At 34.8% G+C, this 115,343-nt stretch carries 98 protein-coding genes, 2 pseudogenes and 4 riboswitches (1 of these 104 running past the window's edge); of the genes and pseudogenes, 22 read left to right on the top strand and 78 right to left on the bottom strand.

The window, feature by feature from the left end; translation table 11 throughout:
- The 4 genes from ACTNDN_RS02050 to ACTNDN_RS02035 all read right to left on the bottom strand — a co-directional run.
- Positions 1-240: the beginning of an ABC transporter ATP-binding protein gene (locus tag ACTNDN_RS02050; protein ID WP_441130661.1), read on the bottom strand. Its footprint begins 552 nt before the window's first position; 240 of the gene's 792 nt are visible here — the first part of the coding sequence; it begins with the start codon at positions 238-240; the stop codon falls past the left edge of the window.
- 271 nt (positions 241-511) lie between these two features.
- Positions 512-778 (bottom strand): phosphocarrier protein HPr, encoded by a 267-nt coding sequence (locus tag ACTNDN_RS02045; protein WP_031534089.1) that lies wholly within the window; start codon positions 776-778, stop codon positions 512-514.
- Between the two features lie 122 nt (positions 779-900).
- A complete protein-coding gene (locus tag ACTNDN_RS02040) occupies positions 901-1,653 on the bottom strand; it encodes a gamma-glutamyl-gamma-aminobutyrate hydrolase family protein (protein WP_441130658.1) in 753 nt (250 codons plus the stop codon).
- 184 nt (positions 1,654-1,837) lie between these two features.
- Positions 1,838-3,394: a bifunctional metallophosphatase/5'-nucleotidase gene (locus tag ACTNDN_RS02035; protein WP_235250344.1), complete on the bottom strand. Its 1,557-nt coding sequence runs from the start codon at positions 3,392-3,394 to the stop codon at positions 1,838-1,840.
- 256 nt (positions 3,395-3,650) lie between these two features.
- Between ACTNDN_RS02035 and ACTNDN_RS02030 the strand changes: the two genes are divergently transcribed.
- The gene (locus tag ACTNDN_RS02030) at positions 3,651-4,613 is read left to right on the top strand and encodes a D-2-hydroxyacid dehydrogenase (protein ID WP_235250357.1); all 963 of its coding nucleotides are present in this window, start codon (positions 3,651-3,653) and stop codon (positions 4,611-4,613) included.
- A gap of 52 nt (positions 4,614-4,665) precedes the next feature.
- Here the strand turns inward: ACTNDN_RS02030 and ACTNDN_RS02025 are convergent, their stop codons facing one another.
- From ACTNDN_RS02025 to ACTNDN_RS02015, 3 genes are all read right to left on the bottom strand, one after another.
- Complete coding sequence (locus tag ACTNDN_RS02025) at positions 4,666-5,514, bottom strand: metal ABC transporter permease (protein WP_031539913.1); 849 nt, start codon at positions 5,512-5,514, stop codon at positions 4,666-4,668.
- Positions 5,451-6,167, bottom strand: coding sequence for a metal ABC transporter ATP-binding protein (locus ACTNDN_RS02020; RefSeq protein ID WP_235250365.1), 717 nt, complete (start codon positions 6,165-6,167; stop codon positions 5,451-5,453). The genes ACTNDN_RS02025 and ACTNDN_RS02020 overlap by 64 nt, the downstream gene beginning before the upstream one ends.
- Positions 6,168-7,030: 863 nt before the next feature.
- Positions 7,031-8,257 carry a coiled-coil domain-containing protein gene (locus tag ACTNDN_RS02015; protein WP_031539916.1) on the bottom strand — a complete coding sequence of 409 codons (1,227 nt, stop codon included), beginning with the start codon at positions 8,255-8,257 and terminating at the stop codon, positions 7,031-7,033.
- Between the two features lie 672 nt (positions 8,258-8,929).
- Here ACTNDN_RS02015 and ACTNDN_RS02010 point away from each other — a divergent pair.
- Positions 8,930-10,054 carry an NAD(P)/FAD-dependent oxidoreductase gene (locus ACTNDN_RS02010; RefSeq protein WP_031539917.1) on the top strand — a complete coding sequence of 375 codons (1,125 nt, stop codon included), beginning with the start codon at positions 8,930-8,932 and terminating at the stop codon, positions 10,052-10,054.
- Positions 10,055-10,614: 560 nt separating this feature from the next.
- Positions 10,615-11,388 carry a septum site-determining protein MinD gene (gene minD, locus ACTNDN_RS02005; RefSeq protein ID WP_235250373.1) on the top strand — a complete coding sequence of 258 codons (774 nt, stop codon included), beginning with the start codon at positions 10,615-10,617 and terminating at the stop codon, positions 11,386-11,388.
- Between the two features lie 32 nt (positions 11,389-11,420).
- Here minD and ACTNDN_RS02000 read toward each other — a convergent pair whose 3' ends face one another.
- From ACTNDN_RS02000 to ACTNDN_RS01960, 9 genes are all read right to left on the bottom strand, one after another.
- On the bottom strand, positions 11,421-14,132 hold the full coding sequence (locus ACTNDN_RS02000; RefSeq protein WP_441130654.1) for an SH3 domain-containing protein: 2,712 nt from the start codon (positions 14,130-14,132) through the stop codon (positions 11,421-11,423).
- A 430-nt stretch (positions 14,133-14,562) separates the two neighbouring features.
- Positions 14,563-15,561: an asparaginase gene (locus ACTNDN_RS01995; RefSeq protein ID WP_031539080.1), complete on the bottom strand. Its 999-nt coding sequence runs from the start codon at positions 15,559-15,561 to the stop codon at positions 14,563-14,565.
- Between the two features lie 376 nt (positions 15,562-15,937).
- Positions 15,938-16,423, bottom strand: a complete 486-nt coding sequence (locus tag ACTNDN_RS01990; protein ID WP_235252621.1) for a nitroreductase family protein — start codon at positions 16,421-16,423, stop codon at positions 15,938-15,940.
- 102 nt (positions 16,424-16,525) lie between these two features.
- Positions 16,526-17,710, bottom strand: coding sequence for a Ger(x)C family spore germination protein (locus ACTNDN_RS01985; RefSeq protein WP_441130651.1), 1,185 nt, complete (start codon positions 17,708-17,710; stop codon positions 16,526-16,528).
- A gap of 229 nt (positions 17,711-17,939) precedes the next feature.
- Complete coding sequence (locus tag ACTNDN_RS01980) at positions 17,940-19,766, bottom strand: APC family permease (protein WP_441130649.1); 1,827 nt, start codon at positions 19,764-19,766, stop codon at positions 17,940-17,942.
- A 98-nt stretch (positions 19,767-19,864) separates the two neighbouring features.
- A riboswitch (cyclic di-AMP (ydaO/yuaA leader) is annotated at positions 19,865-20,003 on the bottom strand.
- Between the two features lie 280 nt (positions 20,004-20,283).
- Complete coding sequence (locus tag ACTNDN_RS01975) at positions 20,284-21,468, bottom strand: NAD(P)/FAD-dependent oxidoreductase (protein ID WP_031539085.1); 1,185 nt, start codon at positions 21,466-21,468, stop codon at positions 20,284-20,286.
- A 121-nt stretch (positions 21,469-21,589) separates the two neighbouring features.
- A complete protein-coding gene (locus ACTNDN_RS01970) occupies positions 21,590-22,015 on the bottom strand; it encodes a DUF1641 domain-containing protein (RefSeq protein ID WP_031539086.1) in 426 nt (141 codons plus the stop codon).
- A gap of 571 nt (positions 22,016-22,586) precedes the next feature.
- Complete coding sequence (locus tag ACTNDN_RS01965; RefSeq protein ID WP_031539087.1) at positions 22,587-22,889, bottom strand: sensor histidine kinase; 303 nt, start codon at positions 22,887-22,889, stop codon at positions 22,587-22,589.
- Positions 22,880-23,830 carry a histidine kinase dimerization/phospho-acceptor domain-containing protein gene (locus tag ACTNDN_RS01960; protein WP_441130647.1) on the bottom strand — a complete coding sequence of 317 codons (951 nt, stop codon included), beginning with the start codon at positions 23,828-23,830 and terminating at the stop codon, positions 22,880-22,882. The genes ACTNDN_RS01965 and ACTNDN_RS01960 overlap by 10 nt, the downstream gene beginning before the upstream one ends.
- 218 nt (positions 23,831-24,048) lie before the next feature.
- Between ACTNDN_RS01960 and ACTNDN_RS01955 the strand changes: the two genes are divergently transcribed.
- Positions 24,049-25,404: an amino acid permease gene (locus tag ACTNDN_RS01955; protein WP_441130645.1), complete on the top strand. Its 1,356-nt coding sequence runs from the start codon at positions 24,049-24,051 to the stop codon at positions 25,402-25,404.
- Positions 25,405-25,499: 95 nt separating this feature from the next.
- On the opposite strand, the gene ACTNDN_RS01950 is transcribed toward ACTNDN_RS01955, so the two are convergent.
- Positions 25,500-26,405, bottom strand: coding sequence for a TetR/AcrR family transcriptional regulator (locus tag ACTNDN_RS01950; protein WP_441130643.1), 906 nt, complete (start codon positions 26,403-26,405; stop codon positions 25,500-25,502).
- Positions 26,406-26,682: 277 nt separating this feature from the next.
- On the opposite strand from ACTNDN_RS01950, the gene ACTNDN_RS01945 reads away from it, so the two are divergent.
- Positions 26,683-28,215 (top strand): DHA2 family efflux MFS transporter permease subunit, encoded by a 1,533-nt coding sequence (locus ACTNDN_RS01945; RefSeq protein WP_031539091.1) that lies wholly within the window; start codon positions 26,683-26,685, stop codon positions 28,213-28,215.
- A gap of 51 nt (positions 28,216-28,266) precedes the next feature.
- Here the strand turns inward: ACTNDN_RS01945 and ACTNDN_RS01940 are convergent, their stop codons facing one another.
- Positions 28,267-29,307, bottom strand: coding sequence for a 2,3-butanediol dehydrogenase (locus tag ACTNDN_RS01940; protein ID WP_031539092.1), 1,041 nt, complete (start codon positions 29,305-29,307; stop codon positions 28,267-28,269).
- Between the two features lie 199 nt (positions 29,308-29,506).
- On the opposite strand from ACTNDN_RS01940, the gene ACTNDN_RS01935 reads away from it, so the two are divergent.
- On the top strand, positions 29,507-30,394 hold the full coding sequence (locus ACTNDN_RS01935; protein ID WP_235251997.1) for a LysR family transcriptional regulator: 888 nt from the start codon (positions 29,507-29,509) through the stop codon (positions 30,392-30,394).
- A gap of 18 nt (positions 30,395-30,412) precedes the next feature.
- On the opposite strand, the gene ACTNDN_RS01930 is transcribed toward ACTNDN_RS01935, so the two are convergent.
- The 3 genes and pseudogenes from ACTNDN_RS01930 to ACTNDN_RS01920 form a co-directional block, all read right to left on the bottom strand.
- Complete coding sequence (locus ACTNDN_RS01930) at positions 30,413-31,009, bottom strand: VanZ family protein (RefSeq protein ID WP_441130640.1); 597 nt, start codon at positions 31,007-31,009, stop codon at positions 30,413-30,415.
- A 16-nt stretch (positions 31,010-31,025) separates the two neighbouring features.
- A pseudogene (locus ACTNDN_RS01925) lies at positions 31,026-31,145 on the bottom strand (FtsW/RodA/SpoVE family cell cycle protein); the annotation flags it as partial.
- Between the two features lie 2 nt (positions 31,146-31,147).
- A pseudogene (locus ACTNDN_RS01920) lies at positions 31,148-31,390 on the bottom strand (sigma factor); the annotation flags it as partial.
- 84 nt (positions 31,391-31,474) lie between these two features.
- On the opposite strand from ACTNDN_RS01920, the gene ACTNDN_RS01915 reads away from it, so the two are divergent.
- On the top strand, positions 31,475-31,900 hold the full coding sequence (locus tag ACTNDN_RS01915) for an AI-2E family transporter (protein WP_419181471.1): 426 nt from the start codon (positions 31,475-31,477) through the stop codon (positions 31,898-31,900).
- Here ACTNDN_RS01915 and ACTNDN_RS01910 read toward each other — a convergent pair.
- From ACTNDN_RS01910 to ACTNDN_RS01880, 7 genes are all read right to left on the bottom strand, one after another.
- Positions 31,837-33,117, bottom strand: coding sequence for an MDR family MFS transporter (locus tag ACTNDN_RS01910; RefSeq protein ID WP_441130760.1), 1,281 nt, complete (start codon positions 33,115-33,117; stop codon positions 31,837-31,839). The genes ACTNDN_RS01915 and ACTNDN_RS01910 overlap by 64 nt on opposite strands.
- A gap of 179 nt (positions 33,118-33,296) precedes the next feature.
- Positions 33,297-33,920 carry an SGNH/GDSL hydrolase family protein gene (locus ACTNDN_RS01905; protein ID WP_031539100.1) on the bottom strand — a complete coding sequence of 208 codons (624 nt, stop codon included), beginning with the start codon at positions 33,918-33,920 and terminating at the stop codon, positions 33,297-33,299.
- Between the two features lie 138 nt (positions 33,921-34,058).
- Positions 34,059-35,066, bottom strand: a complete 1,008-nt coding sequence (locus ACTNDN_RS01900; RefSeq protein WP_441130637.1) for a metal ABC transporter substrate-binding protein — start codon at positions 35,064-35,066, stop codon at positions 34,059-34,061.
- A 1,278-nt stretch (positions 35,067-36,344) separates the two neighbouring features.
- Complete coding sequence (locus ACTNDN_RS01895) at positions 36,345-37,394, bottom strand: Gfo/Idh/MocA family protein (protein WP_031540709.1); 1,050 nt, start codon at positions 37,392-37,394, stop codon at positions 36,345-36,347.
- Between the two features lie 41 nt (positions 37,395-37,435).
- A complete protein-coding gene (locus ACTNDN_RS01890) occupies positions 37,436-38,404 on the bottom strand; it encodes a sugar phosphate isomerase/epimerase family protein (protein WP_031540708.1) in 969 nt (322 codons plus the stop codon).
- 47 nt (positions 38,405-38,451) lie between these two features.
- Entirely contained in the window at positions 38,452-39,477 is a 1,026-nt protein-coding gene (locus tag ACTNDN_RS01885) for a Gfo/Idh/MocA family protein (RefSeq protein ID WP_441130634.1), read from the bottom strand.
- 18 nt (positions 39,478-39,495) lie between these two features.
- On the bottom strand, positions 39,496-40,212 hold the full coding sequence (locus tag ACTNDN_RS01880; protein ID WP_251627386.1) for a ThuA domain-containing protein: 717 nt from the start codon (positions 40,210-40,212) through the stop codon (positions 39,496-39,498).
- Positions 40,213-40,501: 289 nt separating this feature from the next.
- Here ACTNDN_RS01880 and ACTNDN_RS01875 point away from each other — a divergent pair, with 289 nt between their 5' ends.
- From ACTNDN_RS01875 to ACTNDN_RS01850, 6 genes are all read left to right on the top strand, one after another.
- Positions 40,502-41,779, top strand: a complete 1,278-nt coding sequence (locus tag ACTNDN_RS01875) for an IS110 family transposase (RefSeq protein WP_441130632.1) — start codon at positions 40,502-40,504, stop codon at positions 41,777-41,779.
- A 390-nt stretch (positions 41,780-42,169) separates the two neighbouring features.
- Entirely contained in the window at positions 42,170-43,078 is a 909-nt protein-coding gene (locus ACTNDN_RS01870) for a helix-turn-helix domain-containing protein (RefSeq protein ID WP_048717093.1), read from the top strand.
- Between the two features lie 259 nt (positions 43,079-43,337).
- A complete protein-coding gene (locus ACTNDN_RS01865) occupies positions 43,338-45,326 on the top strand; it encodes a methyl-accepting chemotaxis protein (RefSeq protein WP_441130630.1) in 1,989 nt (662 codons plus the stop codon).
- Positions 45,327-45,453: 127 nt separating this feature from the next.
- Positions 45,454-46,323: a dipicolinate synthase subunit DpsA gene (gene dpsA / locus ACTNDN_RS01860; RefSeq protein ID WP_441130628.1), complete on the top strand. Its 870-nt coding sequence runs from the start codon at positions 45,454-45,456 to the stop codon at positions 46,321-46,323.
- A gap of 136 nt (positions 46,324-46,459) precedes the next feature.
- Positions 46,460-47,302 carry an SPFH domain-containing protein gene (locus tag ACTNDN_RS01855; protein WP_441130626.1) on the top strand — a complete coding sequence of 281 codons (843 nt, stop codon included), beginning with the start codon at positions 46,460-46,462 and terminating at the stop codon, positions 47,300-47,302.
- Between the two features lie 12 nt (positions 47,303-47,314).
- Entirely contained in the window at positions 47,315-47,479 is a 165-nt protein-coding gene (locus tag ACTNDN_RS01850; protein WP_016200850.1) for a hypothetical protein, read from the top strand.
- Between the two features lie 69 nt (positions 47,480-47,548).
- Here the strand turns inward: ACTNDN_RS01850 and ACTNDN_RS01845 are convergent, their stop codons facing one another.
- From ACTNDN_RS01845 to ACTNDN_RS01765, 17 genes are all read right to left on the bottom strand, one after another.
- Positions 47,549-50,731: a DEAD/DEAH box helicase gene (locus ACTNDN_RS01845; protein ID WP_441130624.1), complete on the bottom strand. Its 3,183-nt coding sequence runs from the start codon at positions 50,729-50,731 to the stop codon at positions 47,549-47,551.
- A gap of 281 nt (positions 50,732-51,012) precedes the next feature.
- Complete coding sequence (locus ACTNDN_RS01840; RefSeq protein WP_235251988.1) at positions 51,013-51,978, bottom strand: S8 family peptidase; 966 nt, start codon at positions 51,976-51,978, stop codon at positions 51,013-51,015.
- Between the two features lie 197 nt (positions 51,979-52,175).
- The gene (locus tag ACTNDN_RS01835) at positions 52,176-53,066 is read right to left on the bottom strand and encodes a lysostaphin resistance A-like protein (protein WP_441130621.1); all 891 of its coding nucleotides are present in this window, start codon (positions 53,064-53,066) and stop codon (positions 52,176-52,178) included.
- 4 nt (positions 53,067-53,070) lie between these two features.
- Entirely contained in the window at positions 53,071-54,108 is a 1,038-nt protein-coding gene (locus tag ACTNDN_RS01830; protein ID WP_441130619.1) for an asparaginase, read from the bottom strand.
- Positions 54,109-54,128: 20 nt separating this feature from the next.
- Entirely contained in the window at positions 54,129-54,896 is a 768-nt protein-coding gene (locus ACTNDN_RS01825) for a GNAT family N-acetyltransferase (RefSeq protein ID WP_441130617.1), read from the bottom strand.
- 179 nt (positions 54,897-55,075) lie between these two features.
- A complete protein-coding gene (locus ACTNDN_RS01820) occupies positions 55,076-55,501 on the bottom strand; it encodes an ATP-binding protein (RefSeq protein WP_441130616.1) in 426 nt (141 codons plus the stop codon).
- A 227-nt stretch (positions 55,502-55,728) separates the two neighbouring features.
- A riboswitch (cyclic di-GMP riboswitch) is annotated at positions 55,729-55,811 on the bottom strand.
- A gap of 302 nt (positions 55,812-56,113) precedes the next feature.
- A complete protein-coding gene (locus tag ACTNDN_RS01815; RefSeq protein ID WP_441130615.1) occupies positions 56,114-57,166 on the bottom strand; it encodes an aldose epimerase family protein in 1,053 nt (350 codons plus the stop codon).
- A 262-nt stretch (positions 57,167-57,428) separates the two neighbouring features.
- The gene (locus tag ACTNDN_RS01810) at positions 57,429-59,054 is read right to left on the bottom strand and encodes a glycoside hydrolase family 13 protein (RefSeq protein WP_441130613.1); all 1,626 of its coding nucleotides are present in this window, start codon (positions 59,052-59,054) and stop codon (positions 57,429-57,431) included.
- Between the two features lie 54 nt (positions 59,055-59,108).
- Positions 59,109-60,116, bottom strand: coding sequence for a LacI family DNA-binding transcriptional regulator (locus tag ACTNDN_RS01805; protein WP_441130611.1), 1,008 nt, complete (start codon positions 60,114-60,116; stop codon positions 59,109-59,111).
- Between the two features lie 122 nt (positions 60,117-60,238).
- Entirely contained in the window at positions 60,239-61,549 is a 1,311-nt protein-coding gene (locus ACTNDN_RS01800; protein WP_441130609.1) for a DUF4179 domain-containing protein, read from the bottom strand.
- Positions 61,542-62,060 carry a sigma-70 family RNA polymerase sigma factor gene (locus ACTNDN_RS01795; RefSeq protein WP_031540691.1) on the bottom strand — a complete coding sequence of 173 codons (519 nt, stop codon included), beginning with the start codon at positions 62,058-62,060 and terminating at the stop codon, positions 61,542-61,544. The genes ACTNDN_RS01800 and ACTNDN_RS01795 overlap by 8 nt, the downstream gene beginning before the upstream one ends.
- Before the next feature lie 164 nt (positions 62,061-62,224).
- The gene (locus ACTNDN_RS01790) at positions 62,225-63,718 is read right to left on the bottom strand and encodes an aldehyde dehydrogenase family protein (RefSeq protein ID WP_031540690.1); all 1,494 of its coding nucleotides are present in this window, start codon (positions 63,716-63,718) and stop codon (positions 62,225-62,227) included.
- Between the two features lie 333 nt (positions 63,719-64,051).
- The gene (locus ACTNDN_RS01785; protein WP_031540689.1) at positions 64,052-64,804 is read right to left on the bottom strand and encodes a class I SAM-dependent methyltransferase; all 753 of its coding nucleotides are present in this window, start codon (positions 64,802-64,804) and stop codon (positions 64,052-64,054) included.
- A gap of 135 nt (positions 64,805-64,939) precedes the next feature.
- Positions 64,940-67,534 carry an ABC transporter permease gene (locus ACTNDN_RS01780; RefSeq protein WP_441130607.1) on the bottom strand — a complete coding sequence of 865 codons (2,595 nt, stop codon included), beginning with the start codon at positions 67,532-67,534 and terminating at the stop codon, positions 64,940-64,942.
- Complete coding sequence (locus ACTNDN_RS01775) at positions 67,531-68,214, bottom strand: ABC transporter ATP-binding protein (protein ID WP_031540687.1); 684 nt, start codon at positions 68,212-68,214, stop codon at positions 67,531-67,533. The genes ACTNDN_RS01780 and ACTNDN_RS01775 overlap by 4 nt, the downstream gene beginning before the upstream one ends.
- Before the next feature lie 313 nt (positions 68,215-68,527).
- Complete coding sequence (locus ACTNDN_RS01770; protein WP_441130605.1) at positions 68,528-69,532, bottom strand: sensor histidine kinase; 1,005 nt, start codon at positions 69,530-69,532, stop codon at positions 68,528-68,530.
- A 1-nt stretch (position 69,533) separates the two neighbouring features.
- Positions 69,534-70,217 carry a response regulator transcription factor gene (locus tag ACTNDN_RS01765; RefSeq protein WP_031540685.1) on the bottom strand — a complete coding sequence of 228 codons (684 nt, stop codon included), beginning with the start codon at positions 70,215-70,217 and terminating at the stop codon, positions 69,534-69,536.
- A gap of 167 nt (positions 70,218-70,384) precedes the next feature.
- Here ACTNDN_RS01765 and ACTNDN_RS01760 point away from each other — a divergent pair, with 167 nt between their 5' ends.
- A complete protein-coding gene (locus ACTNDN_RS01760) occupies positions 70,385-71,416 on the top strand; it encodes a DUF3231 family protein (RefSeq protein ID WP_441130602.1) in 1,032 nt (343 codons plus the stop codon).
- A 75-nt stretch (positions 71,417-71,491) separates the two neighbouring features.
- Here ACTNDN_RS01760 and ACTNDN_RS01755 read toward each other — a convergent pair whose 3' ends face one another.
- The 5 genes from ACTNDN_RS01755 to ACTNDN_RS01735 form a co-directional block, all read right to left on the bottom strand.
- A complete protein-coding gene (locus tag ACTNDN_RS01755; protein ID WP_441130600.1) occupies positions 71,492-72,199 on the bottom strand; it encodes a polysaccharide deacetylase family protein in 708 nt (235 codons plus the stop codon).
- Between the two features lie 158 nt (positions 72,200-72,357).
- A complete protein-coding gene (locus tag ACTNDN_RS01750; RefSeq protein WP_441130598.1) occupies positions 72,358-72,519 on the bottom strand; it encodes a DUF4025 domain-containing protein in 162 nt (53 codons plus the stop codon).
- Positions 72,520-72,601: 82 nt separating this feature from the next.
- Positions 72,602-73,384 carry an ABC transporter permease gene (locus ACTNDN_RS01745; protein ID WP_441130596.1) on the bottom strand — a complete coding sequence of 261 codons (783 nt, stop codon included), beginning with the start codon at positions 73,382-73,384 and terminating at the stop codon, positions 72,602-72,604.
- A 6-nt stretch (positions 73,385-73,390) separates the two neighbouring features.
- Positions 73,391-74,194 carry an ABC transporter permease gene (locus tag ACTNDN_RS01740; protein WP_031539409.1) on the bottom strand — a complete coding sequence of 268 codons (804 nt, stop codon included), beginning with the start codon at positions 74,192-74,194 and terminating at the stop codon, positions 73,391-73,393.
- 5 nt (positions 74,195-74,199) lie between these two features.
- Entirely contained in the window at positions 74,200-75,177 is a 978-nt protein-coding gene (locus ACTNDN_RS01735; protein WP_441130594.1) for an ABC transporter ATP-binding protein, read from the bottom strand.
- A 297-nt stretch (positions 75,178-75,474) separates the two neighbouring features.
- On the opposite strand from ACTNDN_RS01735, the gene ACTNDN_RS01730 reads away from it, so the two are divergent.
- Positions 75,475-78,864: a glycosyl hydrolase gene (locus ACTNDN_RS01730; RefSeq protein ID WP_441130592.1), complete on the top strand. Its 3,390-nt coding sequence runs from the start codon at positions 75,475-75,477 to the stop codon at positions 78,862-78,864.
- Positions 78,865-78,950: 86 nt separating this feature from the next.
- Here ACTNDN_RS01730 and ACTNDN_RS01725 read toward each other — a convergent pair whose 3' ends face one another.
- Positions 78,951-80,297: an amino acid permease gene (locus ACTNDN_RS01725; protein ID WP_441130590.1), complete on the bottom strand. Its 1,347-nt coding sequence runs from the start codon at positions 80,295-80,297 to the stop codon at positions 78,951-78,953.
- A 340-nt stretch (positions 80,298-80,637) separates the two neighbouring features.
- Between ACTNDN_RS01725 and ACTNDN_RS01720 the strand changes: the two genes are divergently transcribed.
- Positions 80,638-81,594, top strand: a complete 957-nt coding sequence (locus ACTNDN_RS01720) for a ribose-phosphate diphosphokinase (RefSeq protein WP_031539403.1) — start codon at positions 80,638-80,640, stop codon at positions 81,592-81,594.
- Between the two features lie 194 nt (positions 81,595-81,788).
- On the opposite strand, the gene ACTNDN_RS01715 is transcribed toward ACTNDN_RS01720, so the two are convergent.
- The 4 genes from ACTNDN_RS01715 to truA form a co-directional block, all read right to left on the bottom strand.
- A complete protein-coding gene (locus tag ACTNDN_RS01715; protein WP_235252786.1) occupies positions 81,789-82,988 on the bottom strand; it encodes a phosphoglycerate dehydrogenase in 1,200 nt (399 codons plus the stop codon).
- 108 nt (positions 82,989-83,096) lie between these two features.
- A riboswitch (ZMP/ZTP riboswitch) is annotated at positions 83,097-83,176 on the bottom strand.
- Between the two features lie 92 nt (positions 83,177-83,268).
- A complete protein-coding gene (nadD, locus tag ACTNDN_RS01710) occupies positions 83,269-83,883 on the bottom strand; it encodes a nicotinate (nicotinamide) nucleotide adenylyltransferase (protein WP_031539401.1) in 615 nt (204 codons plus the stop codon).
- Positions 83,884-83,904: 21 nt separating this feature from the next.
- Positions 83,905-85,356 carry a nicotinate phosphoribosyltransferase gene (locus ACTNDN_RS01705; protein ID WP_251629841.1) on the bottom strand — a complete coding sequence of 484 codons (1,452 nt, stop codon included), beginning with the start codon at positions 85,354-85,356 and terminating at the stop codon, positions 83,905-83,907.
- 252 nt (positions 85,357-85,608) lie between these two features.
- On the bottom strand, positions 85,609-86,346 hold the full coding sequence (truA, locus tag ACTNDN_RS01700; RefSeq protein ID WP_031539398.1) for a tRNA pseudouridine(38-40) synthase TruA: 738 nt from the start codon (positions 86,344-86,346) through the stop codon (positions 85,609-85,611).
- A 253-nt stretch (positions 86,347-86,599) separates the two neighbouring features.
- Between truA and ACTNDN_RS01695 the strand changes: the two genes are divergently transcribed.
- On the top strand, positions 86,600-86,992 hold the full coding sequence (locus tag ACTNDN_RS01695) for an SET domain-containing protein (protein ID WP_349204927.1): 393 nt from the start codon (positions 86,600-86,602) through the stop codon (positions 86,990-86,992).
- A 127-nt stretch (positions 86,993-87,119) separates the two neighbouring features.
- On the opposite strand, the gene ACTNDN_RS01690 is transcribed toward ACTNDN_RS01695, so the two are convergent.
- The 6 genes from ACTNDN_RS01690 to ACTNDN_RS01665 all read right to left on the bottom strand — a co-directional run bounded on the left by ACTNDN_RS01690 (position 87,120) and on the right by ACTNDN_RS01665 (position 94,021).
- On the bottom strand, positions 87,120-88,637 hold the full coding sequence (locus ACTNDN_RS01690; RefSeq protein WP_441130585.1) for a glycine betaine uptake BCCT transporter: 1,518 nt from the start codon (positions 88,635-88,637) through the stop codon (positions 87,120-87,122).
- A gap of 97 nt (positions 88,638-88,734) precedes the next feature.
- A complete protein-coding gene (locus ACTNDN_RS01685) occupies positions 88,735-89,802 on the bottom strand; it encodes a Gfo/Idh/MocA family protein (protein ID WP_441130583.1) in 1,068 nt (355 codons plus the stop codon).
- Entirely contained in the window at positions 89,799-90,440 is a 642-nt protein-coding gene (locus ACTNDN_RS01680) for a YesL family protein (protein WP_031538748.1), read from the bottom strand. Before ACTNDN_RS01680 ends, ACTNDN_RS01685 begins: the two co-directional genes overlap by 4 nt.
- 122 nt (positions 90,441-90,562) lie before the next feature.
- The gene (locus ACTNDN_RS01675) at positions 90,563-92,104 is read right to left on the bottom strand and encodes an extracellular solute-binding protein (RefSeq protein WP_031538750.1); all 1,542 of its coding nucleotides are present in this window, start codon (positions 92,102-92,104) and stop codon (positions 90,563-90,565) included.
- Positions 92,105-92,121: 17 nt separating this feature from the next.
- On the bottom strand, positions 92,122-93,042 hold the full coding sequence (locus ACTNDN_RS01670; protein ID WP_051640992.1) for a carbohydrate ABC transporter permease: 921 nt from the start codon (positions 93,040-93,042) through the stop codon (positions 92,122-92,124).
- A 16-nt stretch (positions 93,043-93,058) separates the two neighbouring features.
- Positions 93,059-94,021, bottom strand: a complete 963-nt coding sequence (locus ACTNDN_RS01665; protein WP_197030897.1) for an ABC transporter permease — start codon at positions 94,019-94,021, stop codon at positions 93,059-93,061.
- Positions 94,022-94,258: 237 nt separating this feature from the next.
- Between ACTNDN_RS01665 and ACTNDN_RS01660 the strand changes: the two genes are divergently transcribed.
- Positions 94,259-95,965, top strand: coding sequence for a sensor histidine kinase (locus ACTNDN_RS01660; RefSeq protein WP_235252542.1), 1,707 nt, complete (start codon positions 94,259-94,261; stop codon positions 95,963-95,965).
- Between the two features lie 3 nt (positions 95,966-95,968).
- Entirely contained in the window at positions 95,969-97,591 is a 1,623-nt protein-coding gene (locus ACTNDN_RS01655; RefSeq protein WP_031538758.1) for a response regulator transcription factor, read from the top strand.
- Positions 97,592-97,670: 79 nt separating this feature from the next.
- Here the strand turns inward: ACTNDN_RS01655 and pdxA are convergent, their stop codons facing one another.
- The 6 genes from pdxA to ACTNDN_RS01625 all read right to left on the bottom strand — a co-directional run bounded on the left by pdxA (position 97,671) and on the right by ACTNDN_RS01625 (position 104,193).
- Positions 97,671-98,675, bottom strand: a complete 1,005-nt coding sequence (gene pdxA / locus ACTNDN_RS01650; RefSeq protein ID WP_031538760.1) for a 4-hydroxythreonine-4-phosphate dehydrogenase PdxA — start codon at positions 98,673-98,675, stop codon at positions 97,671-97,673.
- Positions 98,672-99,982, bottom strand: a complete 1,311-nt coding sequence (locus ACTNDN_RS01645; protein WP_441130580.1) for a four-carbon acid sugar kinase family protein — start codon at positions 99,980-99,982, stop codon at positions 98,672-98,674. Before ACTNDN_RS01645 ends, pdxA begins: the two co-directional genes overlap by 4 nt.
- Positions 99,983-99,991: 9 nt before the next feature.
- Positions 99,992-100,975, bottom strand: coding sequence for a 2-keto-3-deoxygluconate permease (locus ACTNDN_RS01640; protein ID WP_235252537.1), 984 nt, complete (start codon positions 100,973-100,975; stop codon positions 99,992-99,994).
- A gap of 149 nt (positions 100,976-101,124) precedes the next feature.
- Positions 101,125-102,822 (bottom strand): sigma-54-dependent transcriptional regulator, encoded by a 1,698-nt coding sequence (locus ACTNDN_RS01635; protein ID WP_031538765.1) that lies wholly within the window; start codon positions 102,820-102,822, stop codon positions 101,125-101,127.
- 175 nt (positions 102,823-102,997) lie between these two features.
- Positions 102,998-103,522: an NADPH-dependent FMN reductase gene (locus tag ACTNDN_RS01630; RefSeq protein ID WP_031538767.1), complete on the bottom strand. Its 525-nt coding sequence runs from the start codon at positions 103,520-103,522 to the stop codon at positions 102,998-103,000.
- A gap of 50 nt (positions 103,523-103,572) precedes the next feature.
- On the bottom strand, positions 103,573-104,193 hold the full coding sequence (locus tag ACTNDN_RS01625; RefSeq protein WP_031538768.1) for a superoxide dismutase: 621 nt from the start codon (positions 104,191-104,193) through the stop codon (positions 103,573-103,575).
- A gap of 236 nt (positions 104,194-104,429) precedes the next feature.
- On the opposite strand from ACTNDN_RS01625, the gene ACTNDN_RS01620 reads away from it, so the two are divergent.
- Complete coding sequence (locus tag ACTNDN_RS01620; RefSeq protein WP_035416586.1) at positions 104,430-105,062, top strand: helix-turn-helix transcriptional regulator; 633 nt, start codon at positions 104,430-104,432, stop codon at positions 105,060-105,062.
- Between the two features lie 65 nt (positions 105,063-105,127).
- On the opposite strand, the gene ACTNDN_RS01615 is transcribed toward ACTNDN_RS01620, so the two are convergent.
- The 3 genes from ACTNDN_RS01615 to ACTNDN_RS01605 all read right to left on the bottom strand — a co-directional run bounded on the left by ACTNDN_RS01615 (position 105,128) and on the right by ACTNDN_RS01605 (position 106,726).
- Positions 105,128-105,373: a DUF1450 domain-containing protein gene (locus ACTNDN_RS01615; protein ID WP_031538771.1), complete on the bottom strand. Its 246-nt coding sequence runs from the start codon at positions 105,371-105,373 to the stop codon at positions 105,128-105,130.
- A 329-nt stretch (positions 105,374-105,702) separates the two neighbouring features.
- Positions 105,703-105,906: a hypothetical protein gene (locus ACTNDN_RS01610; RefSeq protein ID WP_031538773.1), complete on the bottom strand. Its 204-nt coding sequence runs from the start codon at positions 105,904-105,906 to the stop codon at positions 105,703-105,705.
- A 343-nt stretch (positions 105,907-106,249) separates the two neighbouring features.
- Positions 106,250-106,726 carry a methylated-DNA--[protein]-cysteine S-methyltransferase gene (locus ACTNDN_RS01605; protein WP_031538775.1) on the bottom strand — a complete coding sequence of 159 codons (477 nt, stop codon included), beginning with the start codon at positions 106,724-106,726 and terminating at the stop codon, positions 106,250-106,252.
- Positions 106,727-106,961: 235 nt separating this feature from the next.
- Between ACTNDN_RS01605 and ACTNDN_RS01600 the strand changes: the two genes are divergently transcribed.
- Positions 106,962-108,377, top strand: a complete 1,416-nt coding sequence (locus tag ACTNDN_RS01600) for an L-cystine transporter (RefSeq protein ID WP_441130759.1) — start codon at positions 106,962-106,964, stop codon at positions 108,375-108,377.
- A gap of 155 nt (positions 108,378-108,532) precedes the next feature.
- Here the strand turns inward: ACTNDN_RS01600 and folE are convergent, their stop codons facing one another.
- The 5 genes from folE to ACTNDN_RS01575 all read right to left on the bottom strand — a co-directional run bounded on the left by folE (position 108,533) and on the right by ACTNDN_RS01575 (position 112,121).
- Positions 108,533-109,096 carry a GTP cyclohydrolase I FolE gene (gene folE / locus ACTNDN_RS01595; protein WP_441130576.1) on the bottom strand — a complete coding sequence of 188 codons (564 nt, stop codon included), beginning with the start codon at positions 109,094-109,096 and terminating at the stop codon, positions 108,533-108,535.
- A 32-nt stretch (positions 109,097-109,128) separates the two neighbouring features.
- Positions 109,129-109,857 carry a 7-carboxy-7-deazaguanine synthase QueE gene (queE, locus tag ACTNDN_RS01590; protein ID WP_031538782.1) on the bottom strand — a complete coding sequence of 243 codons (729 nt, stop codon included), beginning with the start codon at positions 109,855-109,857 and terminating at the stop codon, positions 109,129-109,131.
- Positions 109,854-110,333, bottom strand: coding sequence for a 6-carboxytetrahydropterin synthase QueD (gene queD, locus ACTNDN_RS01585; protein ID WP_031538783.1), 480 nt, complete (start codon positions 110,331-110,333; stop codon positions 109,854-109,856). The genes queE and queD overlap by 4 nt, the downstream gene beginning before the upstream one ends.
- 4 nt (positions 110,334-110,337) lie before the next feature.
- Positions 110,338-111,015, bottom strand: a complete 678-nt coding sequence (gene queC, locus ACTNDN_RS01580; RefSeq protein ID WP_441130574.1) for a 7-cyano-7-deazaguanine synthase QueC — start codon at positions 111,013-111,015, stop codon at positions 110,338-110,340.
- 35 nt (positions 111,016-111,050) lie between these two features.
- Positions 111,051-111,093: riboswitch (PreQ1 riboswitch) on the bottom strand.
- 110 nt (positions 111,094-111,203) lie between these two features.
- Positions 111,204-112,121 carry a CPBP family intramembrane glutamic endopeptidase gene (locus ACTNDN_RS01575; RefSeq protein WP_251629826.1) on the bottom strand — a complete coding sequence of 306 codons (918 nt, stop codon included), beginning with the start codon at positions 112,119-112,121 and terminating at the stop codon, positions 111,204-111,206.
- Between the two features lie 232 nt (positions 112,122-112,353).
- On the opposite strand from ACTNDN_RS01575, the gene ACTNDN_RS01570 reads away from it, so the two are divergent.
- Positions 112,354-112,566, top strand: coding sequence for a helix-turn-helix transcriptional regulator (locus ACTNDN_RS01570; protein WP_031538788.1), 213 nt, complete (start codon positions 112,354-112,356; stop codon positions 112,564-112,566).
- Between the two features lie 81 nt (positions 112,567-112,647).
- On the opposite strand, the gene ACTNDN_RS01565 is transcribed toward ACTNDN_RS01570, so the two are convergent.
- The 3 genes from ACTNDN_RS01565 to ACTNDN_RS01555 all read right to left on the bottom strand — a co-directional run bounded on the left by ACTNDN_RS01565 (position 112,648) and on the right by ACTNDN_RS01555 (position 114,825).
- Positions 112,648-113,505 (bottom strand): GNAT family N-acetyltransferase, encoded by an 858-nt coding sequence (locus ACTNDN_RS01565; RefSeq protein ID WP_441130571.1) that lies wholly within the window; start codon positions 113,503-113,505, stop codon positions 112,648-112,650.
- 197 nt (positions 113,506-113,702) lie between these two features.
- Positions 113,703-114,401, bottom strand: coding sequence for an SDR family oxidoreductase (locus ACTNDN_RS01560; RefSeq protein ID WP_441130570.1), 699 nt, complete (start codon positions 114,399-114,401; stop codon positions 113,703-113,705).
- Between the two features lie 49 nt (positions 114,402-114,450).
- A complete protein-coding gene (locus ACTNDN_RS01555) occupies positions 114,451-114,825 on the bottom strand; it encodes a hypothetical protein (protein WP_441130569.1) in 375 nt (124 codons plus the stop codon).
- Positions 114,826-115,343: the final 518 nt, after the last annotated feature.

Below are 115,343 nucleotides of genomic sequence, written 5' to 3'. Positions count from 1 at the left end.
TCCAATTCTTCTTCTCAGTGCTCCCCCTAATTCAGATTTCCCAAATACCTTTCCTAGAACTTCCATCTTACCTTCTGTTGGATGATAATAGGCACAAATCATATTTAATAAAGCTGTCTTACCGGCACCATTAAGACCATATAAAATCCAATTCTCCCCTTTTTTAATCTCCCAATTAATATGTTGTAGAATCCACTGTCCATTTCTTTTTAAGCCCACATCATCTAATTTTACAATCATGCCAATCCTCCTATTCCCTTTTCATTTTACTAAAAATTCTCATATTATGTACAGAGAGAAATGGAGATAGCGAATATATAGAAACGAACGCATCCATCAAATGCGCTATTTTATCATTGAAAAAAAACAAAAAAAGATCTAGCTTTTGTAATGTAAAGACAACAAAAGTCAGATCTTTTTTTGTTAACATCGAAATGTAAACGCTTTAACAAAGCTACAAAAAAATAAATGAGAGTGACCCCCATCTCAGAGGGCCATTGAAGTATATAGATTAACCAACTAATCCTTCTTTTTTAAGGACAGCTTCTACACCTTCTACTGCTTCTACTTCATCTTCACCAGTTGCAGAAATAGTAATTTCTCCACCCTTTGGTACACCTAGTGACATTACGCCCATAATAGACTTTAAGTTTACAGATTTACCTTTGAACGAGATTTGCATATCAGATTTGTATTTACTAGCAGTGCTTACTAATAATGTTGCTGGTCTTGCATGAATCCCAGTTTCATCAATTACCGTAAATGTTTTTTCGCTCATTGTTATGCCTCCTAAGAAAAAATTGTCTTACCTTATTATTTTAGCTGATTTTAGATGTTAATACTAACTTTTTTTCATCTTTTTCTTTTTTTGCCTTTATCTTTTTCTTCATGACTGTTTTTTTATGACTTCATTTTATGTAACATGTTCACTTTTTCTAGATTTGCACTTTTTATAAATTCAGCAAAAATTTGATTCATCTTTTCATTGGTAGATGCCATAGATTCAGGATGCCATTGTACTCCCAACAAGAAATTTTGATAACTCTTATGCTCGACCGCTTCAATGATGCCATCCTTACTTCTTGCAACCTCCACTAAATCCTTTGCTAACATATCAATCGCTTGATGGTGAATGCTATTTACCCTTGTTTTCGTTTCTCCTATTATAGATGCTAATTGACTATCTTCTTTTATGGTTACAAAATGAGTATCCCAGCTTCTTTTCACAGATTGAGTATGTTTAATACTATCTTTCACTTGAGAAGGAATATCTTGAATTAGTGTTCCCCCTAAAGCAACATTTAATATTTGAATCCCTCTGCATATTGCTAGTATTGGTTTATTTGTCTCCATCGCTCTGTTAATTACATTTATTTCCACTTTATCCCGCAGGAGAATTGTATCCCCGATATTTTGATGTGGATCTTCTCCAAATGTAATAGGATCTATATCCTCTCCACCACTTAGAATAACGGCATCACATAGATCTACCATTTCTACTGCAAGATTCTCTTCTACAAACGGAAGAATGATCGGCAACCCACCATTGGCCGCAATTGATTTTTGATAATCATGATGAACGTATGTACCTTCCATGAATTTATTTTTAAATATATAAGCACCTGTTATCCCTATTATCGGTTTACTCAACATCTTCATCCCCTGACGCTTCTATTTTTTTAATATTAACAATATTAAAAATGAAATAAAAGGGCATGTCAATACACTTGTCTAAAAGAATAATAAAAAATCAGCTATTATCGATAGACCCACATATATTCTCTCGAAAATAGCTGACTATTTTACCCTATAGACTTGTTTTCAGCCCTAAATATAATCACCAAATAACTTTCCAATTATGATTACAAGTGGCGGGCACAATTTTTCGCTCCATTATATAATTTGCAAGTAATTCTGAAGCATCAAATTGAATCTCTCGGACTACAGGTTTATTCTTAAACATAAAGAAATCACCGCCACCCCCAGCTCGATAATTATTCATTACCACTTCATAAATAGCTTCCTCATCTATTGGTTTGCCTTCAAAATCTAGCTGAATGACTCTTTGTCCATGAGGTTTTGTTATATCAAGTGTATATTCAATCCCCTCCCACATATCATAGTTATAATGCTGTGGTTTAGGATAAACAAAGGAAGGATTTACTATTGGTTCACCTTCCTCATTCAAAGCAAAATATTTGGCGCTTTGCTCAAGTGCTGCACGAATATCTTTCCCAGTTAAAGCTAGTACTTTGAATGTATTAGGATAGATATAATTGGAAACAATGTCCCTCATTGTCACATTTGGTTTAAATCCAGGGGATTCATTATTAAAGAGTGCCGTATTACTGATTTTTACATTCGCAGCTTCCATTTGCACTTTATTAATAAATTCAATGAGCGGACTATCTGCTAAGCGAATCTCCATTGGATCTTTTACAAGCATATCTCCATCAATATGTCCTATTGGCGTATCCAGCCATTTTTGTGTACTATCTTCATATTCTTTTGCTAACATAAGGATTTCTTCATCTGCATCCACATCTGCTACTGATAATAATTCGGAGTCTTTCTTTATTACCTCCCCGTTTTCATCAAGCACCAATGTTATTTTGCCCACAAATTTTCCATTATTGCTTGGCTGTATAATTTCTGTGCCATTTATATTACCAGTTAATTCTCGATGTTGATGGCCAGTTAATAGCACATCAACACCATCTATCTGTTTGCAAATGCTATATCCCTGATTCTCCCTAGTCAATACTTCCGTTGGCTCTCCCGTTTCCAGATTCCGTTCAAATCCACCATGATAGGAAATGACAAGAACATCTGGCTGTTCTTCTTTATTAATAAAATCTACCCATTTTTTTGCACTATCGAATGCATCATTAAATTGAAGTCCTTTGATATTCTTAGGGTTTTCCCAATTCGGAATATAGTGCGTTGTCAAGCCAAGAATTGCAATTTTAAAGCCATTAATTCTTTTAATCAAATAAGGGGTACCTAAAAACGGCTGATTTGTTTTTTCTTCGACAATATTCCCACAAAGCCAAGGAAAATTTGATTCTTTTACAGCACTTTTTAAAATAGTTAAACCGTAATTAAATTCATGATTTCCAATAACAGCCCCATCATATTTTAATTGATTTAAGATTGTTATCATTGGATTTTTTTTATCTGCTAAAAAATTCACATAATGGTATGTTAAAGGCGTACCTTGTATTAAATCACCATTGTCTATTATAATCGTATTTGGATTCTTTGCCCTTTCCTTTGCTATAATAGTAGCAACTTTTCCTAGGCCCACATCAGATGGCGCATTATTCCCATAGTTCACTGGAAATATATTTCCATGGACATCACTTGTTAATAAAATAGTTACTTCTGTATTCAAGATTTCATCTCCTGTTACTTTATTTCATCATCTACTTCCATTCATTAACTTCCACGTACTTACTCATTAATAGCATTTTCATTATAGCAAGTTCATCCTTCAATAACTACTTATAATTCTTTATATTTCAACTAAATTAGTAATTCCTCCAAATAGAAAGCATAGAATTATTTAAAATAAGCAAAATAGTTCCAATTATCTTATTATTTGTTACAATAGTAATAATACAATCAAATAATAAAGGAGTGTCCTCCATATGAATAGCAGAAAAATATTAATTACCCACCCCCTCCATCCTTCTCTATTGGAAAAAGTTAAGTCCCAATTCTCTGCATGGCAAATTATTCATGCATCAAAACAGGATGAATGGCAAGAGCATTTGATTGATTCTGAAATAATTGTTGGTTGGAGAAACAGTTTTGATATGCAAAGCATTAACCAGAATGACCAGCTCAAATGGATTCAAACATGGAGCGCTGGTGTTAATAGCCTTCCATTAGATCAATTAAGTAAAAAAAATATTTTCATTACAAGCGCAAATGGAGTACATAGCTATCCAATTTCTGAAACGATTTTCGCTCTCCTACTAGGATTAACAAGAAATATTCATACATATGTTCGAAATCAGCAAACAAAAAAGTGGGATGGTACCGATATCAAGTTGGAAGCTCATAAAAAAACGATTGGTATTATTGGCGTAGGGGCAATCGGGCTAGAAACAGCTAAAATTGCGAAAGCATTTGATATGCATGTCATCGGTGTACGAAACTCGCTGAAACCGACAGACTATGTGGATAAATTATACACTTCCAATCAACTAGCTGAAGTACTTCCAATATGTGATTATGTTGTTGTCACTCTTCCATTAACTGATGATACATACCATTTATTCCAAAAAGAACAATTTCAGCAAATGAAAAAGTCAGCATTCTTTATTAACATCGGACGTGGAGAAATTGTGAAAGAAGATGATCTAGTTGAAGCATTAATAAGTGGAGAAATATTAGGTGCGGGATTAGACGTCTTTGAAACAGAACCATTACAGCAATCAAGTCCATTATGGGATTTAGAAAATGTCATTATTACTCCTCACACATCTGGTTCTACAGAGCATTATAGCAGTAGAGTGATAGAAGAAATATTTCTGCAGAATGCAATTTACTATCTAAAAGGAGAACCACTCCCGATTAATTTAGTAGACTACCATAAAGGATATTAACTAAATAGATAAAAAGAGGAGCCAGCTATTAATAGCACTGACTCCTCTTTTTTTACCCTACTTTTTTATAATTTTTCTGGCTTGATGCACGACGAACTATCATATAAACCTTTTGACTTAAGAAACCTATAAGCAAGATAACTACCAATAATAACGTTATCGTTGCTCCAGGAGGAGTTCCTAAATGATAGGATGAAAATAAACCAGTAAAAATACTAACTGCCGCTACTAAAATGGCAACAATAAACACCCATTTAAAACCTTTTACTAATTTAATGGAAAAAGCAGAAGGTAGTACCAACAGGGCAGAAACTAATAATACTCCAATAGTTGGTATAATAACAGAAATTGCAATACCCGTTAAAATGCTAAATGCAATAGATAGCATACTTGTATTAATCCCACTAGTTGTAGCAGTATCTTGATCAAAGGTCATAATATACATTTGTCTCGTAAAGAAAAGAAAAAATAAAAGAATAATTCCAGTTACAATTGCTAACACATTTACTTGCTGTTTACTTATCGTAATAATACTCCCAAATAAATACTGATCCATGCTTGCCGTCATTCCACCACTTGATAAGCTCATAAGAAATAACGCAAATGATAGACCAGCAGCCATCAAAATAGCTATCGATACTTCTGAATAAGTATGATATGCACGACGCATATATTCAATCCCAATCGCCCCAGCGACAACGACTAGTAGACTAGAGAGTGTCACATTTGTTTGAAAGAAAAAACCAATCGCAACACCAGCTAATGAGATATGGGACAAAGTATCGGCCATTAACGCCTGTCTTCTTAAGACTAAATAAATCCCTATGATTGGTGCAATTATTGCAATGAGCCCACCTGCCCAAAATGCTCTTTGCATGAATTCAAGCTCAAACATCTCCATCCACCTTTTTCTCCTTTCTCTATATGAATAATCTTATCTAAATAACCTTCTACTTCATCTTGATCATGGGTTACCATGACTACCGTTCTATTATGTTCTCTAACCTGATGCTTCATAAATTCATAAAATCCTTTTCTACTATCCGCATCCATGCCTGTTGTCGGTTCATCTAAAACAAGTAAATCCGGTTCTGACGCTAGTATTCGGGCAATCACAATCTTCTGTTTTTGTCCTCCAGATAACTCTCCTATTTTCTTATTTCGATACTCCCACATTCCAACCATTTCTAAAGACTTCTTCACTGCCTCATGATCAACTTCCTTCAGTCTCTCATAAAACTTTTTACGCTGATATCTACCTGAACGAACAAGTTCTATCACCGTGCTCGGGAATCCAACATTAAAAGAAGAGATTTGCTGCGGAACATAACCAACTGTTAATTTTTTTTCCTTCGAATTAAGCTTACTTATTTTCACACTGCCTGACCAAGGTTTAAGCAAGCCCAATAATAACTTTAAGAGTGTAGATTTACTTGCACCATTCGGGCCAGTAATCCCAACAAACTCACCACTTTCTAATTCAAAAGAGACATTTTCAAGAGAAGGGACATGCTCATATCCAAATGTAATTTTTGATACTGTCGCCAGTTTCATAGTAATTACTCCTTTCCATTTGTAATTCACGTCATCAATTCATTATTTAAATAAAAGCCGATTAATCTAAGATATAAAACCATACCATGTCAAAGAGGCTAGCTTGGTTATACCGATTTTTATATCAATGATTGATATAACATATATCTCCGTGTCCATCCACTGTCGAGACACATCTAAACTTTTATAATTTTTGCCATTTCCTACAGGTATATACTCTATAACATATATTGAGTAGCTTACTTTCCTAGTTTGAGAAAGTAAATCTATCCTTTAACCATTTCGTATTCATTACGATTTAAAGAAGAAATGGAACACACCTAGTTATTCATTTATTTAGATTAATCATAAATGAAAGCTATTCCTACCTTTTTCTTTTATATATTATACATGACACTTAATAATAGACTTTTCCCATTAAGGTGTCAACATAAATCCAAACGATTCCGATTAAAAATTTTATAATAAACTTTTTAATTGGTCAAGAATTTTACCTTCTTAAGAATACTCGCTTTTATCTTCCATCATATTATCCATTTAATAATAGAGGGAAACAAATTACTATTACACTAATAATAAAAATGTCGTGAATCCTTTTAGAAAAATTGTGGTCCTTCATCCTTCACTAAAGGTTAGTTCTAGCTTAGAAAACCATTTAGGGGCTATTTACTCTCCCACCTATCCTTCTTAAACGCTCACAAGCTTGTAATTAATGTCTAACTGAAGTTGGGAGATAAATAAAAAATTAACGCATCTTTCAAAAAAAAGGAATATTTTTTTTACTAATGGGTATTATATAAGTAAACAGAACAAAAGCATTACCAGATAAAACTCACTAGTAATGCTTTCCTGAAATGATTCTATTAGAAACGAACAACTCTTCCATTAAATACAGATTTCCAATACCCGCTATTCATAGATGCTATTGCAACACCAGTAGAGCTTTGTGAACCGATAAACTTACCTCCACCAATATAGATTCCAACATGACCATCTGTTTTATATGTGTTAAAGAACACTAAATCTCCTGGTTGCATATCGCTTGTAGACACGCGTGTTCCGGAGTTCTTTAAAGCATCCGTACTTGCAGGAATGCTATATCCAGCTTGTGAATAAGCCCAGCTAACAAATCCAGAACAATCAAACAATCCGTTTGCTACATCGGAAGCAGTTCTTCCACCGCCAAATTTATAAGTTGAATTCCCAATGTATTTATAACCAGCAGTAATTGCTTTTGATTTACCACCGCTTGCTTTTTCACTTGAAGTCTTACTAGCACTCCCACTGTCATTCGTTCCAACTGTCGAAGCAACCAATTGATTTAAGTTATCTTCTTCTTTTTGTTGAATCATTTTTTTTATTTGTGGCTCTACAGATTGTAAAGAACCGTATTTCTGTTCCAATTCTGCTTTACGTTCTTTATTTTCAGCTTCTTTAGCCTTTAAATCTTTTTTGGATTGCTCATTTTTCTTCTGTTGATCTTCATTTTGCTTTTGCATTTCTTCAAGATCTAACTTCGTATTATTCAACTCATCATATTTATCTTTTATTTCATTTTGCTTTGTTTCTAAATCTTCTTTATCTTTCTCATTGCTTGCAATTAAATCTTGATCTGCTTCCATAATTGTAGCAACTGCACCTACACGGTCAACAAATTCCTTAAAACTAGCAGCACCGAATAATACTTCAATATAATCAACACTTCCTCCATTTTCTTGGAAAGAACGTGCTCTTTCTTTTAATACATCATTACGCTTTTCAATTCTATCTTCTAATTCTTTTATTTTTTTCTCAAGAGAGTCAATTTCTTTCTCCGTAGCTTTCATTTTAGCCTTTGTTTCCTCAATAAGACTTTTATTTTCCTCAATTGCTTTATCTACTCTTTTAATTTGAGCCTCTAATTTTTTTAACTCTTCTTGCGTTTCTACAATTTTAATTTGAGCGTCAGAAATTTGGCTTTTTAAAGATGCTTGTTGTTGCGTAATGCTAGTTGGTTGAATCGCATGAGCATTTATTCCTGGGATCGCTAAGCTAGTACCCAATCCAAGTAATATCGTCGTATTTAGTACCACTAGTTTCTTTTTTAACATTCCATTTTCCCCCTGCACATTTATCTAATGTAGAATTCTTCTAATTTATTTATCTATGTATCTTCTTTATGTTTATGATGTAATTGGTAGAGAGACTCTTATAATATAGTATTCTCTACAGTGTAAATCAAACAATAACCCTGTTTTCGACGAAAGTTCTTTATATAAAACATCTTTCGCCACAAATAGAAGTATAACATCATAATTTGTCATTTAAGTAATAGAAATATTACAATTATATTTCAATTGTCATTTTTCTTCGTTTGTTCACATTTTTTTCAAACTTTTTTCCTATATACCACTCCAAAAAATGGAAGCGACTAAATAATATTAAAATAATGAACCGTTCTTAATAGAAGTATTTTATCGTTTTATTTCGACACAACTCAACATTTTTCTTTTTTGTTAAAAAATGCGAATTTCTTTCTATTTGAACCACTATGTTATATTAGAAATAGCTTTTTACCTTGGCTGTTTTTCAATAATTGGTTTTTTAAAAGAAAATTAATACATGACAAGAAGGCACTTTAGGGATAAATCAAAGGCTAGCCTCCCTTTGCAAACAATAGGGTAAACCTTCCCATAATTTGTGATGACAATATACTTTCAAATTACGACCAACAAACTTTGAAACCAGTCCTAACTTAATATATAGAAGGAATTGATTAATACATGAAAAAAGTAATTGTAGTAGGCGGAGGGATACTTGGCGCCTCTATTACATTTGAATTAGCAAAGCGTGGAGCAGAGGTTATAGTCATTGATCGAGAAGATCAAGGACAAGCAACAAAGGCAGCAGCTGGCATCATTTGCCCTTGGAATTCCCAGCGTAGAAACAAAAAATGGTATGTATTAGCAAGAGAAGGTGCGAAATACTATCCATCCCTTGTTGAAGATTTAAATAGCTATCATCAATTACATACTGGTTATAAAAAAGTTGGTGCTCTAAGCCTTCATTCCGATCTTACAAAACTAGAAGCTATGGAAGAGAGAACATTAAAAAGAAAATTAGAAGCACCAGAAATTGGAGATGTAAATATCCTTACCTCATCAGAAGCAAAGGCATTGTTCCCGTTATTAGCTCCAGGATATGGCGCTTTACATATTAGTGGAGCAGCAAGAGTAAATGGCTGGGCACTACGAAATGCTCTTATAGAGGCTAGCAAACAATTAGGTGCAACCTTTATTCACTCAAATAGTACGCTTATCAAAGAAAAAGACGAAATTATTGGCGTAAAACTTAGTGATAACACTACTATTTATGCGGATGAAGTAGTCATTGCTGCGGGGGTATGGGCAAATGAGTTACTTAAGCCATTACAATTATCCTTTGATGTGAAAGCACAAAAAGGACAGATTTTGCATGTAAAACTAAAAGATGTAACATGTTCTGATTGGCCTGTTGTCATGCCACCACATGATCAGTATATATTAACTTTAGAAGATAACAGTATTGTGATAGGCGCAACACACGATAATACGACTGCGTTAGCTGCTGACATAACGGTTGCGGGAATAAAAGAGATTATCGATAAAGCTTTACTATTCGCTCCAGGCTTATCCGATGGAATCTGGGGAGAAGCAAAAGTTGGCTTCCGTCCATTTACAAATGACTTTCTTCCAGTATTCGGAAGACTGACGCAGTATAAAGGATTAACGATTGCGAATGGTTTAGGAGCATCAGGCTTAACGATGGGCCCATTTATCGGCAAACAACTGGCCAAATTTGTCCTTGGATCTGCATGTGATATCGATTTCTCTCCATATTCTATCGATAGTTCCGTTCAAGAGATATAATTGCCTTTCTTTTAAATACGCTGCTCGATTATATTTTGTTTATTTAATTAATACCATCCGAAGAAAAGGATGCCTGATCCCTGCTACCTTTTGGGAGATTCAAGCATCCTTTTTCTTTTATAAGGATTACCCTTCCTTAAAATAAATTTTTTCAGATACAATATTAGGTAATTATCCTTATTTTATTTCGTTCACAGCTAATTATATATGCTCTGTTCCAAATAAAGTGAGCCCATTAGCCGTCACTCTTCACTAGGCTTTTTTCCTATTACCCATCCAAAACTCTTACAAATAGAACTCTCTCCCCTACATTAGGTTGAAATTCAATAGAATAGATAGTATTTTCTACATATGGTTCTTCTCCAATTTTCATATTAAAATTGTTCTATATTACGTTCACTTTCATTCCATTAAACGTTCTTTGTTCATTATTATTCAGGAATAATCTAGTTAACTGAAATTAGTGATTTATTGTTCGTTCACTAATGGATCATTACGAACTTACTGTTGAGAGACTTCCCTCTTTCATCAGCCTTTTTACATTTTAGGGGGATTAAAAAATGAGTCGAATAATTACTATTACTTCCGGGAAAGGTGGGGTTGGAAAAACTACAGTTACTGCTAATATCGGTATTTCCCTTGCATTAAAAGGCTATAAAGTGTGCTTAATTGATGCTGATTTTGGTTTACGAAACCTTGATATTCCATTAGGCTTGTCTAATCGAATTATTCTAGATATTTCGGATTATTTGCAAAAGCTATGTTCCTTTAATCATATAGTCGTTAAACACCGTACATTAAAGAACCTTCATTTAGTACCCGGTAGTAAAAAGCAAGTGACAGAGGTAGAATTTCTCTCGTTTGTGGAGATGCTACAAGAAATTGATTCACTGTATGATTTTATCTTAATTGATTCTCCCTCAGGATTGGAAAGTGGATTTTTCTATGCAATAAACGGAGCCGATGAAGTTATTATTGTAGCTACACCTGATAAAACTGCATTACAGGATGCAGACAGGGTAATTGGTATACTGGAATCACAAAATAAACAGCCATTATCTCTCCTTGTAAATGGTTATAAACATAACCAGGAAGTTGAAAATATCTTGCAATTATTGAATATAAATATTCTAGGAGCCATTCCTTCTGATGCAGATATTATCGCAGCTAATAACAAAGGTAATCCAATTGCATTAAACCCAAGTTTACAATCTGGAGTGATGTTTAGAAAGATTGCAAGTAATCTTTCCAAACACCATTATAACCAGAGAATTGATTTACCTTCTTATAACCAGAACTTTTTTACACATAGAAATTTAAAGCTGTCTTTTTAAAAACATTTACGAATGAAAGAACTTATAGTCTCTTACTTAGCGTTTACTTGATAGGTTGGAATTTCATAGTTTAATGTATATGTACTTATTAAACTATATAAATTATAAATTTGATTTACCTGTTTTGTTGCCCAGCCTATATCGGAAGCATACTGATGTGTTGCAGTCCCTGTTTTTTCAGCTGCATCAGGATTCCATCTCATTTTATATAAAGTATCTTGTCCAGCATTGATATAACCTTGCGCAATAAATTTTGCACCACCTATAATCGCAGCTTCAGGTGTAAACCAGCCAGCATTATAGGCATATTCGGCACCACTTGAAATAGCAGATCCATCATAGGCACCAATACCATACATGTTATAGACCATTTTACCATTAACTTCAACACCATTTGCCAAAGTAGAAGTACCATTTCCAGTCTCTAAAAGAGCATGAGAAATCAAGTATAGTTCATTAATTCCGTAAGCATTAGCCGCAGTGACAAAAGCAGATGCTTTACCAGCTAATATACCTTTACCAGCTAATATCTTACTATCTACTTCTTTATCATCCACATTTGCTTTTGCAGACAATTTAAGAAATTGCAAAGATTGGATATCACTATTAATAAAGTTATCGGGGTTTAGATAATAGGCAGTATCTTCTTTACTAGCACTAACCCATGCCTGTGAATAATCTACTTTATACCAGTAGTATCCATCCGTTCCTTTTACTTTGGAAACAACCGTTAATACCTGTCCACTCGTTAAAGTACTAACAACAGAATAATCGGTTCCAGCACCTCCACGCAATCTCCAGCCACTACCAAGTACAGTTCCTTTTGTGGAATCAGATGTTTTGAAAACAATCGCATCTTCTCTGATATATGTATCATATTTTGTATCCGTTTGTGGATTGACTTTTAATTGAATATTAGTCATGTCTTCTAAAGTCAGATTGTAATTAACATAACTCTTATTTATTGTTACATTAGTGCTTCCATTATCTTTAGCCGTTAAATATTCTGTACTAACATACCCTTCCAGATTATTCACTATTATTTTGGACCAACCATTTTCTTCTGATTGAACAGTTACTACTGTTCCTGCTGCAAGCTTGCTTAAGATTGTTCCACTCGTTGATGGTGTAGCTCTCATATTTAAGCTAGAACCCGCTTGGACATTAACAATCTTTTCCACTGCTGTTGGTGCTTCCTCTGACTGCTTGTCTTCCTCTTGATCTGTTTGGTCGTCTGTTCCATTTTCAGGGGTAGTAATACTTGTCAAGTACTCACTGCTTACATACCCTTCTAGATTATTCGTCTTAATTTGTGACCAGCCATTTTTCTCTGATAATACTGTTACTACCGTTCCTGCTGTAAGCTTTCCTTTTATTACTCCACTTGTTGATGCTGTGGATCTCACGTTTAAGCTTGATCCTGCTTGAACATTGACTTTCTTTTCCACTGTGGTTGGTGTTTCTTCTGGCTGCTTGTCTTCCTCTGGATCTGTTTGGTCGTCTGTTCCATTTTCAGGGGTAGTAACACTTGTTAAGTACTCACTGCTTACATACCCTTCTAGATTATTCGTCTTAATTTGCGACCAGCCATTTTTCTCTGATATTACTGTTACTACCGTTCCTGCTGTAAGCTTTCCTTTTATTGTGCCACTTGTTGATGCTTTCGATCTCACGTTTAAATTAGATCCCGTCTGCACATTAACTTTTTTCGTGATTATTGTCGGTGACTTGTCCGAATTACTTTGTCCACTTTCTGTATCAGATGCCTCGGTAGTAGTATCGGTAATTTGCTTATCAGACAAATAACTATTGCTTACATAGCCAGTCTTTCCAGATGCATTTACTTTATCCCAGCCATTTGCGCTTGAGAGAACCGTAACCTTCGCCCCTCTAGAAAGCTTCGTTAGTACAGAACTACTCGTATTTGCTTCCTTACGCAAATTTAGCGATGAGTTTTTGGCTACATTTACATATTTTGTTGTCGTTTTAACACCTGTTTCTTTTGATTGCTCTGAATTAACCGTTGATTTTTTGTCAGCTAAATACTGCGTTGCCACATAACCTTGTTTTCCATATACTTCCACTTTTGACCAACCGTTTGATTCAGAATAAACCGTTACGGCTACATCTTTTGCCAATTTAACAATAATAGAAGCTGAATTAGACGGACTATTCCTTAAGTTCAAACTCGATCCAGTATTTACATTTACATATTTAGTTGCTGTTTTTTGTTCATTTGATGTATCAGTTGTTTTCTTTTCCTCTGTTTGATCAGCTTTTATGTATTCTGATGCAACATAACCATTTATTCCATTTACTTTAATTTTTGACCAGCCATTAGATTCCGATACTACTTCAACCTTGGTATTCTGTTTGAGCTTTGTTAGGACCTTCGCTTTAGTAGAAGCAGATTCTCTAACATTTAAGGTAGAAGACGGGTTGATGGAAACATATTTTATCGAATTTTCTTGCTTTGTAATTAAATACGTGGATGATACATATCCAGTCTTTCCGTCTACATTTACTTTTGACCAACCATTTGTTTCAGAAAGGACATTTACTTTCGTCCCAGTATTTAATGTTGTTACAATATTTGTATTCACTGATGGACCGACTCTTACATTTAATACCGATCCCTTATTCACTTCTACATATTTGGTAATGGAAGCAGCCTGAGCCTCTTCCATAAAAAGTGGAGAAGATAATGCTGCTAGAAATATACCAGGTACTACTACTTTTTTCACCACTATATTCCTCCTAGTTCTAATGTCTCAATTCATTATTAGGCATCTTTAAACCTATCACCTTATTACTATCCGTTTCTATTACCCCAATTATGTATTCTTTATTACCTATGATATTATCTATTATTCTACTAGTATATAATTCTATAGTCACGTTTTTTTATTTCTTTTATCTTCAATAGATCAAAAGTTTTATATATCAGAAAAATATTTCCATCTCTCCACTTTCAAAAGTGCTGTTTTCTAAACAATCAATCTATTTTTAGCAATTTTTACGACAAAGCAGACAGAACAAAATTAGGTACATAAACCTACCTTGAAATTGATGTTATTCTCCTTCTTAAGATGGAATGAAAAAAGCCCTATCTAATCGTTCAAACCGATTTGATAGGGCTTTTTTATTTGTATCTAATTGAATCAGAACAGCTCTTTAACTCTCCCATTCTACTGAAAGATCATAGGCTATCGGACTTTCCATCACTCTCTTTATTTCACTTAATGATTGTTCACTGCCCAGTACCCACATTAATTTTGCAACAATGGCTTCTGTATTCATGTCAGCAGATAATATAACATTGTATTGAGAAACCTTTCTTCCCACTTCATATAATAAGAGATCTTGTCCTTCTTCCAGACACTGTGTAGAAATGACCACTGCTATCCCTGCGTTTACCATTTCTTCTATTTTTGGCAAGAGATTTCTCTCCTCAAAAGGTAATCCTCCATTACCAAAGCTTTCGATAATGACACCCTTATATACATGTTTAATAAAATCAAAGATTTCAGGTTTTGTTCCTGGATGCAATTTTAATAGAAATACATCTGGACAAATCCTTGTATCCAATATTAGTTCATCCGTTTGCTTGTCCGGCTTCCATAAATACTGAATTTGATTTTCTTCTATTTTAGCCACATATGGATGGTTAATGCTTTCAAATGCATCATAGCTTTTGGTGCGCATTTTTACTGCTCTTGTCCCAATAATCACTCGACCATCAAAAACAACAAATACGCCCCCTATGTCCTCTTTTGCAAAGCGAATACTATCCATAACATTTTTCTTAGCATCTGTTTGTTTAAAACTAATCGGTACCTGTGATCCCGTAATAACAACAGGTTTTGTTAGACCACCCAACATATAAGATAGCGCAGCTGCTGTATAGGCTAACGTATCTGTTCCGTGTGTGATAACAAAACCATCATATTCGTGATAATGTTCTGCAATTGTTTTAGCCATCATAATCCAATGTTCTGGCTGCATGTTCGTACTATCTCTATTCATAATAATTTTACAAGTCACATCAACTTCTAGAATATCATTTTTAAAATATTGAAGGAGCTCTTCTGCAGACAAACCGGGGACTAGTCCTTCCTTCCCTTCAACTGAAGCGATTGTTCCACCGGTTGCAAGTAACAGCAATTTTTTCATTTAAAGTCCTCCTAAATGCATTACTCCGTAAAGTATACACTTGCTTTATATACACCAAGTTATTATATATACTGAACGAAATTTCCGCAATAAGTGGATTCTATCCATTTTTGCAAAATGGAATAAACTTCTTTGTATGCACCTAAGTCTATTTTCCTAAAGATGTGACTAAAAGGAAGTGATCGGGACACTAATATTCCAGCCAAAGCTAAAACCGAACAAATCATTCGAAAATGGCTGAATGATTGTTCGGTATTATTATTTAGTTTAATAAACTGCTATTTTATTTAGGCTCTTCTTGCCTGCAACTAGAGTTATTATTTTTTTCGAAAAAATTTTTAAAAAATAATTACCTTTAAAAGCAAAACGAAAGGCCTTAATCTAAGTAGGTAATTTTGTCCTCAATGGAAGCTCTTTCTTTCGCAGCCATAATTTCTTCTGGATAACCAATTGCCAATACTCCTACGACTTCAAATTCATCGCTCACTCCTAATGTTCTTCTTCCTAACGCAGAAGAACCAACAGAACTCCAGAACGTTCCAACTCCTTCATCCCATGCCTGAAGCATAAAATTTTGAATAAAGCAGGACACGGCTGATAAGTTTTCATCCCGTTCCATTTGGTTTCTTCCTTTATGTGATAAAATGGCTAAAACCTTTGAAGCCCCACCAAAATTTGTTTTATGCTTTAATTCTGCTCGAGTCTTTTCACCAATAAAAAGAATTTTCCATGGCTCTGTCATCTTATGATTCGGTGCATATCTGGCACGTTGTAGCCATTCCAAAATAATGGAATTATCTACTACTTCAGGTTTAAATTTTTTTATTGTTCTTCTCCCTGTGATTACCTCGGATATATTCATTTCTACCTCTCCCCTTTTGTGAAGTCTTCCTTCATACTCCTTTTTATCATAACGCTATTGTTGTCTTTTTTAAAGAATTCCTATTATTAAAAGTCAGTTAATTTAATTTATCTTATAGCTATTGTTTCTAAAACCACTTCTTTTTATTTCTATATTTACATGAACATTTATCTTTGCATCTTTAAAACCAGCATCCCAATTTTCTACATATTGTTTAAAATGCTTATAATCTTGGTCTCTAAATATTTCTCCTAGTCCAAATATGTCTGCCACATATTCTGTTTGCATTTTTTTAATTAGTTTACTGAATTCCTTCTCTAAGTAATTATTGCTCCGTTCTTCAAAATCTTCAAATGCGTTTACCTTTGCAGCCTTTATTTCTTTGTCAGATCCATCTAAAGTAGATTCCGCACGAACAAATATATCTATTTGCGGTCTTCCATTAACTTGCCTAGCTTTAATTTTCGTCTGCGTATGGATAACACGTAATCCAAAAAACTTTTGGTCTTCATAAGGAATCGTCAAAGAAGTTCGTTCCAATTTATTTTGAATCCACAATAAAATTCTTGTTTCTTGCAAATTCAGATACCCTTGGAGCTTTCCATATTTAAAAATCGCTAAAGAATCTATTTTTGCGATTGCTCCTGGCGTAGTTGTCTTAATATTATCCATACTCCCTCCTATTTCTTTATCGCCTGAAATGATCATAGCAGCTAACACAGGAACTTGACCTTCTGATGCATATGTACGAATGAAATCGTTTAATTTCATTCCAGGTGTTCCTCCCCATTCCTTAAGCATATGATCCAGCTGCGGAAATATTTTTAAAGAGGAGACTTTTTGATAATCATTGATGACCCGTAAAAAATCAACAGCCTCTCCATCTTTCGCAACAACTATGTTGAAGTCATCTCTTATTTCCCTTTCCCGATCGAAATAATCCATAAAGCTGAGAATACCTTCTCGAGCTATTTCTTCGCCAATGACAAGTAATCTTGTATGAGAAAATACCAAGTGAGTAGAAATTGCAACATTAAACTTATGGGTAATCTCTCCCATTGTATCCCCTTCAATCGAGTATACAATTGCGGGAGCCAAACCTTGAGCAGTTCTGGGATTTAGCTCTGTTGCAGAAGTGCTCTCTATAGATAACTTATACTTATGGGTTTCCCCTTTATCGACTGCTATCCCTGTCACAATGGCATTTTGATTAAGTTCCGAATGATCCCAACAGCCAGTTAACAAAAAGATAGATATAATGGATATACTTAATAAGCAGCGTCTCATATTTTATACTACTCCCTTAGAATCATCGATATCACACTTATATCCTTCCTAACAATATTCACCTTGCTAGGATAACTAGTAAGAAACACTTCTGCTGTCCATGTTGACTTCAGAAAACTATTGCTTACTTAACTATACAAAAAAAGGATAATTTTATTATTTTCAAAGTTTACCAATAGGTTATGAAAAAAATGAAAAATTATCCTTTATATCATAATAATTTTATATACTATTTTCTTAAATGATAGGGAACAGTAGTTACAATTATATTTCGTTTATATAATAGATGTGCCTTGATCAATAGACTGGACTGATTGTGTAAGAAATTATGCCAACTTTTCTTCGTAATAAATTGTGGGATAATAACCGTCACACTACGTTTCTGTTCCGCCGCTTTTTCCTCTATTGTATCAATAAATCTTGCTAGTGGCCTAATCAAACTTCGATATTGTGAATGAATGGTTACTAAACGAATATCTGGTCTAAATTCTTCCCATTTTTCCTCCATTCTTCTCTCACTCTCTCTGTCAAATGCAACATATACAGCAATTACTACATCTCCTACCGTCTCCGCATATGCTAAAGAATTCTCTACCACTTTCGTTACCCCGGCAACTGGAAGAATAACCATATTCCCTTCCATTTTTATCGCTGAACTTGTCTTTGCTACTCTTAATTGTTCTGCAACATTTTGATAATGCTTGTTTATTTTATGAAACCCGAAAACAACGATAGGGAGAAAAAATAATACTGGCCATACTTGAAAAAACTTAGTTGTGAACAAAATTACTAAAACGGTAAAGGTAATAAACGCTCCAATTAAATTAATTGCTAACTTCCCTTTCCAACCCTCAGGCTTCTCTTTCATCCATTTTCTGCTCATTCCTGTTTGCGATAATGTAAATGGAATAAATACACCAACTGCATATAAAGGAATCAGCTTTTCTGTATGACCACCGAAGAAAATGATTAATAATATAGAGGAGATACCTAAGATAACAATTCCATTTGAATAGCTTAATCGATCTCCTCTAACTGTAAATATACGTGGCATATATTTATCCGACGCTAAATTTACGGCAAGCAACGGAAACGCAGCATAGCCAGTATTAGCTGCCAATATTAAAATGATGGCAGTTGTCACTTGGATAAAATAATACATAGCATTTTTTCCAAACACTTCGGTAGCTATTTGAGAAATTACCGTTTCCTCTCCACTCGGAGCAATCCCAAACCAGAAGGCAAGAAAAGTAATCCCGGAAAATAATACAGCTAAGAATAACCCCATCATCGTTAACGTTTTAACTGCATTTTTGGCAGATGGTTCTTTGAAATTTGGCACAGCATTAGAAATTGCTTCCACACCTGTTAAAGCAGAACAGCCAGAAGAAAATGCCTTTAACAATAAAAAGACACTTAACCCTGGAACAGTCGTCCCAATCGGCGTGTGTAGCTCTGTAGGAACTTCTCCGTTTACAACCTTCCAAATACCAACACCAATTAAAATTAATAAAGTAAAAACAAACAAATAGACGGGATAAGCTAAAATAGACGCAGATTCGGTTACCCCTCTTAAATTTAAAATTGTTATCAGAATAACCATCAATATTGCGATAATAACATTGTAATGATACAAACTTGGAAAAGCAGAAGTTATCGCATCTGTTCCAGCCGAAACACTAACTGCGACGGTTAGAATATAGTCTACTAAAAGCGATCCACCTGCAATAAGTCCTGCATTTTCGCCTAAATTATTTTTAGATACAACATATGCTCCTCCGCCTTGTGGATAGGCATAAATAATTTGACGATAAGACAACATCAAAGCTGTCAATAAAATAAGCACACCAATCGCAATAGGAATAGAGTACCAATAAGCAAGGAATCCTACTGCCGATAAGACAAGCAAAATCTGTTCTGTTCCATACGCTACAGATGAAAGCGCATCAGATGAAAGTATAGCCAACGCTTTTAATTTATTTAATTTTTGTTCTCCTAAAGCACTTGTTTTCAAAGGTTTTCCAATAATGATTCTTTTGACGGTTGATTTATTCACGATATATCCCTCACTATAAACTTTTCATAACTTTACTTTTAAACACAAAAAAACTACAAAGAATTACTTTGTAGTCGTATAATAGTGTACGCCAAGTATTCTCCCCTCTAAACGCTTCCGGAGTTAGCTGTCGGATTAGGGCATATGAGAGTTGCCCTTCCTTAATAAGGATTCACCCCTAGTGTTTCACACAATGTCGGGTCCCCCGTTCCAAAATGAATTAAGCGATTTGTATTAATTTGTTTTAACATGAATGATATTACGCCTGAAATTTAGGAAAGTAAAGAAACAAAAAGGAGTAAAATAAAGCAAATTTAACCGAAAAAGACAACCTAAGTTATTTTACATGGAAGAAATTATCTCTATCTCATTATTTTATATATTATCTACATTTATTAAAGGCTGCTCACTATTTCAAATTCAGTCCGTTTCGAGATGGAAAGTCTTTTAGAAAACAGCCAAAAGAAAAAAAGATGAGTACAGTGCCATGCACCATACTCATCTTTGTTCACTAGGATTAATAAGCTAAGCTGAATAATCCTTTAATATGTGATAAGTAACGAATATTACTTGCTTCTTTCATTAGGGAAGCAGGTAATCCTTTTAATGGAGTGGAGCTTCCGCCTACGATTGCAACTCCATCTTTTCTACCAAGACTAGCAAGTGTACCAGAGTTAATTGGATCAAAAGTATCTAATGCTCCGTTTTCCAGGTAAGCATATAGATTGTATCCGATTAATTCTCCCATTTGCCAAGCAATTTGCGCAGTTGGTGGTGCTGGACGACCATCTCCATCAGCAGGGAAGTATACAGCACTGTCACCAGCAACAAAGACATCAGGGTGTGAAGTAGACTGTAAGAATTCATTAACTGTTGCACGGCCACGGTTAACTTCTAATCCAGAAACACCAACTAATGGGTTTCCTTGAACGCCGCCTGTCCATACAAATGTATTAGCAACGATTTGTTGACCATCTTTAAGATCAATAACATTGCCTGCTACATTTGTTACAGGAAGTCCAGTTAAGAATGTTACGCCACGCTTTTCCAAGCTTTTTGTTGCACGTTCGATTAAGTCTTCTGGTAAGACAGGAAGAATTTTCGGACCTGCTTCTACTAATAGTAATTTAATATCTTGGAAATCAACACCGTATTTTTTTGTTAATCCTGGTAAGATATCAGCAAGTTCACCAACAAGTTCGACACCTGTTAGTCCGCCACCACCAATTAAAATAGTAGCATCTTCTTGTTTTCTTGTTTTCGCATATTCACGAATACGATCTTCAACATGGTTGTAAATTTTGTTTGCATCATCTGCAGATTTAAGAACCATGCTGTTTTCTTCTAATCCTGGGATACCGAAGTATGCAGTTACACTTCCTAAAGCAACAACTAATGCATCATAAGTTAGTTTAGATCCATCACCTAAAGCAACTTCTTTTGTATCCACATTGAAAGAATCAACGGAAGCAATTTTCAAATCAATGTCTTTCCCTTTAAATAATTTCTCTAGCGGCATAGCAACTGCTTTTTCAGAAACGTTTCCTGCTGCTAAACGGTGCAATTCCGTAATAATTTGATGTGTTGGATATTTATTAATTACAGTAACTGTAGCTTCTGCTTTACTGTAAAATTTACGAACATTTAAAGCTGCTAAAAGGCCGCCGTATCCAGCACCTAATATAACGATATGTTTTGACATAGTAAATCCTCCGTCCTTATTACATTTAAAAGTATTGGCAGGCTTCCTTTTCTGCATTGTCCTTAAAGGAATTCCTTTTTATTAGACAAATAGCTTACTTTGGAAGACTCTACATGAAAGATTATTTATTATTGCGCTCTGACATAATTTGAAGATAGCTCTGTAGAAAACGGAACATCTTTTGTGCTTGTGGATCTTTTAACATTTTCATTAAACCAAAGATGCCAATTGTTTCATTGCTTTCTTCAGCACGATCTTTTGCTTCAATTGCTGCTGAAGCCATTCCTTTAACTGAATGGATTACTGGTTCGAACATTTCAGTAGTCGCACCAACAATATCGCCCTTAAAAACTTCATCTTGTGATAATGATTGAACAACATCATATGATTTAGATAATCCATTAACCATTTCCGTTAACTTAGGTAATTGCTCGATTAATGTTGTCAATGATTCTTGTACCTCAGGCTTTAACAACTGATCCAATAGGTCTTGATTTGTAGCAGTCAGTTGTTTTTCAGCATTCGTTTGAGCAGTAGTTTCTGACATAACTGATTCTCCTTTACTATAAGCTTTTCGCTTAAATGTTATTAACAAATTTCTTGTGATTGACTGCACAAAAATTTGCAAAAGATATTTTTACCAACTCTAGTTAAAATGATTGAAGGTATGTACAAAATAAAATCCTGGTTAAAGTCCTCTTTAAAACCTTAGAAGAGGATGTGTACAACCTCTCCATCATTAAACTCCTTTAATATAATACCACTTTTTGAACAAAAATAAATGTAAGTTTGACAAAAAAATAGAGTTTTTTTGAATAAAAGTGAAGTTTATCACCTATAAAGTGATTGTCGCCACAAAAACAACAAATAAAATATTTACTCGAAATATTCTCAGTTTTTATATTTCCTAAACTATTATGTGAGAAAACGGATGAAATATTCATTCCTTCCTTATATATATTCTTCAGAAAAACCAAAAACCCCTGTAAGTGTTTACATTTTACCTTCTTAAAAGAATGTATGAGCAAAATTTATCCGTAGTTTATACTATGCCCATACATCTCTCTTTTATTTAGGCTAGGCTACTAGCATTACTAAAGAATTTATTTTAACAGCATTTATTTACTAACAATCGGCAAATAAATAGAAAAAGTTGTTCCTTTGTTAACTTTACTTTTAATCTTGATTTTGCCGTTTAGGTGATGAACAATATTAAAGCAAACCGTTGTACCGATACCTGTTCCTTGTGTTTTTGTGGAGTAAAAAGGAGTTCCTAATCTGTTCAGTTCATCTTCAGACATTCCTTTTCCATTATCCATAATATTAATCTTTATATATTTTTCTTTAATTTGTTCGGATATAACCACTTCCCCCTTGCTCTCTATTGCTTCAATAGCATTCTTGATCATATTTATAAACAATTGCAGAATTTCATCTTGCCCAGCATTAATGAACAAGGGGTATGAACGTGATTAATAATTTTTACGTTATTTAATAGTGCATAGGGGTTGATTATCTCTTCTACTTTTTTTAGAAAAACAGCTAAATCAATCTGTTCTTTAACCCCTTCATTTGGCCGAGCAAGTGATAAATAATCATTTATAATTTTTTCAGCCCTGACTAATTCTGATCCCATAAGTGAAAGCATCTCTTGTTGTTTTTCTGTGATATTGGAGGATTCTTTCAATAAATGAGTGTATCCTTTAACAACCGTTAAAGGATTTCGTATTTCATGTGCAGCAGAAGCGGCCATTTCGCCAATTAATCTTATCCGCTCTGTTTGCTGTTTTTGCTCCTTCTGCCTTTCTTGATAAGAGAGTGACTCTATTAGATAAATAGAGATAATAAAAGTAACGAGATGAGCTAAATATAAATAAACAATAAATGTTAAGGTTATTTTATTTGTGAAAAATGAAGTAGCGATTAAATCAATGCTTATAGGAAATAACGATGTAATACAAGCTATCATTATTTTTTTTATGAAAGATTGGGTCTGTTTGTATCTTTTGATGGCATAATACAAAATGGGTAGTGATAACAGTACGATAATCATTGTCACTAATAATCCTGCATTAACGCCAATCATATATCTGTAAATCCCCATCACAACAGTTGTCAATAAACCTGCTGGAAACCCTCCATAGAAAAAAGCTATCAACCAAGGAATTGTCCTTAAATCATAAATATGCCCAGGTGCTATTTCTAAAGGAAATGTCATGGATAAAATTAATATGGCTGAACAATAAATAAAGGTGAATACTGTTTTATTTTTAATTTTCATTTTATGAAAATAATAATAATAAATAAAAATTGGAACAACATTTAATAATAGAACGAATAAGTAATTGTCGAATCTAATCATCATTTCTCCCCATTTACGAAAAAATTCTCACCTCATCTAAGTTACCATCATTTCACAATTATTTCATTAGGAAATAATTTTTTCTATTATGAATGTAATTTTTCCTATTTTAAGTAAAGCAAATAATTGCTGTAAAAGCTGACATACTAATAGTGGTTACTTTGTAAGGCAATCTTTTTTATGTAATCCCTTCATCATTACTGAAAGAGGAGAAAGACATGACGAAAAAACAAAACAATTCAAATTCATCTAAATCTGAAAATCTAAAATGGTGGCAGCTATCCTTAATTGGTGTAGGCTGTACGATAGGAACTGGCTATTTTCTAGGGTCTAGTCTTGGCATTAAAGAAACGGGTCCTTCCATCGTTTTCACCTTTATTTTAGCTGCTATTGGTACGTACATTGTTTTTAATCAATTAGCTAAAATGACTGCTGAAGACCCCCAAGAAGGCTCTTTCTGTTATTATGCAAACAAAGCATTTGGTCCATGGGCTGGCTTTAGTTGTGGATGGAATTATTGGTTCTCTAATATCCTCATCATGGGCAGCCAATTAACAGCACTTTCGCTTTTATCACAGTTTTGGTTTCCCAAAGTTCCATTATGGGTATTCGCGTGTATTTATGCTGTTCTATCATTATTTGTTGTCTTTCTAGGAACGAAAGGCTTTGATCGCGTTGAAAATTATTTAGCTATTATCAAAACAGCAGCGATTATTATGTTTATTGGATTAGCAGCAGCTGCTGTATTTGGCTGGATACATGGAGGCAATAGTGATATTTCTATTCCTCATTCCATGAATGAACTATTCCCAAAAGGCTACAAAGGGTTCTGGATTTCTTTATTATTTGCATTTTATGCATATGGAGGAATAGAAGTAATCGGGTTAATGGCTATGCAGTTAAAAGATAAAAAAGATGCACCGAAAGCTGGGACAAATATGCTAATCATTCTTGTGATCATATACGTACTTTCTCTAGGGCTGGCGTCGATTTTAGCGCCACTCGATCAGTTTTCCGAAAAAGAGAGTCCATTTGTAACCGCCTTATCAGATTATCATTTGAACTTTTTTCCACATGTCTTTAATGGAGCTATTATCGTTGCAGGATTTTCCACTATGACTGCTTCTTTATTTGGAGTAACTAGCTTGTTAGTTACGTTAGCAAATGATGGGGATGCACCAAAGATCTTTACAAAAAAATTAAAGAAATTTAACCAGCTACCTCTTCCTTCCTTTATTCTTGGAGGAATTGGGCTCTTTGCTTCTGTTATTGCCGCCCTTTTATTACCAGGGAAGATATTCGAATACATTACAACGGCAGCTGGGATTCTTTTATTATACAATTGGGCTTTCATTCTGTTTTCTTCCTTTAAAGTACTGAAAGGAAAACTTTGGGATAAAATAAAATCTTCATTTGGTATTTTACTTATTGTCTCTGCTGTTGCAGGAACCATTATTGAAAAGCAAGTTCGAATCGGCTTCTTTGTTAGCTTAGCATTTGTTGTGATTATTGCAGCAGCTACATTTTTCATGCGACATAAATTGGAGAAAAACAAGGCAGGCTGTGCAGAATAAGTCAAATGTTATTCCCCACTTTACCAATAAACTTTAGAAAATAGCAAAAAGGAAAAGTCATCATTTTAACTGTGACTTTTCCCTATTGACAGTTATTAATTCTGTTTAGAATATACTTTTTCCATGCTTTCTATAAGTGTTAGAACCATTTTAGCATATGGTGAATCTTTTACTTCTTGCATCAAAGACATCAATGTACTTTCGATAATAAAATATCTTGGGTGTTTGATCTCTATCTCTTCTTCAACGAATGTTAATAATTGTTCTATTTTTTCATGATTAGTTAGCCTATCATTATCTTTTTTTACATTCGCTTTTAACGTATAAAGCATACAATAAATTTCCTTTTTCCCCAAATCTTCATTGTTTATAGTTTGAACTGCAAGCCAATTATAAAGCATATCTGGATTTAAAAGTACTTCCTTTGTATTAGATAAATGGTTAACCATATCAAGAACTCTATTCACACAATACTGAACAATTTCATGAACATTTGTGTTATCTTGATAGACTAAAGTATGCATATAAATAGTAGAATGAATCATACCCATTAACATGATAGAGCAATCCAATAAATAGGTTTTGTTTTTTGAGCCACAAATATCTACTAATCGATTATACACCCAGTTTAACTCATGTACTCTTCTATTTTTTATATAGTTTTTTAATTCTTCATCATTCGTAAAAAGAATTTCTTCAAATAAAGAAATAATTTTATATTGGTTATTTGTCTTAATTAACATTTCAATTTGCTTAATAAAAAGAGTACTATCTGCTTTATCTTGACCAATTAATAATTGCTTCCTTTGCCATTCTAATTCCGTATAGATATTCTTAAAAATAGAAATCAACAATTCATTTTTACTCGAAAAGTAATTATAAAACGTACCTTTAGAAATATTACTTGCAGCTAATATGTCTTGAATAGACGTTTGTTGAAATCCATTTTCAATAAATAATTCATGGGCTTGCTGCATTACATGCTGTTTACGTTTGTTCATTTCATCACCTTTAGAAGAAAATTAGACTACTGGTTCAAATTATATACTAGGTTATTCACAAAGAAATTACAATCATTCCACAAGAATATTAGCAGATAAACCCCAGTGTTATAAGGAGTTCATCTGAAAAATCTTGCGTTCATTTCAACCAAACTTTTTTTACTTAGGGATTCTAAACATTTTTATTGCAATATTTATACTACAGGTATATTATTATTTAAGCTTAGTTTCAATAAGGATATTAAGAACATATAGGTCATGAGGAGGAATTGTTTTAATGAACATAAATGCAACAACGAATGAAAAAAAACCGCCATATGGCATAATTGTTATTTTAATGGCTGGTGCCTTTGTCGCATTTCTAAATTCAACACTGTTAAATATTGCTTTACCATCTATAAGCGCGGACTTCGAAATTGATCCATCTATTGGACAATGGCTTATTACTGGCTATATGCTGGTTAATGGAGTTATGATTCCAACATCCGCTTTCTTAATTCAAAAATATTCAACAAGAAGATTATTTATCACAGCAATGTCTCTTTTTGCTTTTGGTACTATAATGGCTGGAATGGCTCATTCCTTCCCAATATTGTTACTTTCACGTATGATACAGGCTTCTGGGTCGTCCATTATGCTACCTGTATTAATGAACTTCTTGTTAACCAGTTTTCCAGTTGAAAAACGTGGGAGTGCAATGGGTGTTTTTGGACTTATTATGACTTTCGCTCCAGCAATTGGTCCGACCTTATCAGGATATATTGTCGAACATTATGAATGGAGAATGTTATTCTATGTTGTTTCGCCAATTGCCATCATTGTTTTAATTTTAGCGATTTTTAAAATTAAGGATAAGAAGGAAAAAGTGGATATTCACATCGATCGCTTATCTGTCGTTTTATCGAGCCTAGGATTCGGTGGTTTATTATATGGATTTAGTTCTGCAGGTACAAAAGGATGGACTAATATTCATGTTTATGGCACTTTAATTGTGGGTGCAATAGCTCTTATTTTCTTTGTTCTTCGTCAATTAAAAATGACTACTCCAATGCTTGAATTCCGAATCTTTAAGTACCCGTTATTCTCGCTTTCAGCAGTTATTACCATTGTAATTAACATTGCACTATTCTCTGCGATGCTACTGATGCCAATGTATATTCAAACAGTTAGAGGAATTTCCCCATTCCACTCTGGATTGTTATTATTACCAGGTGCGATTATTATGGGAATTATGTCTCCTATTAATGGAAGACTTTTTGACAAATATGGAGCAAGAACACTAGCTTTAATTGGATTAACATTGACTGCAATCACAACCTATATGTTTAGTCAATTATCCATGACAACTACAACAACTACACTAGTACTAATTTATTCCGTACGTATGCTTGGTATGTCCATGGTTATGATGCCGATTATGACAAATGGTTTAAATGAATTGCCACAAAGAATGAATCCGCATGGAACAGCATTAAATAACACATTGTCCCAAGTGTCAGGAGCAATTGGCTCTGCAGTTATGATTACCATCATGTCTCAACGTACAGCAACACATGGGGAAGAATTGGCAGCTCAAGCAATGAAAGAGATGAGTAATTCAACTACTCAACCAACTCCAGAAGCACTTGCTACTATGCAAGAACAGCTCGGAATGCAGGCAATGCTTGAAGGAATTAATGATACCTTCTTAATATCTGTTGGAGTTGTATTAGTCGCACTTATACTTTCCTTTTTCGTAAAACGTGCGGTTCCACCAAAAGAAACAGAAGAACAAACTAGTCCAACGAAAATGAATGAGGCAGTTGAATAAAAATAAATTAAAAGTCAGCGACAATCGCTGACTTTTTTATAAATTATTTACTCATTCTGCACTTACTAAAATCTTCACTTGATTTTTTTCTGATAGCAATGATTTAAAGCCTTCTTCTACTACATCGTCCAATTTAATTTTTTTGGTTACCAATTTATCTGCAGAAAAATAGCCTTTTCTCATTAAGTTCAACACACTTGGAAATACATCTCGATAACCAATAATCCCCTTAATAGTACGTTCCTTGATAACGATATCATTTGGGAGAATTTCCGCGCCTTTTTCCCATATACTTACAATAACAGTTTCTCCTGCAATAGTCGTAGATTGAATAGCCTGTTTTAGAACTACTGGTACCCCAGTAACTTCAAAAGATACATCTACCCCACCATTTGTCCGGTGAATAAGTTCAGCTACAACATCTTCATATTCAGCTGGATTAACAACAATTGCTCCTAATTCTTCCGCTTTTGCCTGGCGTTCAGGAGAAAGCTCTATTGCATAAATATCTGTTGCTCCTGCCGCTTTCAAAGCCTCAATTACTAGTAACCCAATTGGACCACATCCGAAAACTGCAGCAGTATCCCCTGCTTGAACTTTACTAGATCGTACAGCATATAAAGCTACAGCAGAAGGCTCTACTAATGCCCCTTGTTCATAGGATAATTCATCAGGCAATTTATGCAGTAATTCTGTTTCCACAGAGACATATTCGGAGAAACCGCCTCCTCCGCCCGCTAATCCTAAGAATCCCATATTTTCATCTAAATTATAGGCTCCTTGATGACCATGTGTAGCAAAAATCGGTTCAACAACCACTCGATCGCCTACTTGATAATCAGTCACTCCTTCTCCTATTTCAACAATTTCCCCTGAGAATTCATGTCCCAATGTAATTGGTGCTACTTCATTTGTTAAAGGATGTGGCTGATCCACAGGTATAAAAATAGGACCTCCTAAGTATTCATGTAAATCACTTCCACAAATTCCACACCATTTTACTTTTAGTTTTACTTTGCCTGGTTCTACTTGAGGTTCCTTAATATTTTCTAGTCGAATATCTTTTTGGTCATGCCATCTTAATGCTTTCACGAGTAAAACATCCCCTGACTTAAATAGTTTTACAGCTAAACTGCTAAATTTCCATTGCTATTTGTTATTTAAGGCCTTAAAAACGTAAGTTTTAGAAACAAATTAATTATAGTACTTATGTTATTAATATGAAATTATATTATAATTAACTATAGTTAACTTTTACTTAACTAAAACTATTTTTAGAAAGGGTCAACCTATGAATATTGAACAATTAAAATATATAGTAGAAATTTCTAATAGCGGCTCATTAAAAACGGCTGCAGAAAAGTTAAATATTACATTACCTGCTCTAAGTCAATCCGTAACAAAGCTAGAGAAAGAATTAAATGTAGAGATCTTTCACCGTTCTAGAAAAGGTACCTATTCAACACAAAAGGGGGAGATCCTTATCCAAAAAGCTAACGGCGCACTAGAGAAATTACAAGAATTCTTAGATGAAGCAGAAAACTTTTCAGACACATTAAAAGGAGAGTTAAAAATCGCTATGTTTCCGGGACCATTAGATTTGCTGGCTGATCAAATTACTTTATTTAAAAAAGACTTTCCTTCCATTAAGGCTTCTATAGAAGAGGATAATTCCCAGCATGTTATCGAAAAAGTAATAAAAGAAGAAGTTGATATTGGATTTATTATATTTAAAGAAGAAGATATACAAAAATATAAAAATATACATTTTCATAAACTTTATGATGGCTGTATGGTTGTTGCAGTTAATATAAACTCTTCTTTAGCAAACAAATCCTATATCACTGAAAAAATGCTAGAGAACCAGCCAATTATTTTGTACAACGATCAATCTATATTAGAATTCGTCCAAAACTTAGATATGGTGGAAAGTAATATGGAAATTTTATTTACGACAAACAATGTAGAAACAATTCGATATGCATTAGAAAGAAACACAGCGATTAATATTGGCTATGATTATGCCTTTAAAACAATAACTGGGTTAGCAAACAATAATAGTTATGTGACCCTACCTTTTGTAGATACCTTAATAAACACCTATTATTTTGGTTATATATATGCCGCTAATAAAGGCATTTCTAGGGTAGCTAAAGAATTTTTAAAAAGGCTAACATAGTCTTTTCAAAGCTACTTCTCATCTTTGGAGCTCAACTAGTCTTTTTGGAAAAAGAGCATTAAAGATTTGAAAGAGACAATATCCAAAAATAATCCCTAACGCATTTAAAAGAACATCATCAATATCCGTACTTCTCCCAATAAATAGTTGAGTAATTTCAATAAACAATGGGATACTAATTGACATCCAAAACAGTGGAAAAAACTTTCTAAACTGTCGCCATAACAATGGAAGAAAAATCCCAAATGGCACGAAGACGACCACATTTCCTAATAGATTAATAAGAGATACTTGGTTCCAATTACTAACTTGCTCATTAGAAATAGCTAAATAGGAAAAAATTGTTGAAAAAGGAATGAGGTTTATGCTTCTTCCCCCTTCTAATCGTTGAATATAAAGTTTCTGTTTTCCATTCTCCATCGACATATACCATTGTGGAATAATGGTTTGGGATGCAACCCCAATACAGAACAGGACAAATAGAAATAGTAATATTTCCTTATTCCATTTCCACTCTTGCTTCTTTAATCTAATGTAGAGAGTACGACATATTAAATAAATTGGCGCACCAAAAATCATATAAATTAGCATTGACTCTAAATACATTCGAATCATTCGAATCCTCCAAAAGTTATGAGATATTTTTTCTGCGATTAATACTTAACACAAGACCGATCAATAAAGCGTTAATAATGGTCGGCATTAGTCCATAGCTTATAAATGGCAACGATAAAGAGATAATTGGGAATAGCCTTCTTTACAGTGGATAATAGCTATTCTCCATAGCCATGTTCGTAAGCTAGATTTTCCCTTATATTTATTCAACGAATATTATACTTTTATAAATATATCCTGTGTTAATTCTTCGGCTATTGCTTGATTTTTCACATAGGAAAAAACCAAATGCAACAGCTCTTGTCCATATGTAATCATTATTTCATCAAATACTTCTTCTTTATTGTCTATATCATTCCAGCTTGCTGACAATTCTTCCATACGATAACCCCCCTTACTTACTTATTAGACGATAAGATGACGGAAAAAGTTTGGAGGTAAAGACAAAATTGATTAAATTTATTTTTGGTAGGTCCTTGGATTGGTGCTATTCCTTCTGTCATCGTCAGGCTATTACACTCGCCGATACAGGCAATTATTGTTCTCGTAATTGTTGTGATTATTCAACAAATGGAGAGTCTTTTTGTTCAACCACAAATTATTGGAAAAAGGATGTCTATCCATCCAGTCACAGTAATGGTTTTAGTTTTAGTTGCGGGGCGATTTATAGGTGTTATCCGCATGGTTCTTGTAATCCCAATCTTTGCTATTGTTAAAGTAATTGTTACACACACAAACAGACTATGGAGAATTCGACAGGAAGAAAAAATACTTAAAAAAACTCCTGCGGTTTTAGATTATCACCTAATTCCGCAGGAGTTTATTTATTATAACTGTTTCACTGCTTGTAAATTTCTCTTTTTCATTTCGAATTGTTTAAACATCACATAATAAATAAAAGCACTTATTATGGCAAGTATAGCAATAATCAAAAATGTCCATTTGAATCCAAACCACGCACTCATTGGAATAGATAATGGTGCAATCATTTTGGAAAAAGTAAACCTCAGACTAGCTGCTGCAAAATATTTTCCCCTTTGGTCCCGAGGAGCGATTTCCGATATAAAGCTTTGCTGGATTCCTGCTGTCATCAGTTCAGCAAAACTAAATAATAGCATCGCAAACATTAACCCTATAATCAAATTGGTTTGGCTAAACATAATAACTGCCGTTGCATAAATAAAGGAGGAGACAATAAATACATTCTTCTCTTTGTATTTAGACATCCATCTTGTCACCATTATCGTAAATATAGCTACTACTAAACCATTTTCTGCTAGGATTAATCCAAATGCCTGCGTACTTTGAATCTCTAACGACCAACTGCCGATAGAAAATAATCTTTGGGTTGAAACCATTTCATCGACATAAACAGGCAGTAATAAATCTAATTGCATAAAAGTTTGTCCGATTAATACCCCTGCTAAAATAAACATTAAAAAAGTTCGATCTCTGACAATAACCTGATAATCTTTCATCTGATTACCTAACGCCATCATCCAATTCTTTTTTGTGCCAGTTGCCTCTTTGTATGGTGGGGCTGTTTCTGCTATCCAAATTTTTAAAACAATACTTAATAGAATATTTAATAGTCCAGCTGCTAGTAAAAGGAAGAATCGATAATCCTTATAAAAGAACCCTCCTAATATAGGGCCTATTACTACTGCAATATTAGTAGACGTATAGAATATCGCAAATACACTACTGCGATCTTTCTCCTTAACTACATCAGCTACCATCGCTTGACTTGCTGGCCAATAGATACTTGTAAAAAGGCTAATCACTGTAAAACAGATAAAACTAATGGCAGGAGAATCAAGCCAAGGAGAGCTTGCTAAAGCAAAGACTAGGTAAGAAATCCCTTGCGCCAAGCTTGATAGGACCATCATTTTCTTTCTTCCGTATTTATCTGCATAATAGCCACCAAGTAGATTGGCAACAACCGAAAACCCTTGTGAAAGTATTAATAAGAACCCAGCAATCGATTTGCCAAATGATTCTGTAAAATAAATCGCTAAAAACGGGAAAAACATCCAAAATGTAACATTAACGGTTGATTCACCAGCAAGACGAATCTTTAAATTCCGATCCCAATCTCTAAGTCGCATCGTCATGTTTGTTGTTCACTCTCTTTCTATTTGCTTCTCCTATCATACCTTGATATTTCGGATTAGGAAAGACTTTCTTATTCTTTGGATTAACTGGTTTAGAATAAACAGTTTGCACAAAAAGAAAGAGGCATGTTAGTTAGCAACAACGCCTCTTATACTAATAGTTTTCTATTTTGCTATATTACATTATTATAGGTTTTCAACCATGCCTGTGCCATCAACATATTCCCAGCAGAATTCATATGTACTCCGTCTGTTGTCAACACTTGATGATTGGGTTTCTGTAAATATTCGATAAACACTTGATGTGTCGGGACAACTATTGCTTCATGTTTTTTTGCTAATTGATGAATCACTGCTACAAAATCCTTTAATAAAATATTCCCTTTTGCTTCTACCGATTCCTCGATGATTGTTGGTTCCATTAAAAAGATCCTAGCTTCCGTATTTATCTTTACTTGTGTTAAAAGGCGCTCATATATTTCCCTAAAAATAACAGGAGTAACTTGTTCCATATCAGGGTTGTCTAGCTGTCTCCATACATCATTTATTCCAATTGAAATAGATACTAAATCTGGGCGCAACGATAGGACATCCTCTTCCCACCTTTTCTCTAAATCTAGGATTCTATTTCCATTGATACCTTTATTAAAAAATACCGGCAAAGCTTCAGGCTGATTTATGGCAATATAATCTTTAATATACCGAACATATCCATGACCGATATGTTCGCTATCTTCAAGTTTATCCGCCTGTGTAATACTATCTCCTATAAACACAAACCGTTGATTAGCAACCATCCTTATCCCTCCATCAAAACGCTTTCAATATTACAATAACACTTTTAACTCCCGCAAAGCAACAGGTAAGTACACCTAAATGAAAAGCCTCCATTGGAAAGAGAAAAAACACCAATGGAGACTTCTTAAGCTATGATATTATTGTTGCGCTTGCACAATTTTTTCTAGATTTCTTTCCATTACCTTAATATAATCCAATCCATTATCTTCATCTACTTTGCTTAATACTTCTAATGTGCTAAGCACTTCTGTTTTTGCACCAATTTCAGATGCGAGTGTATCGGCAACCTTTTTAGATGCCGTTTCTTCAAAATAAATAACACTAATATCATGCTCTTTTGCAAAATCCTTTAATTCAGCTAATCGTTGTGCATTTGGTTCTTCTTCTGGTGATAATCCAGAAATTGGTACTTGTGTAAGTCCATATTCACTAGCTAAGTATCCAAATGCAGCATGCTGGGTAATCATCTCTTTTTTCTCTACTTTACTTAAAGCGTCTTGATATTCTTGATCAAGTGCTGATAATTGCGCAATATATGCTTCACTATTTTGTTGATAGCTTTCCTTATTATCTGGATCTGCTTCAATTAGACTAGCTGTAATTGTTTCTACTTCTTTAATCGCTAGTGCTGGGCTTAACCACACATGCGGATCTTTCTCATGGCTATGCTCGTCTTCAGCTTCTTCACTATCATGATTATGGTCTTCCTCTTTGTTCTCATGATCGTGTTCTTCCTCTTCACTCTCAAAATCATGTTCATCTGTAATTCCCTCTTTTAAAGTAATGTCACTACTTGCTTCAACGAACACTGTTTCTTTATTATCAACAGCAGCTTTAATTGTATCTACAAAGCTTTCCATATAAATACTATTAAAAATAAATAAATCTGATGCTTGGACATTTGCTATATCTTTCGGTGTCGGTTCCCAACCATGTGGCTCTTGACTAGAAGGTATAAGTATTTTTACATTTGCCTTATCACCAGCTATGTTTTTTGTAAATTCATACATTGGATAAAATGTTGTCATGATCTGTAGCTTTTCTTTGCTTGATCCACTAGACACATCCTTTTCACCTTTCCCACATGCAGCTATTATCAATACTGCAAGTAACATCATACTAATTAATTTAAATTTTTTCCCCATTTATTTCACCCTGCCTTTTTAAATACTTTCATTATGCAATATTTTTCGGATATTTTCGTAAAGTTAGTTGCTTATCTCCTGTTTCTGTGCAAACAAGTGTAATATTTACTCTCATAATTACCAAACCTTTCTTTGTTCATACCCTAATTATGCATATGTGATACTGGATAAGTAACCTTGAATGGTGTATCAATACAAGGTTTATGTAAGCTACAATTAGGTTCGCCACCATTTATTGAAAACTGATGAAAATCATAAAGGTAGGAAAACTATTTTTAGCATCTTAACCTCCTTACTTAATATGTGAGGATTAAATAAGACCATTCCTCTTCATTATTCTCTTGTTCCCTCTACTGATTAAAAAAAATACCTACAGAAGTTTTGGTCAGCTCATTTTCCCTTAAAACTCCTTCGGGAACTTTCAATAGGCTGAAAAAACAAATCGAAACAATTACGATTTAGAGTGTTGAGTGAATAATCATTTCATCGACTATCTTATATTAACCGTAATCATTACGATTTGTAAAGTGTTTTATAAAATTTTTTTCCATTGTTTTTTCTATTATTACGTATTGAAAGAACCATCTTAAGCAAAATATTATACAGAAAAAGAGGCTAGGACAAAACTAAATAACTAATCTTTAAAGACGAACAATCTTTAATTTAGCTCTTACATAAAGCTACTTTCTCATGATGGTTATCTATGTTTTTAAATATAGTTAAGTATAAAAACAAAGTCGTTCCATTGCGCTACAGACGCACGATGCGCCGGGGAGGAATCTGAGCCTCCCTCGCTGTGTGCGAGACCACTGAAAAACTGATAGCTATTGATGATTGGTCCTAACCGCCTTTTAAACTTAGATGTGTAAATTGTTTTCCGAGGTGCCCACTTGCTTTCCATGGGGCGAGCGCCGAGCCGCTTCGTCGCTACGCTCCTGCAGGGTCTCGGACTTTCTCGCTGCTCCCATAGGAGTCAAGCGGTCACCTCTCCAAACCAACTTATTATTCGCTTTCAAATAAATTAATTCTTATTTAATTTGGAAAAACTATACTTTTTCAGTGTCCTCCTGTGTGCGCTGCGGGGTCTCAGCCTTTCCTCTATTTCTCGCAAGAGTCGAGCGTCCTCCGCTCCATTTCACTTCGTTTTTAAACCTTTTCCCAAAAAAACAAACACGAACTATAATGTAATTTAATTACATTATAGTTCGTGTTTGTTGTTGATTGAAATGCTTATGTCCCAGCCTCTTTTTTAATAAGTAATCGGCTGAAAATAGTATTTTACAAAGTCTCCACTTTCGATTTAAAATAAACTCGTTCTTTTTTCTTCCCTGATTCGTAAACCGCACAAATCATTTCTTGTGTTTTTAAGGCATCTTCCCCTGTGATGTCTAAAGGGATTCCCTTAGCTAATGAATCATAAAAATTATTTATTTGCTTCACATGACTTACTCCCCAATATCCTTTTACTCCATTTTCATAATCGAAGGTTTCCTGTGGATTATTATCTGCAATAAATTCTCTTCCATCAAGTAAACGGACTGTTGCCCGGTCTGCAATCATTTTGGCAATTCCCTTTTCACAATGTAATTCAATTTCAACAGGTGCATCATACGTATAATAATTAATGGCATGGAAAGCTGTAACGATGCCATTTTTATAGGCTACAACCCCTTCTGCTGCATCTTCCACTTCTATCATTTCATGTGCCCGATTACTTATCGATGCATCTACATACTTAATATCATCAGCAATAAACCATCTCATTAAATCCATTGTATGGATTGCTTGATCGATTATTACCCCTCCGCCTTCTTTTTCCCATGTACCTTTCCAATCGCTTTTTTGATAATAATCATCCGATCGGTCCCATGTAACAGATAGCTTACCTGACTTTATCGTACCAAGTTCTCCATTATCTAGCATTCTCTTTATTAGCTGTGACCCAGGATTATAGCGATTTTGGAAAATGACACCAAGGGTTACCTTATTTTCTTTTGCTGTCTCAACCATTGCTTTCGCATCGTTATAGTGAATAGACATCGGTTTCTCTGTCAAAATATGAATCTTTCTTTTTGCTGCTTCTATTGTTACTGGAGCATGGAGATGATGTGGCAAACAGATATGCAAAACATCTATCTTTTCTTTTCTAAACATTTCCATATAGTCAGTATAGCTGCCACATTGATAGATTTTTGCTTTTTCTTCTGCTCGTTCTTGTTTCACATCACAAACAGCTACTAGCTCTGCATCTTCTCTTGAGACAATCGACTGTGCATGCATAGGAAAAATATTGCCACAACCAATAATAGCTACCTTTAACTTAGACATATGTCTCCCTCATTTCTATTAGTAGAATACTATGCGATTCTTTACACCCACCACATTTGGGACGGTTTTTCTTCAATTAGGACAGATTTCAAATTGGTCACTGCTCTTGTTAATCCCTCTCTAATCGACATAATTGGATCTTCGTGTTCAATGCTAACCACATAGTCATATCCATAGGTGCGTAAGACACTTATCATATCAGACCATTCACTAACACTATGTCCACATCCGACCGAGCGAAATGTCCATGCTCTCGTTTGCACTTCGCCATATGGCTGCATATCTGTTAAACCATACATATTGACATTTTCTTGATCTATATACGTATCTTTTGCATGAAAATGATGAATGGCATTTGCCCTCGCTAAAATTTTTATAGCTGCAACTGGGTCAATTCCTTGCCACCATAAATGGCTTGGATCAAGGTTTGCCCCAATAGCATCACACGTTTCTTCTCGTAGTTTTAATAGTGTATAGGGGGTATGCACAAGAAATCCGCCATGTAATTCTAAGCCAATTTTCACTCCATGCTCTTTTGCGAAACTCCCTACTTTCTTCCAATAAGGGATTAGCTTTTCTTCCCATTGCCATTTTTTCACGTCACTATATTCATTTGGCCAAGGTGTAACAGGCCAATTTGGATATTTCGCTCCATCGTGATCTCCAGCAGTTCCTGAAAAGCAATTTACAACAGGAATATTCATTAAAGATGCTAGTTTTATTGTTTTAATCAATGTTTCATGAGATTCCTTTGCGAACCCTTCCTCTGGTGAAATAGGATTCCCATGGCAGCTGAATGCACTAATGAAAAGGTCGCGCTCTGCAATTTTTTCAAGATATTCTTTTCGCTTTTCTTCTGAATCCAATAATTCATCTACATTACAATGATTGTTTCCAGGATAACCACCTGTACCAATTTCTACAGCTTGTATTCCTGCTTCTTTCACTGCATCAAGCATTTCTTCAAATGTTTTATCTGCAAATAAAACGGTAAACACACCTAATTTCATAAGAATTCTCCTTTCCAATATTCTGCATTGATTTTGTTAATAGGTCTTTATATTTTTGTAATTGTCTTTGTTTCTTGTGATGCTAATGCCGCAAGAATAATAGCTAAAGATTTCTTCCCTTCTTCTCCCGTTACAAGAGGATCTTTGTCTTCAAGAATACTTTCAATAAAATGGTCAATAACACCTGACTTATTTTGACCACCATCCTCATTTGACTGAATTCTGCCTAACTCATAATTTACTTTTTCACCATTTGTGTACTGGATAATTAATGAATAGTTTGGATCATCTTCTAAGCGAATTACTGCTTTTTCTGCATAGATAACGGTAGAATTATCTTCTTTCCCTCTATAAGCCCAGCTCGCTGTAAGCGTTCCGATAACGCCACTCTCTGTTCGTAATATACAAACAGCATTATCATCCACACTTGAGAATTCTTTCGCATTTGTTTCTACAAAAGCCCCTACTTCAGCAAATTCTTCTCCTAATACATACCGTAATAAATCTGCTTTATGTACACCTAAATCTCCCATAGCACCAATAAAAGCCTCTTCCTTTTTAAAGAACCAACTGTCTTTGCCATCTACACTCCAGCCTTCTGGACCACCATGACCGAATGTCGTACGGAAACTATATATCTTTCCAACTTCCCCACTTTTAATTAACTGATGTGCTTTTTGATGGGAGGAAACAAAACGTTGATTATGTCCAATCATCAATTTTTTCCCACTCTGTTTAGCGGCTTCGATCATTTGATTTGCTTCTTCTTCTGATGTCGCCATTGGCTTTTCACAAAGTACATGTTTTTTAGCATGTAGTGCATCAATGGAAATTGGAGCATGCAGATAATTTGGTGTACACACGCTAACTGCATCTATCTCTGCCATTTCTAACAAGTCTTTATAATCGGTAAATGCTTTCACTTGATATTTCTCAGCCACTTCTGCTGCTCTTACTTCATTGATGTCACATACTGCAGCTAATTCCACTTGTTCATTCCACAGATACTCCGGGATATGCCGATGTTGCGCAATACTGCCACACCCAATTACACCAATCTTTAATTTAGCCATTTCCATTACCTCCTCTATTTACTTTACGGATATTGTTTCAATAGGCTTTGCATTGCCATAAACTGGTCTCTTCCGTTTAACTGGTGTTGCCCATTTAACAGCATTGCTAATGACTTTTTGGATATCTTTATGATGGTAGGTCGGGTAAGTTTCATGTCCTGGTCTAAAATAAAAGACCTTCCCGTTTCCTCTTGCATACGTGCAGCCGCTACGGAAAACCTCTCCCCCTTCAAACCAACTAGTGAAAATAAGTTCATCTGGTGCTGGTATATCAAAATGTTCCCCGTACATTTCTTCTTTTTCTAATTCAATGTATTCATTAATTCCTTCCACAATTGGGTGATTAGGAGCTACCACCCATAGTCTTTCCCGATCATCTGCTTCCCTCCACTTTAAGTCACAGCTAGTGCCCATTAAGGTTTTGAAAATTTTAGAAAAATGACCTGAATGAAGAACTATTAATCCCATTCCATCTAAAACACGTTGTTTCACTTTTTGTACGATTTCGTCCTGTACTTCATGATGCGCTAAATGTCCCCACCAAACCAATACATCTGTGTTATTCAATACTTCCTCTGTTAATCCATGCTCTGGTTCATCTAATGTTGCTGTATGCGTTTGATAGCCCTCTTTTTCCAAAAATGCGGCAATCGTACCATGAATGCCATTTGGATAAATGTCCGCAACAAGTGGGTTTTTCTTCTCATGACGGTTTTCATTCCAGACTGTAATCATTGTTTTGTAACTCCTTTTCTCAATCTATGTATACGCTTTATTATAAAAAATGAAAACGGATAAAAAAATACTTAATCCTGTCTTTTTTTTATGCAATTATGTCATTTCATTATCTGCTTTTTGCTACAATAGAAAGAAGAACAGTATCTTTACAACCTATTCAAATAGGAGCATTCCTGTTAGAAGGATTTTCGGGGACTTGAACAACAAAGAGCCCTCTTGGTATGATACGGGGTGTCAAGATCTGCAGAAATTGACCCCTAATTTAGTAACCAAGGAGGACTCCATAATGGATTTTATACAAAATCAAAAAATTAATCAAGTCACCGAAAAAACGCTTGTCATCGGTATCGATATTGCAAAACGTACACATTACGCATGCTTTGTAGATGATCGAGGACGAGTGCTCCAAAAATCTTTCTCAGTTTCACAATCCAGAGATGGCTTTGAACTTTTCTACAAACGGATTTTGGTAGCTATGAAAGAATCCGGGAAAACGGAAGTCATTGTTGGAATCGAACCTACGGGCCATTATTGGCTCAATTTAGCCTATTTTCTGCAAGAACGAGGTATTCCACTTGTCATGACTAATCCTATGCATGTCAAGCGTTCAAAGGAGCTAGATGATAATCTACCTACCAAACACGACCGTAAGGATGCCCTTGTAATCGCTAGACTCGTTAAAGATGGACGTTTCAGCTACCCGCGTATTTTGAAAGACATGGAAGCTGAACTCCGTGTTGGATCAACGTTTCGAGAAAAGTTAGTTGAGGAATTCGGTGCTGTTAAAAACATGATGATTCGTTGGCTAGACCGCTATTTTCCTGAATTTACACAAGTATTTCCGAAGTTCGGAAAAATGGCACTGGCTGCACTCGAATCCACCCCATTCCCAAGCGACCTAAATCAGAAACAGGTTGATGAACTACTTGTATTATTCAAAAAAGTTAAGGGGATGAAATCTCCTCAGAAGCCGAAAGCGAAGCGTCTAATTGAAGTCGCAGCTACCTCTATCGGCATAACGGAAGGACGTGAGATGGCCCGTTTTGAAATCGCCACACTCGTCAGTCGTTACAATCAGTTAGAACAAGAAATTGAAAGCATTACACAACAGTTAGTAGAACTAGTTAAAACTTCTGTGGAATACGAATGGCTCACAACGGTCCCGGGACTGGGAGATACAACAATTGTCGACCTTTTAGCTGAAATTGGAAGCTTCTCACACTATGATGATCCACGCCAAATTATTAAGCTTGCGGGATTAACGTTACGTGAAAACTCATCCGGTCAACATAAAGGTCAAAAACGTATATCTAAACGTGGTAGAAGAAAACTACGCGCCCTCCTTTTCCGAGTGATGATGCCCATGATTCGCCACAATGAAGCCTTTAGAAAGCTACATGAGTATTACACTAACCGCCAGGTTAATCCGTTACGCAAGAAGCAATCCATCGTGGTTCTATGCGGTAAGCTATTAAAAGTATTACACGGAATTAGCACCAAGCACAAAGCATTTGACGCACAGCGAATGATGAAGGATATTCCTAGTCTCGCAGAGGCTATGTAAGTTCTACATCCCCTTGATAGACCTAGACAACAGGATGACACGGAGAAGCTGGCACTATTTTTTCCATCCGACCTCGAGTCCCTATAGGAGCTTCGCTAGCCTCTGCCTTATGACTAGACCGAACGAAGGAATGTAGGCACACAGATGCCCAGAGACATGGGAGGGTACGTCATCATAAGCTACGCAGAGATCCATTGTGCATCACATAATTCCCCAGCACTACTTACCAGTTTTTACTAGTAGTGACCGCGTAGCGTACCCATGTATTGGAATAGATTCACATAATATGAAAATACTGTAGTAAACTTTGTCGAAAAATATTTTTTTGATGCACTACCAATGGCTCAAACCGTTGGTACATCAACATTTATAGAGGGAGGAGAAGATGAAGTGGAAATAAGGACTAAGCACACCTATAATCAGCCAGTAAACGAAAAAGTTATTTACCAAAATCCTCTTCTATCCCTAAAAGTATGGGAGATAAACGATGAGAGGGAAAACGCAATAACTTCTGTTGAATATCACCCTTGGCACTATCATAAAGAAGTGGAGTTACTTGCCATTGTTGATGGTAGTTTGGCGGTGCAAACAAAGGAATTGGATCAAACGATTTCTGCAGGGGATGTTCTTATTATGGGGACCTCACAACCTCATAGAACAAGTAAAGCTAGTGGCGGCAATTTGCGCTATATCGTCTTGCAAATAGATTTACATAAACATTTTGATCAAAGCATTCTTCCTTATTTCTATTGTTTTTCAGAAATAACACATCCATTAGACAGGATAAATTATATCTTTGAAGAAAATCAGCAAATCAAACAAGAGGTACATTATTTAATTAACGAGATACATAAGGAAAGTCAAACAAAAGAAAAAGGGTATGAAATTGCCATCAACTATTCAATTAAAAGACTTCTACTTTTATTAGTTAGAAATGATACGAAAAATATGCTCCATTCTTCAGAAGAACAAGATTTATCCAGAATTAAGCCTGTTTTAGATTATATTGATCGTCATTTAGAAGACCGAATACTTGTAGAGGATGTATGTGAGCTTTTGAATTTTAGCTATCACTATTTTATCAAATACTTTAAAAAAGTGATGGGTATGTCTTTTGTCGATTATATTAATCTAAAGCGGATAAAAAAAGCGGAATTATTACTATTAACTACAGATAAAAGCATTTTAGAAATAAGCTATGAAGCTGGGATTACGAATATGGCCCAATTTTATAAACTTTTTAAGCGGGCAAATCATTGTTCACCGAAAGCATTTAAAAATAAAATGCAAAAAAGCTAAACCATTTAAACAGCTGACAAGCACAGCTGTTTTTTAATTTGTGACTATTTTGTAAATTTTTTCTGATTTTTCACAAAAAAGCCTCAGAAAATTAATAAATCCCCTTCACCTTTGTCATAACTTGTCGAAATAATAATTAACATTTGATTATACTGCAAATATGAATCCGTTCATCTAGTCCTTCGTTCATATAGCAAATAGTGTCTAAGAAGCAATTTATACACCGTTACACAAAATTTATGGAAAGGAGCTATGATTGATGAGAATTTTAAAATCATTAAATCAAAATTTAAAATTAAGCACTAAACTCTACATTGCATTTGCCCTTATTCTAATTGTTCCTACTTTAACGGTAGCCTACCTATCTATACAAAGTGCTAAACATGAACTTAGCGAGAAAATACTGGAAAGCACAAAAGAGAACGTCAAGTTATTAAATAGTAGTATCGACAGTACCATTTCCCCTAAACTATATGATGCAAATTATTTAGCAGATATAATTACAGGAGACTTATTTGAAAAACAAGGAGATAATCCTGATGCTCTAATGTCAAAGCTAGACCAGTATAAAGGACTTCACCCAGAAGCTGAAGCCGTTTATTTAGGAACACAGGATGGGAAAATGTACACCTCTCCAGCTCTAGATCTACCAGACGATTATGACCCAAGAGATAGAACTTGGTTTAAACAAGCAATGAACAATTCAGTGGATAAAGCCATCGTAACAAGTCCTTATATAGATGCTAGTTCTGGAGAAATGGTAGTTACCATTACTAGGAAAACAGTAGATGGTTCCGGAGTAATTGGCATTGATCTAAATCTCTCTACTTTAGAAAAAACAACCAAAGAAGTTGCAGTTGGGAATGAAGGCTACATAATTCTATTGGATACAGAGCAAAACTATCTTGTCAGCCCAATAAATGAAGCTGGCACAAAGGTTGACCAAAATTCTCCTGACTTATATGAGCAAAATTCTGGAGTGCATCACTATAAAACAAACGGTCAGGATCGAACACTTTATTATTTAACAAATGAGAATACAGGATGGAAAATTGTTGGTTCTATGCTGGATGCTGAAACAAATGCTGCAGTAAAACCTATCCTACAAAAAAGTCTTTTAGTTGTGGTCGCTTCTATTATTTTTGGAGGAGCTATCATTATTTTAATTATTCGTTCACTTGTTAGCAGATTAAAAGAAATTCAGAATAAAGCAAAAAAAATAAGCGATGGGGACCTTACAGAAGAGATAACGCTTCAGTCAAACGATGAAATCGGACAACTTGCCCACTCATTTACTTCCATGCAATCAAGTCTAAAGACGCTTTTAAAAACACTAGAGCACCATTCTTTAACAGTTTCCACAACTGCTGAAGAGTTAAACGCTAGTGCTGGCCAAACAAATGAAGCTAGTGAGCAAGTAGCAACCGCCATCCAACATGTGGCTGTTAGTGCTGAAAAACAAACAGAAGGCGTCGAAGCAAATATTTTATCTTTAAATCAAATAGTAAATGGTACAAACACGGTTTTGCTAAATGCTAATGAAGTATTAGATCGTACAAGAACTACTACTCAAAAAGCAGAAGTAGGAAAAGCGATTGTCCAACAAACGGTTAATCAAATGAATGAAATTCATCATTCCGTATCTGATTCGAATAAAGTCATTGCTTCATTACATGATCGTACGAAAGAAATAGGGGCTATCGTAGATGTCATCACTGCTATTTCTAATCAGACTAATTTACTCGCCCTGAATGCTGCAATTGAAGCAGCAAGAGCTGGAGAATCTGGACAGGGCTTTACTGTCGTAGCTGATGAAGTAAGAAAACTAGCTGAACAATCTCAAATTTCTGCTAGTCAAATTACTGAAATCATCAAGGCAATCCAACAAGATACAAAAGAAACAGTTCATACGATGTCCACTGTAGAAAGTAATGTACAAAAAGGCCTTGAAATTTCAGATGAAGCCATCAATACATTTATGGAAATATATGATAATATGAATCTAATTTCCCCACAAATGTCTCAAGTAGCTTCGACACTTAATGAAATATTAACTTTAGTGCAAAACACAGAAAAAACAGCTGCACTTATATCTGATTTAGCCAAAAACAATGCTGCTTCTTCCGAAGAGGTTGCAGCTTCAACAGAAGAACAACTTGCTGCAATGGAAGAAATATCTTCCTCTGCAAATACACTAGCTTCCATGACAAAGGACTTGATTCAGTTAATCAAAAAGTACAAATTTTAATTGGAGAAAAATACACAAGTTTGCGTCAGAAATATTCGTATTGGAAATAGTCTGAACTATTCTATCCCTCCATATAGATTACTATATAGAGGGATTCTATCAACATAGAGAAAAGGAAGTGACACAATTGAGTCATAATCATGTCCTATTAATTATCGGTGGTGACTATAGGCAGCTTGAAGTGATTCGCATTTTAGCACCTAAGCTTAGTAAAATATATTTAATTGGGTTTGAAGATGCCTCTATTCCTTATAAGGATGTCATCAAAGTAACTGGGCAAACAGCCCCACTTCATGAAGTAGATAGTATTCTCTTGCCTATTCCAGGGATTCAAGATAATGGAATTGCTGATTCGACTTTTTCTAAGGAAAAAATGATTCTCACAAAAGAACTAATAAATAAAACGAAACCTAATTCAACCATATACTCTGGCATTATTACCCCTTTCTTAAAGCAACTGGCTACAGAAACGAATCGCCAATTGGTTGCTCTATTTGCAAGAAATGATGTAGCGATTCTTAATTCAATTCCTACTGCAGAAGGCGCATTAATGCTTGCTATTAAGCATACAGACATTACAATACATAACGCCAACGTACTTGTTCTTGGTTTTGGGAGAATCGGCAAAACGATTGCCCGCCTTTTTTCAGCAGTTGGTGCAAAGGTAACAGTCCTTGTCAATAAAAAGGAGGATGAAGCTAGAGCAATGGAAATGGGATTCCACCCTCTACTCGAAGCTTCATTAGAGTCCGCAATTCCATCCCAGCATATTGTTATTAATACTATTCCTGCACTTATTCTGACTGCTACCCTTATTAAAAAAATGTCAAGCGACGCTTTAATTATCGATTTAGCTAGCAAGCCAGGCGGAACTGATTTTACCGCTGCAAAAAAGCATAATATCCAAACATTATGGCCACTAGGTTTACCTGCAAAAGTGGCACCAAGAACGGCAGGTACTATTATTGGTAAAACTTTATTGGAGTTACTGAAATAAGAATAATAGTGTAAATCAATTTGGAGATAGCTAGCTATCTCTTTTTTTTATGCTTATTTCCCAGCATAACATTTTACAATATTATACAAAAGTGATATCATAATTATATCAAATTGAAATTATAGGAGTGACTCATTTGAAAGAAAAAAATGCATTTCATTTTAATGGATTTATCGGTGTTCTTCTTATTGCCATCTCTCTTTTTCTTGGTACCTATTTTTTTGTACAAGAACTTCCAGCTGTAGGAATTCCGTTTATATTATTAGCTGCTCTTCTTGGTAGTGGAATCACCATTATTCAACCAAATCAGGCTGTAGTTGTCACCTTTTTCGGTAAGTATTTAGGCTCTATTCGCAGCAGTGGGTTATTTTTAACAATTCCACTAACTTTAAGAAAAACAATTTCCTTACGTGTACGCAATTTTAATAGTAAGCGATTGAAAGTAAATGATGTCGATGGAAATCCAATCGAAATAGCTGCTGTTATCGTTTTTAAAGTAATCGATTCAGCTAAGGCGATTTTCGATGTGGACAATTATGAGGAATTTGTAGAAATTCAAAGCGAAACAGCCATACGACATGTTGCGACGAAATACCCGTATGATACCTTTGAAAATGTGGAATTAACATTAAGAGGGAATGCAGAGGAAGTCTCTAACGAGCTTACAACCGAATTACAAGCTCGACTAGACCTTGCTGGAGTCGAAGTAATCGAAGCAAGATTAACTCATTTAGCCTATTCTACTGAAATTGCTCAAGCAATGCTGCAGCGTCAGCAAGCATCTGCGATTATTTCTGCTCGTCAGAAAATTGTAGAAGGAGCTGTTGGAATGGCGCAAATGGCCATTAACCAATTAGAGCAGGATAAAATCATTGAATTAGATGATGAAAGAAAGGTACAATTAGTAAATAATCTACTTGTCGCGATTGTCTCAGAAAATCCTACAACTCCTGTAATTAATACAGGTACTTTATATTAATGAGTGGTATAAATGACGAAGAAAAAAAGCTTTCCATTACGCATTGATCCAGAGCTATACGAAGTACTGCAAAAATGGGCTGCAGATGATTTCCGCAGCATTAACAGTCATATAGAGTATTTGCTTCGTGAATCTGCCAAAAAAGCCAAACGATTTCCAAAACAAAAAGAAGAATGACAGAATCACAAAAGAAGACCAGTCCTTTTACGAAGGTTCTGGTCTTCTTCTAATTATACTGCTATTTTTCTAGCTTAATAATTCCATGATATCTTCTTCTGTTATGGACGATATCATTTTTTCATCTGTATCAATAATTTCATCCACTAAACTTTTTTTCTTTTCCTGTAGTTCAAATATTTTCTCTTCTATTGTTCCTTTGGAGAATAATTTGATGACATCAACAATATTTTCTTGCCCCATCCTATGCGCACGATCTGCAGCTTGCTCTTCAACTGCAGGATTCCACCATGTATCATATAGAATAACTGTATCAGCTGTCATTAAATTTAATCCTGTTCCCCCTGCTTTTAAGCTTATCAAAAAGTAGTCTCGTTCTCCCAAATTATAGCGATGACATAATTCCACTCTTTCATCAGAGGGAGTATTTCCATCCAAATAAAAGAACGACAAACCCTTCTTCGCTAATTCCTGTCCGATAATATCCAGCATACTGGTAAATTGCGAAAAAATCAGTACTCTTCGATTCGAACGTTGCGATTCTTCCATTAATTCCATTAAATGCGCTAACTTGGCTGATCCACCCTCATAATTTTCTACAAATAGGGCAGGATGGCAGCATATTTGTCGTAGCCTCGTCAACCCAGCAAGAATTCTAATCTTATTTTTTCGCAATGTATCTTTGTTTAAGTGCTTTAGAGCATCATGCCTTAGTTTTGACAAATATGCTGCGTATAGTCTTTTTTGCTCTGGTAACAATTCCACCATTTCTCTCCACTGTCTTTTCTCCGGTAGTTCTGCTAATACATCCTCTTTTAACCGTCGCAGCATAAAGGGTCTTATTTTTTTCGCAATCTGCTTATTAGTAAGATTTGCGTATTCCTTTAACCCCTTCAATAACTCAGGAAATACAATATGAAAAATAGACCACAGCTCTTCAATGGAATTCTCAAGCGGTGTTCCTGTTAAGGCAAAACGATTTATTGCCTTTATTTTTTTCACTGATTTAGCTGTTTGCGAAAGTGGATTTTTGAAATACTGTGCCTCATCAAAGAAAACAGTATGGAGAGATTGCTGTTCATACCATTGAATATCTTGTCTAATTAATGGATATGACGTTATCAGAACATCGATATTTTCTAAATCCATTTGTAACTGTGCCCGCTCCTTCTTGTTCCCATCAAGGACAAGACATTGAATAGTTGGAGCGAACTTCATGATTTCTCTCTGCCAATTATAAAGGAGCGACGATGGGCAAACGACTAGCACTTTTTGCTTTGATTTTCGAATCACTGGTAATTCAGACATGATAAAGGCAATACTTTGAAGCGTTTTTCCCAACCCCATATCGTCTGCTAAAATTCCGCCGAAGTGGAATTTCGCTAAAGTTTTCATCCACCTATACCCATCCTTCTGGTACGATTTCAGGACATCCTCTAAAACAGCGGGAACCTTAATCATTAATGTTTCTGGATGCAGAAGTGATTCTATCAACTGTTGATAGGATTCATCTAGTTTAAATATCTTTCGGTCTTCCTCTATAAAAGATAAGCTTTCTAAAAGGGTCAGTTCAAATCCGCTGACAAAATCCTTGTCTTTGATTTGTGGGGAAAGAAGATAACGTTGAATTTCCTCCATCTCTCGCGTTTTTAAGGCAAAAAGAGAGCCATCCTGTAAACGATAATATTTTCGCTTTTCTTCTAAAGCAGCTAACAGTCCTTTTATTTCTCGTTCCGGAAATCCTTCCATCTCAAATTTAAACTCTAGCCAATTAATCCGATCCTTTTTTAATTTCACCGAAAACCGTGGCCAAGTTTTTTCCTTAAAAATTCTATTTCTAATCGCTGTTGTTGCATAGACTTTTACAAGCTTTTGCAACTTCGGTAATACGTAATACAAAAAATCAAACTCTAATTCTTCGTTATAAAGCATATATCCACTATCCGTTTTCGCAAATGAACTTCCATCCATCAGCTCCAATATCACTTCTTCTTTTTTCCAATCTCGAAGAAGCACTCCATCGATGTCTTTATCTCGTTCATGAACTGGATTAATGACGATATTTTCATAGCGGAATTCTAAACTTGCCAACAATCGATTATTTACTCTATCTAAATAGAGCTCTGCTTGCAGGGGCGCTTTTCCTATTTTTTTTGAAAGTTCTTTCTCCAATTGAACTTCCCCTAATTTTTTCAAGCCTGGAGCAACATTTTCTAAAAAGAAGTCTATTTGATTGTTTGCAATAGGGATATAATTCTTGCCAACCTTCTCTGTCATTCTTTTCATTTCCACAAGCCTGTTAAAATCCTCTGATTCCAATTGAATGACATTTCCGTCAATCATGACTGCATAATATTGATGCAAGAACAGAATAGATTCCATTCCTTGAACATTCAATTGATAGCTTCCTGTGTCCTGCTGATATAAGTGAAATGTTAGTGGGAGTGGTTCCCGAGAAACTTGCAAAGGCATTCTAGTTCCACTATATTCTTCTAAAAAACTTAATTCCTTCCAGTGTGAACGAAGGGAAATCCAAGAAGATGGAGGTATTAATAAAGTATCTTCTTCCCCTATGTTGTCCATTTCGTTGTGATGATTCAAGAAAATGGATTCATCGCTTACCACTTTCCATAATTCTTGAAGAATTGCTTCACTTTCTTCCTTTACACAGTGTAACTTTGGGTCAAAATTCTGCCCCAGAGCATATTGATACATATTGCCGGCATTTATTACTTCTAAAAATTGACGAATGTTTTTTATTTTATTGGATAAAAGGTGAATTTCGATGCCAAACATATTCGCTTCTGATCCAACTGGAATAATTTTCATCAAAAATTCAACTGGAACTACTTCTCTTTTCTCAAAGTGGCGTTGTTTCTTTGGTGAAGGAAAACTAGTCTGATTAAATAAAGCAAAAAAATCATCTGATACATTTGTATTCGTTTCTTGCATAGTAGCAGGCTCCTTGCCACTCAGCTGAAATTTCTTAATCTCCAGCAAAACAGCTGCAATATGCTGACATTCTTTTTGAAAGGAAGCTAGCTTTGGACAAGAACAATTCGCTTTTATTTCACCAGCTTCTACAGCCACCATTACAGCAAAGTCTTCTGCTGCTTGAACGAATGCTTCACAGTAGTCTTCTCTATATTCTTTAAACAACACCTTATGATTCTTTGAAAATGCCTCGCCTCTTTTTAAAGAAACAGGACCACACATCTCCAGGACCATTTTTCGTGTAATAACGATATTCAACAATCTAATCTCCTTCTTTTAATATTACAAGTTACGCACAAATACCTCCTTACACTTTACTACTTTTTTCATAACATTTCTATTATGGGAGTATTGTAAAATTAGGTAGAAGTTTTGTTTATATATGTATGAATGATTGTGTATTGATTGGATTGGCATTTTTGGAAAATATTTTTGATTTTTGACTATTTAATCTTTTTTCCGCTATAAAAAAGTGGACAAACTCCCACTTTCAAGAAGCTTGTCCACTAAAATAGATTTATTTTGAAAGTTTATTCCTTTTAATAGCTATTAGCAACTAGTAATTGGACTGCTGATTGGAGTTTTTCCTTTAATTCATCTGGAGCCGTTAAATAGAGAATTCCATTGCCTTCTATGCTTGGTTTATTTCCTAATGGGATGGTTCTTTTAATTAATTGAGCATAAATTTCTGGCTCTGTTAAATTTCGTTCAAAAGCTTCATTACTAATTAATTTAATTAATGCTAAAGCACCGCTCACATGAGGGGCAGCCATCGAGGTTCCTGTTAGGCTTGCGTATTTCCCATCTAAAAAGGTAGAGAGAATTTCTTCCCCAGGAGCTACTAAATCAACTTCTCGATTCGAATTGGAAAAACGAGAAGAATTTCGCTCTAAGTCTACGGCACCAACACTTATCACTTCATTATAGGCAGCCGGATATCCTAATTCTTCGGTTGAATCTAGGCCATCCCCTTCATTCCCCGCTGCACACACGACGAGAATTTGGGCTTCGACAGCTTTTTTCACTGCCTCATGTAATTCTGCTACATCCTCAGGTCCACCAAGACTCATGGAAATAATATCTGCCCCTTGCTCAATGGCATAATAAATTCCGTTTATAATCCAATCATATTGCCCAGAACCTTGTCCATTTAAAACCTTTACAATTAAAAGAGAAACTTCTGGCGCAACTCCTGTCAATCCGCTGTCTTTTCCTGATGCCCCAATTGTTCCAGCAACATGTGTCCCATGCCCATTATAATCCATATAAACTTCCGGACTCCCATTGTCATCATCGGTAAAGTTTTTCCCACCTATAATCCGTTCTTGTAAATCTGGATGATTTATATCACACCCAGTATCCAAGATGGCAATGGTTATCCCTTTTCCTTTTGTTTTATTCCATAAATCAGGTGCTTGAATTAGTTCAATTCCTTTTGGTATTTCTGTTGATAGATCTAATACTTCTTTCACTTGATAAGGAATTACTCTACATTCTTTTTTCATATAACAGCCTCCTAATAATAGAATCACTACACTATAATAATTTTAACAATTCCGAATTATTTTGATAAGAGGCTTAAGACTCAAATTAAGAACATTTGTTCTAAATGACTAATTATCATTTCTCCTTTCAAAAAAAAATAGCCTACATAGATAGACCATTTTCTTCTTCCTATTCTTTTAGCTGAATAAATAACCCCTTATCTTACTTCATATTTTTTCCTACATATTAAATAAAAAGCAACAAAAATGACAATGGACCAGATCAACGAATACAATGGACTTGTATCAATAATTCTAAAAAGACTTGGGATATCACCTGCAACTGAATCATCATATGTAAATAATAAGAAGATCATCATATTATTTGCCGCATGTGCACCAATCGATAACTCTAAACTGCGTGTTTTTACAGCTATAAAGGTTAAAGCAAATCCTGCAAGCAAATAATCTAAGCCTACTAATATGGCAGAATCATTCATTTCAGGATTAGTAAAATGCAAAGATCCAAAAATTAGTCCAACAATTAGTGCTAATAAAATAGGATTTTTTAGTTTTTTTCCTACCCATTGTAGTAATAATCCCCTAAATAAAAGCTCTTCTACCGTTGTTTGAATTGGAACAAAAAGAATAACGACAAGGAATAAAAAGACATAATCAGAAAGTGAAACATTATTCCACGTATAGTCAGGGGCATTTATCAAGAAATCAATAACAGATGTAACAAGGAATAGCCCAGTAAATATGGCGAATCCCCAGCCAATCTTTTTCCAATTTACTCTTTCTTCCCCTGTAATCAATGTTCGAAATTTTCTTTTGTGTATAAATCGTACGCCAATCCATAAACCAACTAAAGCAAAGATATAAATAATATGTGTCATTAATAAACTAATAGTGCCATTTCCGCCGACAACCATGCCTGTATCCAAATCTATAAATGTAGCATCGTTCCCGTCCAACTCCACGCGCAATAACTCGATGATGAAATAAACAATAGAACCAGCAATCATAAATCCAACAGCTAATAAAATAGAAGCTAAATAGCGCGGCCAGCTATTGTTTCCTTCTTTTACATTCAAATAATGTTTCATTCATCTACTCCTTTGTATCATTATTTTTCAGCTGATACGCTCGTTCCAAATTAAAATTTGCACGTATTTCACCGATTTTTTCTTTTCTTGCATTTAGCACTGGTGTATGCACATATTTTTCTAAATCTGTAAAAATTCCCTCCTCTTTATAGCCTAGCTGACTTAGAACCTCCATTGCCGCAACATTTACTGCTCGTGTTCCTCCATCTTCTACCTTAATCGCAATTCCGATTCCTTCTTTGACAAGGCCCATACACTGAACAGCCTCAGCACCTGCTTTTGAAACAATCCGTCCTTGATAAGCGTTCATTAAGTCCGTATCAAATCTGCTTGTGCCGCCAACCATTTCAGGAAATTCCATCATACTGTCTCTTATCCGTTTGACTATCTTTATTCGCTTTTCTGATTTAATAGAATCAGGGCTCGCTAGTCTTGCATAACCTAGTGCTACATGATATAGAGGTAGTTGATGGACTGGTACGCCACAACCATCTACACTAAGATTTATTTTTTCTTTTGGAAAATCACATATTTCTTCAATCGCCTCTAATATTCGCTGCTGATGAGGATGCTCTACTTCTCGATAATTAGCAATATCTTCCTTCATATGAATAGCAGTAGCAAGCATACCGGTATGCTTTCCAGAACAATTACTGTAAACAGGGGTCACATCTCCTCCATTTCTCAACAGCTCTTTATAGCTTGTTAAATTCCATGGTGTATGTGTTCCACATTGTAGGTGATCCTCTTTAATCCCTAATCTTTCTAACAGCTGAAGAATTGTTTCTCGATGGAAGGATTCTCCAGCATGGGAAGCACACGCAATTGCTATTTCTGCATTACTATATGAATATGTATCCGCTGCTCCTGTCTCTAAAAGGGGAATCGCTTGAAATGGCTTCATCGACGATCTAGGAAAAGTCATTCTATTGGGATTTCCATAGGAATATAGCAATCTACCTTCTTTATTTACTACAGCAATATGAATATTATGTGTACTTTCTACATATTTTCCGCGATAGACAAGTATAGGCTTATTCAATACAATCGACTCCTTTTTATCTATAAAACATCATATTTTTCTTTTAAAGCTTCATATTGGAAACCTTGTTTTTGATAGTTTTGCTTTTTATACATTTCTTTTGGTGTGTCTTCACCATCTGCCAGCAAGATAATCGTCTTATCTGGAAATAAGTCCATCACCATTTTTTGCATACGAGCAGCAATCCCTTTTCGCTGATATTCATCAATTACAAAGATTCCGTCAATTTCGACTGTTTTATTGCCAAGAATTACTTCTAAAGCACCAGCCCCTTTTCCTTTATAATAAGCAATTATCTGCAAGAAATGAGGATTGCTAAAATTTTTCCGATATACTTCTGTTTTTCCTTTTGCATAATCTATTCCATATTCCAAGTCTTGATTATATTCTAATTGCAGATAGTCCTCAAAATTCTCCTCCGTAACTTTCTGAATAAGAATATCTTCAATAGGAGACAATACAGGAAATTCACGAGGATTAATCGCATAAAGTTCAGTAAATCCCACGTCATAATAACATTTACTTACAATATGCTCTAGTAACTCCTTCGTAAACTTTTGGTTTTCTGGAAAAATAAACTTAAGATGCTTTTGACCAGTCTTTTGGTGAAACACTTTAAGGTATTCCTCCGCCTGCTCAAATTCGCTTATTGTAGGCATTGTTTTAAATTGTATAAAATTACTGTCATATTGAAGCAACATTTCCTCATTATGAACATGGATCCAATTAATAGATTCCATTATTTGTTTCCCTTCCTTGTGGATGTTGCTATAGGTCACTTTCTCCATGTTGTTTTCTCCTACCTTCTTCTCAAACTACTTTTTTACCGTAATATACTAATAATAAACGATTCATTTATAGAAATCAGTAGATTATAGAAAAAAATGACATTATTAAAATTTAACCACACGTAAATAGGACTGTCTCTAAAGAAACAGCCCTACTTAAATGATTATTCTCTCTTTGATTATATTGCTTCTGCATTTTCCTTCCTTTCCCTCCATAAAAACACTTCGTTCCCCATTTCATTATATTGCACTTTTTGAAAGATTTGCATCATCATTAAAATACCTCTACCACGTTCCTCTAAGACGATATCACTCATGAGCTTTTCTGTTCCATATTTTTCAATATCATTGATTTTCTTTGTTACATTAAACCCATTCCCATGATCTTTAATTCGCATGTCAATCGCTCTATTTGTATAATGTATATCTAATATAACGGGAAAATCCCCATGTTCTATTGCATTGTTTACAGCTTCGCCTATTCCTACACTAAGCATAAAATCCCCTGACAACCAATCTCTTAAATCCTTATTTATCTTACCTTTCCATTCTTTTTCTGTATGATCATGTATTACTATCTTTTGATAGCTAATAAGTTCACTCATATGCTGCCCCCTGTTTTTAAAAAAGCACAAGCTCCTTATTAACGATAAGGATCGTCAAAGCACATCAACTAAATAATCGAATCTCTAATAGTTATAATTATCGTATTAGTGTACCTTTTTCTTGATAGCGGAGACTTGATTTATGCTGGTACATTGATGCTGGAACTGAACATTCATTAGAAATATGACTCTTTTGTATTCATAAAAAAAGCTAACAAAACAAGGATAGTTTGGTTAGCCGGTTGCGCTAGTAGCTCATAATCAACAAAGCGCCCAAATAAGTTGATTAATCAAAGCTTTCTACCTTTATAACTTTCTCATAATTTAACAAGTTTTTAAATTATATAGTATTATATACCCATACCAATGAAACATAAACCTATTTTAAGAGAAATCATAAAAAATATAAAGCTCCCTATATTTCACCTTTTGAAACAATTTTAATTTAAATTGAATGAGAACCCTTTAACCATCAGGAGAAAAAGAAAAGAAGCCATCAGTATCTTTTACTGATGACTTGGATCGACAAAAAAGAAAGCAATTCGGAGTACTAATATGAGAGCACTCCCATTATATCCATTTAGTCTCTCTATAAATCTTCCCACTATTCTTTTATTCTATTACCCGAAACTTCCATTTTGTTTCTGCATAATACGTATCTTCTGGTTTCAAAACGACGGATGGGAATTCAGGGTGATTTATTGCATCAGGAAGACCTTGCGTTTCTAAGCATACCCCTAAGTATTTTCTTCCAATTACGCCATTAAAATCATACTTATCCTCTAACTGGTTGCCTGTATAAAGAATGATTGCAGGCTGATTTGTAACTAAAGACAATTCCCTACCACTTTCTTTATCTCGTAAAATAGCAGAATGTGTACCTTCAGCAGAGAAGATAAGTGGATGATCATAGCCATTGCCTACTAAAATATTTTGTTCGAAGTTATTGTCCATTCCTTCTTTCAATAGCTTTCCTTCTGCAAAATCAAATGGCGTATTTTCTGTTGGGACCATTTTTCCTGTTGGAATAAATCCTTCATCCAGCTCTAAGAATCGATCCACATCTGCAATAAGTTCATGTTCGGTTATATCTCTTTTATTATTTCCACTAAGATTAAAATAGGTATGATTGGTTACCGTTACAGGTGTTTCTTTATCCGTTTTTCCTTTGTAAGTCAGGACAATTTCATTATCATTTGTTAATAAATAATCCACTGTAAGATCAAAATTACCAGGATATCCTTCTTCTCCATCAGGACTATGATAAGTGTATCGGATTCCAATTGCCTCTTCCTCTTCTACTATAGAATAATCAAAGACTACTTCACTCCAACCAACATTTCCTCCATGTAAATGATTAGGTGGAGTATTTGCATTTAAACGATATTCTTGGCCATTAAGCTTAAATTGTCCAGCCTTAATTCTTCCGGCAATTCTCCCAACAATTGCCCCTAAATAAGGCCCTGAATTCTGTCTGTACTCCTCAACTGTTTCAAAACCAAGCACCACATTCTCCTTGTTGCCATCTTTATCTGGAACTATTATTTTTGTGATGATGCAGCCATAATTTATACTAGAAAAACTCATTCCATTGTTATTAGTAAAGGTGTATTCCGTTATCTTTGCTCCGTTTACTTCTCCCATTGATCTTTGACTATAATTCATATTAATCACTCCTTCTAATAATCATTCTTTCTCTCTTATTTTCCCACTTCTAATTTGAAATCGCCTTCATTTCCATGTCTTTAAATGAACATAGATTGAAACGCTTTCAATAGTTTGTTTACCCTATTAACTAATCCCCAACTATATCTTACTTTATTTTATCAGAATTGATAATATTTTTTTTATTTTTTCTAGAGAAAATAAAAAAAGCTGTCAATATCTCACTTATCGATGATGTTGACAGCTTCCGTAATGTTTTCGATCAAATGCTTACAACAAAAGCTTCATATGGCTTTAAATGCACATTTCCAAAATCCACACTTTCACGATGATAATTACTAATAATCACCTCATCACACTCGTTAAATTCTGGTAAATGCAGCATTTTTTCTTGGTCACTAAAGTTGGCCACTACTACCCAAGTTTTTCCTTCAAACTTTCGTGTATAAGCAAAAATCTCTTCTTCCGTATCTTCGATTAGCTCAAAATCTCCCCATACTACGATTGGGTTGTCTTTTCTTAATTGAATTAAAGATTGATAGCAATAAAAGACAGAATTTGGATCTTCTAAATTGTTTTTCACATTTATTTCCGTATAATTTGGGTTTACGTGCAGCCAAGGTGTTCCTACTGTAAAACCGCTATTTTCTGTCTCATCCCATTGGATAGGCGTTCTTGCATTGTCTCTTCCCTTTGCATTAATCGAATGGACGATTTCCTCTTTTGTATAGCCTTGCTCTAATCGTTCATAATACATATTAATGCTTTCAATATCATTTACTTGGCTAATATCAGTAATCGGGCAATTGGTCATCCCAATTTCTTCCCCTTGATAAATATAAGGAGTTCCTTTCATTAAATGTAAAAGGATAGCGAACATTTTTGCACTTTCTATTCGATACTCCCTATCATTACCCCAGCGAGAAACGATTCTTGGTAAATCATGATTATTCCAGAATAAGCTGTTCCAGCCTTCATTACCTAAAGAAGTTTGCCATTTTGCTAGAATGGATTTCAATTGATTTATTTCTAACGGCTTAAGGTCCCATTTTTGTTTCCCCTCTTGCTCATCTAATCCAATATGTTCAAATTGAAAGACCATGGAAAGCTCTTTTCTAGCAGGATTGGAATATAATTTAGCAATTTCAGGTGTCGCTCCCCATGTTTCCCCAACTGTTAAAACATCATAATTACCAAACGTTTTTTGATGCATTTCTTGGAGATAATCATGAAGCTTAGGTCCATTTCCAGTAATGCCCTGATCTGGTTTCTTCCCTACTAAATCAATCACATCCATACGGAAGCCACCGATTCCTTTTTCTAACCAGTAGTTCATCATCTTCCAAACTTCTGCCCGCACTTTTTCATTTTCCCAGTTTAAATCTGGCTGTCTCTTACTGAATAAATGCAAGAAATATTGACCACTTTCTTTATCATATTCCCATGCAGAACCGCTAAAAGTCGATTTTAACTCATTGGGTACTTCTCCATTTACCGGGTCTCGCCAAATATAGTAATCTCGATACGGATTGTCTTTTCCTTTTTTTGCTTCAATAAACCACTTATGCTCATCTGATGTGTGGTTTACGACTAAATCCATGACAATTTTAATACCCTTTTCATTCGCTGTTGCGATTAATTCATCCATATCTGCCATTGTTCCAAATTCATCCATAATATCTTCATAGTCACTAATATCATAGCCATTATCATCATTGGGCGATTTATATACAGGGCTTAGCCAAATCACATCAATTCCTAGCTTTTGCAAATAATCAAGGCGATTGATGATACCTCTTAAATCTCCAATTCCATCTCCATCACTGTCTTGAAAGCTTCTTGGATATATTTGATATACAACAGACGTTTGCCACCATTTCTTTTCCATTTAAAAACCTTCTTCCTTTTAAAATATATACCTAAACGTAAAATTCAAAAAAATTTAGTAATCCCTTTTACTCACGGAAGCTCTTTCCACTATAGCAAATGGGAGCATTTCTGTTTTTACTGTTATCTTTTGCTGAATAGCCTCTATTATTTTTAAACAACCCTTCTCTCCCATTGCCTGAAACGGTTGCTCTATCGTTGTTAATGGAGGGACTGCCATTTCTGCAACTCTTGTATTATCATAGCCCATGACAGATAGATCATTTGGTATTTGTATGCCCAGTTCAAAGGCGGCTGAAATGATCCCAAGTGCTACCTCATCACTTACACAAAATACTGCTGTTATATCAGTCTTTTCTGCATGGAAAGCATAGAGCGCTTCTTTTCCTGCTGAAAAACTATAATCTCCTGCTTTTATATAGTTGGCAGAAAAGCTTATTTCATGATCACATAATGCCCTTTTATATCCTTCCATCCTTGCTATCCCAGCTACTCGATCAGAGAAGTCCACACCTGCCAAGCCTATTTTTTGATGTCCATAATCGATTAAATACTTTGTAGCAGCATACGAAGCTTCATAATCATCTACTTTTATAAAAGGTATTCGCTTATTTTTGGTATCTGTTGACAGTAACACATACGGTATACTCAATGATTCAATTGCTTGAATTTGTTCTTCCTTTAGTGGAATGGATACAATAACAAGCCCATCCACTTTTCTTTCTTCCAGCATTTTTAAGCAGTCAATTAATCGATTACCTTTTTCTCCTGCATGGGATAAAATAACACTAAATCCATGTGCTTGCGCTACCTTTTCCATTCCATTAACAATGTCCGCATAAAAAATCGTCGATACACTTGGCATGATAATACCTATTAAATTACTCGATTTTTTTACTAAGCTTCTTGCCATTTCATTTCTCCGATAGCCTAGTTCTTTTGCGATTTGCAGGATTTTAATTTTTGTCTCTTCATTGTAACCACCTGCACCGTTTAAAACTCTCGAAACAGTTGCTGTAGATACTTTTGCAGCATTTGCTATATCTTTAATGGTTATCGTCATTTCCTTCACCCTTTACGTAAACGTTTACGTAACTATACTTTAACACAAAAATGGAACGCTTACAATAAAAAACCGCGTGCTTTGGTAATGGTATGATGAATACCACTACCAAAGCATACAGCTTATTTTACTTCTATCTTTACATCTCCTTCGATGTAATTAGGGTAAAATGTCAATTTCATTTGCAATGGATTTTTGTACTCGCTATTTTCGAAAAACATATTCCAATATTTTTTGTTTTCATGATTGTAAAATTCAGTTGATGGTATACTTAGTTCCTTTCCTGTTGCATCAATAGGCTCATCAAAGATAGTATACATATCCTCTGAATCAGATACCATAAAAAATTCCGCTTGTGCTTTAGACGTTTCTCCTAATTTAAGTTTACCGTCTTTCGGACTTTTTACTAACCTATTTGCTTCCGTATCTACAATAACCACCGCATCTTCCTTATCAATTGCCATTAATTTATTTACCCTCAAATAAAGTTCTTTCGGCTTTTCGAAATAATTAGATTGTAAATAATACATTTTCTCATGCTTACTCAAAGTCCTATTTACAGTACCATTTGCAATAGAAGTCCATACCTCACCGTTTTCATCTTCCAATCGCATATCTTCAAATCCCAAAATTTCTTTTGTATTTGTAGGATCAAATGCTACCTTCACTCCAATTCGTAATGGGTACACGATAATTTCTTCTATCGTGATTTTTTGATTCTCAACTTCCACAACCTGGTTTATTGGATAAGTTATATTCTTTTTTACATTTTCCTTGAGTTCAAAAGGAATCAGAAATATTATTTCTTGATTGTCCATTACTATAACTAATTCAAAGTTAAACTTTAATTCATCAAAAGAAAAAGAGTCCACAAATTGGTACTCGACCATATCTTGAAATTCATTTTGGATATCATCAGGAAAATATACATTATAGCTACGTGAATGCTCAGGAAATTCTTCTTTATTAAGGAGATTAATATACTTTATTTCTCCTCCTGTGAGAGGGTTTGTTGATTTCAATGTATAAAATACATTTATTCCTGATTCATCCATAACCACTCCATCTATCGTTAACGTCAAATCTCCTTTTGTCTCAGAAACATCTACCTTTTGATAATAATCATTTTCTATAATGGCGGAAAAGCCTTTATCTTGTTCAATAAAACCAATCATCCATTCCATCCCAGGGATAGATGTGAGCGCATTTGCAAAAGTTGGCGATATTCGAATAGATGTTATAAAGGAAACGATGATAATTGCTGCAATCGCAAGCCCAAGCAATCTTTTTTGTTTTTTCTTAAGCAGACTTTTTTCTCGCTTTGCTTTCATAAATCCGCTTAAAATGGCTTCATCTCCCTGTTCTATTGGCAATTCGACTTTTTCATATTCTTTTTTAAATTTTAATAACCTTTGTTCCTCTTCTTCATACATGCTCACTCTCTCCTTTCTCCTTAAAATATAGTCTTAATGTTTTCAGTACTTTATGTAATCGAGACTTTACGGTTCCTTCTGGTATTTTTTCCATTGCGGCAATTTCTTTGATCTTCGTATTTTGAAAATATTTTAAATAGATTAATTGCTGGTCTTCATTAGATAACAATTCAAGAGCTTCCTTTAGTTCAATCAAGGATTGGTCTTGGTAAACAGATATATCATATACTTGGTTATCAGAAATAACTCTGTTTGATCTCTTTACTTGATCTTGACAATAATTAATCATAATCCTTGTTAGCCATGTTTTTAGATAGGCTGGCTCTTTTACCGTATGTATTTTTTTGTAGGCTCGATATGTCACTTCCTGCAATGCTTCTATTGCTGCATGTTCATCTTTTAGAAATGCTAAAGCAGCTCTTAGCAATGATTCTTTATATAATTGCATTACTTCCAAAAAGGCATCATCATCTCCTTTAATAGCTTTCTTACTAATCTCTAACTCTTCCAATTAATCACCTCCCCTGTTGTTCTATACATTAGACCTTGTATCGAGAAAAAAGTTCGCGAAAAATTGTATAAATTTTTTCTTTTTATCTAAGAGCAAATTATACATGAAATTTCAAGCATAAAAAAAGCCACCAAGACAAAGTCCTAGCAGCTTCCTACTTTACTTTAATACAATCCCTCTGTTTCTTCTTTCGTTACGATATAAATATTTTTCGTTTGAGTATAGCCATCCAATATACTCTTATATGTTTCTCTGCCGATCCCTGATTTTTTATACCCTCCAAATGGTGCTCCTGCTGGAAGCTGATTATATGTGTTCACCCACATACGACCTGTTTCCACACTTCTAGCTACACGTAATGCTGTATTAATATTACGGGAGAAAACTGCTCCTCCAAGACCAAACTCAGATTGATTAGCCAGCTCAATAACCTCTTCTTCGGTCTTAAATTTTATCACTGTTGCAACTGGGCCAAAAATTTCTTCTTGAGCAATGCGCATCTTATTTGTAGCATCCGCTAAAATCGTTGGTGCCATAAATGCCCCTTTTTCCAGTCCATTGTTTTCGAGTCGGCAGCCTCCTGTTACAACTCTCGCTCCTTCTTCTTCCCCAATTTTTACATATTCTAAAATTTGTTTTAATTGACGCTCGTTTATTTGTGCTCCCATGATAACATCATCTTCCCAAGGCAAGCCAACTTTTACATCTTCAAATGCAAGTTTCATCTTGGCAAGGAACTCATCATATATTCCTTCCTGGATAAAAATACGGGAACCAGCACAGCAAACCTGTCCTTGGTTAAAGAGAATTCCTAATTGAACCCCTTCCAATGCTCGCTCCATTGGTGCATCATTAAAGATGATATTCGCTGACTTTCCGCCTAGCTCAAGTGTTGATGGGATTAGTCTTTTCGCTGCTGCAACCGCAACTTCTTGACCAATTTCCGTTGATCCTGTAAAAGCAATTTTTGCAAATCCTTTATGATTTAACATATAGTCTCCAGAATGAGAACCACGACCTGTAATGACATTGACTACTCCATTTGGCAATACTTGATCAAATAGTTTCGCCAATTCCAATAAGCTTAACGACGTAGTAGAAGATGGGTGGATAACTACTGTATTGCCAGCTGCGATAGCTGGTGCAATCTTCCAGGCAGCCATTAATAACGGGAAATTCCAAGGAATGATTTGTCCAACCACCCCAATAGGCTCTTTTATTGAAATAGATAAGGTATCCTCATCAAATGCTTGGGCAGTTCCTTCTTCTGAGCGGATTACCCCAGCAAAATAACGAAAATGGTCAGAGCTTAATGGAACATCAATATTTCTTGTTTCTCTGAGCGGCTTCCCATTATCCAATGTCTCCACTAATGCTAACTTTTCCGCATTTTCATCGATTAAATCAGCAATTTTTAATAATAAATTGCTTCTCTCTATCAAACTTACTTTCTTCCATGTTTTTAAAGCTTGCGTTGCAGCCTCTACTGCTTGATCAACATCTGCATAGGTAGCATCTACAAAATCAGCCAACTTGTCTCCATTACTAGGGTTATAGCTGCTAAGGAGATTACCTTCTGAACCTTTTATCCATTGACCATTAATGTACAGACCATACTCCTTGTCCAATACTGTTGTTGCATCTAAAGCAGTTACCATTTTCAAAACCCCTTTTTAATATATTTAAAAATAAGGCATAGTAGGAAAAATGCTTTTCTAATAATTCTAGACCTTATTTTTATCCTGGTTATTAAAATACTTGCTAAGAATACGTTTACATAAGCTATCAAAAAAAGGTTACTAGTTTTAAATAATGTGATTATTTTAACAAACTAATTAAATTATAGATTCCATTAAAAGGAATGTCTATTAATAACCGTGTACTTCTTTTGGTTACAAATCCTCGATGAGCAGTGAGAATTTCTATCTGTCTTTACTTCTCTCTTTTCAAAAAACTTAAAGCATTAAAAATGACATGTGGCTCCCCACACGTCATGCTCTTCTTGCTTTAATAATCATAGTAGTTGGAAATTTTCTTGCTTTGTATAAGGAATAATAGCGATCAGAGATTTCCTCCTCTACTTTTTCAAAGTTTTTGGAAACCTCACTTTCCATTACACATTCAATCGTAAATCCAGCTTTAATTAGTTCATTTATATAGGTGCTCATTTTTCTTTTTGGTATCACTACTGGTGCTTCTTCCCCTTTAAACCTTGGATATGTTGTTATACCTTCTTCCTGATAAGAACCTGTAAGAGAGATTTGACCGTTTTCACTTTGCATATATGCATATAGCGGATGGTCCCAACTAAAAATAAACGCTCCTCCTGGCTTTAAATACGAATAAATAAGGTTAAATGTCGTAGCTAAATCCGTTGTCCACCCAATGGCATAAATCGAATAAACTATGTCGAAATATTCCTTAGGAAGGGCAATATCTTTTTCCATCGCAGCACAATATAACTGGGAAGGCATATCTTTAAGTGTTTCTTTTGCTGTCTCTATTTGCTTTTCAGATAAGTCTACACCCCATAATTCACTAGCTCCTTTGTCAGCCATATACAGTAAAGAATGTCCGCTGCCACAGCCGATATCAAGCACCTTTTTATTTTTTATCTCTTTAAATAACCTTAATTCTTCTTCTGTTTGGCAAAAAGGGCCATAACTAGGTAGTGCGTCAATTCCGTTAAAATGATGGGCTACTATATCCCAGCTTTTCTTATTTTGTTGTAAAATATCAGTCATCCTTTTTATCCTCCTCCGTCTTTCTTACTGATTCTACATTCCTCTTTTACTTACCTGCTTGCATTTTCATATGAAAAAAACCCGCCAAAACGGACGAGTTTTTTGTCATTCTTACCTAATTTTATTCGTTTCCTATTAATCATTCTCTTGCTTTAAACCATCAATTATATTTTCTTTCTTAATTTTGCTGACTGAATAGAGCATTGCAGATGCAACAATGATAAAAATTGCGATTACTACAAACAGAATACTCAACCACGGAAGTTCAAAGCCATATTCAAATGTATTGCTTATAGACCAATATAGTGCAGCTATTACTCCTATACTAATGGGAATACCATACATCAATGCTTTTATCCCATAAAAAATGCTTTCAAAATAAATCATTTTATTAAAACCAGTTGGCGTCATCCCAACAGAACGCAGCATCGCAAATTCCCTTTTTCGTAAGGAAATACTGGTAGAAATGGTATTAAAAATATTTGCAATACTGATTAAGGAAATAAGGGTAATAAATCCATACATAAAGACAGACATAATCATAATCATCTGTTCAGATTGCTTACGATTCTTTTCCACATTGTATATATACATGGATCCTGACTTTAGATCGTCTAATTCTTCTTCTGCTTTATCCGGATTATCGCTGTTTAAATAGAGATTGTAGTTCATCGTAATATTTTTTTCATTTTCAAATAAATTTTCTGCTACTTCATTAGAGATAATCATTGTTATCATTCTATAATTATCAGCTTTCATTCCCATGAATGATTCATTTGTAAATAAGCCAATCTGAACCTTATTAAACATCTCTTCCTTTTCGCTGCCTTCCCTATACATGTAGAGATCAATATAATCCCCAGGTTTAGCATTCAGTACTTTTTCCTCAACAAATTTCTCTCCATATGGATCAAAATAAGATACATTTTCGATCACAATCCCTTTTGGTTCAGCTGGATTCGTATATTCATTGATATTAAAGCCTACTTCTTGTGCATATTGCTTAAAAGCTGATTCAGATAGAACAAAGAAATTCACTGTAAACGGAAGTTTGCCTTCCTCTAAGAACGCATCACCATTTTCAACCGATTTTGTATTATTTTCACTTAAAACACTTTTATCTAAATAGGTACTTACATATGTGCTTTTAATTAAATTACTTTCTGTAATACTAGGAACATTTGCTAAAATCTGCATCTCTTCCTCTGCAACGTTTGATTCAGCAGACACAGTAATATCATAGTCGATATTTTCTTGTGACAGTTCAACTGATTTTTTCATATTATCAGTAAAATAAGATACGACTAAGAAAAGCAAAATACTAATAATTAAAGAAAAAACGGTTGTTTGATATCTACGCTTATTCCGTTTTAAGTTTTTTAAACCAATTTCAGCTTCTATGCCAAATACTTTGCGAACAAATTTGGATGTTTTCACTTTTTTCCCTGATAATTTAATATCTTGTGTTTGTCTAATTGCATCAATTGCTGAAATCTTCGATGCTTTCCTAGCTGGCAAATAGGTTGAAATAAAAATTGTTACAATGGAAATAATAATAGAAAATAGGATGGAATAAGGCGTTATCACTACATTTAATCCTTGTGTAGAGTTTAAGGCATCTTGCAAATACTTATTGATAAAAGTGAAAGTAATTCCAATTCCAACGATTCCAGCAATTATTCCTAATGGAATGCTGATGCCGCCTATCACCACACCTTCAAAGAAAACAGAATTTCTTTTTTGCTTCTTCGTTGCACCTACACTTGATAGCATCCCCAAATGTCTTGCCCGTTCCGACACACTAATGGCAAATGCATTATAAATCAGTGCTACAGAACCAATAACAATAACAAGTATGACAATACCTATTAGAGAATACATCGTTAGAAGCAGGTTATCATTCGATGATACGCCATAATAACGCAGTAACTCATTATTAAAATCCACTTTTGCAATAGCTAATTTCTTTGCCAATGATTCCGAGTCCTCATATATAGACTGCTTTACCTTTTTCATCACAACACTTGCATTTACGCTACTACTAGTTGTTAACTCCTTTTGATCTAAATAGCTAATAACAGTATATCCTGGTGACCAGGAAGGTTCCCAAGATGGTGTTTCCATAATACCGACAATTTTGAATGTATAGGATTTTGCCTGCTGAATTTCCTCGACACTTTTTCCTTCTTCATTCCTTTGCAAAGGATCTGTTTGTGTTAGGATAGAATCTTCTTCCTCTAATTGAAAGTGCCTTTCCCCAATGCTAACATTTATCTCCTCACCGATGGCATACTTACTATTCCCCTTCTTCCTCATTTCATCAGGTATGATAATTTCATTAGATGCCTTGGGGAATGTCCCTTCTTTTAAGGTAATTAAAAATTGTTCAAATCCTTGCTCATCATATTGTTTAAAAAATAAATACGGTTTACTGTCATTTTTTGAATCCTTCCAGTTCGCATAGCCCAAATTATTGGATAGGATAACTTTTTCCATGTTACTATCCTTCCTTAACTCTTTGGCTTGCTCATTATTAACCCCAATAAATTGTGCATGCCACTCACCGTCTCTTGCAATACTGTCTCTTTTTAATAAATCGATAAACGAAACACCAAGTGTCGAAACAGCTGTCAACATACTGACAGCTATAATGACACCAATAATCGTCACTAATGTTCTTCGCTTGTTCTCCTTTAAATTTCTTAAAGTGAGTTTATTCATTATATTCATGGACGAATCACCTCATTTTTGGCGATTTTTCCATCTTCAACAGAAATCACACGATCTGCTTGTAGCGCAATCCGTTCATCATGGGTAATAACAATTAATGTTTGATTATAGGTTTTATTAAACATTTTTAATAGTTCCATAATCTCTTCACTATTTTTACTATCTAAATTTCCTGTAGGCTCATCTGCAAGCATAATAGCAGGGTTGCTAATAAGTGCACGTCCAATGGAAACACGCTGCTGCTGTCCCCCTGATAATTGATTAGGCAAGTGATCTAATCTTTGTTGTAGACCTAATATAGAAACAATGCGATTAAATTGCTCCTTATCTACTTGATGGTTATCTAATAGAAGCGGCAGCGTGATATTTTCTTCTACAGATAGAATGGGAATTAAGTTATAAAATTGATAGATAAGTCCAATTTGTCTTCTTCTAAAAATAGCTAATTGTGTTTCATTTAATTGATAAATATCTGTATTATCCACAAAAACTTTTCCACTAGTCGGCCTGTCTACCCCACCTAACATGTGAAGCAATGTAGATTTACCTGATCCAGAAGGTCCAATGATTGCCACAAATTCACCTTTATTAACGGAAAAAGAAACATTATCCAATGCTTTTACTGCCGTTTCCCCTTTTCCATACACTTTAGACAAATTTTCTATTTTTAAAATTTCCATTTTATCGTCCTCCAATTACTTGATGCTCTTAGTGTATCTGTCTAAAGTGACTCTGTAGTGACTTTAAAGTGACAATTTAGTCACTTTCGAATATGTGTACTGCTCATCTGTGCTTTATATGGAGGTTCGATTTCATTCGCTTGATGATGAAGGCTATCTTTTCTTGAAGTACTACGGATTCTGGTTTTCATCCCCTTTATGAACGCTACTTTTCCTACCCGCACAGCAGTTTCTCGCTTTCATCCCTTCTTAGAACGCCAATCTCTTATATTTATTGCCACTTCTTTTCGCTTGCTTTAATATTCCAATCACACTAAATAACCTGTTTATAAAACTTAATATGAAATGTAGTCCCTTCCCCTAACTTACTTCTCACTTCAATATCACCATGCTGGCTTTTGATCATACTATATGCCATCGCCAGCCCTATACCGATGCTATCTTCACTTGCGTTTTCTCCCTTATAAAATCGTTTAAAAATATAAGGTAAATCTTTTTTTGCGATGCCTTTTCCAGTATCCTGAATAACGATTTCTGTAAATAATACATTCTCAGAAAATCGAATATGTATTTCTCCACCTTCAGGGGTATGCTCCACACAATTTTTCAAAATATTAATAAGCGCTTCTGCTGTCCAATTAAAATCTCCTATAAAGGTAACATCCTCATCTCCCATAATTGCATGAGCCTGTCCCTTAATATCCATGGGAATTAATATTGGTTCTACTGCCTTATAAATCAATTTTTTGACATCCACTTGCTCCTTTTTAAAAGGAATCGTCCCGGCATCCATTTTCGATAATTTTAATAAGGAAGAAACAAGCCATTCCATTCTTTCAAGCTGAATCGAAATATTGTTCGTAAATTCACGTCTTCTTATTTCCTCCAACTGTGGATTCCGTAATAAATCAGTCATGACAAACATGGAGGTAAGTGGTGTTTTCAATTGGTGAGAGATATCGGAAATTGCATTTGTTAGCTTTAACTTTTCCTCCTGTAGATGTGCACTCTGCTCCGATAGCATTAATGTAACCTTATAAATATTGTTTTTTAAAATACTCAATTCACCTTCTACATTATCCCGAATATCCAGACTTTCATCTCCGTTACTTATTTGCTGCAAATAACTCGATAGCTTATCTATTTGCTTATATCGATATCTTGTAAACTGATAAAAACAGCCCAAAACGATAACAAGCACGCTAAGTAAATATACTGCGACTGAAATAGAATAGGCTAAAGCAGCATAGACAATAGCAAAAAAACTAGTGATTACTAAAATAATAGTGAGGATTTTCACTTCTCGATTACGAATCATATCAATCTCCTACCTTGTAGCCAAGTCCACGAATGGTTTTGATAATGGTGGGCTTTTGAGGATCATCCTCTAATTTCTCGCGGAGCCTTTTAATATAGACTGTTAAAGTATTATCATTAACAAAATCTCCCGCCACGTCCCATATTTTCTCTAATAGCTGGCTTCTTGTTAATACTTGTCCGATATTATTAGCAAAAATGAGAAATAAGCGGTATTCTAGCGCTGTAACCATTACTTCCTCATTCCTTTTATAAATTTTCCCTTCCAATGTGTTAATCCGTATAGAATCTATTTCTATTAGTGGATTATTCTGCAACTGCTTATTATACCGTCGCAAAACAGATTTAATTCTTGATAGAAGTTCTCTTATGCGAAATGGTTTTGTAATATAGTCATCTGCTCCCATATCGAGTCCCATAACAACATTCACTTCATCATCTAAAGCAGTCAAAAAGATTACAGGCTTATCCGATTTTCTTTTTACATACTCACATAGCTCATAGCCAGAACCATCTGGTAGAGACAAATCAAATAAACATAATTCAATATCTGTTAATTGCTCTTCTAAAACTCTTTTTGCAGTTTTTGCGTTAAAGCATGTAATTGTTTCATACTTTTCACTTTGTAAACTATATTCTAAACCCGTAGCAATGGTTTTATCGTCTTCCACTATTAATATTTTCATTATATTCTCCTATATATTTTCTTTTTTCTGTATTATTCTAAACGATTGATGTACAGAGGGAAAGCAATTCTCCTATTAATATCAATCAAACAATCGGTACATACACTTAGCATACAATAAGGAATGATGGAGAATAATAAAATAAAACAAATCAAAGGAGTTTTGTCATGGACACGCGTGAACCACTGAATATACGTTCAACAAAAACGGCCCTCACTAAAAAGCTTACATCAGCAGAAATGGGGAAACTTTGGGCGACTTATACGGGAAACAGCATGTCTAAATGCTATCTCCATTTCTTCCTTCAGCATGTGGAGGATCAAGATATTAAAAATTTATTAAAAAAGGCTTATAAATTATGTAGTGAATTCTTAAATACGACAGAAGGCATATTTAGGAAGGAGAATTTTCCAATTCCAAAAGGTTTCTCTATAGAAGAAGATGTAAATCTTGATGCCCCACGTTTATTTGAAGATGAATTCTATGTGCATTATCTTAAATATACTGCCAAAGCAGGGATGAGTATTTATAATATAGCTGTACCACTAGTCTTCAGAGAAGATATTAGGGAATTTTTTATTTATTGTATGAAAGCTACTATGGATTTAATAGAGCAAATCAACGAACTGCTAATGAAAAAAGGACTGATTAGTAAACCAGCTATTATTCCATTACCTGAAAAAGCTGAATTTGTTCACAAGGATTTTTTAAATGGATTTTTTGGGCACATAAGACCTTTACATGCATTAGAAATCGCTCATCTTTATGACAATATTGAAAACAATACTGCAAGCAAAGCATTAATTATGGCTTTTAGCCAAGTTACAGAAAATGAAGAAATTCGCGAATTATTTATTAGAGGAAAAAATTTCACTCATAAGCATGTAGAGCTTTATATGGAAAAACTACATAATGAAGATTTACCAGCACCATCATTTATTGACCATTTAATAACAACGTCTACCATTTCTCCTTTTTCTGAAAAAATAATGCTATTTCATAAAGTGGATATGTTTTCCATGAAGATTAGATCATTTGGAAACTCGGTTGCAGTGAATGGCAGACATGATATAGGTTTTATGTATACAAGAGGCTTAATGCAAATAGCGTCGTTTGTAGAAGATGCCGCAAAACTTATGATTAAAAATGGCTGGATGGAGCATCCACCTTATGCAGCAAAAAGAGATACGTTAAATTGATAGATGAATAAACAATAAAAAGGTGTCTGGTTTTGTCCAAATACCTTTTTATTGTTATTCTCCAACAACTGCCTTTTATTTATCTCCGTCTAATTGCTGGAGCTCATTAACAGTAACAAATGTATATCCTTCTTCCGTTAATGCTTTTAAAACACCTTCTATTGCATTCAATTCCTCACCCGTTTGATCATACATAGGATGCATTAAAATAATGGAACCAGGCTTCACTGATTCTTTCACATAGTTTACTTTTTTCTCTGCCACTTGATAATAAGTATCTGGCTCGATGTCCCAAAGTATCGTATCCATATTGGCTTTTTTCAAATAATAAGGAAGTCCAATAATCTTCTTCCCATTTGGCGGTCTGAAATCAATTTCACCTGTATATCCTGCTTGTTCAATTAATTTATTTGTGTCTTCTATTTCTTTTTTTATAAAGGAATATGATTTAAAAATCATACGTTCGTGAGAATAGGTATGATTTCCAAGTTGATGACCATTTTTTGCAATTTCCCTTGCTAATTCAGGACTTTTTTCTATTTCATTACCGATAAGAAAAAAAGTCGCTTTTGCATCATATGTATCTAATAATGCTAATATCTCCTCCACATTTTGTGTTGGTCCATCATCAAATGTTAACGCAACTACCTTCTCATTAGTCTCTACATGATTGGTTAATCCTCCAAATAACTGAAACGTTCTTGCATTCATTAGTTTATAGGTGCTAAATAAAAGGAGGAATAGAATCAATATTCCAATTACGATAAGCCATATTTTTTTCATCCCTAAACAGCCTTTCTTTCACAAATTTTCACCACTCCCCATTATACCTTATATAAGATCCTTAATTAACTAACTATCTATCATAAACAAAATGGAGAAGAATGATTACTCATTCTTCTCCATTTTGTTTATCGTATTTATAGAAAAACAAGGAATTATTAATTACTTTTTCCTTTTTTCTTGTCAATCGTTCCTTCTGTTAAACTAGTATTTGCCTGGTCATGAGTTTCTTTCATACCTTTTGAAGCCTCATCCTTTTGTTTCTTCTCATTAGGTTGATGTGTTTTACCCGCTGGGCTCGTTGTTGATTCTTTACTCATTTTCTAAACGCCTCCATTTTAGATGATATAAAATTATCTACTAGTTTTATACCACTTTTAATAGAACAGAAAACATCATCTTTTAAGAACCAGTTGATCGATAATGTCGCACACCAAATATCCAGACAAAAATACAAGGAAGGATAAAAAATATTCCTGCTAGAGGCGCAAGCATGTATAACCATTCATCCTTTCCTCCTTTACCTAAAAGGTATAATAAAGGTAAATAATTGACACTTCCAAAAGGAATCACAAACGTAAAAAAGCGTGTCACCCATTTTTGATAAATATTTAACGGATACTGGGCCATTTCTCTACCGCCATCGGTAAAAATATTCGCAATCTCTAAACCTTGTATGGTCCAAAAGCTAAGGGTCGCTGCCAAAATAAAGATTCCTGTGAAAATGAAAACCCCGCTTATTATCATTAAGAGTAGGGTTATCACCTTCATGAAGCTCCAGTCAATTGCTAGATTATTTAAAGCCCATCCTAGTACGATGACACTCTGTAATAATCGGCCAACTCTAGTAAACTCGAATTTAGAACCTAGGACTTGCACAAAAGTTGTTCTTGGCCGTACAAGTAATCTGTCAAAATTACCACTTGCAACGAGACTGGAGAAATTATCAAATCCCCTTGCAAAGCATTCACTTAATGCAAAAGCCATATGGATGATAGCAAAACAAAGGGCAACCTCATAAAAATCCCAGCCCTTTATTTGTCCAAATCGCTCAAATAAGAAGTATAATCCAGCAAAAGCAGAAAACGGAACAAGAAATTGCCCTAATGATAACAGCCAGAATGATGTTCGATACTGCATTTGTGATTTAAATAATACGAGAAGGTATTGAAAATAAAGTTTCATCTAGCTTCATCCTCCTTGCACAATTATTTTTTTCATCGCCTTTTGTAATGCTATCTTCCCAAAAAAAGCAAGTACGAACAGCCAAGCGAGCTGAATAAATATACCCTCAACCGCTTCTCCATTGGGAATATTCCCTGAATAAACACGGAACGGAAAATCAGCCGTTAATCGAAAAGGAAGGAGATAAACAATTTGTTGGAGCCACTCTGGCATTAATGGAATAGGAACAACCATCCCAGCAAAAAACTCCCCTACTACACCAAAGACTAAAAGTGACCCCATTGGCGATAATGTGATAAAAACAGAAATATAAATAAACATAGAAATAGCTACTAAAACCAATAGTCCTAATAAAAGAGAGAGACAAAATAACAAGAACGTTTTTACATCTGGAGGCAACATCAGCCGATAAGCTGGTGGCAGCAAAAAAGCCAGCAATAATATTGGAAAACACCTTAATAATGCGCTAGCCAATCGCTGGGCAAGTAATTTACTAAACCAATATTCATATATCCCAATTGGCCTGCATAGCTCATAAGCAATATTTCCTGTTGTGATTAAGTCAAATAATTCATTATCACGAAACCATAGCATAATAAAAGCTAAAAAAGATTGCTGAAGCCATAAATAAGTAACCAATTCTTCTAAAGAAATTGGTTGATTTGAGCTTGCTTGGGCATAAAACGCCTGAAATATCATAATATAAATAAATCCCCAGAAAAACTGTGTAGCCACTCCTGCCAATGCAGCGGCCCGATACTGCATCCCATTTAATAATCGCAATCTTAATACAGCAATATACGGTTTCATTGTCCTCATATCTCATACTCCTTATAAAGCTGTACAATTATATCTTCAATTGGCTGGGATGTCACTGAAATATCAACTAAATCAAGGGAATGAGACAATTTCATGATTACTTCCGATACAGAGACTATCGTAGTATCCACACTTATTATGGCTCTTTCCTCTGTCCAAGAAATCGGAGTAGTACCAGGAATTTGAATGGGACTAGTACTTGATTTATAGTCAAGTGTTATAGTGCGATGGGAACCAAAACGGCTTCTTAATTCCTGTAAATTTCCATCATATAATAAGCTCCCTTTCCCTACTAAAATGACTCGATCACAAAGTGCCTCAATATCGAACATATCGTGTGTTGTAAGGATAACGGTTACTTTCTTCTGCTTATTGATTTTTTTTATAAAATTTCTTACAGCAATTTTGCTTACTGCATCAAGACCAATCGTAGGTTCATCTAAGAAGAGAATTTGTGGGTTATGTATTAGGGAGGCTGCAATTTCACAACGCATGCGCTGTCCTAAACTGAGCTGTCTTACTGGTGAATGTAGAATATCCTTTAATTCAAGTGTTTCTATTAATAGGGATAGCGTGTCGTTATACTCCGTATCTGGTACCTGATAGATATCTTTTAACAAGGCAAAAGAATCGATTACCGGGACGTCCCACCATAGCTGGGAACGTTGTCCAAAAACAACACCGATATTTTTTACATATTCTACTCGATCCATCCATGGTGTATAGCCCATAATTTCACAACTGCCACTATCAGGAACTAAAATACCGCTCATCACTTTTATCGTCGTTGATTTGCCTGCACCATTTGGCCCGATATAACCAACAATTTCTCCAGTATTAATCGTAAAACTCACATCATTTAATGCATGAACAATCTTGTGTTCTCGATGTATGAGAGCTTTCAAACCTGCTGCCAATCCCGTTGTCCTTTTTGCAACCTTAAAGGACTTATTGATACCTTCGACTTTAATCAATGCATTTCCCTCCTTTTTCCAAAGAAGACTATAATAGCATTCTAGTTAAGAAGGTGTCAATTAGTTTTTTGTTTTTTTAAAATTTATCTATTATGCAACAAAGAAATAAAACTTAAAAACCCCAACTAAGCATGAAAAACTAGATTAATATATATATTAACTTATACTTTTTTTAAAAAAATATAGACAATTACATTAAAAACTATTGATTTTTATCTTCATCCTCCTTTATTATATTGTTGTAAAGCGCTTACAAAATTTGTTAAGAATAACAACCAAACTAATTAGGAGGTATTTATGAAGAAAATTTTTCGGTATTTTGTAGTTTGTCTTGTCTTATTACTTGCTCTTCCTAGCCCAACACTTATCCAAGCTCAAAGTAGTACATTTACTAGTAGAGAATTAAAAATGGCGGATCCAAATGCATCTACGTATTCAAAGGAACTATTTGCATTTTTACAAAATAGCAGTGGTGAACAAATCTTATTTGGTCAACAGCATGCTACTGACGAAGGGTTAACATTAAAAGAGTCTGGAACCCGTGTTGGCTCAAAAGAATCTGAGATTAAGAATGCTGTTGGCGATTATCCGGCTATCTTTGGATGGGATACTGGCAGTATTGATGGAAACGAAAAGCCAGGAATTCCAGGAAATATTCAACAAAGCATTAAAAATACAGCTACTTCCATGAAAACTGCTCATAAACTTGGTGGTATTATCACGTTAAGTATGCATCCGCGCAATTTTGTTACAGGTGGTAATTACAATGATACGACAGGAAATGTAGTAAAGGAGATTCTTCCTGGTGGTTCTAAACATGAGGAATTCAATGCTTGGTTAGATAATATAGCTAGCCTTGCACATCAATTAAAAGATGATAATGGAGAGCCTATTCCGCTAATTTTTCGTCCTTTCCATGAACAAACTGGTTCTTGGTTCTGGTGGGGAGCGAGTACAACTAGCCCATCCCAATATAAAGCAATATACCGATATACAGTGGAATATCTACGTGATGTAAAAGATGTACACAATATTCTATACGGCTTCTCTCCGGGCTCAGGATATAGCGGAGATACAGAACGATATTTAGAAACATATCCTGGTGACGAGTATGTAGACATTTTCGGGATAGACAGCTATGATAACAAATCGAATGCCGGCTCTGCTTCCTGGCTTAACGGACTCATTGACGATTTAAAAATGATTGTCCAATTGGCAGAAGAAAAAGATAAGATTGCTGGGCTAACAGAGTTTGGTTATAGTGCATCTGGTATGAATCAAACTGGAAATACACTTGATTGGTATACTCGTGTATTTAACGCGATAAAAGGAGACACGACTGCGTCAAAAATTGCTTATATGCTGACATGGGCTAATTTCGGATGGCCGAATAATATGTATGTTCCCTATAAAGATATTGACAGTGAATTAGGTGGCGACCACGAGCTCCTACCTAACTTTCAAAAATTTTATGAAGATGACTATTCTTCTTTCCGAAATGAGGTAACTGGAAAAGTATATGGGCAAGGAATTAACTATACAACAGCACCACACGGAAGCCTCCTTTATGTATTATCACCAACTAGTGGAACAATCATAACAGAGCAAACAACTACCTTACGAGTAAAAGTAACTAATGATCCTAATGCTACGGTAACATATAAAGAACTTGGAACGGAGACAGAGCATAGAATGGAGCTCGACTCTTCTGGTAACTTTACAGCTGATTATTCACCTTCAGCTCATTTGAATGGCGGAGTTACTGATATTGTTTTCACATATTACTCAAATGGACAAAAAATTCAAGAAGAAACTGTACGACTATATATAAAAGTACAAGAAATCACAATAAAAAAGCTTACATTTGATACAGACATCAATGATATAAAAAGTAATGGAACTTGGCCATCAGAAGGGGTTACCTATGAGTTATCTCACGAAACACTTAACGGAGACGGTAAGGCAAAATTTTCTGTGCAAGGGATGAGTCCAAGTGAATCATGGCAAGAGTTAAAGCTAGAGTTAACGAATCTCGATTCTATCAATCTGGCAGATGTGAAGCAAATCAGGTTTGATGCCTATATTCCTGTAACTGCTGGAAATGGATCCATTCAAGGAATTGTCCAGCTCCCACCAGACTGGACAACGAAATACGGCATGAATGAGTCAAAAGAGCCGCTTACTGAATTAGAAACGATTACGATAGACGGAAAGGACTACATAAAATATGAAACTACTATTTCTGTTCCTTCTGCTTCTGAAGCAACCGGAATTGCTCTATCACTTGTTGGAGACCAATTGCAACTAACAGAAATTTATATTGATAATATCGAATTGCTAAATACCTATAAAGAAGCTGCTGCAGATCCATATCTTGTCGATAACTTTGAATATTACCTTGGAGATGACGACCTCTTAAATCGTAACTATTCAAGTAATGGGGATCCAATCCAGATTTCCCTATCATCTGATGCAAAGCAAGGAGGCACATATGGGTTAAAATATGATTATATCATTGGAAATGCAGGATATGCAGGAAAGCAAACATCTCTTCCGACAGTAGATTGGACGGGGAAAAATGCAATCCAATTCTGGATGAAGCATCAAAGTCAATCACATCATCTAACCGTGCAAATTCAAATGGGTGGTGTTAGTTTCGAAAAGAATATTTCCCTTGAACAAGAATTCGAAGGTGTTGTTACAATTCCTTTTTCAGAATTTGCTCCTGCTGAATGGGAAAGTAATCAAACCGCTGTTATTGACCAAGCTAGAATTCAAAAGGTAACTCAATTTGCTCTTTATACAGGTGGAGAAAAAGGAAGTGGTACTCTTTATTTTGATGACATATGTGCAATCGAAGATAAAGACTCCCCTACTATTCCAGAAGAAGTAGGGGAAAATGAGGAAAAAAATACAGACCCTATTTTTTATCACTTCAATAAAGATTTAGAAGGTTGGGAAGGTGGAAACGCCATTATCGAACAGGACCATTTGAAAGCCTCAATTAAATTAGGAGAAGGGGAAAAAACTGAAATTAAAAAAACTGCCTCCTATGATTTGACCGGATATAACTACATCGTTGTCCAATTAAAACATGATGAAACTGGTACGCTTGCAGATCATCCATTAGAAGTGAAGTTTTTTACAAAAGCAGGAAACTGGAATTGGTCTGATTCTGGCAGTACAACTATTAACAAAGAGGAATATACCAAACTCATCTATGATATCTCAAACTTAGAAAATAAAAATGCTGTCCAAGAACTAGGCATGGAATTTAATGGACCAGTAGGTTCAGCAGATTCTACAAATGCATTAATAGATTATGTTGCGATTGTGACTAGCTTAGATCAATTACCTTCCGAGGAAGAAGCAAATACAGAGGAAGAGAATGAAGAGGAACCTAGTATAAATACTCCAGATAATCCTGATATAGATGATGATCATTCTCTGAATGATCAACCTAATTCAGAAAATCCGCCAGTCGTTAATCCAGATAAAGGTAACCAAACCATTGATATACCCCGGGCTGGTGATAACGATACAAATATAGATACAAAAGGAGAGAACAGTTTGCCAAACACTGCAAATAATCTCTATAACTTCTTACTGTTCGGCATACTACTCCTACTAGGTGGTGCTATTGCTCTCTATTTTTCTTATCGAAAGAAATGGATAAAATCCTCCTAAACAAAATAGATTGTTCCCTCAAATAATAATGAGGGAGCAATTTTTTTGAATTTAATCATTATAGGATAAATTAATCAGAATGAATATTACTTACGATTCCATTTAACTTGATATATTACTAATAACAAAATAAACCACACTGGTGTCACAATTAACGCGATTCTTGTATCCTCTGCGAGTGCTAAGACAACAAGTACAAATGCTAGAAAAACAAGAATAATATAGTTAGCAACAGGGTACAGCGGCATCTTAAACTTATTCTTCGCAGCTAGCTCTGGTCTTGTTTTTCGATATTTCATATGACAAATAACCGTAATTGCCCAAATATAGATAAAACAAACCGTAGATATACTTGTTATTAATGTAAATACACCCTCTGGCATGAAATAATTTAAAATAACCGCAATTAACACAACTATAACTGAAAAAAACAAAGCATTTGATGGAACTTGATTTTTAGTCAGTTTAGCTAGTGCTTCTGGAGCATTCTTTTCCTTTGCTAAAGCATACGTCATTCTACTAGTACTAAAAATCGCACTATTACATGCAGATGCAGCAGAAGTTAAAACAACAAAGTTAACTATTCCAGCAGCAGCAGCTATTCCCACTGCCAAGAAGACTTGAACAAATGGGCTTTTCGCTGGATTAATAGCATTCCAAGGATAAATGCTCATGATGATAAGCAATGCTCCCACATAAAAAATCAAGATTCGAACAGGGATATTATTGATTGCTTTTGGAATAACCTTTTCAGGATTCTCTGTCTCACCAGCTGTTAATCCGACTAATTCAATGCCGACAAATGCAAACACAACCATCTGAAATGAAAGGATAAATCCGTGCATCCCATTTGGAAACATTCCATCATGGCTCCATAGATTGGTAAAACTAGATGGGCCAGCATTTGTTGAAAAGCCTTTAACAATCATAATAAAACCAATAATGATCAAGCCAATAATCGCAATTATTTTAATTAAAGCAAACCAAAATTCCATTTCACCAAATAGCTTAACAGTAGCTAAATTCATAATCAGTAATACCATTAAGGCGATAAAGCCTGGTAACCATTGCGGAATATTTGGAAACCAGAACTGTGTATACATGCCAATGGCTGTTAAATCTGCCATTGCAATGGAGATCCAGCAGAACCAATACGTCCATCCTGTTACAAAAGCAGCCCTATTTCCAATATAATCATGAACAAAATCAACAAATGAATGATATTCAAGATTCGATAAAAGTAATTCTCCTAATGCACGCATAATCAGAAAACAAATAATACCTGTAATAATATATGCAAATAAAATAGAGGGTCCTGCTAAATTAATGGACTTACCCGCTCCAAGAAAAAGGCCGGTACCAATCGCTCCCCCAATGGCAATTAATTGAACATGTCTGTTTTTCAAGCCTCTAGACAATGTTTCTTGCTGCATTTAAAATCACTCTCTCTTCATTTATACTATTAAATTCTATTATGTAACAAAATCAACGAATTATAGTTTAGCACATTATAAAGGAACATTCACGAATCTCTCTTCTTATTGTGTTAAAAGAGAGATTCGTGAGCAACATGATTAATTTTTATGCTTTTAGAATATGCTATTATAGATTAAATACTGTACTATTAGGAAGAAATGTTTAAGAAGTTTCATTCTAAAAATGCTATAATTGGTTGAAATACAAATATCGGTATCCTACAATACTTATAGTAGGAGCTATTCTTTAGGTAGATTGAGGTAGCTAAGTCTGTTCAGATTATAGGAGGAACCATTCATGGCCAATACATATCAAGGAACAAAACTAAAAGTTTTTGCTCTTAATTCATCCCCTGCTCTAGCCCAAGAAATAGTAGAGCATCTAGGTACTGAATTAGGAAAATGTACCGTTAAAAAATTTAGCGATGGGGAAATTCAAATTAATATTGAGGAAAGCGTCCGTGGTTGTGAAGTATTTATTATTCAGTCCACTTGTGATCCTGTAAATCAAAGTATTATGGAATTACTCATTATGATTGATGCCTTAAAACGCGCTTCTGTTGAAACGATTAATGTCGTCATTCCATATTATGGATATGCACGTCAGGATAGAAAAGCACAACCAAGAGAGCCAATTACGGCTAAATTAGTTGCCAATTTAATTCAAAAATCTGGTGCAGACCGTGTTATCACATTAGATTTGCACGCACCACAAACACAAGGCTTCTTTAACATTCCAGTGGACCAATTAGTAGGAATACCACTGCTTGCAGACTACTTAAATACAAAAGAGTATGCAAGTGATGTAGTAGTAGTTGCCCCAGATCACGGTAGTGTTACTCGTGCCCGAGAGCTTGCAGATCGATTAAAAGCCCCAATCGCAATTATCGATAAGCGTGGCCCAAAAGATATTGGTCCTCGTGAGGTAAACATTGTCGGAAACATTGAAGGAAAAACAGCCATAATTGTAGATGATATTGTTGATACATCTTACCGCATTACGACTGCTGCAAAGGCATTACTTGAGAATGGGGCAGAAGAAATATATGCATGCTGTGTCCATCCTGTTTTATCTGAACCAGCAATTGATATGATCCAGGAATCTCAAATCAAGGAATTGATTGTGACAAACAGCATTCCACTTCCAGAGGAAAAGAGAATTGACAAAATTACGCAGCTATCGATTGCTGAATTACTAAGTGATGCCATTAGCCGTGTTTATGAGCATAAGTCTGTGAGTGTGTTGTTTAAATAATCTGTTAAGGCTAAAGGTTGTCCACTGGGCAGCCTTTTTGAATGGATTTAGTAGAAATAACTAGTTGGGTTGGATTATTTCCTCTCTACTTTAGATCATTTAACTAATTACCAAATAATACGAACCCACCTCAAAAATAAAAAATAGACTCCTTTTCAACCAGGAGTCTATCAAATCGTATTTATTTCTCCACTTTAGATAACTCTCATTGTTACGATTCCATCAATCTCTTTTAATTGCTTAGAAAGCAGTGGGATGATTTCATCTGCTACTTCGTTATCGATATCAATCATCGTGTAAGCATACTCGCCACGACTTCTGTTTATCATATCAGCAATATTCAACTGGTAAGTAGAAATTGCTTGTGTTATCTGTCCTACCATATTAGGAATATTTAGATGGAAGGCTGTAACACGACGTTTTCCTGTGTATGGGATGGATGCATTTGGAAAGTTTACAGAGTTTTTAATATTACCTGTTTCCAAAAATTCCTTTACTTGGCGAGCTGCCATAACAGCGCAATTTTCTTCAGACTCTTCAGTAGATGCACCTAGATGAGGAATAGCAATCGTATTCTTCATTTGCAGGACATTTTCATTCGGAAAATCTGTTATATATCGTCCTATTATGCCTTCTTCTAAAGCAACAGCTATATCAATTTCATTTACTAGCTCGCCACGAGAGAAGTTTAAAATTTGCGTACCAGGCTTCATTAAGTCGAAAGCTTGCTGATTAAACATTCCCTTCGTATCTTTTGTTAACGGCACATGGACTGTTATATAATCAGATTCTGTAAATAGCTGTTCTAATGTCATAGCTCGCTGCACATTACGTGATAAATTCCAAGCTGTATCTACAGAAAGAAAAGGATCATACCCAATGACATCCATATCTAGAGCAAGGGCATCGTTTGCAACAAGTGCTCCGATTGCTCCTAAGCCAATGACACCTAAAGTTTTTCCTTTGATTTCGTGCCCAACAAATTGTTTTTTACCCGTTTCCACTAGTTTTGGAATTTGGTCACCTTCAGCAAGGAGTGTTTTTGCCCATGATACACCTTCAAACAAATTTCGAGATGAAGCCATTAATGACATAAGCACCATTTCTTTTACTGCATTTGCATTAGCACCAGGTGTATTAAATACAACAATTCCTTGCGTTGTACATTGCTCAACTGGAATATTATTGACACCTGCTCCCGCTCGGGCAATTGCCTTTACATTCTCTCCTAATTCCATACCATGCATATTAAAGCTGCGCAAAAGAATTGCATCAGGGTTATTGCTCGTATCGTCAATTGTAAAATTTCCTTTTTTAAACACACTTAGGCCACTTGCAGCAATATTATTTAATGTCTTAATAGTCTTTACATCTTTAACAGTCGTAGTGCTCATCTCCATTGCTCCTTTTCATTCAATTATATTCTTTTTACGCTTGGTTAATACGTTTACCTTTCTAAATGAAATCATCTAAAAAAGAAAAAGGCAAAGGAGTATATCCCTTACCTCTGCCCAGGCGAACGACATACGACACTATGTGCTCCCCTACGGTTTTCCGTATTTCGCCAGTTACACATAGCCTTTAGATTGCCTTCATTCTATCAGACTATTCAGTAATCATCAATGACTAATTTCTTATTAATTTTGTGTTTTTTCATGCTTTTTTTAGAATGGTTTATTGGTATAATTTATTTTTCTTTATATATTCATAGCATTTTTCTGGCAAAAGATACCTCGGTTCCCCACCTATCGCAAATTCTTCCCGTATATAGGTAGAGCTTATTTCCATTGCCAATCCCTTATCTAAGAGATGAAAAGTGCTCCCATCGTCATGATTACGGAGGATTGGCGATCGGCTTATGGCTGAAAGCATATCAATTCCATTTCTAGCCATTACAATAAACCGATTTTCTGCTATCAACTCCTCTCCTTTTGTCCACATACCTCTTCCAATATCAACCAATAAATCAGCACCCATAATAAAGTACACACTATCCTCTGGAAAAAGCTTTTTAAAATAATTCATCGTATGATACGTATAGATTTCCCATCCATCTTGCATCATTTCATAATCATCTAAAGAAAACTTCTCATTATCCTCTATTGCCATGTTCACCATCTTTATACGATGTTCATCTGCTGTTTCCATTGTTTTATCCCGTCGCTTACTGGAACAAGGAAGAAAAATAACCTTGTCTAATTTACAACGATGGGCAACAGTGCTAGCCGTCCAGAGATGAACATTTGTTATTGGATCAAAGGATGATCCGTAAATCCCTATTTTACCCAATTTATCCTCTCCTTAAAAAGGTTAAACGCTGCGTGATTTCTCTTTCATTTTTTCTATATAGCTTCGCTTGTTTTCCCAGCATGCTTTACTTAAATCGACTGGATACTCTTCTGGATTAAGCGTTCGCTTATATTCATTCCATAGATAATTCAGGTTCTCTTTAGCCTTCATTTGAATATCTTTTAATGCTGGTGGTTCAAACTGGATATGCCCGTTTTTTATAACTGGATGATGTAATTCGATGGTCCTGTAATTCGTCACCACTTTATTCAAATATGGATGAACAGGATGAAACATTTTTAATGGTTCTTGTGTTATTACTTCATTTGCCAGTGCAATGTAATCACCCTCAGCATGGTCATTTTCATTATTTATAATTCGATATACTCTTTTCTGACCTGGCGTAGAAATCTTTTCCGGATTTCCAGATAATTTAATGGTATCCTCCATTATACCTTGTTCATTTTCTATACTGACTAATTTATATACAGCGCCCAGTGCTGCTTGATCAAATGCAGTAATTAACTTTGTTCCAATTCCCCAGATATCAATTTTTGCTCCTTCTGCCCGCAAATTCATAATGGTATACTCATCTAAATCATTAGAGGCAATAATTTTCGTGTCAGAAAAGCCCGCTTCATCAAGCATTTCTCTAGCTCGCTTTGAAAGATACGCCAAGTCTCCACTGTCTAAACGAATCCCCTTAAAGTGAATCTTATCTCCAAGCTCCTTTGCCACTTTTATAGCATTGGGAACACCAGAGCGGAGTGTGTCATATGTATCAACAAGGAAAACGCATTCTTTGTGGGTGCTGGCATAGCTTTTAAAAGCCTCATATTCGTCTTGATATGCTTGAACAAGTGCATGTGCATGTGTTCCAGATACAGGGATATTAAAAATTTTCCCTGCCCTTACATTACTCGTCGCCGAAAACCCACCAATATAGGCAGCTCTTGTTCCCCATATCGCTGCATCCATTTCTTGCGCTCTTCTTGTCCCAAACTCCATTGCCGTCTGCTCTCCAATAACCTGCTTCATTCTCGCAGCTTTTGTTGCAATAAGTGTTTGGTAATTAACAATATTTAATAATGCCGTTTCGATTAATTGCGCCTCCGCAATTGGGGCTTCTACTCTTAGAATCGGTTCATTGGCAAATACTAGCTCCCCTTCCTCCATGCAATATATGTCACCAGAAAAAGTGAAATTTTTTAAATAAAGAAGAAAATCCTCCTTATAACCTCCTTCATTTCGTAAATAGTCCAAATCGCTTTGTGTAAACCGACAATTCTTTATATAAGATAAAATCCGTTCAAGACCAGCGAATATAGCAAAACCATTTCCAAAAGGGAGTTTGCGAAAGTAAAGTTCAAACACAGCTTTTCGTTCATGTTTTTCATCTCTCCAATATGTCTCCATCATATTAATTTGATAAAGATCTGTATGTAGCATCAGACTGTCATCCGCATAGTTCATTTATTTTCCTCCTCTTGCTATATTCATTTCTACTTCAAAAGCAAAGTCCCTTCCCTTAGCATGTGACAAATCTCTGTTTGTTATATAATTATCCGTTTATTTATTAAATCATTCTCTTTTGGGCTAAGCTTTTTATATTTGCACTACAATTTTTTAAGGAGGAAACGTTCATTTAAAACAAAACCATTTTTAACTATAAAAAAAAGCAAGTAGTTTCTTACTAAAGAACCTACTCGCTTTTACCTATTTCTTTTAAAACTGTACCTTTTCTAAAAATAACCCATTTGCTTCTGCCATCATTCCTGTCAGACTACGATCTTTTTCTGCAATAATTGCTGGAATAGCATCTGCTTCGATTTTTCCTAGCCCAATCTCTATTAGTGTTCCCACTATTTTTCTTACCATGTTGTAAAGAAAACCATCACCACTGACACGAATTTCAAGAAACCCTTCCACTTCTTTTATATCAATGGAGTATATTTCTTTAACCATTGACTTCTTCTTAGATTTAGCGTTCGAGAAAGCTGTAAAATCATGTTTACCAACAAAATAGGCAGCTGCTTGCTCCATTCTTTTTACATTTAGCTTTTTCTCTACATGCATACTATATTTGCGCATAAAAGGATTGGTATACGATTTATTCCAAATTTTATACACATAGGTTTTATCCTTTGCATTATATCTTGCATGAAAACGATCAGGAACGATTGCTACTTTCGAAATACTAATATCATTTGGTAAGTAGTGATTTAGATAATTCATGACCTCTTTTTCCGTCATTTCTTTGTTCATTTTGAAGTTAGCAACTTGTGATAATGCGTGTACACCTGCATCTGTTCGGCTGCAGCCGATAATTTCAATCTTTTCTCCTACCATTTCTGTCAGGACGTTTTCAATTTTCCCTTGAATGGATTGGTCCCCATTACCGAGGCGTTGCCATCCTTTATACCGTCCACCATCATATTGAATAAGCAATTTATAATTTTTCATTTTTTCTCCTGTCTCTTCCTTTTTATGTTCTTTATTAAAAAAACGTAATCCAATTCTAAAATCATTACGAAAACCTAAAGAATCGTACTCATTATACACTATTATCTCCAAATTCTTCATTAGTTAAAAAGTCAGATTATAACTGAAATGCTTCATTTTTTATAAGTTTTTCATTAATTTATTTCCTAAATAAAAGAATCAATGTTAGAGTAAGAGATAGCAGTAAACTATAAAGAGTTGTAGGTGAACAATAATGATAGAAATTAAAACATCCCCCCTAAGCGATGGGGAATTCAATAGAGGCGTATTTGCTACTTGTGATATTAAAAAGGGGACCTTATTCCATGAAGCTCCTGTTGTTCCTTATCCAAATGAACAACATAAGTATATCGAAAGAACGGTATTAGAAGATTATGTATATGAATATGGTATTAATCACAGTGCAGTTGTTCTAGGTTACGGCATGCTTTTTAACCATTCGTATGAACCAAATGCGACTTATGAGATTAATTTTGATAAACATACTTTTGATTATTATGCTTATAAGGATATAAAAGCCGGCGAAGAAATTTTAATCAATTATAATGGGGAAGTCGATGATTACGAGCCATTATGGTTTAATAAAGATAAAGAAGAAGAAAATTAAATTCGTCACTGAAAATTTCCCCAAATAAAATATGTTGATGGGAGCGGATATGTAACATTTCCGCTCCCATCAACATTTTAGCATGCAACAAAAAGGTAAACAAAACCTCGATTCTGAAGACTCGATATTATTTCGAGCTTTTTTTCTTCTTCCACTTTGATTCATATTCCGCTTTTTCCTGATGTACTTCCTTCAATAGACTTACTGTCATTAAAATCATTATTAAGGAAAAAGGAAGAGCCGCAATAATCATCATATTTTGTAATCCATCTAATCCGCCAGAATAAAGTAATACAAGGGAAATCGTCGTAAGCAATACCCCCCAAATGACTTTAATCCGATTACTTGGATTTTGTACGCCATTTGCAGATAGCATCCCCAAAACGAATGTTCCTGAATCGGCAGAAGTAATAAAGAACACAGCAACCAATAAAATAGCCAATAGGGATAGTAAAGCACTAAGTGGATAATGCTCTAAAAGGGCAAACAATGTTTCTTCTGTAGCAAAAGTTGATATAGTACCTAACCCTTTATGTTCAAGATACATCGCATTTCCACCGAACACAGAGAACCATAAAAAGCCAATTACTGATGGAATAAATAGTACGAACGTTATAAATTCACGAATCGTTCTTCCTTTGGAAATACGAGCAATAAAAATACCTACAAATGGTGACCACGCAATCCACCAAGCCCAATAAAAAATCGTCCACGCATCTATCCATTGGCGATTCTCACCATTTAAAGGCGCAATTCGGAAACTCATGCGCACTAAGTTTTGTAAGTAGCTTCCAATTGTATCTGTAAATAAATTGAGGATAAATACTGTATTCCCCATGATAAAAACAATCAAAAATAGAACGAAAGCTAATATCATATTCGTATTACTAAGGATTTTAATCCCTTTGCCTAATCCAGTAAGGGCTGAAAGTAAAAACAGGACGGTGACAATTACTATAATAATAAATTGTGTTAAAAAAGTGGAAGGAATATCATACAGAAAAGAAAGCCCCCCATTTATTTGCACCGCTCCGAAACCTAGCGTTGTTGCAATCCCTGTTACTGTTGCAAAAACAGCGATAATATCAATAATTCTTCCTGCTCTTCCTTCCATTGAATTACCTAGCAATGGCTTCAAGGTTGAACTGATTAATGTTTTTCCACCTTTCCTAAAGGTCGTGTAGGCAAGGCTTAAAGCAACAATCCCATATACTGCCCATGCATGAATTCCCCAATGGAAATAGGTATATCTCATTGCATCTTTTATGCCTTGATCTGTACCAATTTCATTTGTCGGAGAGCTAATTGCATAATGACTTAGTGGCTCTGCTGTCCCATAAAAGACAAGGCCGATTCCCATTCCCGCACTGAAAAGCATCGCTAACCATGCTAGTCTTGAAAACTCAGGCTTATCGTCAGGTTTTCCTAATTTTATTTTACCTACAGGACTTATTAATAAGTACAAACAAATTATCACGAAAAACGTGACCACAATTAAATAATACCAACCAAAAGAATCTGTAATAAAGGATTGGACACTAGCTGTGCCTTCCTTAAGTGTATCTGGTGCAAGAGCTCCTACTAACACAATCAACAAGATTATGATTATAGAAACATTAAAAACAAGATGATCTTTAAACTTCATATAATAAATTCTCCTTCTAATCGAATAATAACCTATGTACAAATAGTCGCCTAGTTATTATATCCGTAATTAGGAGAATTAAACAAGGACAACCCTTTCAGCTTTCTAACGCATCTATCATTTTCCCTGGTTGATTACTGGACTGGATTATTGCTTCTAACACTTGTTGATTCCTTAGTCCTACTTCAAAATCTGGAAAACCTGATCCTATTTTCCCCTTTAGCATTTGGGCAAAATCCTCCCATTCAGACAAGTATACAGTTTTTGGAACATGCATTTTTTTCTCCACAACCTCAGCCGTCCCATCATCAAAATGTATCAAATTCACTATCTCTTCTTCCATTGTATTTGCATGAATAGTTCCTTTATCACCGTATATGGACACATCAAACTGATTCCCTGAGCCTATAGCATTTCTTGTTGTTTGAAATGTACCAACTATGCCACTTTCCATTTTTGCCTGAAAACATACAAAGTCGTCAATAACGAATTCTTTCCATTCATTCGATTGCTCCATTTTTCTTTTCTTAATAAAGCTTTCCATTTTAGCTGATACTTCTTGAAATGATCCAAATAAATAATATGCCATATCAATCATATGGGAACCTAAATCGCCTAATACTCCTGTTCCTGTGACCGCAGGATTAAAGCGCCAAACATAGGGAGTATCATAAGGTAGTGCTCCCCACCCTTGCAGATACTGAATAGAAAAATTCATTATTTGACCGATTTCCCCTTTATCTAGTAATGCTTTTACAAATCGAAATGCTGGTGTATATCGATAACTAAACCCTACCATACAAAGAATAGGTTGTTGCTTATATTTTTCAGCAAGCTGTTTCGCTTCCTCATAGTCCAATGTTAACGGCTTTTCTGTTAAGATAGGCATGTTTTTTTCGATACAATATTCCAATATTGGCGCGTGTACATTATTGGGTGTGATGGATACAACTGCATCTACTTTTTGAGAATCAATTAACTTACGGAAATCTATATATTGATTTTCCGATTTAATAGCTAATCGCTCTCCGACTTTTTTTAGATTTTTGTTATTTGAATCACAGATTGCATCAATTTGAAACGTTCCGACATTCTGCAATCCCTTTATATGAGACTGAGCCATCCCACCAACTCCAATTAATCCTATCCGTATTTTCTCCATCATACTTCTCCTCCTTTTTTGTTTTCATATTTTGAAAAAATCCTTTTAAATATAATCGAATTCACAAAAGTCAAAATGGAAAGTCCACCAAAGGTAATGAAATAGACACCTGTTAAAAAACCAGTAAAAGAGGATAAAAAGAAAACAATAGGCACTATATTGATCATTAGTACCAGTAATAAATATGGAAAGTGAAAGCCTCCAATCAATAAAGAATTTACAACTGCTGTTTTTATTGAATCTTCAAATCTAGATATATAGGGAAAAATAATTACGAACAATGTAAGATATAAAAAGCTAAAGATAAGGGTTAGACTCATAAAAATAACTTTCCAAATCCCATTGGTGTATACAAGATAATAAATATCTCCAAGTAGAATTACGCCAATACCTATCAGGAGAAACCAAATAAGGGAGCTCTGTTTTAAATTCTTTTTAAACGACTGGATAAAACTTATCCAAATGGAGGGATGTTCTCCTCTTGCTATTTTAAAATGAACCGAATACAAAGCTGTTAGCGAAGCACCTATCGTGACAATAGGAAGTGAGAAAAGAATAAAAATAATATTCAATAAAAGAACATCTACTATTTTCGCTAAATTCCTGCTGATGGGACTATCGAGTTGAAAGAATGTACCCATTTCATTCACCTGCCTTTTCAACAATAAATAATTCACTTCCTATTAGATAATCAAGTAGTCTTTTATAAAGAAACAACAGTCAGAAATAAAAGTTTAATTCTGACTGCTGCACTTCGTACTTTCTACTTTAATGATTCCTGATATCTGTTAAATGCAGTATTTTGGATTTCCATAAACTCACCGTAACCCATTTTTTCTAGTTGCCTTATATAATCATCCCATTCTTTTTCTACTCCACCTTCTACAACCCATTTAGATTGCATGGAATTCACATAGGAAGTTAAGTCTACATTCAACGTATTTAAACGTTGCATTTCATCTGCTGTAAAGCTTACTGTTGGAAATTGCTCTCTTGCGTATTCGCTTATTTTTTTATCAAGTTCTAGCTTTAATCCATCCCCACTATCAGTTGGCAAAGTTACCTTTTCATTAAATCCATCTTCAATATATTTAGGACCAAAATCACGGAATGAATTAGTCCAAGCAAAAATATCTGCTGATTCTCCTTCAGGTGCATTCAATACTTGATACGTCCCATCATCATTTTTCTCTACCCCAATGCCAAATGATCCATAAAAAGTTTGAATACTAGCATCCTCTGTATAAAATTTATCTGCCCATTGTAATAATTTTGCTGGATCCTTGGCTTGAGTCGTAATAAGTAGTTCATTTCTCGAATAGGTTTCCGTATCAGAAATTACGTATCTTTCTCCATCAGGACCTTTAAGCGGCGCCAATGGAACATATTCCTTGGCATTTGGACCAAATACAGCATCTGGTGTCCATCCAAAGGCGACTCCTACTAATGAACCGTTTTCATCTTTACGTTTTGCTTCTGCCATTGAATCATCCTGTGTAAACAATTCTTGATCGATTAAGCCATCCTTGTATGCTTTATTCATCCATGCAATTCCCTCTTTATATTCTTCCTGTGTAGGAATGTAAGAAGGCTTTCCATCCTTTAAAGTCATTAGACCAGCTTTATCATTTCCTTTCGTTACGCCAAATGGCAATATAAACCCATAAATATTCCCTCCATAAGGAATTTCATCATTTAAATCTCCATTTCCATTTGCATCCTTTTCCTTAAATGCTTTTAGAACATTATAAAAATCTTCATACGTATCTGGCATTTCCAAGCCTAAATTATCTAACCATTTTTGATTAATAAATAGCTGATTTCCTGTTAACGGTCTTAAAGGCAATTTCTTAGGCAAGCTATAAATATGGCCATCAGGAGAGGTAACTAGAGCTCGTAATGATGGCTCTGTCTCAAATGCCGCCATTAGATTCGGCATATTTTCTGCAATTAAATCCTCTAATGGAATAAAAAGACTTTGGTTTTGGGCAATATCCCCATCACTTAAAGCTAACGATCCCCAAAATGCATCTGGTAAATCTCCACCTGCCATCAGTACTGATTTCTTATCTCCCCATTCGGAATTTAAATAGATGTCCCAATCGACTTTAATTCCAGCTTCTTTTTCTGTATCTTCTACAAAGCCTTTAAGAAAATCATCGCCCCAGTCTGCCCAACGAACGGTTGCAATTCGATATTCCCCATCTTCCTTTTCTTTGGTGCTCGTGTTAGCATTGCTACAGCCAACAATTAAACTACTTGTTAAAACAACACTTAGTAACCCTTTCCAGCTTCTCTTTATCATTGCTATTCCCCTTTCTATTACTCTTTTATAGAACCAACCATGACACCTTGATTAAAATATTTTTGCAAAAATGGATATAAACACATAATAGGTGCAGTTGATACAACTATCGCTGCATACTTCATCATTTCGGATAATCTTCTTAATTCTGATGCCAGTTCCCCAGATGCAGTACCAAGCAAAGATTCATTGGAAATTAGAATCCTTCTCAAAACTAATTGAAGCGGCTGCAAATCTTCATTGGAAATATAAATCAGTGCATTAAACCATGAATTCCAAATACCAACGGCAGTCCACAAACCAATTACAGCTAAAATAGCTTTTGATAATGGCAGTACTATCGTTAAAAAATATCTGATTGTTCCACATCCATCAATTTGCGCTGCCTCCCACAACGTATCCGGTATACTATTTTTAAAAAAAGTTCTAGCGATGATTATATTAAAAGAGGACACAGCAAAAGGTAATACCATTACCCAAAAGGTATCAAGTAACCCAAATCCTTTTATAACTAGATAAGTTGGTACCAATCCTCCACTTACAAACATAGGAATAAGTATAAAAATAGATAGCCACTTTTTCCCGAATAAATCAGCCCTTGATAAAGCATATCCTGCAGGAATATTAACGATTAAAGCGATAATCGTCCCCACAACCGTGTAAATAATTGTATTCAAATAAGATCTCCAAATAATTTCCTGCTTAAATAATTCAATATAGCCATCTACCTTCCACTCTTTTGGCCAAAACCATACGTTTCCATTTGTAACATCTGTTGGATTACTAAAGGAAGCGATAATAATAAACCATAAAGGATACACAATCATTAAAATCATTAAAATAGCAGTCGTATAGACAGCAATGTCAAACAAGCGATCATTCCAACTTTTTTTCTTTTGTGATTTTTTATTAAATTTTTGAATAAGTGTTCCTTCCAAGACTGAGGCCTCCTTCCTATAATAAACTTGTTTTTGTTAGTTTCTTGGATAGCCAATTTACAAGAAGTAAAATGATAACATTTACTACGGTATTAAATAAACCAATCGCAGTTGATAAGCTATATTGAAAGTTTTGCATCCCTACCTTATAAACATAGGTTGAAATAACCTCACTTCCAGTTAAATTCAATGGATTTTGTAATAATAAAACTTTTTCAAAACCTACACTTAAAAGACTTCCAGCACGCAAGATTAATAAAATCATAGCCGTAGGCATAATAAGTGGTAAGTCTATATGGATAATTTTCTGTAGGCGGCTTGCACCATCCATCGTTGCAGCCTCGTAATAGGTAGGATCAATAGCTGACAATGCTGCCAGAAAAATAATACTATCCCATCCTAAATGCTGCCATACATCACTCCATACATATACACTACTGAAAAGTGTCGGTTTAGATAGAAGATTCGGCATTTCCATCCCAAATATAGATAAAATATTGGCTATAAGCCCAGTGCTCGGTGATAGAAAAATTAATATCATACCACACATTACCATCGTTGAAATAAAATGAGGCAAGTAAGTGGTAACTTGAAAGAATTTTTTAAACATTCCAATCCGCATTTGGTTACAGAGAATAGCTAATGCAATCGGAAGTGGAAACCCTACAAAAAGACTATACAAACTAATATATAATGTGTTTTTTAGCGTTAAACCAAATTGATAGGAATGAAAGTACTGTATAAAATGCTTCATTCCTACCCACGGGCTATTCCAAATCCCGAGTGCAGGAGAATAATCCTTGAACGCCATGATAATTCCATACATAGGGATATACGTAAAACAAATTAATAGAATGAGAGTGGGCAGAAGTAATACATATAATGGAAGACTTTTTTTCATCCGCTTTAAATAATTTCTCTTATTTGGAAAATCAGGTGTGATTTGCGTGTTTTTTTCCACAGCAATCGTACTTTTCAACTCTACCACCTCCTTTATTTGTTATAATCATTATATGAAAGCGCATTCAATAAAAATAGAGCTAATCCGACCTGAAATAATACTAATTAGGACAGATTTTCTTCTTATTTCTCTATTCCACACTAAGAAATAGCAGTATTCCGTTGTATTTCAGTTATTTTCCTTTTTCAAAACGGAATATTGCTAGAAAAAGTGTATTACGTTTATATAATGAAAATAAGCATTGGAGATGAGTAAATGATACGTTCCATTGATAAGAACCCATCCCGCTCTATAAATTACTATTTAAAAGTACTTTTAATCATTATGGTAATTATCTTACTAATAAACATGTTTATTAGTATGTTAACAATCTCTATTACAAGGAAACAAAGCATTGATACCATTACGAATTCCGTCAAATTTTATATAGAAAATGTTCGCTCCAATTTAAACGCGATAGACCACTTTATGATTTGGACAGTAGTACACGAACCAATAATTGAAGAAATGGAAGAGAATATGGATATGGACGTTTTCCCACAAAATTTAAGTAATTTTCGAACAAGAGTAAATGACTTTCAATACTCGATTGGAAAAGAGTTTCAGTTCTTTCTTGGTCTCAAAAAAGAATCGTTTTTTTCTAACGCTTCACCTATAGAACTACCTTATCAAGATTATCTACAAGCAAAGAATTACTTTTTCTCTAAAAATGATGCGCTACATACATATGAAATATTTAGTACATGGAAAACGATAAAAATAAACGAAACTTTTTATTTTTATCATCTATTAAGCTATGATAATCGAATTTTCGTTTGTTTAGTGTCTGCAGAAGATCTATTAAAACCTTTAAATGGCTTTAACTTAGGGAGTAATGGTTCCATCGTCATGAAACAAGAGGGAAAAACGATAATAACAACTGATCAACAAATGGCAAAAGATGAAGCGGCATCCTCTCCCTTTTTTACAAGCAAGTTACTATTTGAAGAAAAGAATATACTACTGCCGTTTAGCTTACAAATAAACGTAGATCATTTCGGTGCCTTTAAACATGTAGTTATCACACAAGTCCTCTTAATTCTTGCAACTATCGTTATTAGCATTATCTTATTTTTTATTTTTCTCTATATAAAAAATCGTTTAATCTTTCCTATTCAAAAGTTTTCTAAAAATCTATCTGAGCTAAACAATAGTAACGGTACGATTAATTTTGAAAGCAACAGCATTATCGAACTAGAGCAGGCTAATACACAATTCAAGAACCTAATGCAAGAAATAAAAAAATTAAAAATTAATATTTATGAGCAAGAGCTGGAAAAGAAAAGAATAGAGATGGATTTTTTACGATTACAGATTAAACCACATTTCTATATCAATTGTTTATCAAGTATTCATAGTATGGCAGAACTGCATATGTTTGCCGAAATCAAGAAAATGTCTATTGCGACATCCCGTTACTTTCGATACCTTTTTCAAACAAATGATCACCTTGTTTCGTTAAAAAAAGAGCTTGATCATATTAGCGATTATCTTTCTATTCAACAATTATTACATGGTCCTACTTTTCATTATGAAACATCCATTCAACTAAACATAGAGGAGATGCAAATACCTCCGTTGATTCTGCAAACTTTTATTGAAAATAGTATCAAGTATGGATTTTCTGATATAAATTATGAGGAAACTCTAATCATTTCACTAAGTATTACCCCTGCAAAAGACGAACAAAAATTGAACATTACCATAAAAGATAATGGGCCTGGTTATCCATTAGATATACTGAACAAACTTCAAAATCAACTACCCCTATCAGAAGTTAATGGAAAACAAATCGGAATAAATAATGTCATCCAAAGACTTCAAATGTTTTATGGAAATAGCTTTTCTATATCCTTTTCAAATGGAATAAATGATGGAGCTTTTGTTCAATTAGTTATACCAAAACAATTACTGGAGGAATAAAAAATGAATGTCTTAATAGTAGATGATGATCGATTTCTCGTTAAGTTATTGAAGGAAAAAGTTAACTGGGGAACTCTAGGGATTGAACAAGTTTATACTGCTCATAATATTCGCCAAGCAAAGAATATCTTTATTAATGAGAACATCCACTTGCTTATTTCAGATATAGAAATGCCATACGGTAGCGGTCTTGAATTATTAGCATGGGTCCGACAAGAAGGATATTCGATACAAACAATTTTTTTAACAAATTTTGCTGATTTTCATTATGCCCAAAAGGCCATTGAACTTCAGAGCTTTGAATACTATTTAAAGCCAATAGAAATCGATAAATTAGAGTTTAGTATTTTGAAAGCGATAAAAAAAATAAAAATAAGGCAGCAAAGCGAAGAGGCTATCCAAGTTGGCCAGTATTGGCAACAAAATAAACAAAAACTAGTGGATCATTTTTGGAGTTCCTATTTAAGTAATCCAAAATGGCTTAAAGCAGAACTGGAAGAACAATTACTAAAAAATCATTTAAGTTATTCCCCAGATGACTGCTTTTTGCCAATTCTATTAAACATATTTCCATATAAGATTTCGTTAAAAGAGAAAATACCTCCTATTTTAGAAATAGATGAAAACTTGGTCTTAAAATTAAACGTCCATTTAGAAGAATCCTTTAAGGAAACCCCTTTTTCTTTGGAAAGTATTGTTGGATTAGATATTAATAAAGAAAAATATGTACTTCTTATAAAAAATTCCAAGGAGCATTTCGATTATCAGTCATTCATTGCATTATGCCAGAACTTAATCCAGACTCTGCGAAATGATTTGTTAATAGATACTCGCTTTAGTTTTTGTTTTTCTACACCTTTAGAAAAACTTCACAAAGCAGTAAAACAACTACAACAAAAAAGCGAGGATATGATTGATTTTAGAAACACAGTTCAGTTTTTTCAATCTTATGAAAAGAAAACAAATCCGTATACAGAACCTAATTTGGACATTTGGGAAAAACATCTTCAAAACGGTAATAAACAAATGTTTCTAAATAAATGTGAACAATATTTAATTTACTTAAAAGATACCAATAATCTTAACCTTAATGTATTACACAATTTCCGATTAGACATCACTCAATTATTGTTTACTCATTTAAAAAAGCAGGAAGTGCTCGCTCACAAATTATTTGATGGAAATACGAATAACCTACTACAGACTCAATCATTACGTTCCATTGATGATATGATGATTTATATTACCTATTTAGCAGATACTTCACTCCATTATTTAGACTTTATTCATTCACAGAAATCTGTTGTAAATACCATTTGCGATTATATTGATGCACATTATCATGAAAATATCACAAGAGATAGCATTGCAAAAATTGTGTACTTAAGTCCAGATTATATTGCAAGAATTTTCAAGAAAGAAAAGGGCCTCTCTCTTGTCAACTATATCATTAAAAAAAGAGTAGAACTCGCTAAGACGTTACTCATTCAAACAACCTTGCCAGTTCATATCATCTCCGATAAAGTTGGTTATGGGAATTACTCTTACTTTACTAAACTGTTTAAAAAAGAGACAAACTATACTCCTTTTGAATATCGACGTAAAGAAAAAGCCTCCACTCATTAGAGTGTGAGGCCAAATTTATTTATCTCAAAAAAACTTGACTATCTACATCTTCTTTACCAGATTATAGAGACTACTTTGATCACAACTTAGGAGCTAATTCAACAGCCTGACGCATTGCTTCCATTAAGCTTTTTTCATCCGCAATCCCCTTACCTGCAATGTCAAATGCTGTCCCGTGGTCCACACTTGTTCGAATAATTGGCAAACCAACCGTAATATTTACTCCTGCGTCTAATCCCAATACTTTCACTGGACCATGTCCTTGGTCATGATACATTGCTACAACAATATCAAAATCTCCGCGAACTGCTCGGAAAAATAATGTATCTGCTGGAAGTGGGCCAACTGCTTCTATGCCCTCACTTTGTGCCTTCTCTACACCAGGGATTACTTTCTCTTCTTCTTCTCCATAACCAAATAATCCATTTTCACCAGCATGCGGATTTATACCACATACTGCAATTTTAGGGTTTTCAATTCCTGCTTTTTGCAACGTATCATGTGCGAGTTTAATAACATGATAAACACGTTCTGGATTTATCATTTTTACTGCATCAATAATCCCAACATGTGTTGTTACATGAATAACTTTTAGGTTAGGTGCAGAAAGCATCATAGAGAAATCTTGTGTTCCAGTAAGATCAGCTAAAATTTCTGTATGACCTGGATATTTATGTCCACCTTTATGCAATGCCTCTTTATTTAAAGGTGCCGTGCAAATGGCGTGAATTTTCTCTTCTTTTGCAAGCTCAATTGCTTTAGCAAGATATTGAAATGCTGCATTCCCTGCTTCTGGAGATACTGTACCAATAGGAAGCGTTTCATCCAATAAATTTAGATTTAAACAATAAACTGTACCATAATGATAAGATACTTCTGCAATGTCTTCTACAGATATATTCTTTATTATCAACTCGCTATTTACAAACTGTTTTGCTCTTTCTAAAATTTTACTATCACCAATTACTAAAGGTCGGCTAATATCATACATTTCCTCTTTACCGAGACTCTTTAGAATAATCTCTGGACCAACACCTGCTGCATCTCCCATTGTTATACCTACTATTGGTTTTAATTTACTCATACTATCACCCTTCTTTTGTTAATCATAAATTCTAATGCTTTTATTAATGATTCTTCTGCCCCAAATCCACCAGCCTTAGTAACCGCCCAATAACTATTAATCTCTGTTCTAATTTTACCAAAGGGAAGTCCTGCCTCAATCTCCAAATACAATTCCATTTCCGTAACACCTAGTGCTCGACATACTGCCTTGGCTGTATCTCCACCTGTTAACACTAAACCTTTGATAGTAGGAAAAGCCTTTAATAAATGGTTTGCAATAATCCCCAAACCGTTCGATATTGCCTCACTTACATCAGTTTTACTTAAACAAAGCTTCTTACCAGCTTCTACCGCACTCGTTCTGTTAGTATCATCAGCTTCCACATAAAGCACAAAATGTTTACAGCCCTCATGTTGCTCAACTTTATTCGCAAGCTCATCCAATCTATATATTTGATTAACTAAATCAACTGGATTAATTTTCAGAAAATAGGAATTTGTAAAACTCTCAACCTTGCATAATTGCTTTTTGGTTACTTGAGATAAACTTCCTGAAACAATAAGTGTATGATTAATTTCCATTTCTTCTGTATCTTTTACAGAAGCAGAATTTAGGTTTAATATTTCTGGCAAATACTCAATTAGTCCAGCTGATCCTGCCCATACGATTGATTTATTTATCCTTACAAACAGTTCTGTGATATGGAAAAGATCCTCTTCTGTTTCCGCATCACAAACAAACCATTTATTACCTTCCTCTATCGAAGAGCGTATGATGCTATCTATCTCTTCCTTAGATTTATGCCAAATTTCCTTATTTAATAGTTTAATTTTCCTATTATTTGTTGGATTTAAGAGCTTTAGTAGATAGGATTCTTCCACTGGTGTCTTCGGATCGTTTGAAAATTCAGTTTCTGTTATGATGACACCGCCTACAAAATGATGCCCATTGATGGTTTGACGTCCCATTTTGGGATAGGCTGGAGCAATAACAATGACCTCTGGCTCATAAACAGCTTCTATCGCTGTAAGTTCAGCTTCTATGTTCCCTCTTAGCGTGGAATCAACTTTCTTATATATATGTTGATACCCTCTTTTTTTTAGAAATGTAGCAGCCTCTACTACAGACTGATATGCTTCTTCTTCGTTTTTTGCTCTGCTATCCGTATCTAATATAAGAACATCAGAATCTGCGTTTTCAGACGAATTTTTAACATCAAACACTACAGTAGTTGACAAATCTTTCATCGCCAGTTGAACACCTGAATCATTAGCGCCTGTTAAATCATCTGAAATAATGCCCATTTTATTTCTCAAGTCGAACACATCCTTACCTTACATTTTGATACCTTGTTCCTCAAATTTATATCCTTTTTTTTCTAATCTTTTCACTAAGAATCCTACATAGATTGGAAGTAGTATTGCTGTGGTCACCACAGAAGCAGCAACCTGAACTGTTGCAATATCCACCACTGATGCGAAGCTGACATTTGCAGCTGCTATTACTGCCGGAGTTGCCACCGCATTTCCAGCTGTTGAACCTTCCGCGGCTCCAACAATTGGATTCCATTTTAGAAGTTTAAATACATAATAACCAGCTGTTCCTGTTACAAAAACAGTTAATAATCCTAGAATGATTCCTGCTAAACCACCTTCTATAATGGCAGAGAAATTAATCCCCATTCCAAGAGCAAAAGCAAAGAATGGAATTAACATAGAACTTCCGCTATCTAAAAATTCTCTGATTTTATCATCTAAATTCCCTAACACCATCCCGACAACAATAGGAAGAAGCACGGAAATAAAGGAAGTAACAGAAAACAATCCATCAACAAATCCCATCGCACCAAAGATTGATAAAGCAACCATTGTTAAAAAAGGTCCATCATTAAGAGCTAAAAGTGAATAAGCTGCTCGGTCTTCTTTACTGCCGTACTGACCAACTAATGCAACAAATAATCCACCATTACTATTTGTCATTGCGGCAATAACTGCAATAGGTGCTAAACCTAACCAAAGACCATTATCTCCAGCAAATAGATACGCTAATAATCCAAAGACGGCACCAACTACCCATTTTGTTAGTAATAAAGTTGCCCCTTTCCCAACAGAAACTCCAAAAGATTTTACATTGATTTGTGCTCCAGTACATAAAAGAAATAATGCAATTAAAGTAGGTGCCCCATTAACAAATAAAGCCTCTGTAAAATTTCCAATTCTTAGAAGATTGGGAGTGAATGTATTTAACAGTGCTGCAATTAGCAACGGAACTACCATCATCCCTCCAGGAATCCGATCCAACGTTTCTTTTATCTTCATAATTTTAACACTCCTTTTAGTATGTTTCAATTTAAAACAATAAGTAATCGTTTACAATAGTAATTGTAATTGCTTTCATTTATTAACACAATGAAAATAGTATAAAACGTTGCAAAATTAAACACTAAGAACAAAAAAAAGCTGAAAATTTATTGTTTCAGCTTTCTCCATAGAGTCGTTCGATTTATCCCTAGTCTTTCTGCAACTTTTGTTTGATTATATTGCTCTTCTTCCATGACTGTATCAATAATTCTTTTTTCAATTTCTACTAAAGTACCTTGTAAAAATTCATTATCTTTACTTTCTAATTTATTTAACCTATCCCCTAAAAGCAGTTGAATTAACCTCTTCCCGATTACGAACCCCTTCTCTTCCTTTACAGCATCACGAATAAGAATATATAATTCTTCCACATTGCCTGGCCAGGTATAGGATTCCAATATCTCCATAGCATCTTCCTTTATTTTAATTGCTGAAGTTCCAAATTCCGCATGAAAAGCAGCTAAAAAAAATGCTACTAATGGCCTTATATCCTCTTTCCGCTCAGACAATGCTGGTAAATCAATACGTATGAAAACAGTATAAGAAAGAGAGTGATATATTTCAGTGTCTATCGTATCTATTGCAATAATCACTGTTATCCCCAAAGCATGTAACTTCTTTACTTTTCCAATAAATAATCTTAACTCGCTAGCATTTAACATTTCGATTTCATTAAAATATATCGATTTTATATCCGAGTCTATTTGATTTTTCATCGTAAGGAATGCAGCTGCAGATAGGATTCCTAAAAAACCAATCCCCCTATTTTTTTTGTAATGAATAAGTTTTGAAATTTGTTTTTTTCCAGTGCCCGATTTCCCTATTAGTATCCAATAATTATTATTAAGATTACTATCTATCTTATCGATACATCTCTTCATCTTCTCACTTTTAGAGATAATCACCGGTTGAGTTTGGACATCTATAATATGCAAAGGATTTTCCGGCACTAATTCATCTAATAAAGAGAATGCAAACAAATAATGATTCTCTCCCTCAAAATTTATTGGAACAATCATCTGTTTTATTCTTTTATGCTGATTCGTCTCTATTATATCTAGTTCTTCTTGAATATATTTTTTTTTATGTATCACATTTATCAATTTTTTTATTGGAACTTGCGTACGATCGAATATTGCCCAGTTTTCATAGACAATAGTCCCTTCACCATTCACTACAATAACATCCAATAATTGTCTCTCTATGGCGGTTTGCATAATAGTCATTTGCAAACGTTGCTTTCTCAGCATTCGGTAAATGCTCTTAACTTCTTTAATGGCTTCAAATATAGCTTCTCTTCCTGATTGTATCAGTATCCCTTCTAGATTATACTTAGCTGCTGCATCCCGTGTAATAACGTCCCCAATGATTAATTGATAGCCATCTATTTTCAATTGATTCACCAATGGTTCAACTTCTTTTGCATCCTCAATCGTAAATACCTCAATTGGAATTTCTAACAAATCTGTTATTGCTTTAGCTCCAATGGTAATGTTAGAGAACCCAACAATTGCTTTTTTTCCTGGATAATCATTTGCCAAGGTCAGTACGCGTAGCATATCATAGCCAGAAACATGTATATCAACAACTGGAATATTCACTTCTTGCTCTATTAATTGTGCCGTTCCCCCACGGCTTATTATTATCTCAATTCCTTGCTTTTCCGCCTCTTTTGCAATTGGAATTGCCTCCTGTAGATTCGCCAATTCAATATGCATATTAAGTTCATGATCAATTTTTATACATTCTTCCATTACATGCTCCAATGCAGGATATGGTGCAATTAATAAAGTTTTAATTTCCATCGTATTCACCTATCGTTCGTTATTACTTTATACATTGAAAGAAATAAGATTAGATGTCAAGTACCTGTTCCATAATTTAGTGGAGCTAAAACAAGCAAGAACCCTTTTAAATAATAAAAAACAGACCTACTAATATATAGCAGATCTGTCATGTGGTCATATAGATAAGCTTAAACTAGCGCTTTAAATAAACAATTTCCTCCGCTAATTTAGCCATTCGCTTTTTAACATCATCATCTGTTATTTCGTTTTCATCATCAAAATAATCATTATGCACAAAAACATTTTGTACGGTAACCAAACTTTTGAAATACGTAAGAATTGGCTTTAATTGGTATTCCATCACAAGAAAATGTTTATCTGTACCGCCTGTGATAACCATTCCTGTCACTTTTGATTTAAACGCATCTACTGGTAGATGATCAAAAAGATTCTTTAATACGCCTGTTATGGAAGCTTGATATACAGGCGTTCCTATAACAAGAGCATCTGCTGCTAATATAGTGTTTACTACTTTAATCGTATCATCATTATAATAGCTAAGTGGAGCACCGTTAACAAATTCAATCTCATACTCTCTTAAATCAATCAACTCCACTTGAACGGCTGGATCAAGCGACTTAGCTGCAACTAAAACTTCATTTACTGCTTTGGAAGTTTTTGCACCCACTAATGAGCCGGAAATTCCTACAAGCTTCATATTATCCTCCAAGCTTAAAGATAAGCATGAAACACTTAATCTTCGTTATCTTATTCGTTATTATTAGCAAATTTCCGAGCAACTACACTCCAATTAATAATAGAGAAGAAATTGGAAATGTATTCAGGTCTTCTGTTTTGATAATTTAAGTAATATGCATGCTCCCAAACATCTAAACCTAGGATTGCACGTTCTCCATCCATAATTGGATTATCTTGATTTGGTGTGCTTGTTACTTTCAAGTTACCTTCTTTGTCAACAACAAGCCATGCCCAACCAGATCCAAATCTAGTTGTAGCTGCTGCAGTAAACTGCTGTTTAAATGCATCAATGCTTCCAAATGCTTTAGTGATTGCTTCTGCTAGTTCACCAGAAGGAGCATTTTCTCCTGTAGCAGGAGCAATTACTTCCCAAAATAAAGAATGATTTAAATGACCTCCACCATTATTTCTAACCGCTGTTCTAATTTGTTCTGGGACTTCATCAAGATTACTTAATAGTTCCTCTAATGATTTTGCTTGTAATGCTTCCTGCCCTTCAAGTGCGGCATTTAAATTATTGACATATGTTTGATGATGTTTTCCGTAATGGATTTCCATTGTTTGTTGATCGATATGTGGCTCTAAAGCGTTAAATTCGTAAGATAAAGCTGGTAATGAATATGTAGTCATTTGTAATTCCTCCAATATTTTTATTTTTATACTTAACGGTTTAAAAAGTATAATTAAACAATAAACCAAGGTAAGAAAAAATGCAATCCTTTTTACTTCTGAATTTTGTAAATATATCTTTACAGACTTTGTACACATTAACTGCTTTCAACATTTTATACTATCTGGTATAATAAATTTTACTACATTTTAATTTACTTATATTTTCTCTCCAATGTATAGAATGGAGGTTTATGATGACCACTAAACAAAAAACTACAAAAGATAAAATCCTTCATTTCCTAAAAAAAGAAGGAGCTTTAACGGTAAATGAGTTTACAGATCGTTTGCAAATTACACATATGGCCGTGCGAAAGCACTTAACAATTTTAGAAAAAGATGGATTGATTCAATCAGAACTAATAAAACAGCCAATGGGACGTCCTATTCAAAGCTATACTCTGGCAGAAAGGGCAGAGTATTTTTTCCCGAAAAGCTATGAAGGAATTAGTATAGATTTATTGAATGATGTGAAAGAGCTGTATGGTGATGATTCTGTTCAGCAGCTATTTAATAAACGGGAAGAACGGCTTACAAATGAATATATCTCTCGGATGAGTGACAAGACTCCTTCTGAGAAAATGCAGGAAATGGTTGAGATTCAAAATGAAAAAGGATATATGGCAGATTTATCGAAAGTGGACGACCATACTTTTGAAATAACAGAATACAATTGTCCTATCTTAGAAGTAGCAAAGGAGTTTAAAGTAGCTTGTCGCTGTGAGACAGAAATGCTAAAAAATGTGCTAGGAACAAATACAGTAAGCAGAACATGTTGCCGTACTGAAGGAGATAACCACTGTAAATTTTTAGTGCAGTTTGTTTCTTAAAATAAGGAAAATAGAAAAGGGAAGTCTTAAGCACTATATGCTTAAAGACTTCCCTTTTTAAGATATTATGCAAAAATAGCTAATTCAGCTTCAATTTGCTTCATAATTAATTGGAGGCATTCTTCTGTGGTTTTCGCAAAAATTCTTTTTCCGTTTACAATGGCATATGGCCGTTTCGCACACATGCCACAAAATGAAAGACAGCTGCTTTCAATCACTGCCACTTCTGGATATTTTGATTCTATTATTTTTTCTAAATCTATTTCCGTAATCAGGCTTCCGTCACAAATTTCTACAACTACAATCCCCATCTTTAAAGCGCTCCTTTCTCATTTTCTGTACTAGCTATATATATATAACGATTTCACAATAGTTTCTATTAATAATAAATCATAAGAATTACTTCTTATTAATAATCTAATCCATCTGTTTTTTATACCGTATAGTATAAAAAACAAGTATATACATTTAATCACTTTCTGTATAAAAAAGCAAGAAAAGAAACTTAAGGATAACTAATCTTTTTCTTGAAAATAAAAAAACTCCTCCGTAGCTGACTTGTATGAAACAAATCAGAGATGATCTACATAAGGAGTTTCGTTTTATGCGTCTTTCCATTCCTTCTATGGAATAATTGTTCCTACCCTCCAAAAAATTTCTTTAACTTTTCCAATTCTTCTTCGCTGTAGGTTTTCGATTTATCAAAATAAGGGTTGTCTTTCAGCACATTTTTAGGGTCAAGATTTGTTTTAATCGATACACTAAGCACGTCTGAATCTTCAGCAATAACTCTGTCTGTTACGCTATCATAGTTGGATAGATTCGTTCCTTTTTGCTCTTCCATATAGTACCTCCTTTTTTCCTATAGGATTTTCTATTACCAATAATTTATGCTAAATATTATAGGTGAAAAATACTTCAAAACAGCCCTTTTCCCTCCCTTATATCAAATGGGAATATTATCCTAATTAATAATAATATTCGGAATAATTCGCTCAGGCATTCACAATATTTGCTTTTGTAATCGTTTTCAAATATAATATACATTAGGTTGGATAACATCAGTGGTTATCATCGTACGCAGCGCAGGTGGAGCTGGTACTCTTATAGAGCTTTTTTAAGTTCTAAAAAAGAAGCAGAAAATCTTCTTATTAATGGAGGATTTTCTGCTTCTTTTCTTTTCCTTATTAGATTGTTCGCTTAAATTTTTGCTCATGACTAAGCAACCATTCTTTTCTCCATAAGCCACCAGCATACCCAGTTAGGGTTCCATTTGCACCTATAATTCGGTGACAAGGAATGACAATACATAGCTTATTTTTTCCATTTGCACTTCCAACTGCTCGTACGGCCTTTTCGTTCCCTATGTTGTTGGCGATATCTTTATAGGATCCAGTACCAGCATACGGAATAGTCGTTAACGCGTCCCAAACTTGCTTTTGGAAAGGTGTCCCCCCTATTTCCATCGGGAAGGAAAAGTCACGGCGCTTCCCTTTAAAATAGTCATCTATTTGCTTGGAGCACGTAACTAATACATTTGGTGTAGATGCATTAATCAGATTTTCTGCCAGTTCTTTTTCCGAAAATAAGATAGAAGAAACAGCCTTTTCCGTTCCACTTATTTCTATTACTCCAATTGGAGAATGATAATCGATTGTATACATCCTAATCCCCCATATAGCCTTATTTGCTTTTTATTTTAACAGAAAGTTCTGTAACAAACACTATTCATCATGTATTTTATCTTCACCATATTTGCTAATTGATTAACAAGAATAAAAGCACCATATATTAAGTATCATAATTCCTCCTTTCTCAAAATTTTTATTTACAAATGTGATAAATAATGGTAGTCTTTTAAAGGATTTTATTTAATTCCTATTTAACCTATATGAATTAATAAATTTAAAGGAGGAGATTACATTGAACTTATTCACTATTTTAAACATTATCATCTTACTTATTTTACTTAGCGTTCTTTTCTACATGCAAAAGAAACATATTTCCTTTTCTAAACGTGTGTTTACAGGATTAGGACTTGGGGTTGTATTCGGAGCTATCCTGCAATTGATTTATGATCCTACTTCTGAGGTAATCACGAATACAAATGATTGGTTTGCTATAGTCGGAAGCGGATATGTAAAGCTATTACAAATGATTGTTATGCCGCTAGTCTTTATTTCGATAATTGCAGCATTCACAAAGATTGAAAAATCAGCTAATCTTAGAAAAATCAGTGGTCTTGTAATTGGAACACTATTAATTACAACAGCTATTTCTGCAGGAATTGGTATTGCCACAACAGCTGGCTTTGACCTAAAAGCAATTGATGTAAGTACTGGAGATGCAGAAATCCTTCGTGGACAGCAACTAGAAGAAACTTTAGGAGAGGTCCAAAGCACGACAGTGCCACAAAAAATTCTTAGCTTTTTACCTGCTAACCCATTTCAAGATTTAACAGGTGCTAGACCAACATCTACGATAGCAGTGGTTATATTCGCAGCATTTGTTGGAGTTGCTTTCCTTGGTATTAAAAGAAAAAATCCGGAACAGGCAGCATTTTTTCAAAAAATCGTCGAGGCTATACATACAGTTGTCATGCGAATTGTAACATTAGTGCTACGATTAACTCCATATGGAATCCTTGCATTAATGGCAAAGACTGTTGCAGGAAGTAATTTTGATGCCATTGTGAAGCTAGGTAAATTTGTTATTGCTTCATATGTTGCGTTAATTGCGATGTTTATTATTCATTTAATCATTCTTGCTATTATGGGACTAAGCCCAAAACAATATGTGAAAAAGGTTTGGCCAGTTCTTACTTTTGCCTTTACATCACGTACTAGTGCAGGGACAATGCCCTTAAACATTGAGGCACAAAAAAATAAACTAGGTGTACCTGAATCTATTGCAAACTTCTCTGCATCCTTTGGAGTATCTATTGGGCAAAATGGCTGTGCTGGAATCTATCCAGCAATGCTTGCAGTTATGATTGCACCGACACAAGGGATTAATCCTTTATCCCCTTCGTTCATCGCAACTTTAATTATTGTTGTTATGATCAGTTCTTTTGGGGTAGCTGGAGTTGGCGGAGGAGCAACATTTGCAACATTGATCGTTCTTTCTACATTAAACTTACCAGTTGCTTTAGCTGGGGTATTAATCTCTGTTGAACCATTAATTGATATGGGTCGTACTGCTTTAAACGTGAGTGGATCCATGGTTTCTGGTGTTGTAACAAGTAAAACACTTGGTGAATTAGATACAAAGCAATATCAATCTAATGATGTGGATACTTCTGGGAATATGGCATAAATGAAAAAAGCAAAGCACCTGTAAAAAAATGGCGCTTTGCTTTTTTTAACTATTTTAAGCTTGCTTAAAGTATATCCCACTGTCCCTAAAGGTTCCGTATGGTTCAACTGCTATCAGTAAGGTATAATACCCTCTATCTGATAGCAGTTTCCCTTTTATTTTATCATCGCAAAAACTTCTGCACGCTTATCACTATCTGTTTGAAAAACACCACGAACAGCAGAAGTAACTGTGCTAGCACCAGGCTTTTTCACCCCACGCATGGTCATACACATATGCTCTGCTTCCACTACAACCATCACTCCATGTGGTTCAAGTGTTTCCATCATTGTATCTGCAATCGTGGACGTAATTCTCTCTTGAAGCTGCGGACGTTTCGAAACTGCCTCGACTGCTCTTGCAAGTTTGCTTAATCCAGCGACTCTTCCTCCCTTAGGAATATAAGCTACATGTGCTTTTCCGTAAAAAGGAACTAAGTGATGCTCACACATGGAGTAAAAGGGAATATCCTTCACTAATACCAATTCTTCATGGTCTTCATGAAAAATCGTTTCAAAATATTCTTTTGGATCGATTGTAAGTCCCGAAAAAACCTCTTCATACATTTTTGCTACACGTTTTGGAGTATCCAATAATCCTTCTCTATTAGGATCCTCTCCAACCGCTTCTAATAATAAGCGAATTGCTTCCTCTATTTGAGGAATATTCATTTTACTCATTCCGTAATCCTCCTAAATGTCTTCCCGGTTGTCTACACTCCACGCTTATTTCCCCAAATATACGTATGTAGCTGTGGAAGTACCTTTACATTTTTGAACTCATGATCAAGCATTGTTTTATCAATCAGCCACTCGTATTTAGTCAGTAATTGCTGTACTAATTGCGCGTTATCGATAGTTTTATTATCTTCGTTACCAACCTGCAGGAAAAAAGGAACATCTGGATAACGTAGATGAACCTTTTTCGCATATTCATAATCTTCGTCTGAAAATACAACTACCTTTAGACTCATATAATTACTTCGATTTGCATCTCTTAATCTTTGCATAATCGCATCTAATATGTCAAAATCCGTGTTCATTTTCGAGCTAGGCGGTTTAGGTGAAATAGTTAGCTCATCAATATCCACAAACCAATCCTGCCATTTACTTCCCTGCGTTTCAAGACCGATTTTTATTCCTTTTTCTTTTAATAAATCTACCAGAAAAGAAAGATTTTTCAATAGGGCAGGATTCCCTCCAGACAGTGTTACAAATGAGAAGCCATTGCCGCCTAAGCGAACTAATTCATCCCATATTTCTTCAGCCTGCATTTGCTTAATTAGATCTTTCCCGCTTCCATCCCATGTAAAAGCAGAATCACACCAAGCACAGGAATAATCGCAACCTGCCGTTCTGACAAACATCGTTTTTTGACCAATGACCATTCCTTCTCCTTGAATCGTTGGTCCGAATATCTCCATTACAGGTACTTTACTCACTCTCCAATCCACTCCCTTCTCATTTCTGCATAACTAGTAGGAGTTTCAAAGAGACGCACAAATTCCACTCTTGCCCCATTATTTGCTTGTTTCATCTCATCCTTTTTCAATGCTTCTTCCATTTTTTCAAATATCCAATAAACAATATTTTCTGCAGTTGTATTCATTGGTGGAAGTGTTTCATTTAAATAACGATGATCCAAATAAATTTCGATTTCCTTTTTCCATATCTTCTTAATATCACCAAAATCAATCATCAATCCACGGTCATCTAAATATCCGCTAATACCGAAAACAACCTTATACGTATGTCCATGAAGATTCATGCATTTACCTTCGTAGGCATGCAAGTGATGTGATGCATCAAAGGTAAACTCTTTGCTAACCATAACGCGCTTATGATGATATTTTAATTGCTTAGAAGAAATATCCTCCCCAAACTTTTGCAATCTATCAACTATTCGAAAATCATGCATTCTCTTATACCCCCTTTCGAACAGCTAAATAATCATCCAAGCCTTTTTTACGTAGCTTACAAGCAGGACATTCTCCACAGCCATCTGCAACCATTCCGTTATAACATGTTAGTGTCTTTTCGCGAACAAATTCGAACGCACCTAACTCATCTGCAAGCCCCCATGTTTCTGCTTTATTTAACCACATTAGTGGAGTATGAATGACAAATTGATTGTCCATTGAAAGGTTTAAGGTTACATTCAATGATTTAATAAAAATGTCACGGCAGTCTGGATATCCGCTAAAATCTGTCTCACAAACGCCAGTAACAATATGCTTTGCTTGTATTTGGCTAGCTAATACACCAGCAAATGACATAAATAATAAGTTTCGTCCAGGAACAAAGGTGGAAGGCAATGCTCCATCTTTTCCTTCTTCAACTGCGATATCATCTCTTGTTAAAGCATTTGGCGCAAGCTGATTTAGCAATGACATATCAAGAATATGATGTTTAATGCCAAGCTCTTCTGTAATCTTCTTCGCACATTCAATTTCTGTAATATGTCTTTGATTGTAGTCAAACGTAACAGCTACTACTTCTTTGAAGTTTTTCATTGCCCAAAATAGACAGGTAGTGCTATCTTGACCACCACTAAATACAACAACCGCTTTTTCGTTTTTCATTTCCAAAATCTCCTTCATATAGAAAAAACAGCACTACTAAGAAAGCAGTCCTGTTTTTCTTAGTTTTTTAAAGAGGGTAGCTAGAACCTCCACCGTAATATACGGATTTTGCTATATAATTGGTTTAACTCGACTTATTATAACGTAAATTAGGCAATTATTCTATGAGAATATTACTTTTTCTCCGTATAAGATTTAAATGAACACTATGCTAATCTTTTCTTTGTATATAAATTGGTCACAATGTAGCCACAAGCAATCATTAAAGTAGCTAGTATACCTCCTTCTAGACCAAAGGAACCACCTGTTAACCAATCATTTCCCATAGAAACATCAATACCGTAAAGGCCATATGGAGTCGTTCCACTAACTGGGAAGCCAAACACATTTCCTTGGAAATAATTCCACGTTATATGATAGCCAATCGGCATCCATAGGCTTTTTGTCTTATCATACATATAGGCAAACAAGAGCCCTACTAGAAAAATATTAACAATTCCGAGGATGGCGACATTCGGATTCCACATATGTGCAATGCCAAAAATAAATGCTGAGATGATATATACGACAGTTTTAGAGTTACCGTTATCCGCAAGCGTGGACATTATATAGCCTCTAAACGTTAGTTCCTCTGAAAACCCTACTAATATAAAAAACAAAAGATAGGCTATTGTGTAAGTAGAAAAATGTGGCGAACCAATTGAATTAGCCATCTCTATATTTTTTGTGAATAATAGAATTAAAAATATAACGACGATAGACACTGCACCAAGAGCTAAACCAGTGAAAAAATCTGGAGAAAACTTTTTAAAACCCATTTCTGAAATTCTCTTCTTATTAACAAACTTCCATAAAAGAAACAAGATTGCGATACCACCGATCATCCCTATTCCCTGAGACAAAAGAGAGAGGGGAGAACCATCTAATACCTGATCAATCATTTCATCAGAAATATCAGGATTAATTTGAGATTCAATAATGACAGCTATAATCATACCTGGGGCTGAAAGAATCAATTGTGCTATCATTGTAGCCAATAAAGCTAACAAAATAATCCAACCAGATCTTATCTTACCTAACTTATTTTTGAACATATATGCCTCCATTTTTTTGGCTTTCTTCATTAAATATCCCTCTCTTCATTATATCTATTTCCACTTGGAAAATATATACTTTATCAGTTAGCAACACCATCAAAATTCTTGTCTATTATTCGGAGAATTCTACAGAATAGTGCGATAGAAACAGGAAGATTAGGCACATGTAAATTTTGCGTAGGAATGGTTAGTTAGTTTATTTTTGGGTATAGAATAATACTACTAATTAAAATATTATGAAAAGATTGGAACGATTATCATGATTCGATTTGAAAATGATATGGAACTACGAAAGTATTTAGAACAGGAATTAATCTCTACCTCAGAAGTTACCGAGCTATTAGGATGCACTCGGCAATATATCCACGAATGTGTTAAAAAAGGGATTTTAGACCCTCTAAAAGTAGGCAACAAAGAAAGGATTTATTTAAAGTCAGATATAATGGCACATATAAACAGAAAGAGAAAATGACTAATATCATTTTCTCTTTCTGAAAATCAACTCTTTTCTCCGTCTACCATTACTTCCTTTTCATCTTTTATTCTTTTATGATTATCCATAAGCCTGTGCTGCAATCGCATATAAGCAATTATTTCTTTTTGGGAATGCTTCGATATTTTTCACCATTACTGGAGGACGATTTACTATTTGAAATCCTAGCTTCTGTAGCTCTTCCATTATGGTGTTTTTTCCTTCCACTATATCTATTCTTATACTTCCTTGATTGTTTGCAATGATTGTCTTAATAAGGAGAATTGCCTGTTCATCATCTTGTGCTACAATAGGACCGATAACTAGATTACTAGGTTTTTTTACAGTAAGAGCATATCCAACCATTACTCCTTTTCTATCCTTTAGTACAAGTGAATCTTTTGCCTGTTTTATTCTGTTCTCTAGAAACAGCACTCTTGAACTTCCAAATGCTGCTTGGTCTAATACAAGCATTTCTTCTAAATCTGTTTTCACGAATTGATGTATAGTATAGCCATCTAATACAAGCTTCATTTGCTTACCTTTCCCAAGAAGCTTTGTTACATGGCTATATTCCTTAAACGATAATTTTTCATAAACAGGTCTGCCTTCTTTTGTCGCAATTAACATAAGAGCCATATTTCTTGGCAATTGGTTCATACACTGAATCAGCAACACTTTCGCTAGCCCTCTTCCTCGATAGTTCGGGTGAACAATTACCATGCCGATAGATGCTAGCTTAGCTCCATAAGGAATAATTGCAGCACAGGATACTACTTTCTTCTCTAACGTTATGTGACCAAACATAGTTCCGGAAACGAGTAGAGTTTGGATTTCTTCCAAGTCATAATCCCAGCCAACAATAGTAGCTAAAGAAAGCAAATCATTCTTATGGGATTTATTTAACTGTTGCATCGTTAATAATTCTTCGTTATTCATCAAATACTCCTTCCTTGTAAATCAACAGAAAATTATAAATAATATTTCTATTATAATAGGTAACTTCCATTAGTGGGGATTTTTTCTTTTTCATTTTAGTCAATAACACCTTTAGGAAGCTGTCCTGTTCATACAAAAAAGAATCAGAAAATCTTTGCTCCATGCAAGATTATTCTGATTCTTCCCCTACCCATCTATTAAATTTCCATTTCTTTCCCGGTAAAATCAGTAAATCCTAGCTTGCTATTTATGTCTATTTTTCCTTCTAAAATATCAAGGATACCACTTGCTGACTCTTCTGGATAGCCTGTTGCGTTGTCCCCACCCATATCTGTTTTAATCCAGCCAGGATGAACAGCATATACAGCAATGTCTTTATCTTTTACATAGCTGGATAATTGAACGGTAAACATATTTAGGGCTGCTTTCGAAATTCCATATGGAAAGTCTCCGCCATAAGCATTATGAATACTTCCGGCTTCTGAAGAGATATTAATAACTGCCTGTTTTTTCCCTTTATATAAAAGAGGTAGGAAATGTTTCATTATTCTCATAGGTCCTAATACATTGACATCCATCGTAAACTGAACCTGATTAAAATCGAGCTCTTCTATTGGCTTTCCCCGTTCTGCGAGGACTCCTGCGTTATTAATAATGCCGTCAATAGAATCAACATCTTTTACTGCTAGTTCAGCTGCTTTTGCAATCGACTCTTCATTTGTAACATCGAGAAAATATGTATACACATTGTCTGGAAATTGTTTTTTCAATCGATTGATAGGTGAATCTTCTACAACCGATCGTACCCCCGCAAGTACTGTATGTCCTCTTTCCACAGCCGTTTTAGCAAGGTGAATCCCTAATCCCCGATTAGCCCCTGTAAGAACAATTTTCATTCCATACACTCCCATTCTTATTCAACTTAACGATTTTTTCGTAAGATGCTTACCCTTTTTCTGGCTGAATTTCCGTATGAAGCGCTTTAAAAAATTGCTGTATATATTTATAACTGGAGCCGAAATCCCCTAAAGCTCCTTCCTTTGAACAATAAATATCTATTGCTGATTGCATCCCTGCTAGTTTATAAACAGTAATAATCATTAAACTAGATCCTTTGCTTAATACGATTTCACCACGATCCGTATCGATTTTTTTTAAATCCCAATTCGACATTTTTCTTTCTACTACATTTTTTATTATTTCCATCAAACGATCACGACTTTTTTTATAATAACGAGTCTTTAATTCAGGAACCTTAGGCTGTTCCTTTGTTTCCTCAAAACTTTTAAATATTCCTACAAGCACACGTGTTAAAGACAATTCTTTTTCCTCCTCAAAACAGAATCCTACTTTTCTACTAACATTTCCACTAGTATGGAAACTTCCAACTAGAACGGTTTATTCAAACTTTTTTTGGTTGCGTCAGTTAAATGTAAGAGCTTTCTTTTTGATTTTATTATATCTTATATTAGAACATCAATCTAGAACAAACTGTTTAGACATGTAATCCTTTCTATTAATATATTGTCCATTAACTAAGTATATGCCTAATGAGGCTGGGACATAAACATTTCAGCTAGCAATAAAAACAAATGATTATGTAGTTATTCCTCATAAACGTTCGTGTTTTATTTTAGAAAAAGCTTTAAAAACGAAAGTGAAATGGAGCGGAGGACGCTCGACTCCTGCGGGAAATAGAGGAAAGGCTGAGACCCCGCAGCGCAGCGAGGAGGGCACTGAAAAAGTTTAGTTCTCCAAATTAAATGAGGTTTTATTTATTTGAAAGCAAATAATAAGTTGGTTTGGAGAGGTGTCCGCTCGACTCCTACGGGAGATGC

Source organism: Niallia sp. HCP3S3_B10 (genome assembly GCF_052064465.1).
GTDB classification, from domain to species: domain Bacteria; phylum Bacillota; class Bacilli; order Bacillales; family Cytobacillaceae; genus Niallia; species Niallia hominis.
The sequence above is the reverse complement of the archived record's forward strand: the minus strand, read 5'-3'. Positions and strand labels throughout refer to the sequence as shown.

Bases quoted from the DNA above. Each gene is read 5' to 3' on its own strand.
- ACTNDN_RS01705 (WP_251629841.1), bottom strand. From the start codon at position 85,356: ATGAACTATGCGGATGACAGTCTGATGCTACATACAGATCTTTATCAA.
- ACTNDN_RS01730 (WP_441130592.1), top strand. From the start codon at position 75,475: ATGAAGAAAATTTTTCGGTATTTTGTAGTTTGTCTTGTCTTATTACTT.
- ACTNDN_RS01720 (WP_031539403.1), top strand. From the start codon at position 80,638: ATGGCCAATACATATCAAGGAACAAAACTAAAAGTTTTTGCTCTTAAT.
- ACTNDN_RS01750 (WP_441130598.1), bottom strand. From the start codon at position 72,519: ATGAGTAAAGAATCAACAACGAGCCCAGCGGGTAAAACACATCAACCT.
- ACTNDN_RS01865 (WP_441130630.1), top strand. From the start codon at position 43,338: ATGAGAATTTTAAAATCATTAAATCAAAATTTAAAATTAAGCACTAAA.
- queC (WP_441130574.1), bottom strand. From the start codon at position 111,015: ATGAAGGAGATTTTGGAAATGAAAAACGAAAAAGCGGTTGTTGTATTT.
- ACTNDN_RS01995 (WP_031539080.1), bottom strand. From the start codon at position 15,561: ATGAAAAAATTGCTGTTACTTGCAACCGGTGGAACAATCGCTTCAGTT.
- ACTNDN_RS01785 (WP_031540689.1), bottom strand. From the start codon at position 64,804: ATGACTGATATTTTACAACAAAATAAGAAAAGCTGGGATATAGTAGCC.
- ACTNDN_RS01560 (WP_441130570.1), bottom strand. From the start codon at position 114,401: ATGAAAATTGTTCTTACAGGGGCTAATCGGGGATTAGGGATTCACCTT.
- ACTNDN_RS01960 (WP_441130647.1), bottom strand. From the start codon at position 23,830: ATGATTAGATTCGACAATTACTTATTCGTTCTATTATTAAATGTTGTT.
- ACTNDN_RS01805 (WP_441130611.1), bottom strand. From the start codon at position 60,116: ATGACGATAACCATTAAAGATATAGCAAATGCTGCAAAAGTATCTACA.
- ACTNDN_RS01835 (WP_441130621.1), bottom strand. From the start codon at position 53,066: ATGAAACATTATTTGAATGTAAAAGAAGGAAACAATAGCTGGCCGCGC.
- ACTNDN_RS01630 (WP_031538767.1), bottom strand. From the start codon at position 103,522: ATGAAGCTTGTAGGAATTTCCGGCTCATTAGTGGGTGCAAAAACTTCC.
- ACTNDN_RS02045 (WP_031534089.1), bottom strand. From the start codon at position 778: ATGAGCGAAAAAACATTTACGGTAATTGATGAAACTGGGATTCATGCA.
- ACTNDN_RS01970 (WP_031539086.1), bottom strand. From the start codon at position 22,015: ATGTCAGAAACTACTGCTCAAACGAATGCTGAAAAACAACTGACTGCT.
- ACTNDN_RS01935 (WP_235251997.1), top strand. From the start codon at position 29,507: ATGAATATTGAACAATTAAAATATATAGTAGAAATTTCTAATAGCGGC.
- ACTNDN_RS01975 (WP_031539085.1), bottom strand. From the start codon at position 21,468: ATGTCAAAACATATCGTTATATTAGGTGCTGGATACGGCGGCCTTTTA.
- ACTNDN_RS01620 (WP_035416586.1), top strand. From the start codon at position 104,430: ATGACCACTAAACAAAAAACTACAAAAGATAAAATCCTTCATTTCCTA.
- ACTNDN_RS01890 (WP_031540708.1), bottom strand. From the start codon at position 38,404: ATGAAATTAGGTGTGTTTACCGTTTTATTTGCAGATAAAACATTTGAA.
- ACTNDN_RS01770 (WP_441130605.1), bottom strand. From the start codon at position 69,532: ATGATTCGTAATCGAGAAGTGAAAATCCTCACTATTATTTTAGTAATC.
- ACTNDN_RS01640 (WP_235252537.1), bottom strand. From the start codon at position 100,975: ATGAAGATAAAAGAAACGTTGGATCGGATTCCTGGAGGGATGATGGTA.
- ACTNDN_RS01840 (WP_235251988.1), bottom strand. From the start codon at position 51,978: ATGAAAAAAGAATGTAGAGTAATTCCTTATCAAGTGAAAGAAGTATTA.
- ACTNDN_RS01675 (WP_031538750.1), bottom strand. From the start codon at position 92,104: ATGATAAAGAGAAGCTGGAAAGGGTTACTAAGTGTTGTTTTAACAAGT.
- ACTNDN_RS01825 (WP_441130617.1), bottom strand. From the start codon at position 54,896: ATGGAGAAAGTGACCTATAGCAACATCCACAAGGAAGGGAAACAAATA.
- ACTNDN_RS01715 (WP_235252786.1), bottom strand. From the start codon at position 82,988: ATGAGCACTACGACTGTTAAAGATGTAAAGACTATTAAGACATTAAAT.
- ACTNDN_RS01905 (WP_031539100.1), bottom strand. From the start codon at position 33,920: ATGGTTGCTAATCAACGGTTTGTGTTTATAGGAGATAGTATTACACAG.
- ACTNDN_RS01985 (WP_441130651.1), bottom strand. From the start codon at position 17,710: ATGAGACGCTGCTTATTAAGTATATCCATTATATCTATCTTTTTGTTA.
- ACTNDN_RS01740 (WP_031539409.1), bottom strand. From the start codon at position 74,194: ATGAAACCGTATATTGCTGTATTAAGATTGCGATTATTAAATGGGATG.
- ACTNDN_RS01790 (WP_031540690.1), bottom strand. From the start codon at position 63,718: ATGGTAACTGCTTTAGATGCAACAACAGTATTGGACAAGGAGTATGGT.
- ACTNDN_RS01885 (WP_441130634.1), bottom strand. From the start codon at position 39,477: ATGGCTAAATTAAAGATTGGTGTAATTGGGTGTGGCAGTATTGCGCAA.
- ACTNDN_RS01875 (WP_441130632.1), top strand. From the start codon at position 40,502: ATGGATTTTATACAAAATCAAAAAATTAATCAAGTCACCGAAAAAACG.
- ACTNDN_RS01725 (WP_441130590.1), bottom strand. From the start codon at position 80,297: ATGCAGCAAGAAACATTGTCTAGAGGCTTGAAAAACAGACATGTTCAA.
- minD (WP_235250373.1), top strand. From the start codon at position 10,615: ATGAGTCGAATAATTACTATTACTTCCGGGAAAGGTGGGGTTGGAAAA.
- ACTNDN_RS02015 (WP_031539916.1), bottom strand. From the start codon at position 8,257: ATGTTAAAAAAGAAACTAGTGGTACTAAATACGACGATATTACTTGGA.
- ACTNDN_RS01660 (WP_235252542.1), top strand. From the start codon at position 94,259: ATGATACGTTCCATTGATAAGAACCCATCCCGCTCTATAAATTACTAT.
- ACTNDN_RS02020 (WP_235250365.1), bottom strand. From the start codon at position 6,167: ATGAAACTGGCGACAGTATCAAAAATTACATTTGGATATGAGCATGTC.
- ACTNDN_RS01910 (WP_441130760.1), bottom strand. From the start codon at position 33,117: ATGCGACTTAGAGATTGGGATCGGAATTTAAAGATTCGTCTTGCTGGT.
- ACTNDN_RS01945 (WP_031539091.1), top strand. From the start codon at position 26,683: ATGAACATAAATGCAACAACGAATGAAAAAAAACCGCCATATGGCATA.
- ACTNDN_RS01955 (WP_441130645.1), top strand. From the start codon at position 24,049: ATGACGAAAAAACAAAACAATTCAAATTCATCTAAATCTGAAAATCTA.
- ACTNDN_RS01990 (WP_235252621.1), bottom strand. From the start codon at position 16,423: ATGAATATATCCGAGGTAATCACAGGGAGAAGAACAATAAAAAAATTT.
- ACTNDN_RS01800 (WP_441130609.1), bottom strand. From the start codon at position 61,549: ATGTATGAAGAAGAGGAACAAAGGTTATTAAAATTTAAAAAAGAATAT.
- ACTNDN_RS01565 (WP_441130571.1), bottom strand. From the start codon at position 113,505: ATGAATAACGAAGAATTATTAACGATGCAACAGTTAAATAAATCCCAT.
- ACTNDN_RS02010 (WP_031539917.1), top strand. From the start codon at position 8,930: ATGAAAAAAGTAATTGTAGTAGGCGGAGGGATACTTGGCGCCTCTATT.
- ACTNDN_RS01760 (WP_441130602.1), top strand. From the start codon at position 70,385: ATGGACACGCGTGAACCACTGAATATACGTTCAACAAAAACGGCCCTC.
- truA (WP_031539398.1), bottom strand. From the start codon at position 86,346: ATGAAAAATTATAAATTGCTTATTCAATATGATGGTGGACGGTATAAA.
- ACTNDN_RS01765 (WP_031540685.1), bottom strand. From the start codon at position 70,217: ATGAAAATATTAATAGTGGAAGACGATAAAACCATTGCTACGGGTTTA.
- ACTNDN_RS01695 (WP_349204927.1), top strand. From the start codon at position 86,600: ATGATAGAAATTAAAACATCCCCCCTAAGCGATGGGGAATTCAATAGA.
- ACTNDN_RS01615 (WP_031538771.1), bottom strand. From the start codon at position 105,373: ATGGGGATTGTAGTTGTAGAAATTTGTGACGGAAGCCTGATTACGGAA.
- queD (WP_031538783.1), bottom strand. From the start codon at position 110,333: ATGCATGATTTTCGAATAGTTGATAGATTGCAAAAGTTTGGGGAGGAT.
- ACTNDN_RS01900 (WP_441130637.1), bottom strand. From the start codon at position 35,066: ATGGGGAAAAAATTTAAATTAATTAGTATGATGTTACTTGCAGTATTG.
- ACTNDN_RS01575 (WP_251629826.1), bottom strand. From the start codon at position 112,121: ATGAAGAAAGCCAAAAAAATGGAGGCATATATGTTCAAAAATAAGTTA.
- ACTNDN_RS01895 (WP_031540709.1), bottom strand. From the start codon at position 37,394: ATGTCTAAGTTAAAGGTAGCTATTATTGGTTGTGGCAATATTTTTCCT.
- ACTNDN_RS01775 (WP_031540687.1), bottom strand. From the start codon at position 68,214: ATGGAAATTTTAAAAATAGAAAATTTGTCTAAAGTGTATGGAAAAGGG.
- ACTNDN_RS02030 (WP_235250357.1), top strand. From the start codon at position 3,651: ATGAATAGCAGAAAAATATTAATTACCCACCCCCTCCATCCTTCTCTA.
- ACTNDN_RS02025 (WP_031539913.1), bottom strand. From the start codon at position 5,514: ATGGAGATGTTTGAGCTTGAATTCATGCAAAGAGCATTTTGGGCAGGT.
- ACTNDN_RS01780 (WP_441130607.1), bottom strand. From the start codon at position 67,534: ATGAATATAATGAATAAACTCACTTTAAGAAATTTAAAGGAGAACAAG.
- folE (WP_441130576.1), bottom strand. From the start codon at position 109,096: ATGAGTAAAATGAATATTCCTCAAATAGAGGAAGCAATTCGCTTATTA.
- ACTNDN_RS01655 (WP_031538758.1), top strand. From the start codon at position 95,969: ATGAATGTCTTAATAGTAGATGATGATCGATTTCTCGTTAAGTTATTG.
- ACTNDN_RS01815 (WP_441130615.1), bottom strand. From the start codon at position 57,166: ATGAATTATAGTCAAAGATCAATGGGAGAAGTAAACGGAGCAAAGATA.
- ACTNDN_RS01635 (WP_031538765.1), bottom strand. From the start codon at position 102,822: ATGGAAATTAAAACTTTATTAATTGCACCATATCCTGCATTGGAGCAT.
- ACTNDN_RS01625 (WP_031538768.1), bottom strand. From the start codon at position 104,193: ATGACTACATATTCATTACCAGCTTTATCTTACGAATTTAACGCTTTA.
- ACTNDN_RS02040 (WP_441130658.1), bottom strand. From the start codon at position 1,653: ATGTTGAGTAAACCGATAATAGGGATAACAGGTGCTTATATATTTAAA.
- ACTNDN_RS01950 (WP_441130643.1), bottom strand. From the start codon at position 26,405: ATGAACAAACGTAAACAGCATGTAATGCAGCAAGCCCATGAATTATTT.
- ACTNDN_RS01745 (WP_441130596.1), bottom strand. From the start codon at position 73,384: ATGAAACTTTATTTTCAATACCTTCTCGTATTATTTAAATCACAAATG.
- ACTNDN_RS01570 (WP_031538788.1), top strand. From the start codon at position 112,354: ATGATTCGATTTGAAAATGATATGGAACTACGAAAGTATTTAGAACAG.
- ACTNDN_RS01605 (WP_031538775.1), bottom strand. From the start codon at position 106,726: ATGTATACAATCGATTATCATTCTCCAATTGGAGTAATAGAAATAAGT.
- ACTNDN_RS01610 (WP_031538773.1), bottom strand. From the start codon at position 105,906: ATGGAAGAGCAAAAAGGAACGAATCTATCCAACTATGATAGCGTAACA.
- ACTNDN_RS01685 (WP_441130583.1), bottom strand. From the start codon at position 89,802: ATGATGGAGAAAATACGGATAGGATTAATTGGAGTTGGTGGGATGGCT.
- ACTNDN_RS01755 (WP_441130600.1), bottom strand. From the start codon at position 72,199: ATGAAAAAAATATGGCTTATCGTAATTGGAATATTGATTCTATTCCTC.
- ACTNDN_RS01850 (WP_016200850.1), top strand. From the start codon at position 47,315: ATGACGAAGAAAAAAAGCTTTCCATTACGCATTGATCCAGAGCTATAC.
- ACTNDN_RS01820 (WP_441130616.1), bottom strand. From the start codon at position 55,501: ATGAGTGAACTTATTAGCTATCAAAAGATAGTAATACATGATCATACA.
- ACTNDN_RS01680 (WP_031538748.1), bottom strand. From the start codon at position 90,440: ATGGGTACATTCTTTCAACTCGATAGTCCCATCAGCAGGAATTTAGCG.
- ACTNDN_RS01810 (WP_441130613.1), bottom strand. From the start codon at position 59,054: ATGGAAAAGAAATGGTGGCAAACGTCTGTTGTATATCAAATATATCCA.
- pdxA (WP_031538760.1), bottom strand. From the start codon at position 98,675: ATGAGTAAATTAAAACCAATAGTAGGTATAACAATGGGAGATGCAGCA.
- ACTNDN_RS01690 (WP_441130585.1), bottom strand. From the start codon at position 88,637: ATGAAGTTTAAAGATCATCTTGTTTTTAATGTTTCTATAATCATAATC.
- ACTNDN_RS01930 (WP_441130640.1), bottom strand. From the start codon at position 31,009: ATGATTCGAATGTATTTAGAGTCAATGCTAATTTATATGATTTTTGGT.
- ACTNDN_RS01880 (WP_251627386.1), bottom strand. From the start codon at position 40,212: ATGATTACAGTCTGGAATGAAAACCGTCATGAGAAGAAAAACCCACTT.